Here is a 115,343-nt window from a genome sequence, read left to right on the forward strand (position 1 = left end):
TGGCCTCTTCCTGAGCCAGAACGACAACCCGCCGCGCGCGGTCGGTGAACCTCTCGAACATCTCGTCGCTCCTCACAGAGCGGTTGGTCAGAGTCCGGGATGTCCGAACCTGTCCTTCCGCAGGTGCTGGCACCAATCAATCTAGCCCGCCCCGAGGAGGCCGCCCGGTGCACTCCCACCGGGAGACGTTCCCCAGCTAAGCGCTGTTCAGTCTCATCCAACTACCGTGCGGTCCCGCCATGTTCCCGCTACGCCGCAAGCGAACGTCGCCTTTCGGCAGGTGGATCATGACTCGTGCACGGCGGCCGGCGCGATGGCCGATTGAACCCTGTCTACCGGCAAGATGCCGTATACAACCCGCGGATCGCTACGCCACAAGCGAACGGCCCGTCTCACGATGGGAGACGGGCCGTCGCGGGCGAGGCGTCTCAGTGGGCGGCCTCGTACTTCTCGATCACATTCGCCGGGATGCGGCCGCGCTCATTGACCTTGATGCCGTGGTCCTTGGCCCAGGCACGGATCTCGGCGCTGCGCTCACGGCTGGAGGCGCCGCGCTGACGGCGGCGGCGAGTGGTGGCGCCCGCCTTACGGGACTTCTCGACGAACTGCTGCAGAGAATCCCGCAGCTTCTTTGCGTTGGCGCTACTGAGGTCGATCTCGTACGAGGCGCCGTCGATCGAGAACGCTACGGTCTCGTCCGCCTCGCCACCGTCGAGGTCGTCGACGAGAAGCACCTGAACCTTCTGTGCCATGGGGACAGACCTTTCAGCTGGAGCAAACTGCATTCGGTTGACAAAGATATACCGCGATGGTTGCCGATGACAATTCAACACTCGCGTGAAGTCCCCCTTCCCCCCCGGTAACTCTTCGTAATCGCCGGTCGCCGAATCGGCCGTGCGGGTGATACGCGGCGGCAAGGGGCGATACGCGACGGCCCGCCACCGCCGGTCCACCCGGTGTGGCGGGCTGTATGTTTTTGTCCGGCCACCCGGTCCGGGCCGGGATTTCGGGGGTGACGGGGATCACCCCCGCCCGCCCCGCCCAGCGCGGTCGATCATGCATTGGCCCGGTTTCCCGGGCCCGCGGGCTTTCCCCGGAGGGGTCCGGGGGCGAAGAAATGAAGCGGCCACCACCTTAACCGGGGAGGCAACACCCACCCCGCAGCCATCGATTAACCCTGACGTAACGGCACTAACCGCACCGTCGCGGGGGAATGCACGGCAAGCCAGGACACCCGCACGGCGACCTGATCACGCCCCGCCACCCGGGGATGTTCATGGATACCGGCGGGGACGTGGTCGGCGAAATCCGTTGCCGTGGCGGGGGCTCGGCTTGGAAGTGCTCCGTAGGCGACTACGGCGCGGTGGACTCTACTGCATACCGATAACAGCGGATAAGCCCTCAATGGTGTCACACATGACCCGGCGCGGCTTGTGGCTTCTGGAAGGTCGCTCAGGCGGAGCCGCGCTTCACGACGATGGTGGCCGCAAGCCGGTCATGCAACGCCTGTCGGCGTAGCCCCTCGTACATCAGAGCGGCGTTCCCCACCCAGAAGAGACCGGCGATGAGACCGAACACCGGTACCGGCCGAGCGGCAATAGGAAGGGCATAGGCGGCCGACCGCAGCAAGGAACGTGTCACCCCTAGCGGCAGGGGCTTCTGAACGGGTTCCTGCTGAAGGGTCCCGTCTGTTAGGGATGCCGTAGGAGCGCCTTCCGGCGCGTGCTCATCAGGGCTCGCGGCCGGCTCCGATTTGCCTTCCTGCTGGGGCTCGGCCACGGCTTCGAGGGACTGCGATGGGGCCCCTGGACGTCCCAAGGCCCCCTCTGGAGCCGCTGAGAGGCCCGCTGAGGCCGTTTGGCGCACGACCTCGATGCCAGCGAACCGTTTGCCGAGCGTACGTCCCCACAGGGCAAGCTGGACCCACTCGTACAGCAGCAGGAATCCGGCCACGGCGGGGGGCGCGACGATGTCGGCGTCCGCCGCCGGCACCACCTCGCGCACCACCACCACGACGGGCAGGCCGACCACGAGGGTGTCCACGATCCGGGCGAGCAGCCGCTGCCCCGGCTCGGCCAGCCCGGAAGGGGCCTCCGAGGACGCCGGCTCGGACGTCCCGGACGGAGGCCCCTCTTCAGGGAGCGGGTCGGCGTTCGGTGCCTGATCCGCCGCCATCTCCGGCCTTACTCCCCGTATCCGGAGTACTCGGCGGTGTCGCCGTAGCCGGAGTCGCCGTGGCCGGAGTCGCCCTCCTCGACCCGCTCGTCGATGACGAGCGTGCCCGCGAACCGGTCGTGCAGGGACTGGTGCAGGGGCTGGTCCCAGATCGCCCACAGGTAGGCCATCAGGGCCCCGAACCACACCAGGAGCAACCCGTACGCCAGGTAGTCCCACACCATCACGGCGAGGACCAGGAAGAAGAAGACACCGATCTGGTAGCCCACGTGGATGACGCCCGCGCGCCACACCGCCTGGGTCGTGGTCAGCGCGTCACCTGCGGGACGCACCTGGACGACCCCGAGATGCATCATCCGCTTGCCGAGCGTGCGCCCCCACAGGGAGAGCTGCACCGCCTCGTAGATGAAGGGCAGCACCGACAGGACGGCGAAAAGCGTGAAGATGATGGGCCAGTTCCAGATGCCGCCCTCGGTGTCGGTCTTGTTGCCCTCGCTGCCCAGGCCGATCGTGCCGATGACGACGGGCAGGACGAGGGCGAACCCGAACACCGCGACCAGCGCGTTGTCGAGCAGGCGGGCGGCCGCGCGCCGGTAAATGGGGGCCAGCGGCAGGCTGGCCGCCTCGGCGATGTCGTCCTCGCCGCCGTAGTAGCCCTGGTCGTACCCCTGGTCGTACCCCTGGTCCTGGACGGGCGGCTGCTGCCAGCCCTGCTGGGGCGGCGGCGCCTGGTTCTGCCATTGCCCCTGGTTCTGCCACTGCTGCGCTGGCGGTTGCTGGGGTTGCTGCCACTGGGAACCTTGGTAGGGAGGCGGAGGGCCATAGGAGCCCTGTCCCTGTCCCTGCGGCGGCGGGCCCTGCGGCGGCGGCTGGTGCCTGCCGCGGCGGGGGGATCTACTCATCGGTCAGTCCTCCAGGCGAAGCAACATCCGGGTATTGCCCAAGGTATTCGGCTTGACCCGGTCGAGGTCCAGGAACTCTGCCACGCCTTCGTCGTAGGAACGCAGGAGTTCTTCGTACACCTCTGGCGAAACGGGAGTCCCGAGGATCGGACGGAAGCCGTGCCGCTCGAAGAACTCCACCTCGAAGGTAAGACAGAACACCCTTCGCACACCCAGTTCCCTGGCGGTCTCGAGCAACCGGCTCACGATCCGGTGACCGATCCCCCGCCCCCCGTAACCCGGGTCGACCGCGACCGAGCGGACTTCCGCGAGGTCTTCCCACATGACATGCAGGGCGCCGCATCCCATGATCCGGCCGGAACGGTTCACGGCTTCGGCTCCGGCGCGTTCCGGACGTTCCGGATGGGCCGGCGCCGCCGCGCGGATTCCCGTCCCAGAAGGCGCCTGAAGGTCTTCGGCGACCCAGAACTCCTGTACGTCCTCATAGAGCTTCACGGTGGACTTCTTGAGCAGCCGCCGCCCCGATCCCGCGTACAGGCCGACGAGCCGGCTGATGTCCTGGACGTCGGCGGTACGGGCACGTCTGATCACGACTTCCACAAACAGGCGACGCTATCGGACCGCCGGCACTCGTTCGAACGAAGGGGGTGGCTGTCCGGAACATCCCGATCGGTCGGGTACGGGTGATGCAAAGCCCATCCCAAATGTTGGACAAAGCTGGGCATTCCACTCGGATCATGGTGCGCCGCATGAGTTTTCGTCACTTCCGGTTGGCACGCCACCCCGGTTCCGTTAGTCTCCTGCGCTGACATCCGCCGCCGCGATCGATCAGCCGGGACGACCACCCGGACAGCGGCGGCCGAACCGCCGAGTCCGCGGGCCGCGGCCAGCGCCCCACGGAACCGAGGACCCATCCATCGGTCGGGTCGCGGGGCGCCGCAGTCCCGGGGACCCAAGCCGACAGGGGTCAATCCGCATCGCCGCGGACGGGCTGCTCCGGCCCGAACCCGTCAGCTAACTCGGTAGGCGGATCAGGAGAGGAGAATTGGTGGAGCGCTCGCGCCCTGGTTCCTTTTCACGCCGCGAACCGGCCGTCCGATTCCGGGCCGGAACGCCGGCCGGCATGCTGGCCGGCGGATTCGCCGCGGCCGCCGTCCTGGCCTCCCCCGGCACCGCGCACGCCGATCCGGAGCCGTCCGCCAAAGAGCTGCAGACCCAGGCGCACAAGCTCGCCGATCAGCTCGAACAGCTCACCGAGCAGTACAACGGCCTGAAGGTCAAGCTGCAGCAGTCGCAGCGCGCCGCCAAGGTCGCCGCCGACAACGCGGCACGGCAGGAGAAGACGCTGCAGGGCGTCCGCGAGAAGCTCGGCAGCCTCGCCGCCACCAGCTACATGCAGGGCGGCACCGACCCGGCCCTCTCCTTCGTCGCCGCCCAGGACCCGCAGGCCATGCTCGACCAGGCCGCGACCCTGCGCTACTTCGCCGCCCAGGACGGCACCCGCGTCGCGAACATGATGCAGGCCATGCAGGCAGCCCAGCGCGCCCGCAAGTCCGCCGAGGAGCGCTCGGCGCAGGTCGACAAGCTGCGCGGGCAACTGGACGCGCAGCGCAAGAAGGTCACCGGCACCTACGAGAAGGTCCGCGGCAGGCTCGTCAAGAAGGATCCGACGCAGCTGGGCAAGCTGCCCGTCGTCGGCACCGGCAAGGCGGCCCAGGCGCTGCGGCTGGCGATGTCCAAGATGGGGCGCCCCTACGTATGGGGCGCCGCGGGCCCGTCCACCTTCGACTGCTCCGGCCTGACGATGTGGGCCTACAAGCAGGTCGGGATCAACCTCCCCCACTACACCGGCAGCCAGTGGAACGCGGGCACGCACATCTCACGCGGCGAGATGCAGCCGGGCGACCTGGTCTTCTTCTACTCCGACCTGCACCACATGGGCATGTACGTGGGCGGCGGGAAGATGCTGCACGCACCGCAGACCGGTGATGTCGTCAAGATCTCGCCGATCGGGGGGCGGCCGTTCGCCGGCGCGGTACGGGTCGCCTGATCCCCTCCCAGACGGACCGGCCTTGAAAGACGGATCTGCCTTGAAAGCGTGCCCGAACCGGGCGTCACGCCTGGGAAGGTGTTTGGCGGGGGGCCTTAGCCAGGGGGTCGGGAACAACGTCCGCGGCGACGCCTCGCAGGGACCTACCTGCCAGGGGGCGGCGTCGCCGCAACGGGGAAGGACGGAGTTCGTCTTCTTCTCTGCCGTTTCCTGCTACCGCCCGCCTCCTCCTGACGGGCGAGGGCCTTACGGCCCGGGGCGGGCCGAGTGACCCTAGATGAGCTGCCTACGGGCCGCCCACACAACGGCCTCGATAGGGGTGTTGACCTCGAGACGATCGCAGATCGTCCGAAGCCTGCGCCGCAGGGTGCGGGCGCTCAGCTCGAGCTTGCGAGCCGCCACATCGGCTGTGACACCGCTGGCGATCTGCGCGAGCAGGCGGATCTCCTCCTCGTTCAATCGCAGATCGTCGATGCCACGACGTGCGAGTGTGGCCTGTTCCACTCCGTCCTCCCTCGTCCGTGGTGATGACCGCGGGGATGCAGCCGTTCGCTACACAGGCACGGGTAGGCCTCGATCTGTACGCGTTGGTTGCCGGGTCCGGACCCTCCGGACTGAGATCATCGATTCTCACTTCGAAGCGCGCGCTTGGCCGGAGGTGGCCGATGGGCCGATTGACAGGCGCCATGGGGGAACTCCAGGTGACGATGCACTCGTTGGCCAACCGAACGCGGACGCACCTCCGGGTGCGAAGGACGCGCCCACGACGTCGTGGACGGCGACCCCGCCTGGGAGGAGGGCGCCTTGTCCGGGACGGGTCTTGATCGCCAGCCATCTCCACCCGCCCCCTTTCGCTCGATCATCCGACTCCTTCGTCCCGGCCGTGGACGAAGATCGTGAATCGTTTCAAGCTACGCTTCGGCTCGGAACGCTAGGCGGCCGGATCCGGCCCGTCAAGCGGCAGTTAGGCACTATGTGTACCCGTATAGGAACCGAACGTGAGCAGCCGCGCGGGGGCGAACTGCGGAAAACTCGATAACCTGCGAAAACAAGCTCGGTGTCGACGAGGAGAGAGTTGCCACAGACCAGCATCCGCGAAGTCGCGAGGCACGCCGGAGTTTCAGTTGGGACGGTTTCGAATGTCCTAAACCGGCCAGACCTCGTGGCCGAAGCTACCCGTGACCGTGTTCGCGCGGCGATCCAGGAGCTCGGCTTCGTCCGGAACGAGTCGGCCCGCAGGCTCCGCCAGGGGCCGCGCCGCTCCTCTGATCGCCGTGCGGGATCGCCGCGCCCGCGCGCGTTCGGCATCGTCGTCGAGGACCTCACCAACCCGTACGCGGCCGATGTCGCCCGCGGCGCCGAGCTGACGCTCAACGACGCGGGGCACGACGCGCTGTGGCTCAGCAGTGACCACTCCGCCGGCAAGGAGAGCCGCAACCTGGAGATGCTGGTGGAGCATCAGGCCGCCGGGGCGCTGGTCGTCCCGGTGGGGCTCGACCAGGCCGGCATCGACCGGCTGCGCGCCTCCTCCGGCATGGCGGTGGTGCTGATCGACCATGCCGGGCCGGACGTCTGCTCGGCGCAGGTCGACCATGTGGCCGGCGGTGACATCGCCGCCGGGCATCTGCTGGCGCTCGGCCATGAACGGCTGGCGTTCGTGACCGGAGGGCCCGCGCCGCGGCCGGTCGTGGAGCGCGGCGAGGGCGCCGCGCGCACGCTGGCGAAGGCGGGCGGCGGCGAGCTGCGCACGCTGACGCAGCGGGCGCTGTCACCGACCGAGGGCCGGGCCGCCGCGCAGCGGCTGCTGGCGATGTCGCCGACGCCGACGGGCGTCTTCTGCGCCAACGACCTGCTGGCCATCGGCCTGATCAACGAGCTGCTGCGGCTGGGGGTGTCGGTGCCGGGCGAGATCGCCGTGGTCGGCTACGACGACATCGAGCTGGCGGCCAGCTCGGCGGTGCCGCTGACCACCATCCGCCAGCCCCGGCTGGCGGTCGGGGAGGAGGCGGCGGAGCTGGCACTGGCCGAGTGGAGCGAGGGCGACTCGCACATGCACCGGCAGGTGATCCTGACCCCCGAACTGGTGCAGCGGGAATCCACCTGAGCTCCGGGCGGCGGGCGCGTTCCATGACGAACGCGCCCGCCGCCCACACTGAGAACCAGCGAGCGCTGAGACGGCGCTCCGGGCGCGAAGTCGCCCCGGCAGATGTTCCGGACCACCTATCGCGACGATCTCGCCCTAGGGGCGCTCTCCGCGCTCCGGCGGCGGATCACTCCGGCTTGACCAGTGGGAAAAGGATGGTCTCGCGGATGTTCTTGCCGGTGAACGCCATGATCATCCGGTCGATCCCGGCGCCCATCCCGCCGGTCGGCGGCATCGCGTACTCCAGCGCCCGCAGGAAGTCCTCGTCCAGCTGCATCGCCTCGGGGTCGCCCCCGGCGGCCAGCAGCGACTGCTCGGTCAGCCGGCGGCGCTGCTCGATCGGGTCGACCAGCTCGGAGTACGCGGTGCCCAGCTCGGTGCCGAACCCGATCAGGTCCCACTTCTCGGTGAGCAGCGGCTCGTCCCGGTGCTGCCGGGTCAGCGGCGAGGTCTCCAGCGGGTAGTCCATGACGAACGTCGGCTGGACGAGGGTGTGCTCCACCAGCTCCTCGAAGATCTCCTGGACGAGCTTGCCCTGCCCCCACTTGGGATCCCACTTGATCTCGCGGGAGTCGGCCAGCTTCCGGACGGCCTCCAGCGGCGTGCGCGGGGTGATCTCCTCGCCCAGCGCCTCCGACACCGCCCCGTACAGCGTGATCCGCGGCCATTCGGGCAGCCCGAGGTCGTACTCCTCGCCCTCGTGGACGACGACCGTGGTGCCCAGCGCGGCGACGACCGCCTTCTGGTACATCCGCTGGGTCAGGTCGGCCATGTCGTTGTAGTCGAGGTAGGTGCCGTAGGCCTCGACCATCGTGAACTCGGGGTTGTGGGTGGAGTCGGCGCCCTCGTTGCGGAAGTTGCGGTTGATCTCGAAGACCTTGTCGATGCCGCCCACGACGAGCCGCTTGAGGTACAGCTCGATCGCGATCCGCAGGTACAGGTCCATGCCGTAGGCGTTGATGTGGGTCTTGAACGGCCGCGCCGCCGCCCCGCCGTGGATCGGCTGGAGCATCGGGGTCTCGACCTCGAGGTAGCCCTCCTCGTGCCAGAAGTCCCGTACGGCGCGGACGGTGGCGCTGCGGATCCGGGCCATGGCGCGGGCCTCGTCGTTGACGATCAGGTCCACGTACCGCTGCCGGACCCGCGCCTCCGGGTCGGTCAGCCCGGCGTGCTTCTCCGGCAGCGGGCGCAGGCACTTGGAGGTGATCGCGAACCCGTCCGCCATGATCGACAGCTCGCCGCGGCGGGAGGTGATGATCTCGCCCTCGACGCCGACGTGGTCGCCGAGGTCGACCTCGCGCTTCCAGAAGTCGAGCCGCTCCTGCCCGACCTTGGCGAGCGAGAGCATGACCTGGATCTCGCCGCCGCCGTCGCGGATGGTGGCGAAGCACAGCTTGCCGGTGTTGCGGACGAGCATGACGCGACCGGTGACGCCGGCTTTCTCGCCCGTCTCGGTGCCCGGCTCCAGCTCGGGGTATTTCTCCCGCACCTCGGCGATGGTCGCCGTGCGGGGGAAGGTCACCGGGTACGGGTCGATTCCGCTTTCACGGAGCCGGTCGAGCTTCTCCCGGCGCACGCGCATCTGCTCCGGGAGCTCGTCGTAGATCTCGTCGCTCACGCGCCCCAGGCTATCGACCCACCGCCACCGATTAATCCGACCGCCACCCTTGGGGGCAAGGGGCGTAGCCCCAAGGAGGTGTGGGGGGCGGAGCCCCTGCCGGGGGGTGCGGGGGGGCTGACCCCCTGCCGGGGTGGGTGTGCCCTGGAGCGAGCCCCTGGGCGAGCGCAGGGGTGCGCCCGCCCCGCCGGGTGGTGTGGAGGGTCGCCCCTCCACAAGCTACACAGTGTTGCGTTCGTAGATCAGGCGTAGGCCTACGAGGGTGAGCCAGGGCTCGTACACGTCGATGCTCCGTGACTCTTCCAGGACGAGCGGCGCGAGGCCCCCGGTCGCGATCACGTTCACGTCTTCGGGCTCGGCGGTGAGCTCCTCCGTCATCCGTTCGACGATGCCGTCCACCTGTCCGGCGAATCCGAAGATGATGCCGGACTGGAGGGCCTCGACGGTGTTCTTGGCGATCACGTTCCGCGGGCGGACCAGCTCGATCTTGTGCAGTTGGGCGCCGCGCATCGACAGCGCGTCGATCGAGATCTCGATGCCGGGCGCGATCGCGCCGCCCACGTACTCGCCCCTGGCGGAGACGGCGTCGAAGGTGGTGGCGGTGCCGAAGTCGACGACGATCGCCGGGCCGGGGTGCAGGTGCGCCGCGGCCAGCGCGTTCACGATCCGGTCCGCCCCGACCTCCTTGGGGTTGTCCATCCGCACCGGGACGCCGGTCTTGACCCCCGGCTCGACGATCACCGCGGGCACGTCGCCGTAGTAGCGGCGGCACATCTCCCGCATCTCGTGCAGGACGGACGGGACGGTGGAGCACAGCGCGATGCCGCTGATGTCGGTCTCGGCCAGCAGCGGGCTCTGCTGGACCAGGCCCTGCAGGACCACCGCGATCTCGTCGGCGGTCCGCCGCGGATCGGTGTTGATCCGCCAGTGCTCGATCACCTCCTCGCCCTCGAACAGGCCGAGGACGGTGTTGGTGTTACCGACGTCGATGGTGAGCAGCATCAGGTCCCCGCTGATCAGGTGAAGTCAAGGCCGATGTCGAGCACGCGCGCCGAGTGCGTGAGCGCGCCCACTGCAAGGTAGTCCACACCGGTCACGGCCGCGTCTCGGGCCCGGTCCAACGACAGGCCGCCGCTGGCCTCCAGTTCGGCCCGGCCCGCGACGCGCCGGACCGCCTCGGCCATCTCGGCGTCGCTCATGTTGTCCAGCAGGATCGAGGCGGCGCCGACCGCCACCGCCTCGTCCACCTGGTCGAGGGTGTCGCATTCGACCTGGACGCTCAGCGCCGGGTAGATCGCGCGGATCGACCGGTACGCCTGGGTGACCGAGCCGGCCGCCGCCACGTGGTTGTCCTTGACCAGGGCGGCGTCGTGCAGGCCCATCCGGTGGTTGACGCCGCCGCCGCAGCGCACCGCGTACTTCTGCAGGGCGCGCAGCCCTGGCAGCGTCTTGCGGGTGTCGCGGACTCTGGCCCCGGTGCCCTGGACCGCGTCGACCCAGCGCCGGGTCTCGGTGGCGATTCCGGACAGGTGGGTGAGCAGGTTGAGCGCGGTGCGCTCGGCGCGCAGCACGGCGCGGGTCGGCCCGGCGACGGTCAGGAGCACCTGCCCGGCGGTCACCGGGTCGCCGTCGGAGACCTTGGCCGCGTGGTCGATCTCCAGCAGTTCGAAGACGGCCCCGGCGACCGGGACGCCGGCGACCACCCCGTCCTGGCGGGCGGTGAAGTCGCCGCTCGCGACGGCGTCCGGCGGGAAGATCGGCTCGCTGGTGACGTCGACCGCGCCGTCCTCGGCCAGCGCCGTCCGCACCAGGTTCTCCACAGCCTGTGGATCGAGCCCGGCCTCGCGCAGCCGTCCCTCCAGCTCCGGCGTCATGATGAGGTCCCTTCGTAAGTGGTCGTGAACGTCCCGCCGGCCGCCCGGGTGACCAGGTGGCCGGCCCAGGCGGCGTCGTTGCGGTCGGGGAAGTCCTCGCGCCAGTGGCTGCCGCGGGTCTCCTCGCGGCGGCGCGCGGCAGCGACGATCGCGGTCGCGACCGCGTGCAGGTTGGTCGCCTCCCAGGCGTCCACGCCCGGCTCCACCGCGTCGGTGGCGGCCAGGGCGCGCAGCTCGCGGTCGGCGGCGGCCAGGCCCGCGGCGTCGCGGAGCACCCCGGCGTGCGCGGACATGATCCGCTGGATGTCGCCGCGCGCCCGCGGGTCGATCAGCCCGCCCCCCGGAAGCGCCCGGAACGTTCCCGGACGGGGCGCGGCGGCCAGGTCGGCGGGCAGCGCGGCGGCGATGCGCTCGGCGAAGACGAGCCCTTCGAGCAGCGAGTTGGACGCCAGCCGGTTCGCGCCGTGCACGCCCGTGCAGGCGACCTCGCCGCACGCGTACAGGCCCGGCACCGACGTGCGGCCGGACAGGTCGGTGCGGACGCCGCCGCTCGAGTAGTGGGCCGCCGGGACGATCGGGATCCGCTCCGTCACCGGATCGATCCCGTGGTGCCGGCAGGCCGCCAGGATCGTCGGGAAGCGGTGCTCCCACATGCGGGCGCCCAGGTGCCGGCCGTCCAGCAGCATGTGGGACGCGCCGGTCTCGCGCATCCGGTTCATGATCCCCTTGGCCACGACGTCGCGCGGCGCCAGTTCCGCCAGCTCGTGCCGGCCGAGCATGAACCGCTCGCCCGCGTGGTCGACCAGGTGGGCGCCCTCGCCGCGCACCGCCTCGGAGATCAGCGGCTGCTGCCCGCGCGCGCCCTCGCCCAGCCAGAGGACGGTCGGGTGGAACTGCACGAACTCCAGGTCGGTCACGGCCGCGCCTGCGCGCAGCGCCAGCGCCACGCCGTCGCCGGTGGACACTTCGGGGTTGGTGGTGGCGGAGAACGCCTGGCCGAGCCCGCCCGTGGCCAGCACCACCGCCCGCGCCCGCACGGCGCCGACCCCGCCGGGCTGGCCCTCGCCCATCACGTGCAGCGTCACCCCGGCCGCGCGGCCGGAGTCGTCCTCGACCAGGTCCAGGACGAGCGCGTTCTCGATCACCTCGATGTTCGCCTGTTTGAGGGCGGCGAGCAGGGCGCGGCTGATCTCGGCGCCGGTGGCGTCGCCGCCGGCGTGCGCGATGCGCCGCCGGTGGTGGCCGCCCTCCCGGGTCAGCGCGATGTCCCCGCCGTCGGCGCGGTCGAACTCCGCGCCGAGCTCGATCAGCCGCCGGACGGCCGCCGGCCCCTCGGTCACCAGGGTGCGCACCGCGTCCTCGTCGCACAGCCCGACGCCGGCGGCCAGCGTGTCGGCGAGGTGGTCGGCGGGGCTGTCGTCGGGCGCCAGCGCCGCCGCGATGCCGCCCTGCGCCCACCGGGTGGAGCCCTCGTCCAGCAGTGCCTTGGTGACGAGCAGGACCCGGCCATGGGAACGGCAGCGCAGTGCCGCCACGAGTCCGGCGATGCCGGAGCCGATCAGCACGATGTCGGAGCTGACGGTCCAGCCGGGGGCGGGGGCGGAGAGAGGCCGAGGGGTCATGACGCCCTCCTCAGGGGGTCGGTTCTCGTCATTGTGACATTAACCCCTGAGAAGGGCGCCCACCGGGGTCAGCGGACCAGGTCGCCGCGCAGCCCGGCCGAGCCGGGAACGGGCTCGGCCGGGTCGTCGCCCAGCGAGACGATCGCGTTCGACCGGTCCACGTGCACCACCCGGGGCGTGAAGGCGCGCGCCTCCGCGTCGGTCATCGCCGCGTAGCTGATGATGATCACCAGATCGCCGGGCTGCACCAGCCGGGCCGCGGCGCCGTTGATGCCGATCACGCCCGAGCCGCGCTCGCCCGCGATCAGGTAGGTCTCCAGCCGGGCGCCGTTGTCGATGTCGACCACCTGCACCTGCTCGCCGGGCAGCAGGTCGGCGGCGTCCATGAGGTCCTGGTCGATGGTCAGCGACCCCACGTAGTGCAGGTCGGCCTGGGTGACGGTGGCACGGTGGATCTTCGACTTGAACATCGTCCGGAACATCAGGACTCCTTGGGGGAACCGACACGCAGCGGCATGTTGTCGATCAGGTGGGTGGCGCCGACCCGGCCCGCCACGGCGAGCACGCCGGGGCCGGTGCGGGCGGGACCGAACTCGGTGAACGTCGCGGGGTCGACCAGGACGAGGTAGTCCAGCTCCAGCGGCGGATCGGCGTCCGCCACCCGGTCCAGCACGGCCCGCGCGGCGCGCAGCACCGCCTCGGCGCCCGCCTCGGCCGCGTCCGCGCCCGCGCGCAGCGCCTCGGAGAGGGCCAGCGCGGTACGCCGCTCGGCGGCCGACAGGTAGCGGTTGCGGCTGGAGAGGGCCAGGCCGTCCGGCTCCCGGACGGTCGGCACGCCCTCGACCCGCACCGGGACGTCCAGATCGGCGACCATCCGGCGGATCATGGCCAGCTGCTGGGCGTCCTTCTCGCCGAAGAACGCCACGTCCGGCCGGACCAGCTGGAGCAGCTTCATCACCACGGTCAGCATCCCGTCGAAGTGGCCCGGCCGGGCGGCCCCCTCGACCACCTCGCCCATCGGCCCGGAACGGATCGTGACCTGCGGCTCGGCCGGGTACATCACCTCGCGGGCCGGCGCGAAGACCAGATCGGCGCCCGCCGCCGCGCACGCGGCCAGGTCGTCGGCGAACGTGCGCGGGTAGCGGTCGAAGTCCTCGTGCGGGCCGAACTGGAGCGGGTTGACGAAGATGCTCACCACGACCGTGTCCGCGCTCTCCCGCGCCCGGCGGATCAGCGTCAGGTGGCCCTCGTGCAGCGCGCCCATGGTCGGCACCAGCGCCAGCGTGCCGGTGGCGCGGGACCGGGCCGCGGCCAGTTCCTCCCGGGTCCGCGCGACGGCCGGCGCGGCCCCCGCCGGCCCCTCCGCCACCGCGGGCTCTTCCTCTCTTACCGAACTCGCCTGATCCACCGGCCCTCCTCGCTCGATCCGGATCAATCCGCCAGCACTTCGAGGAGCCGCTCGGCGTCCTCGGGCTTGAGCATCCCGGCGGCCAGCGCGCGGTCGGCGGTCAGCCGGGCCAGCGCCACGTACGCGGCACGCCCCTCCGGCGACACTCCGTCCAGCACCCCGACGTGGTCGGCGACCGTGCCGGCGTCGCCGCGCGCGACCGGGCCGGTGAGACCGTCGATGCCGAGCCGCAGCGCGTTGTCGAGCGCGGCGCCCAGCAGCGGGCCGAGCATCCGCCCGGGCTCGGCGACCCCGGCCCGGCTCAGCAGGTCCATCGCCTCCACCACCAGCGTGACCAGGTGGTTCGCGCCGCCGGCCAGCGCGGCGTGGTAGAGCCCGCGGCGGTCTTCCTCGATCCAGGACGGTTCCCCGCCCATCTCCAGCACCAGCGCCTCGGCGACCGGCCGCAGCGGCTCCGGCGCGGTGACGCCGAAGGAGATCCCGGTCAGCCGGTTCACGTCGTCGGGCCGCCCGGTGAACGTCATGACCGGGTGCAGGGCCAGCGGCAGCCCGCCAGCCCGGGTGATCGGGTCCAGGACGCCGGTGCCGTACCGGCCGCTGGTGTGCGCGACCAGCTTGCCGGTGACCGGGACGCCCGTGGCCACCAGCCCGGCGACCAGGTCGGGCAGGGCGTCGTCGGGGACGGTGAGCAGCACCAGGTCGGCGGCGGCCACCACCTCCTGCGGGGTGCCCAGGGCGGCCTCCGGCAGCCTTTCCTCGGCCCGCCGCAGCGAGGGCTCCGACACCGCCGCGGCGGCGATCACCCGGTGGCCGGCGCGGGCCAGCGCGACGCCGAGCGCCGTGCCGACGCGTCCCGCGCCGACGACGCCCACGGCCAGCCGTGCGGGACGGTCCGCCGGACGGGGCGCCGAGTCGCTTTCGGGCGTGCCGGAGGAGGGCATGCGCTGTCGATCCATGAGATCCGTTCCAGTCCTTCGGTAGGTACCGGACGTTCGCGCCCCAGCGTACCCGGCGTGCCCGAGGCCGCACGGCACCGCGGGGACACTTACGGCCCGGCGAGGGTTCAGCTACCGAACGTTACGGAAGCCTCGGTGCCGACGCCACACTCATACCCGCTTTCTGGAAACGGGTTGCGCGCCCTGACCTGCACGAGATAACTCTGAGTAGCGCTGGTCACGCGGAGTGAGGACAGTTACTCCGCCAACGCCTCCGCCCCACCGCTCATCCCGTACGGGCGGTGGGGCGGAGTTCCCGGCCGGCCGGCCGAAGACCGGGTCGGTCGAAGGACGGGTCAGTCGAACGACAGCGACTCCACGATCGAGGTGCGCGCCGCGCGCCGGGCCGGCAGCACCGCGGCGAGCATCCCCGCCACCCCGGCCAGCACCATGAACCCGGCGATCTGCAGGTAGGGCAGCGCGAACACCGCGCTCTCGCCCATCGCCCGGGTCGACGCCCAGCCGAACACGACCCCGAGCAGCACCCCGGTCAGCGCCCCGATCACGGCCATGACCAGCGCCTCCACCGACAGCATCCGGCGCAGCTGCCGCTTGGTGAGGCCCAGCGCCCGCAGCAGCGCGGACTCGCGGGTGCGTTCCACCACCGACAGCGTCAGCGTGTTGGCGATGCCGAACAGCGCGATCACGATGGCCAGCCCCAGCAGCCCGCCGAACACCATCAGCACCATGTCGATGGCCTTGGTGAACTCCTCCCGGATCTCGGCGGCGGAGCTGAACTTGGCCGTCGGGTACGGCTTGGCGGCGGCCTCGACGGCGGCGCGGGCCCGTTCCGCGGGCACCCCGGCGGCGGCCTTGACGAAGATCTGGGACGGGTCGGTGGCGCCGTACACCCGGCCGAAGTCCGCCTCGGTCAGCACCAGGCCGCGGATCGGGACGTCACCGCGGAAGATCCCGGCCACCGTCACCCGCAGGGGCTGCCCCGCCGGGGACCGCCGGCCCGCGGGGGCCTCGCCGCCGTCCCCCGCCGTCTCCTCCCGCAGCCCCTGGACGGTCATGGTCTGCCCGGTCCGGAGGTTCCGGGACTCCGCGGTCTCCTCGTCCACGATCGCGGCGCCGGGACGCAGGCCGCCGAGCGAGCCGCTGCGGAACTCGGGCCGGATGACGCCGCCGAACGCCGACTGGGTGACCGTGGCGACCCTGGCCTCCCGTCCGCCGATGTCGGCGTCCCCCCGCCGCAGCTCGACGATCGCGCCGAACTCGGAACGCGCCCGCAGGCTCTGGCTCAGCGCCGCCGGCACCTTCTGGCCGCCGTCGCCGTACTGGCCCTGGATCGCGAAGTCCATCGGGAACTGCCTGTCCAGCTGCTGCGTGGAGGTGGCCTTGCCGCTGGCGGCGATCACCGCGAACAGGGTCATCAGGCCGACCCCGATGGTCAGCGCGATCGTCGTGGTGGCGGTGCGCCGCGGCGCGCGGCGGGCGTTCTCCACCGCGAGCCGTCCGGGCACGCCCGCCGCCCGGCCCGGCAGCGCGCCCACGACCCGGCCCAGCGGGCGGATCAGGGCGGGCATCACGGCGATCACCGCGAGGAACACCAGGGCGCCCCCCGCCGCGACCACGAACATCGCCGTCTCGCCCTTGTCCATGACCATCGACCCGAGCACGCAGACCGCGCCGCCCGCCACGGCGAACAGCACCGTGAAAGCGGTGCGCGCCCAGCCGAGCCGGAAGCGGGCGGTGCCCGGCTCCAGGTCGGAGCGGAGCGCGACGACCGGCGCGACCCGGGTCGCGCCGCGCGCCGGGAGCAGCGCCGCCAGCACGGTGACCACCACGCCGACGGCCAGGCCGACCAGCACCGTGCGGGGCGCCAGCGTCACATCGCTCGCCGACAGCTTCGGTCCGGCCGGGCCCGCGATGCCGCGCCCGCCGAGCAGCGCCAGCGCCCCGGCGCCCAGCCCCACCCCGGCGGCCAGCCCGAGCAGCGAGCCGACCAGCCCGACCACCGCGGACTCGGCCAGGACGCCCCCGAAGATCTGCCGGCGGGTGGCGCCGACGCAGCGCAGCAGCGCCATCTCGCGCATCCGCTGCGCGATCAGGATGGTGAAGGTGTTGTAGATGACCAGTGCCGAGACCAGCACCGCGACCAGGCCGAACAGCAGCAGCCCGGTACGGATGACCTCCGTGTCGGCGCCCGCCGCCCTGGCCAGCTCGTCGGCCAGCTGCGCGCCCGCCAGCACCCGGTGGTCGCCCCGCCCGGCGGCGGCCGCGATCGCGGCACGGTCCGCGCCGGCCACGTCGATCTCCTCGAACGTCCGCTCGCCGGTCATCCGGGCCGCGGTGGCCGGGGCGAAGCCGACCACCCCGCGGAAGGCGGCGTCGGGGTCGAGGCCGACGCCGACCAGGCCGACGACTTTGAACGGGTGCGGGGCCTTCCGCTGGTCCAGCACGGTGATCGTGTCACCGACCCGGAACTTCGCCCGGGACGCCACCCGCGCGTCCAGGACGGCCTCGCCCGGCCCCTTCGGCGCCCGGCCCTGGTCGAACTCGTACCGCGGCATCCGGCCGCCGGCGATCGAGAGCCCGACCGTCGGGAGGTCGCCGACCGCCTTGCCGTCCCGGCCGAGCAGCGCCGCGTCGCCGCGGACCTGGCCCTGCGCCTCCACCACGCCGGGCACCGCGCGGATCCGGGCGAGCATGTCGGCGGGCAGGCCCTTGCCGGAGTCCTCGGCGGGCAGCACCGCGACGTCCACCTTGCCGGCGGAACGGGCGAAGGTCTTCTGCACGCCGCCGTCCATGGCGTCGGTGAGGACGAACGTCCCGCCGATGAACCCGACGCCGAGGGTGATCGCGACCGCGGTGAGCAGCAGCCGCAGCTTGTGGGCGCGCAGGCCCGCCAGTGTCGTCTTCAGCATCGCTCAGCCGCCCAGGCTCTTGAGCCGGTCGAGGACGGTGTCGGGGGTCGGCCGGTACAGCTCGGTGACGATCGTCCCGTCGCGCAGGAACACCACCCGGTCGGCGTACGAGGCGGCCGCCGGGTCGTGGGTGACCATCACGATGGTCTGGCCCATCTCCCGCACCGAGGTGCGCAGGAAGCCCAGCACCTCGGCGCCGGAGGCGGAGTCCAGGTTCCCGGTCGGCTCGTCCGCGAAGATCACCTCAGGCCGGGCGACCAGCGCCCGGGCGCAGGCGACCCGCTGCTGCTGCCCGCCCGACAGCTCGCTGGGACGGTGGCCGAGCCGGTCCCGCAGCCCCACCACCTCCACCACCCGGTCGAACCACGCGCGGTCCGGGCTGCGCCCGGCCAGCTGGAGCGGGAGCAGGATGTTCTGCTCGGCGGTCAGCGTGGGCAGCAGGTTGAACGCCTGGAAGACGAACCCGACCCGGTCGCGGCGCAGCAGCGTCAGCCGCCGGTCGCTCATCCCGGTGATCTCCACGTCGCCCAGCGTCACCCGGCCGCCGCCGACGGTGTCGAGCCCGGCCAGGCAGTGCATCAGCGTGGACTTCCCGGACCCGGACGGGCCCATGATCGCGGTGAACGCGCCGCTCGCGAAGCCGACCGTGACGCCGCGCAGCGCGTGCACCGCCGCGTCGCCGCTCCCGTACACCTTGGACACCTCGGTGGCCGACACGGCCGGAGGTGCCGCGCCGGCGCCCGGCCCGCCTCCGGCATGGCTGGTGAACGTACTGGTCACGGTGGCTCCTTCGCTGAGATCCGCGTCGCTGCGCGGCGTTCGATGACGACCGTGACCACGCTAGGAAGCGGCGGCCTCCGTGCCATCGATCGCGCGGCCACGGTTCGCGTCAGCATCGGGAGCGGGTGCGGGCGCTCCCGTACGACCTGAGTCGTACGCGTCCGTCACCGTCGTGAACGACCCCGCGCGCCACCCGGGCGCAGGGGCGCCGGAGATGCGAAGAGCGCTGGAGACCCGGAATCTCCAGCGCTCTTCGATGCTCTCCGGTGGGGCTTGCGTCAGTCCTGCAGGACCAGCTGGTCGTTGCCCTTGCAACCCGCGCCCGACTGCGACAGGAGCGTGATGACGTTGGCGGAGACGCCGCACACGGTGACCGGGATGTTGGCGTTGACCGGGACCTGGGTGCCGTTCAGGATCCCGTGGTTACCGGCGGTCAGGTTCTTCGGGACGCTGTGGGCGTGGCCCCCGCCGCCGTGGTGGCCGTGGCCGCCGCCGTAGGCGTCGGCGTTCGCCGGGGCCGCAGCCACCATGATCGCGCCAGAGACGGCGAAGCCGAGAATGCCGGTCGCCGCGAGCTTCTTCAGCACGTGGAATCCTCCCGTACGTAGGGGCCGAAAGGGCCCTGCCTGCATTTCACATGCGCGCTCCGCCGCCCCCCGTTGGACGGCGTCACGTACGGTAGTTAGCCAACTACTACTGGGTAACACCAAGGAAAACCAGGCTTCGAAAGGAAACAGTCATCCCAGCGTAATGTTTACGTGACTCTCAGTCACCGATTTGCCCGCTCTTGACCAGACCCGTCTCATATGCGAAAACCACCGCCTGGACCCGGTCGCGCAGGTTCAGCTTCATCAGGATCCGGCCCATGTGCGTCTTGACCGTCGCCTCCGAGACGTACAGCCGCTCGGCGATCTCGGCGTTGGACATCCCGCGCGCCACCAGCCGCAGCACCTCGCCCTCCCGGCCGGTCAGCGACTCCAGCGCCCCGCTCGCCCGCCGCTCGGCGTCCGGCAGGTGCACCGCGAACCGGTCGAGCAGCCGCCGCGTGGTGCTCGGCGCCACCACCGCGTCCCCCGAGTGCACCGCCCGGATCGCCTCGATCAGCTGCGCCGGGCCCGCGTCCTTGAGCAGGAACCCGCCCGCACCCGCCTTGATCGCGGCGAAGGCGTACTCGTCCAGGTCGAAGGTGGTCAGGATGATCACCTTCGGCCCGCCGCCCGCGGCGGTGATCCGGCGGGTGGCCTCGATCCCGTCCATCCGCGGCATCCGCACGTCCATCAGGACGACGTCGGCCGCGGCCGTGCGCAACCGCTCCAGGGCCTGCGCCCCATCGCCCGCCTCGCCCACCACCTCGATGTCGGGCTGGGCGTCCAGCACCATCGTGAAGCCCGCCCGGACCAGCTCCTGATCGTCCACCAGCAGCACCCGGACGGGCCGCGCCTCGGGCTCCTCCAGCTCGCTCACCCCAGCACCCCACTCAACACGGCACCCCACTCAACACGGCACCCCATTCAACGCGGCACCCCGCTCATCGCCGGACCTCTTCGCGAACCGGGATCCGCGCCACCACCTCGAAACCGCCGCCGGCCCGCGGGCCCGCCCGGACCTCGCCGCCGTACACCGCGACCCGCTCCCGCATCCCCACCAGGCCGTGCCCCCGCCCGTCGGAGCGGGCGGCGGCGCCGCGGCCGTCGTCGGTGATCCTGATCTCGATCGCGTCGTCACCGTAGTGGAGCAGCACCCGCGCCGCCGCACGGGGTCCGCCGTGCTTGAGGGTGTTGGTCAGCGCCTCCTGCGCGATCCGGAAGACCGTCAGCTGCCGGCCCTCCGACAGCTCCAGCGGCACGCCCTCCACCGCGAACTCCAGCGGCAGCCCGGACCCGCGGATCTGCTCCACCAGCTCGGCCAGCTGCGCCACACCCGGCTGCGGCGTGTACGAGCCGGCGTCGCCGTCCTCCCGCAGCACGCCCAGCATCCGGCGCATCTCCGCCAGCGCGGTCCGCCCCGTCGAGGAGATCGTCTCCAGCGCCTGCCGGGCCCGCCCGGTGTCGGAGTCGATCGCGAACGAGGCGCCGTCCGCCTGCACCACGATCACGCTGACGTTGTGCGCCACGACGTCGTGCAGCTCGCGCGCGATCCGGGCGCGCTCGCCCGCCTTGGCGATCTGCAGCTCGGCGTCGCGCTCGCGCTCGAGCCGCGCCGCCCGCTCCTCCACCGAGCGCAGGTACGCCCGCCGCGTGCGCATGTGCAACCCCAGCAGCCACACCCCGGCCACGAAGACCGAGCCCAAGAGCAGCCCGTACTTCTGGTCCCCCCACCCGCCCACGTACCGGGCCGTCCCCAGGAACACGCCCCCCACGGTGACCAGCGCGGCGGCCACACCCCAGCGGATCGACGGCCCGGCCGCGACCGTGTAAAGGCCCATCAGCACGCTCATGTTCGAGGGCAGGATCGGCACGTTCACCACCACCTGGGCGAAACACACCAGGCAGATCAACGCGAACACCGCGCGCGGGTAGGTCCGCCGCAGCACCAGCGGCGCCAGCAGCCCGGCATTCCACACCAGGTACATCGGTCTCGACACGTCGTAGGTGTCGCCCAGCAGGCCGGTCAGCGCGTACAGGGAGAGCGGGAGTGCGAGGAACACGTCCACGAGGGGACGCGAGCGCAGGGCGTCCACCACCGGCCGCGCGCCACGGAACCACGCCCAGACTCTGCTGACCATGCCGGAAGAGTACTTTCACGCCGATCGTCCCTGGATCCCCCCGGAGTCGGACCCGGGTACGACCCGAGGATGGGCGCGCCGCCCCGCCGGTCCGGGTAACGTCGCTGGCGTGGGGGCGTTGCTGACGTGGCGGACCGCGATGGAGCGGGCACTTTACGGGCCGGACGGCTTCTACCGGCGAGGCGAGCGACCGGCCGAGCACTTCCGCACCTCGGTGCACGTGTCCGGACGCTTCGCCGCGGCGCTCGCCCGCGTGCTGGTCGAGGTCGACGCCGCGCTCGGCCGGCCCGACCGGCTCGACCTGGTCGACGTCGGCGCCGGCAGCGGCCGGTTGCTGACCGGCGTCGCCGCGAACGTCCCGGCCGAGCTGGCGGAGCGGCTCGCGCTCACCGCGGTCGAGATCGCCCCGCGCCCCGCCGGGATCCCCGCCCGGGTGCGCTGGCGGGACGCCCTGCCCGGCGAGATCACCGGCCTGGTCATCGCCAACGAGTGGCTGGACAACGTGCCGCTGGACGTGGTCGAGCACACCCCCGACGGCCCGCGCACCGTCCTGGTCGACCCGGTCACCGGGGAGGAGAGCCCCGGCCCGCCACTGGGCGCCGCCGACGCCGACTGGCTGGAGCGCTGGTGGCCGCTGCGCGAGCCCGGCGACCGCGCCGAGATCGGCGGGCCGCGCTGCGCCGCGTGGGCCGCGGTCGTCCGGCGGCTGAGCCGCGGGCTGGCGGTGGCGATGGACTACTCGCACGTCCGCGCGGCCCGCCCGGTGTACGGCACCCTCACCGGCTACCGCGACGGCGCGACCGTGCCCGCCGTACCGGACGGCTCCTGCGACGTGACCGCCCATGTCGCGCTCGACGCGTGCGCCGTCGCGGGCCAGGCGGCGGGGGCCGCCGCCACGCTCCTCACCACCCAGCGCGCGGCCCTGCGCGCGCTGGGCGTCACCGGCGGCCGCCCGCCGCTGGAGCTGGCCGGCCGCGACCCGCGCGGCTACCTGGTCGCGCTCGGCGCCGCGGGCGAGGACGCCGAACTCATCGACCCCGGCGGCCTGGGCGGCTTCGGCTGGCTCGTCCAGACCGCCGGCATCCCGATCCCGGAACCGCTGGCGGGGCTGGCCGGGCGCGGCGCCTCGGATCGCGGCGCCTCAGATCTCGACGTGCAGATCCCGCAGCCCGCGCAGCACGAATCCGGGCTTCCACCGCGGCTCTTCGGCGAGCCGCATGCCGGGCGCGAGCCGTAGCAGCGCCCCGTACGACTCGGCCAGCTCGATCCGGGTCAGCGGCGCGCCCAGGCAGTAGTGGATGCCGAGCCCGAAGGAGATGTGCGGGTTCGGGTCGCGGCCCAGGTCGAGTCGGTCGGGCTCGGCGAAGACCTCCGGGTCGCGGTTGGCCGCGGCCAGCTGCAGCGCCACCTCGGACCCGCGCGGGATTCCGACGCCCGCGACCTCGATGTCCTCCAGCACCCAGCGTTCGAACATCGGCAACGAGGTGTCGTACCGCAGCAGCTCCTCGACCGCGGCCGGCATGAGGGACGGGTCGGCGCGGAGCCGCGCCAGCTCGTCCGGGTGGCGGAACAGCGACCACCAGCCGTTGCCGGTGGCGTTGACCGTGCCCTCGTGCCCGGCGTTGAGGAGCAGCACGCAGGTGCCGATCAGCTCGTCCTCGGTGAGCCGGTCGCCGCCCTCGTCCACCACCTGGGCGAGCGCACTGATCAGGTCGTCGCGCGGGTCGGCCCGGCGGGCACGGGCCAGCCCGCGCAGGTAGTCGGAGAACTCCACGGCCGCGCGCACCGCCGTCCGCTGCGCCTCCTCCGACGGGTTCAGCTCGTACATCCCGCAGATGTCGGCCGACCAGGGGCGCAGCAGCGGACGGTCCTCGACCGGCACGCCCAGCATCTCGGCGATGACGTTCACCGGCAGCGGCTCGGCCACCCCGGCCACCAGGTCGCCGCCGCCCTCGTCCACCAGCGCGCCGGCCAGCTCCTCGGCCAGCCCGCGGACCATCGGCCGCAGCCCCTCGACCATCCGGGCGGTGAACGCCCTGGACACCAGCCGCCGCAGCCGGGTGTGGACGGGCGGCTCCACGTCCAGCATCCCGGCCCTGATCAGGTCCCAGAACGGCCGCAGGAACTCCGCCTCCGGCTCCCGTCCGAACTCCTCGTGGCCGGCGACGTGCAGGTAGGAGCGGCCGAGCCGGCGGTCCCGGAGCAGCGCGTCCACGTCCCCGTACCGGGAGATCACCCACTGGCCGGTCGGCTCGTGGAAGAACACCGGCCGTTCGGCGCGCAGCGCGGCGAAGGCGGGATAGGGATCCGCGACGAACTCCGCGACCCATGGGTCATAAACCGCTAAAGCGCTCATGCCGCGACGATAATGCCGAGATTGGTACCGCACCGGCGAAAAGCGCCATGTCCGGCAGGACGGGTCAGCGGGCCGCCCATCGGCCCGGATCGCCCGAAGCCGACCTGCGGGCCGCCTGCGCCCGCCGCGCGGTGGCCTCCACGATCGCCCGCGCCTCGCCGAGGTCGCGGTCGGGGGCTGCCACCTGGACCGGGCCGGGCGGGGCATCGACGTGGACCGTCGCCAGCCCCAGTATCCGCTGCAGCGGATTGACCGTCAGCCGCACGCTCTGCGCCCGAGCGTGCGCGATCACGTCGGTCCGGCGGCACAGCAGGCCCCGCCGGGTCACGAACACCGTGTCGTCGGTGCCGGCGCCGTCCGCCCGCTCCAGCGCCACCGAACGGGACGAGGCGGGCAGCAGCGGCACCGCGTCCACGTTGGCGCCCGGGAAGATCTGCCCGGCCAGGTACACCGCGACATGGCGGGGCGCCAGCGGCAGCAGCACCGACGACAGCGCCTGCCGCTCGCCCGCGTACCCGGCCACGGTCACGTCCAGCCGTGCCCAGCCGAACGACCGCCACAGCAGCGGCTCCACGATCCCGACCGCCTGCACCCGTCCTGGCGGCACCGTCTGCATCCGGGTCTCCAGCAGGCCGTACCGCACCCGGACCCCGTCCGGCGACATCGCCACGGTGCCGTTGGCGTAGGTGACCAGCGGCGCCAGGACGCCCCTGACCAGGCCCAGCAGCATCAGCACCAGGACGACCAGCAGCCCGCCCTCCACGAAGAGGAACATGAAGAACAGCGAGCCGAGGAACAGCAGCAGCGTGCCCAGCACCGGCAGCTTCAGCACCAGCGAACCGAACAGGGCGCCGAACGGGACCCGCCACAGCGGCCGCTCCGGCGCCTCGGGGGTGTGGCCGGGCAGGCCGGCGGCCCGGGCCAGCAGCTCGGCCCGCAACTGCTGCGCCGCGTGCCGGCCCAGGTAGCGCAGCGCGATCTCGCTCTGCCCGCCGCCCGCCAGCTCCACCCGCACCTCGGCGAGCGCGAACAGCCGCGTCACCAGCGGGCGGACGATGTCGATCGCCTGGACGCGCGACAGCGGGATCCGGCGCCTGCGCTTGCGCAGCAGCCCGGTCTCCACCACCAGGTCGTCGCCGTCGATGCGGAACCGCAGCGCCAGCCAGCCCCACAGGCCCGCGACCCCGGCGATGACCATGAAGGGAATGGTCACCACCACGAACGTGAACAGCTGCTCTGGCGTGAGCACCAGAGCGACCCCGCGGTCGGTCTGCTCCAGCAGCAGCGAGAAACCCAGCAGGACGAAGTAGATGATGAAGAACACGAACGCGCGCAGCGGCGCCGTCGCCCAGTGCAGGCGGTGCGTGCCTTCGGAGAAGCGCACGGGAGGCGGTGCGGGCCGGTAAGCACCCGGCGGTTGCCCATAGCCAGGGCCTGGCTGCCCGTACGGGCCGTACGGGCCATAGGGCTGCCCGTACGGCGGCTGTGGGTGCCTGTAAGGAACCTGAGGCTGCCCATAGGGACTCTGGGGCTGGTTGTACGGGCCGTAAGGCCCTCCAGGCGGTGGACCGCCCGGAGGCGGCCCGTGGCCCTGCCCGTAAGGACCACCGGGATGAGGGCCGGCTGGGGGTCCGCTCAAAGCCCCATGCTCCGTTCCTCGCCCTTCTGCGCGAGACGGTCGCGCAGAAGGGCGGCCTCGGCGGCGGGCAGGCCGGGGATCTCCGCGTCGGTCGCGGCCGCCGCGGTGTGCATCCGGACGGTCGCGATGCCCATCCAGCGCTCCAGCAGGCCCGCGGTGACGTCCACGAACTGCATCCGGCCGTAAGGCACGACGATCAGCCGCTTGACGAAGACGCCCTGCGTCACGATCAGGTCGTCGGAGCGCTCGGCGTAGCCGTACGACCGGTACGCCAGCTCGGCCACGATCCACGCCAGCACGACGGCCAGCAGGACGACGGCGACCCACAGCACCGTCCCGAGCGTCCCGCTGCCGCGGAACACCACCAGCGCCCCGAGCGCGCCCACCGGCACGGCGGTCAGCGTGGCCGAGACGCGGCGGTGCCAGGTGAAGCGCTTGGAGACGGGCGCCCACGCCAGCCCGGCGCCGGGCGCGAACGCCTGGTCGGACGGGTAGTGGGCGGCAGGGGTGTCGGCCGGGGTGACGACCGTCTGCGGCGCGCCAGGGCCGGGCGCGGCGGGCGGCCCTGGCGGGGGCACCCCGGGGTGATGGGCTGATTCTGGATTCATCAGGTGATCTACCGATTGCGGAAGGGGACGCCTATTCGTAGACCAGTCAACAGGAAACGCCCCCGCGACCGCGAGTCTGCAGCAGTCGACAGCGCGGCGGACACGGCCACGCCCCGGTCGACCCCGGCCACCTGGCCCGTGCCAGGCGCCGGGGTGGACGCCGGCACGTGCGCGAACGCCACGTGCCAGCGTCCGGCCCGGTCGCAGGTGACTCGGTAGGATTTCACCCCGTCGGGCACCGGACGGGACCAGCGGAACCGCACCCACCCCACCTTCGGGACCCTCACCTCGCCTACTCGGCGCGACAGGCGCCGCATATCCCCCGGTCGCACAGCCACGATCCGGAAGCCTTCGTGCCGCCCGGCCTTGCGCCAGGTCGGACGGCGATGTGTACCGGCGAAGAAGTTCGCCATGGCCTGAGCGAAGTCTTTGAGAGCTTGCTGTTGTACGGTGACCGACCCGGCCCGCAGCCACGCGGACTCCGATCGCGCCTGGCTGAGCTGCCGACACTGCTCGGCGAACCCCGGCGCCGACCCGCGTCCCGGCCGCCACTGCGCATGCTGCTCGCACGCTAGATTCCATACAAACCTGGCATGTGCGCAGGGCTCGGCCAGCGCCCGCTCCTGCGCGGGCGTCGGCCGAAGACGGTAACGGGGCACCTGAGCGAGACTAGTGAGAGGGACCGACAGAATATGAGCAAGTGGAGGTGCTTCCTCCCAAGCCGAAGGGACGGGGCTTCCACCCCAGATATTGAGTGAACGCAGGAGCGTGCCCATGACCACCGAACGGATCGTCGGGGTGGGGGCCGGGGCGAAGGAACTGGCCACCGAGGACATGGTCCTCAACATCGGCCCGCAGCATCCGTCCACGCACGGGGTGCTGCGGTTGCGGCTGGCCCTGGACGGGGAGCGGATCGCCGCGGCCGAACCGATCGTCGGCTACATGCACCGGGGTGCGGAGAAGCTGTTCGAGGTCCGCGACTTCCGGCAGATCATCGTGCTGGCCAACCGGCACGACTGGCTGTCGGCGTTCTCCAGCGAGCTGGGCGTGGTGCTGGCCGTCGAGCGGATGCTCGGCATGGAGACGCCCGCCCGCGCCGTGTGGGCCCGGACGCTGCTGGCCGAGCTGAACCGGGTGCTCAACCACCTGATGTTCCTGGGCTCCTACCCCCTGGAAGTAGGCGCGATCACACCGATCTTCTACTCGTTCCGGGAGCGGGAGACGCTGCAGCGGGTGATGGAGGAGATCTCCGGCGGCCGCATGCACTACATGTTCAACCGGGTCGGCGGCCTGAAGGAGGACCTGCCCGCGGGCTGGACCGGCCGGGCCCGCCGCGCCGTCGCCGGCGTCCGCTCCGGCCTGGACGACATCGGCAACCTGATCATGGGAAACGAGATCTTCCGCGCCCGCACCCGCGGCGTGGGCGTCCTCACCCGCGAGCAGATCCTGCAGTACGGGGTGTCGGGCCCCATCGCCCGCGCCGCCGGCGTCGACTTCGACCTGCGCCGGGACGAGCCGTACCTGGCCTACGGCGAACTGGAGCCGCGGATCGTCACCCGGACCGAGGGCGACTGCCTGGCCCGTTTCGAGTGCCTGTTCGACCAGGTGCACGCCTCGCTCGACCTGGCCGACGCGTGCCTGGACCGCCTCGCCGAGCTGCCGCCCGGCCCGATCAACCAGCGGCTCCCCAAGGTGCTGAAGGTCCCCGAGGGGCACACCTACGCCTGGACGGAGAACCCGCTCGGCATCAACGGCTACTACCTCGTCTCGCGCGGCGAGAAGACCCCGTGGCGGCTGAAGCTGCGGTCCGCGTCGTACAACAACATCCAGGTGCTGTCGGAACTGCTGCCCGGCAACCTGGTCGCCGACATGATCGCCATCCTCGGCTCGATGTTCTTCGTCGTCGGCGACATCGACAAGTGACCGGCACCCGCGGCCGCACGCCGCGATCACGCCCCAAGGAAGGGTTTCATAAGCCTGCTGTCCTGCTACGGACGAGACTTATGAAACACCCCCTAAGCGCGGGAGCGGCCGCGGTCGTGGGCCTCCTCGTCGGGATCCTTCGGGACGCGGCACGCGTACTCCAGGAAGTAGGCCGCGCCGACCAGCACCACGGCGGCCAGGAACGTGCCGACGCTGACGAAGAAGTCGTCGCGCGGGGTCTGCTTGTCGAGCGAGTCGCTCAGCCCCAGCGCGAACCCGGCGAACACCCCGGCCAGCACCGCCGCCGCGTGCGCGCTCGCCTTCCCCAGCGCCGCCATCCGCGCCACGACCAGCGGCTCCACCGGCCGCGTCCCGGGCTTGCGGCGGATCCGCCGCAGCGTGTTCCAGCCGGTGACGCCCTCGCCGAGCGCGAGCAGCAGCAGCGTCGGGACGGCCGTCCACGGCAGCGGCGGCAGGGTGACGTAGGCGGTCTTCAGCACCGCCCAGGTGATCAGCGCGACGACGACCACCGTGGCGACAAGGGGTGCCGGCCGGGTCGGCTTCATGCGGTATTCGTCCCTCGCTTCTCGGTCCGGGCGGAGCCGCGCCCCTCCGGCACGCTCATGCAGGGGGCTGGAGGCTCAGGTCGTCGCGGCGGCGCAGCGGGCCCTCCGCGGCGGTCTTGGCCGCGGCCAGGTCGCCGACCCGGCCGTGGCCGGCCAGCAGCACGTCCGGCTCGATGTCGGCCCACGGCACCAGCACGAACGCCCGCTCGTGCGCGCGGGGGTGCGGCAGCGTCAGGTCGGGGTCGTCCATGCTGACGTTGCCGAACACCACGATGTCGATGTCGAGAGTGCGCGGCCCCCAGCGGACCTCCCGCGTCCGCCGCATCGAGTTCTCGATGTTCAGGACGCGCTCCAGCAGGTTCTCCGGTGGCAGCCGGGTGTCGGCCACCAGGACGATGTTCAGATAGTCGCCCTGCTCGGGGATCTCCTCGCCGGGCGGGGCGTACGGCGCCGTCTCGTAGACCGGGGACAGCGCCACGAAGGTGAGCCCGGGGGCGTCGAACAGCGCGTCGACGGCCTCCTGGATGTTGTCCAGACGATCGCCGAGGTTGCTGCCGAGCGAGAACACGACGCGATGGGCGACCAGCATGTGGCCGCCGGTCGCGGTGCGGTCGGGCATGCGATCGGACGCTGTCATGGGCGACTCCTCCTGATCTTCACGGCCACGTCCGTGAAGGGGTGCGGCACCGGGGCACTGGGCTTGTGGACGGTGACCTGGGCCTCCGCCACCGTCGCGTCTTGCAGGCAGACCGCCGCCAGGCGTGCGGCCAGCGTCTCGATGAGGTTGACGGGCTCCCCCTCGACGACGGCGACCAGCCGGCTCGCGAGCGATCCATAGTCGACGGTACGCGACAGATCGTCACCGTCCGCCGCGGGGCCGGTGTCGAGGCCCAGCACGACGTCGACCACGAACTCCTGGCCGAGCTCGCGTTCGGCGGGGAGCACGCCGTGCCGCCCCCGGGCGCGGAGTCCGCGCAGCTCGATCTGGTCCAGGTGGTCGAGGGTCATTCTGTGCGGCTCATTCTTCCTCTGCGCCGTTCAAGATGGGGGATCCGTGGTGCAGCAGGAGACGCCATTCCCCGCCGGCGCGGACGAACACGTTGGAGGCCACGATGCTTCCCCCGGCCAGGAAACCGGCATCGCTGTCCTCGTCGGCGGTGAGGATGTTCTCCTTGCAGGTCACCACGGCCTGATCGCCGTAGACGTCGGTGCGGACGTCGGTCAGCACGAACTGGATGTAGCTGGTGTTGGCCATGATCAGCGCCCAGGAGCGCAGTACCTCGTCCCGGCCGCGCAGCATCGACCAGCCCGGGTGCACGCACGTCACGGCGGCCGCGTACGGGCCTTCCGCCCAGACCGCGCCCATCCGGTCGAGATCGCCTGCCTCGAACGCCGCGTAGAACTCGGCGTTGGCCTCCTCCAGCTGGGCGCGGTCGACGGCGTTACTCACGGAGCCGCGCTCCCTCCGGCCGGCCCTCCGCCGCGGCCCGGACGGCGGCGGCGACCCGCACGGCGTCGGCGTTGGGCCGCACGCGGTGCACCCGGACGCACCAGGTTCCGGCCGCGGCGGCCAGCGCCGTGACCGCGACCGTGGCGTCGTCGCAGTCGGTGAAGGCGCGCGGCGTCCCGTCGGGCCCGGCCAGCAGCCTGCCCAGGAACCGCTTGCGGGACGCGCCCACCAGGACCGGGTAGCCGGTCTCGCGCAGGGCGTCCAGGTGGGCGATGAGCGACCAGTTGTGCCCCGCCTCGGGGCTCTTGGCGAACCCCAGCCCCGGATCCAGGACGATCATGGACGGGTCGACGCCGCAGCGCAGTACCGCTTCTACCCGGCGCAGCAGTTCCTCGCGCACCTCGCGGACCACGTCGGCGTAGACGGCCCGGGTCTGCATGTCGTGGCTGTGGCCGCGCCAGTGCATCACGACGTACGGCACGCGCGCCGCCGCGACCGCGCGGGGCATGTCGGGGTCGGCCAGGCCGCCGCTGACGTCGTTCACCAGCCTGGCCCCGGCCGCCACGGCGGCCTCGGCCACCTCGGCGCGCATCGTGTCGACGCTCACCGGGACGTCCGCCTCGGCCAGCGCCTCGATCACCGGGACGACCCGGCGCAACTCCTCCTCGCGGGACACCCGCTGCGCGCCGGGACGGGTCGACTCCCCGCCCACGTCGATGATGTCGGCGCCCTCGGCGACCAGGTCGAACCCGTGCCGGATGGCCTTGTCGACGTCGAACCAGGCGCCGCCGTCGGAGAAGGAGTCGGGCGTCACGTTGACCACGCCCATCACAAGGCACCGCCCCGGCGCGGGCAGGCCCGGAACATCGGCACCGGTCATGCGCACCAGCCTATGCCCTGCCGCCGACCGTTCCACGCCCCGGCCCCGCGCCCTTGATCACACCGCGGGGGCCGCGCACGCGTGCGCCCGGACCACCGGCGGCGGCGGTCCGGGCGCAGCGAGAATGGCGCGTTCCAGAATCGTTTCGGGACGGGTCAGTAGCGGCCCAGGATCAGCCCCATCGCCTCGGCCCGGGTCCCCGGCTGGTCGCGGAAATCACCCCGTACCGCGGAGGTGACCGTCTTGGCGCCCGGCTTGCGCACCCCGCGCATGGTCATGCACAGGTGCTCGGCCTCCACCACCACGATCACCCCCCGCGGTTCCAGGATGTTCATCACCGCGTCGGCGACCTGGCTGGTCAGCCGCTCCTGCACCTGCGGCCGCCGCGCGAACACGTCGACCAGCCGGGCCAGCTTCGACAGCCCGGTGATCTGCCCCTTCTCATTGGGCGTGTACCCCACGTGCGCCAGCCCGTGGAACGGCACCAGGTGATGTTCGCAATTGTGCGTTAGATGGCCACTTATCAAAAATGTCGGATGTGGCTCGCATTTAAAACTGTAAACCGTGTACGGTTTGGTGCCCTCAGCATGGATCGGGCGCACTTCGAGCACCTTCGCCCACTCCGACTCCAGGAGCGTACTGGGCACGTCGTACTCGGCCTTGAAGCCATGCCTGCGGACCCAACTGTCGGCGACCCATAGCGCGGACGCCCGGTCGGTGCGCGGGGTGAACCGCGCCCCGACCACCTGGGCCAGGTCCGCCAGGAAGGGAACATTGCCACTGACGATCGTGGCGCCGTTCGACGTCTTCGACCTGCAACCGTCACCATCGATGTAACCGTCCAGGAAGCCGTGGAAGGTCTCGGTGTCGCGCAGGACCACACGCGGGAAACGCTGCCGCATGTGGTGCGCGTCGCCACCCACGAACTGGCGCATCAGGTCCGCCAGGTACGAGGAGACGACCCGCACTCGATATCCCGGTGTCGGAAGACCCGTGAAGCCCGAGGGGCGGGAAACCGGTTCCAGCCTCGCGTCAAAATCAGTGGCACGCCAGAGCGCCTCCGCGAACTTCTTCGCATACTCCACGTCATTGACGACCAGGGACACGTAATTCTTACCGACCGTGCCATCGGCACAGATGGCACCGATCATGTAGCCGAAGTCGTAACCGTAGGTCAGCCGGGGCCGCTCTCTGCAGAGCTTCCGCGGATGCGTCCACTCGATGAAGAGCCCGGCGACGTCCTTGGCCTCCATCCAACCGTCCGGAGTGGCCACGGGATGGTCCGGGGTGACCTTGAAGGAGCCCTTCTCAGTGACCACCTCGACGAGCTCGCGTACCGGCCTCGCCGAGATCTTGGTGACGGTGGTCTTCTCCACCTTCCCCTCGACCAGCGTGAACAGCTCGTCACCGACCTCCACACGGGCCGCCTGCTTCTGGCCGCCGACCGCGTTGACGTTCTGCTTGCTGGGCACGCAGGTGGAGTACACCTCGATGTCCTTGACCAGGACCATCTCGTCGTGGTCGGCCTCGAAGACCTTGCTGAGGGCGTCCTCGGGGACCTGGCGCAGCCCCGCGAACTGCTCGGCGTAGGCACGGGCCACCCGGGCGGGGGTGTCGCGGAGCCCGTCGCGATCGGGGTTCTCCCCGATCGCGAACAGGATCTCGCGCACCGCCCGCTCGATCCGGGCGTGATCGAAGCCGGGCGGGTCCTCCCTGAGCGGCTCCTCGTCGTACGGAATCGCCAAGGGTGTCAGCTCTCGCCGTGCGCTGGATCGGCCGCCGGCTCCGCCGCGGTCGCACCCTGCCCGTTGTTCTTGGTCAGGTCGGCGACGTCCTGCGGGCCCATCAGCGCCAGCTCCTTGGGCGTCAGCACCGGCGGCCGGTCGGACGGCGTCCGCTTGCCGTAGCCGGTGTAGGACTTCTGGAGGGGCCGCTTGCGGATCGGCGCGAAGACCTGCAGCACCTGGTCCTTGGAGAGGGTCTCCTTCTCCATGAGCTGGAGCACCAGCTCGTCCAGCACCTCGCGGTACTCGACCAGGATCTCCCACGCGGTGTCGTGCGCGCCCTCGATGTAGCGGCGCACCTCGTCGTCGATCGCGGAGGCGATGTCCTCGGAGTAGTCGCGCTCATGGCCCACGTCGCGGCCGAGGAAGACCTCGCCCTGCCCGGTGCCGAACTTGCGGGCGCCCAGGCGCTCGCTCATCCCGTACTCGGTGACCATGTTGCGGGCGATCGAGGTGGCCTTCTCGATGTCGTTGGCCGCGCCGGTGGTCGGCTCGTGGAACACCAGCTCCTCGGCGGTCCGGCCGCCCAGCAGCATCGCCAGCTGGTCGCTCATCTCCGAGCGGGTGGTGAGGAACTTGTCCTCCATCGGCAGGGTCATGGTGTACCCGAGAGCCCGCCCGCGCGGCAGGATCGTCACCTTGTGCACGGGGTCGGAGTTCGGCAGCGCGTGCGCCACCAGCGCGTGACCGCCCTCGTGGTAGGCGATGATCTTCTTTTCCTTCTCCGACATCACCCGGGTCTTGCGCTCAGGACCCGCCATGACCCGGTCGATGGACTCCTCCAGGGTGTCCATGTCGATCAGCTTGCGGTCGAAGCGGGCGGTCAGCAGCGCCGCCTCATTGATCACGTTGGCCAGGTCGGCACCGGTGAAGCCCGGGGTGCGGCGGGCGATGACGTCCAGGTCGACGTCCGGCGCGAACGGCTTGCCGCGGCCGTGCACCCGCAGGATGCCCTTGCGGCCCTCCAGGTCGGGACGGTCGACGGTGACCTGCCGGTCGAACCGGCCGGGACGCAGCAGCGCCGGGTCGAGGATGTCGGGACGGTTGGTCGCGGCGATCAGGATCACGCCGCCCTTGACGTCGAAGCCGTCCATCTCGACCAGCAGCTGGTTGAGGGTCTGCTCGCGCTCGTCGTGGCCGCCGCCGAGCCCCGCGCCGCGGTGCCGGCCGACGGCGTCGATCTCGTCGATGAAGATGATCGAGGGGGCGTTCGTCTTGGCCTGCTCGAACAGGTCGCGGACCCGGGAGGCGCCGACACCGACGAACATCTCCACGAAGTCGGAACCGGAGATGGAGTAGAACGGCACCCCGGCCTCGCCCGCGACCGCACGGGCCAGCAGCGTCTTACCGGTGCCGGGCGGGCCGTACAGCAGCACGCCCTTGGGGATCTTGGCGCCGATGGACTGGAACTTCGCCGGGTTCTGCAGGAAGTCCTTGATCTCCTCCAGCTCCTCCAGGGCCTCGTCGGCCCCGGCCACGTCGGCGAAGGTGGTCTTGGGAGTGTCCTTGGTGATCAACTTGGCCTTGGACTTGCCGAAGTTCATCACCCGAGAGCCGCCGCCCTGCATCTGGTTCATGATGAACAGGAAGATCAGCACGATGACCACGATGGGCAGCAGGCTGAACAGCAGGTTCAAGAAAATGCTCTGCTTGGGCACCTCGACGTTGTAACCGCCGGGCAGCTTCCCTGCGTTGGCCTGCTGCTGCAGCTGGTCCTGGAGGCGCAGCCCCTGGCCGTCCACCCAGGACGCCTGCTGCTGCTTGCCGTTGTTGAGCGTGACCTCGATCCGTTGATCCTTGTCAATGATCTTGGCGGACTTCACCTGACCACTGGAGATCTCCCGGACCACCGTGGAGGTGTCGGTCTTCTCGTAGGAACGACCGGGGTTGACGCCCCACATGATGAGGGCGACCAAGAGGCCGAACAGCAGGATCCACAGCAGCGGCCCGCGAAAATAGCGCTTCACGTCCATTTATCCGGTTACCCCTTCGGGGCCCGTCCCTCCTGACCTTGCGATTCGCCCGTCCCATGGGGACGCGCGCCACTGTGAACCGGGTCCTTGCACCACGAGCTCCGCGCCGGGCGCTCCGGCCACCGCGACGGCCTCCTTCATGGCTACCCGACACTGAGCCCGGGATATCGACGGTACACCGGAGTGCACATACCCGCCGACGCCCCTTGCAACGATCCGGTACGTCCCCTTGTTCCCTGCCGGTCACATCAGCGCGCGCGGCCACTTGCCAAACGCCACCCGCACGCGCTAATGGACATCCGTCCACGGTAAGCGACGTTCCGGTGTGCTGTCAGATCCGGGGGCGAACGGCGTTCAGGCGCCGTCCCCGCCGTACACGTGCGGGGCGAGCGTCCCGACGAACGGCAGGTTCCGGTACTTCTCGTCGTAGTCGAGCCCGTAGCCCACGACGAACTCGTTCGGGATGTCGAAGCCCAGGTAGCGGCAGTCGATCTCGGTCTTGACCGCCTCCGGCTTGCGCAGCAGCGCGCAGATCTCCAGCGACGCCGGATCGCGCATGCGCAGGTTGCTGACCAGCCAGGACAGCGTCAGCCCGGAGTCGATGATGTCCTCGACGATCAGGACGTGCCGGCCCAGGATGTCGGTGTCGAGGTCCTTGAGGATCCGGACCACGCCCGAGGACTTGGTGCCCGAGCCGTAGGACGACACCGCCATCCAGTCCATGGACGCGGGTGCGTGCAGCTCCCGGGCCAGATCCGCCATGATCATGACGGCGCCCTTGAGCACCCCGACCAGCAGCAGGTCCTTGCCCTCGTAGTCGGCGTCGATCTGCGCGGCCAGCTCGCCCACCTTGGCCCGCAGCCGGTCCTCCGGGATCAGCACCTTCGCCAGGTCGGTGCCCAGATCCTTGTCGTCCACAAACCCCACCCTCGTGTGACCTCATGTGACACGGCCGTCTCAGGACGGGCCGAACAGCAGCCTGCCATACCGCCGGGACGCGCGTAGGCCCCCGGGGAGATCAACGTGCCGCTGCCCGCGCCACGCCGTGACCAGCCGATCCACCTCTTCGACGTGGACGGCCGCGAGGGTACCCGGTGGGCTGCCCGCCTGGACCGCGGCCTTCCGCAGGACCCGCGTCCGGACGGCGCGCGGCAGCCCCGCCAGCTTCTCGACGTCCAGTTCGATGCCCTCAGAAGAGACGAGCGCCTCGGCGTAGGAGTGGTCGGCGATCTCGTCCAGTGCGTCCGCGTCCTCCCGGAGCATCTTGCCGGTACGGGCCAGCGCCTCCGCGATACCAGGACCCAGGGCTTTCTCCAGGGCGGGCAGGGCCTCATGCCTAACCCGGACACGCGTATACGAGCGGTCGTCGTTGTGGGGGTCGTCCCAGGGCTCCAGGCCCATCGCTAGGCACGCGCGCCGCGTCGTCGCCCTGTCCAGGTCGAGCAGGGGACGCACGTAGCGCACCTCCGTGCCATCCTTCGCGGCCTTCCGTACGAAGGAAGGCGGCATCCCCGCTAGAGAACGAGCCCCAGACCCCCTGGCCAGCCCCATCAACACCGTCTCGGCCTGGTCGTCGCGTGTGTGGCCCAACAGCACGGCCGCGGCTCCCAAACGGGCCGCCGCATCGTCCAAAGCCCCGTACCGCGCCTTGCGGGCCGCGTTCTCCGGCCCGCCCTCCTGCCCGACGACGACCGCGACGGAGCCCGCCGGGTCCAGACCAAGATCGGCCAATGTCCGCACGACCTTCGCGGCCCGCTCCTCCGACCCCGGCTGAAGCCCGTGATCAACGGTCACGCCACCGGCGGGACGCCCCCCGGCCCCGCACCGGGGCGCCTCGAACGCCAGAGCGCCCGCCAACGCGAGCGAATCGGCACCGCCGCTGCATGCCGCCAGGACCATCCCCCCGGAAGGCACATCGGCCAGCACCCGCCGCACCGCCACCCGAACAGCCGCGACAGCCGGATCGGGCCCCATGTGACTCCTCTCTGTGTTGACCTGGGGGCGACCCCCAGACCCCACGCAAGGCACGCGCACCTCCTGCGCTCGCTAGCGCTCGCTCCGGAGGCACCCGCCCCTTGACGGGGGGCTCCCCCCGCACCCCCCAACTGGGGGGCTTCGCCGCCCCTGGTCCCCCAGATTCCTGGGGGCTCCGCCCCTTGCCCCCGGGGCACGGGCGGAGCACGCACTTGGAGGTTATGCCTCGTTGACCTTTGGGGCATCCAAGGGCCTGGGGCCCACAACGCGGTCGATCCAGAGGGCGGGCTCCATGATCTCCGCGTGGGTGGGCAGGGTCTCGGGCGACTGCCAGATCTTGTTGAAGTCGTCCATGCCGACCTCTGTGACGACTCGCCGGACGAACCGCGACCCCTCGGCGTACTGCTTCATCTTCAGGTCGATGCCCAGCAGCTTGCGGATCGTGCGGTCGAAGCGGGAGCCGCCCTCGCGGCGGCCCTGGAAGCGGGAGCGGATCTGCTGCACCGACGGGACGACCTCGGGGCCGACCGCGTCCATCACATAGTCGCCGTGCCCCTCCACCAGCGTCATCACGGCGGTGAGGCGGTCGAGGATCTCGCGCTGCTCGGGCGACTGGATCGCGTCGATCAGGTTGCCCTCGCCGCCCCGGACCGCGTCCGCGACCGCCTCCGCGGCGTCCCGGATCCGGTCGAGCATCGCGCCCGGGTCGAGGTCGGAGGCCAGCAGGAACCGCGTCATCTGGTCCTGGACGTACTCGCGCAGCCACGGCACCCCGGTGAACTGGGCGCGGTGGGTCTCCTCGTGCAGGCAGACCCACAGCCGGAAGTCGCGGGCGTCGACGCCGAGTTCCTGCTCCACGTGGACGATGTTGGGCGCGACCAGGGTGAGCCTGCCGGTGGGGGCGCGGCCGTCGGGGTCGGGCGGGAGGAACAGCTCGTACTGGCCGAGGACCCGCCCCGCCATGTACGCCAGGATCGCCCCCACCTGCATTCCGGTCACGCGGGACCCGACGGCCTGGACGACCACGCCGCCCGCACCGGCACCGAGCAGGCCGGTGCCGCGCCGCTCGGCCATCTGCTCCATGAGCGGTTCGAGCACGACCCGGAAGCCGTCCACGTTGGCCCGGATCCAGCCGGGCCGGTCGACGATCGTGGCCGGCGCGGGATCATCCTCGGTCCGCATCCCGGTGAAGTCGCGGACATGCCCCTGGGCGATCCGGGACAGCTCGCGGAGCTGCTCCACCACCTCGCGGGCCTCGGCATGGCCGACCTGCGGGCCGGGGCGCAGGAGCCGGGTTCCGGTCTGGACGGCCACGTTCCAGTCGATCATTGAGGCGCTCATGTACTCCACCGTACGTCGAGGTATCGGCGCCGTAGCGCCCCTGCTCAGTGGTTCAACGAACAACCGTTCTGGTTATCTCCCGTGCGGCGGGCGCCACACGTCCTCACCGGCAGCCGCAGGTGGCGAGGACCGCGGCGAGCCGGTCCAGGACGGCCGGGTCGACCGCGTCCCGCCCGTCGCCCATCATGAACGCGAACGCCAGCACGCGCCCGTCGGCGTCGTGGGCCACCCCGGCGAGGGTGCTGACCCCGGCCAGCGTTCCGGTCTTGGCGCGGACGGCGCCCGCGCCCGCCCGGCTGCCGGGGAGGGTGTAGCGGGGGGCGTCGAGCGTCCCGGAGAACCCGGCCACCGGCATCCCGGTGATCGCGGCGCGCAGCCGGGGGCGGTCCGGCGCGGCGGCGAGCGACACGACCTCGGCGAGCGCGGCGGGGGTGATCTGGTTGGCGGTGGAGAGGCCGCTGCCGTCGTTCACCCGGATCCCGCCGGGGACACCGAGCCCGGCCAGGACCTGCGTCACGGCCTGGGCGCCGGCGTCGAACGAGCCGGGCCGGCCCATCTTGATCGCGACTTGGCGGACCATCGCCTCGGCGACGTCGTTGTCGCTGTGGGTCATCAGGTGCTCGACCAGTTCGGCGGCCGTGGGCGACAGCACGGTGCCGAGTGCCGCGGCGCCCCGCGGTGCCGTGGTCCGGCGTCCTGGACGAGCGGTCACGCCCTCGCGGGTGAGCAGGCGGGCGAACGCGGCGGTCGCGGCGGCGGGCGGATCGGAGACGCGCTGATCGCGGGACGGGTCGCCGGGTGCCACCCGCCCCTCGTCCACGGTCAGCGCGGAGACGGGCGCGACCTCGCCGTCGGGGAGGTAGTTGGGCTTCCAGCCGTGGGCGGTGGCGGGCCCCTGGTAGGCCGAGACGTCGTAGTCGACGCGTACCTCACGCGCCCCGACGGCCCGCAACGCCGCTGCCGTCTGGCGGGCCAGGTCCGCGAGTGACGCGAACGCCGGGTCCTCCTGAGGTTTCTGGGTTGGCCGGGTTGTCACGGTAGGATCCCCGCCGCCGACCAGCACCACTTCGCCGTCGCCGCCCCGGACGGTCCGTGTGGCGATCCGGTGCGCGGGACCGAGTGCCGCCAGCGCCGCCACGGACGTGACCAGCTTGGTGGTGGAGGCGGGTGTCGCGGGCCGGTCGGCGCCCGCGGCGAACAGGGGCCTGCGGGTGGCGGCGTCGGTGACGGCCGCGCTGATCGGCGCCCCCGCGTCCGCCAGCAGCGGGCCGAGCGACCGCGCCAGCACGGCCGGATCGGGGGCCCTGGCGCCGGTGCCGGCGGCCGGGAGCACCGCGCCGGTACGGACCGTCGCACGCTCCGCGACGGCCGGCGGCTGGGGCACCAGATGCCGCTGTGGTGTGAGTTTCGCCACTGCCAGGCCGGCGGAGGCGGTGAAAACAGTGAGGAGGGACAGCGTGCTCAAAGCCAGGCCGGTGGCCTGTTTCGGCACGTGACCGACCCTCTCCCACCCAGCACTCGCCAACGTGCGACATCCTTGTATAAGGGAACACCCGGCCCGTGGCCCGGCGCAGGACGCCCTTGCCCGGACGGGCCCTGGAAAGACTAATCACTGCGACCGCGCAGGGAGCGGAGGACACCGTGGATTTCGACGTCACCATTGAGATCCCGAAGGGCCAGCGGAACAAGTACGAGGTGGATCACGAGACCGGCCGCATCCGGCTGGACCGCATGCTGTTCACCGCGACCCAGTACCCGGCGGACTACGGGTTCGTCGAGCACACCCTCGGCGAGGACGGCGACCCCCTCGACGCCCTGGTGCTGCTCCAGGAGCCGACCTTCCCCGGCTGCCTCATCCGCTGCCGCGCGGTGGGCATGTTCCGGATGACCGACGAGGCCGGCGGGGACGACAAGGTGCTGTGCGTCCCGGCGACCGACCCGCGCCAGGAGCACCTGCGCGACATCCACCACGTGCCCGAGTTCGACCGGCTGGAGATCCAGCACTTCTTCGAGGTCTACAAGGACCTGGAGCCCGGCAAGTCCGTCGAGGGCGCCAGCTGGGTCGGCCGGGTCGAGGCCGAGTTGGAGATCGAGCGCTCGCTCAAACGCGCCGCCGAGCAGGGTGGCCACTAGGGGTGTTCCACAGACCCGTGACGGCGGCGCTCCGCTCCCTGCCGTCCGGCTGAGGCGAGACGAACACTTCCGCACGACTCCGGTCCGTGCGGAAGTGTTTTGCTTCAGCCGGCCGGACGGGTCGCGCCGATGAGGCCGTCGCGCCAGATGGTGGAAATGCGGACCCGCGCCCCCGTGTACGGGGCTTCGACCATGCGTCCCTTGCCGATGAAGATGCCGACGTGGTGGATGGTGTCGGGGTCTGAGGTGTCGTGGGCGAAGAAGACCAGGTCTCCCCGGCGCAGCCGGTCGAGGGGGATGTGCGGTCCTGACGTCCATTGCGTGCCCGTCCAGTGGTCCAGTTGCACGCCGACTTTGGCCCATGCGTAGAGCGCCAGGCCCGAGCAGTCGAATCCGTAGATGTGCGCCCCGTGCGCGATGCCGTAGCTGGGGCCGTTGGCGTTGCCGCCTCCCCAGGAGTAGGGCGTCCCCAGGTATTGGAGCGCGGCTCCCACCACGACGTCGCCTCGTTTGGAGCCGGTGAGCGTGAGGCCCGGCACGGGGCCGTCGGCGTTCGCCTGGAGGGCCGCGCGGACGCGGCGCTCCTCGGCGCGTTCAAGGGCGGCCTGCCGTTCGCGTTCCAGGCGTGCGGCGCGTGCCCGCGCCTCGCCCAGGCTTCTCTCCAGGCGCCGCCGCTCGGTTTCGATCTCCTGGACGGACGTCCGCTGCCGGGTGACGGCCACTTCCGCGGCGTGTTTGGCCGTCTCGGCGCGTTCGGTGGCGAGGCGTTGCTCGTCGTAGGCGGCGCTGGCCTGCCTTTGGAAGACGTCGGCGACGCTGCGCGCGACCTCGACCCGCTGGATGGCGGCGGCGCGGCGCCGCGCGAGCATCTCCACCATGCCTGCGCGGTCCATGAAACCTTGCGGCCCGCCTTGGCCCGCCACGACCGCTGACCAGCCGTTGTAGCCGGTGTTGACCCGGTACGCGTCGGCGGCGTACACGGCCAGCTCCGACTGGGCCGCGCCGACGCGGCGGCCCGCCTCGGCGACCCGGTTCCGCGCCTCGGTGACGGCGCCCCGGGACCGTTCCAGCTTGACCAGCTGGCCGTTGTAGCGCTCCACGGCCAGGGCCGAGGCCGCGGCGAGGCGTTCCAGTTCGCCGTTCGCCTGCGCCAACCGCGCCTTGGTCCGGCCCACCTCGGCGGCCCGCTCGCGTACCCGCTCCTCGCCGCGCCGCACGTCCTGGGCGCTGGGCGCGGGGTCGGCACGCGCGTGCGGAGCCGCCGGGACGGCCAGGGCGCCGGTGGCGCCCACGACGCCGGTGACGCACAGCGACAGGGCGGCCAGACGCACCCTGAGGCGCGCCCGGCCCATGTCGAGACTCGCCGCGTTGAGAAACACGGTTCCCCCTCACCGCGCTCACACCCACTGCGAAATGATCATGACCCACAGTAGTTTTCTCTCGACACAATGTGAATCCCCGTCACATCCGTGTCGCGAGTCCCTGGGCACGACCTCGACCTCAGCCGCCGGAGGGCGACGTCCGCTCGTCTGGGCCGGGCTCCTGCTCCGGCGGCGAGGACGGGGTGGGCGGCGGCGGTTCCGACGGGGACGGCGGCGGACTGGAGGAACTGGGCTCCGGCGCGGGCGTGTTCGGCGGGCGCGAGGGTGCGGTCCCGGTCGGCGTGGGCGGCGTGGGCGTGGGGCTGGGCGGGGGCTCCGGGGCGGGACGCCAGCTGACGCGCACCGGGACGCCGCCGGGCTCGAAGGCGAGCCCGCCCTCCCCCTGGGAGCGCTCGGAGCGGGTCACGTGCACCTCCAGCCTGAGCGCCTGCCCGGCCTGGAGGCGGCCGGACGTGGCCGCGGGCCGGACCGCTCCCCACGCCTTCACCGACCAGTCGACCGGCCCTCCCGCGGCGCGCAGCTCGACCGTGCCGCGCGAGCCGTCCGCCAGGTCGAGGAACAGCGGGGCGATCGAGAGCGTGCCGGCGCCGGGGCGGACCGGCCCGGCCGCGCCGCCGACCCCGCCCGGTGCCGGGACGTTCCCCGGCGGCGAGGGCAGCGCGGTGGGCGGCGCGGACGAGGCCAGCGCCCCCAGCGGGAAGGTCGCCGACACCGGGACGCCCGTGACGTCGCCGGACCGGCCGGGCAGCGTGGGGGACGGCCGCGGCACCCCAGAGGGCGCCGCCGGGCGCGGACTCGAACCCGTGTTGACGGCGCCGGTACGGTCCAGCCCGGGGACCAGCACCCGCACCACGGCCGCGCCCCCGCTGATCAGCAGGGCGGCCGCCACGGCCCCGACCGCCAGCCGTCCGGCGGCGCGGCGGCGGGCGCGCTCACCGGCGAGCTCGTCGGGGAGGTTGACCGTCGGCCGCGCGCCCCGCGGCTTCCCCACCGGGGACGGGGGGCGGCCCTGGCGCATGCGCGGGCGCGCCGGCCGCCACCGGAAACGGCCGGAGCTCCCCTGCCGCGACGGCGTCCCGCCCGGCTGGACGGGGAATCCGCCGGGCCCCAGGTCGGTGACCCGGGTGGCCACGAAGAGCCGGTAGCCGATCAGCTCCGGGTCGAGGAACCCGCTCATCACGCGGACCCGCAGCTCCGCGGGCACCCCGGCGCGCGGCAGCAGCCCGAACACCTTGGCGGCCGAGATCGTGCGCGGCAGGCAGGCGCCGCAGATCGCGCACTGCTCGGCGTGCCGGAACAGCCGGTCGCGCAGCGCGTAGTCGAGATCGCCGCGCCGCTCGCGCAGCAGCCCGCCGCGCGCGGAGCAGCCGTAGGGGCCCTGGTGCGCCAGCATCTCCGCGGTGAGCGACACCTTGAGCGAGGCTTCCGCGCGGTCGAGTTCGGCCTGCGCCTCCTTCGGCGGCAGATCGACGATCGAGGCCAGGTCGGCCGCCGGGAGCCGGTGCCTGATCCGCAGCTCCAGCAACTCGCGGTGGAGCGGGTCGAGCCCCAGCACCGCCTGCCAGGCCATCACCCGCTGGTCGACGTCGTCCTGGTCGTGGCTGGCGACCGGCAGGTCGGGCTTCTTGAGCCGGCCGGGCAGCCGGCGCCCGCACTCCAGCCGGGCGATCGCGTACAGCCAGGCGCCGAGGCGGTCGGGGTCGCGCAGCTTGCCGGCGTGCGCCTCGGCCACGATGAACGCGTCGCGCAGGGCCACCTGTGCCGCGTCGCGCCCGCGCAACTGGAACCAGCAGTACGCGTAGAGCCGGTCGGCGTAGGCGTCGTAGACGGCGGCCGGCGCGCCCGGGTCACGGGCGCGCAGTGCCTCGACCAGTCGACGGTCATCCATGCACAGAAAGCTAAAGGCTGAGCGGCCTCTCGACATGCCATTTCAAAACATCGAACAGCCGGGGAACCTGAATTGCCGCGGCCATTTCCGGACGCTCTCCGAACGCGGAGTAGATTGCTCTATATATTCGGAGTTGTTGTACTACGAACGCTATGCCCGAGTCGTCCGACCTGCCCGCCCATGCTCCTGTCGCGGGCGAGGTCGCGCTCGTTCGACACCGCCGCGATCGAGGTCCCACGCCGATTGCCCCTCGGCGCGGAAGGCCCATTCGGCGAGCACCATCACCAAGTTCCCAGCCGAACGTGGTCGTGCCGATCAGCCGAACATGATCTCCATTTATCCGACCACCGAAACGACCGGCATTGACCGGACTGGATCGCTATTGGCCGGACCCGGCCGCCCAATGCGCGGGGCCGATCGAGCGCGCGCCGGTCCGGCGGGCGCCGGCGAGACGTTGACACTGTCATCATTACAGTGTCACTATCGGAGCATGGAGAGCACCTGGACCATCACGGAGCTGGCGGAGCGGGCCGGCGAGGCCCTCGCCGGCGACGGGTCCGTGCAGTTCGACGGGCAGTTCGACGGGCAGTTCGAGGGGCAGTCCAAGGGGCAGTTCAAAGGGCGGGTCAACGGGCGGGTGCGGGACGTCCCGAACGAGCGGCTGATCCGCTGGTACACCACGATCGGCCTGGTCGACCCGCCGCTCGGGCGGCGCGGCCGCACCGCCCTGTACGGAACCCGCCACCTCCTCCAGGTCGTCGCCGTCAAGCGCCGCCAGGCCGCCGGCCGCTCCATCGCCGAGATCCAGATCGAACTCGCCGGGGCCACCGACGGGCACCTGCGCGAGATCGCCCAGATCCCGTCCGCCGACCAGGACGGCCTGTCCCCCGAGCCGGTCCCGGAACGCGGGCGTGAAGACCGCGCCCGGCCCCGCTTCTGGACGACCCCGCCCGCAACCCCCAACGGCCCCGTCGCACCCGCCTCCTCCGGCACGTCCGCCTCCCTCGTCCAGGGGATACGTCTGGCGCCCGGGCTCACCCTCGTGCTGGACGCGCTCGCCCAGCCCGCGCTCAACGGCGAAGACCTCGCGGCCATCGAGACGGCCGCCCGCCCCCTGCTCGACGAACTGCGGCGGCGCGGCCTGTTAGAACAGCACGCCGCGCAACCCGACAACCGGCCCGCCGACCCTTCCGGGAGATCCCAGTGACCTTGCACATCGCTCCGCTGCCCGAGCCCGAGGCGCCGCCCGTACCGGAAGGCGGCCTGGGCGCGCTCTCGACCCCACGCGGCAACCTGCCGCTCAAGTCCATCGACGTGCGCGCCTCCATCACCGGCCTCGCCGCCGAGATCGAGATCGCCCAGGGCTTCCGCAATCCCTTCGACGAGCCCCTGGAGGCGACTTACATCTTCCCGCTGCCCGACCGGGCCGCGGTGACCGCGCTGCGCATGGAGGCGGACGACCGCGTCGTCGACGGCGTGCTCAAGGAGCGCGGCCAGGCGCGGCAGGACTACGACGCCGCCATCGCCGCCGGTCAGCGCGCCGCGATCGCCGAGGAGGACCGTCCCGACGTCTTCACGATGCGGGTCGGCAACATCCTCCCGGGCGAGCACGTCACGATCCGGCTGACGCTGAACCAGCCCCTGCCCTACGAGCAGGACACGTCCGCGGCGGACCAGGGCCCCGGCGGAGCGGCCACGTTCCGGCTCCCGCTGGTGGTGGCGCCCCGCTACATCCCGGGCGCGCCGTTGGACGGCGAGCAGGCCGGGCCGGGTTTCGCGCCCGACACCGACGCCGTGCCCGACGCGTCCCGGATCAGCCCGCCCGTGCTGCTGCCCGGCTTCCCGAACCCGGTGCGGCTGTCGATCACGGTCGACATCGACCCGGCCGGGCTGGCGCTGACCGGGGTCCGCTCGGCGCTGCACGTGGTCACCGAAAGCGAGTCCGGCGACCGGACGAGGATCGCGCTGCGGCCGGGCGAACGCCTCGACCGCGACTTCATCCTGCGTCTCGACTACGCCACCGCGCCGGCCGAGGAGCCCGCCCTGGCGCTCACCCCGGACGAGGAGGGCGCGGAGGGGACGTTCACGCTGACGCTGCTGCCTTCCGGGCAGGCCCGCCCGCGGCCGCGCGACGTCGTCCTGCTCCTGGACCGGTCGGGCAGCATGGGCGGCTGGAAGATGATCGCGGCGCGCCGGGCGGCCGGCCGGATCGTCGACACCCTCACCACCGGCGACCGCTTCACGGTGATGTCGTTCGACCACGTCATCGAGCGCCCCCGCGACCTCGGCGGCACGCTCGTGCCGGGCACCGACCGCAACCGGTTCCGCGCGGTCGAGCACCTGGCCGGGCTGAACGCCCGCGGCGGCACCGAGATGCTGAGCCCGCTGCGGAGCGCGTGCGGCCTGCTCGCCGACTCCGCGCGCGACCGGGTGCTGGTGCTGATCACCGACGGCCAGATCGGGAACGAGGACCAGATCCTCGCCGAGCTGACCCCGCGGCTGAACGGCGTCCGCGTCCACACGGTGGGCATCGACCGCGCCGTCAACGCCGGGTTCCTGCGCCGGCTGGCGGACGCGGGGCAGGGCCGGTTCGAGCTGGTCGAGTCGGAGGACCGGCTGGACGAGGCGATGGAGCGGATCCACCACCGCATCGGCGCCCCGCTGGTCACGGACCTGCGGCTGGAGCCGGCGGACGGGCTGGAGATCGTCCCGGACACGGTGGCGCCGCGGCGGATCGGGGCGCTGTTCCCGGGCGTTCCGCTGGTGGTGTCCGGCCGGTTCCGCGGCTCGCCGTCCGGCGGGATCGCCGTCCGCGGCACCACATCGGAGGGTGCGGGCTGGGAGCGGCACGCCACCGGCCAGGAGACGAAGGCCCCGGCGGCGGGCGCGGTCTGGGCCCGCGCCCACCTGCGCGATCTGGAGGACCGGTACACGGTGGAGGGCTCGGCTGAGCTCGAACGGCGCATCACCGACACCTCGCTGCGCTTCAGCGTGCTGTGCCGCTTCACCGCCTTCGTCGCCGTGGACAGCAGGGTGGTCGCGGAGGGCAGCCGGCCGCACGAGGTCGTCCAGCCGGTGGAGATGCCCGACGGCTGGTGGGGCGACCAGGAAGCGATGCGGTCTGTCTCGCCCATGGCGGCCTACGGTGCGGCTATGCCGGCGGCCCCGGCGGCGCCCGGCGCCGCACCGCCCCCGCCCTCCTACGGCGCGCCCCAGGGCGCCCCGCCCCCCGGCGCTGCCCCGATGGCTTGGGGTGCTCCTCCGCAGAGCGGTGGCCCCTCCAGGGGCAGTACCCGGATGCCGCGACGCCCCGGCCCGCGCCCGGCAGGCCGTCCGCAAGGGGGCGCCCGCCCGACTGTGACGCCGGAACGGCTTCGCGAGCTGCTCGAAGCCCTCAAGGCGATGGCCACGGACACGCGTGAAGCGCGTCAGGCACACCTGCTCGGCACGGTGCTGCCCGAACTCGAAAGCCACATCCGCGCCATGCAGGACAGTGGAGTGGACGCCGACCTCACGACCCTGTCCACACTCGTGAACGACCTCAAGGCCTTCGAGGCGGGCGGCCCCGGTTTCGACGAGCTGTGGGACCGCACGATCCGAGCACTGGAGGAGTTCGCGGCGTCCGGCGACGGCGCTCCTCGGCCCGGCCGCCGGGCCTTCTGGAAGCGTCCCCGCTGACAAGCGCATGGGCGCCCTCCCGTGACCACGGGAGGGCGCCCATAGGGCGTCAGACGTGCTTGGGACGGTAGCGCCGCATCAACGGGATGAAGTTGAGGGCGAGGCCCACCACCGCGACACCGGTGACGAGGTTCACCCCGGGGTGGTACTGCCCGAAGTCCGCGGCGCCCGTACCGGTGTGCGAGCCGCCCGCGACGAGCGCGGTGACCCCGGCCAGCACCAGCGCGGCGCCCACCTGGCCGGACGTCTGCACCAGGCCGGAGGCCAGCCCCTGCTCGTCGTCGTCGATGCCGTCGGTGGCCTGGGCCATGATCGAGCTGAACCCGAACGCGAACCCGCCGCCCAGCAGCAGCATCGTCGGCAGGATCGTGAACGCGTAGTGCGGCGCGTTCCCGGCCGTCGCCAGGAACCACGCGTAGCCGAGGGTCAGGGACGTCATCGAGGTCAGGATCAGCCGCGGCGTCCCGTACCGGTCGATCAGCCGCCCGACGAACGGCGACCCGCCCGCGACCAGCAGCCCGGCGGGCAGCAGCGCCAGCGCCATCTTCAGCGGCGACCAGCCCAGCACCTCCTGCAGGTAGAGCGTCATCATGAACTGGAAGCTCAGGTACGACCCGAACAGCGCGACGATGCTCAGGTTGGCCCGGACGATCGTGCCGATCCGCAGGATGCCGAGCCGGATCAGCGGGTGCGCGACCTTGTTCTCGGTGATCACAAAGGCGGCCAGCAGCAGCACGGCCACCACGACCGAGCCCAGCGTGAGCGGGTCGAGCCAGCCGCGTTCGGGCGCGGAGACCACGGTGTAGACGGCCAGCAGCATTCCGCCGGTCAGCGTCGCGGCGCCCACCAGGTCGTGGCCGCCGCCCGCGGCCGGACGGTCCTTGGGGATCAGCGCGATACCGGCGACCAGGGCCAGGATCGCCAGCGGCACGGGGGTCAGGAACGTCCAGCGCCAGCCGAAGCTGGTCAGCAGCCCGCCCAGGATCAACCCGGACGAGTACCCGCTGGCACCGAAAACGGAGAAGACCGACAGCGCCCGGTTGCGCGCCGGACCCTCGTGAAAGGTGGTGGTCAGGATGGACATGGCGGTCGGGGCCGTGAACGCGGCGGCCAGCCCCTTCACGAAACGGGTGACGATGAGCAGCGCACCGTCGTCCACGAGCCCGCCCACCAGCGAGGCGATCGCGAACACGGCCAGCGCGATCAGGAAGACGCGGCGCCGTCCCAGCAGGTCGGCGGTACGGCCGCCCAGGAGCAGCAGGCCGCCGTATCCCAGGACGTAGCCGTTCACGATCCACTGCAGGGAGGTGGTCGACAGGCCGAGCTCGGTCCCGATCGACGGCAGCGCGACGCCCACCATGGAGACGTCGAGTCCGTCCAGGAACAGCACGGCGCACAGCACCGCCAGGACGCCCCAGAGCCGGGGCGTCCACTTCTGCTCGGCGGCGGCGTCGTGCGCGGCCGCCGGCGGGCTGTGGACGGCGGAGGCGGTTGAGGTGTCGGTGATAGTCACGACGGAGGAGATTACATGCACACGCATCTGATGTCGAAACAAAAAATTCGTTGACATCTAATGCACGTGCATCAGATGTCCATGCATGATAGAATCCGCGCCATGGAGTCCGAGAGCACCTTGGTCGACCGCTGGCGGCGGCTGCTGACCAGTTACAACGACGTCGCGTGCCATCTCGACCGCGCGCTCCAGGAGGCGCACGGGCTCAGCATGAGCGAGTTCGAGACCCTCGACCGGCTCGTCGACGCCGACTGTGACAAGTGCCGCATGCAGGACCTACTCGCCGACATGTACCTGAGCCAGAGCGCCCTCTCCCGCACGGTCGCCCGTCTGGAGAAGCACGGCCTGGCGGAACGCATCCTGTGCCAGGACGACCGGCGCGGCATCTTCGTCAAGATCACCGAGGCCGGCCGCGAGCGCCATGCCCAGGCCCACCGTACCCACCTGGCCATCCTCGCCGAACACCTCACCGAGAGCGGAGCCCCGGTCCCCGCCTAGGGCGCGCCTTACGGATCTACGTTCTGTCGCGCGACGAACAAGACCCATGAGACACGCCCTAGTCCGCGTGCACCGAAAGCGCGTGATGGAACACGTTGCGCGGATCCCAGCGGCGCTTGACCTGCTGCAGCCGCGCGTAGCCGCCCTTGTAATAGAGCGCGTGCCAGGGCGTGCCGGACGTGTTCAGGCGCGGGTCGGCCAGATCCGCGTCGGGATAGTTGATGAACGCCCCGTCCTCCACGGGCACCCCGCCACTGCTGGAGAACAGCTTCCGGTAGAAGTCCCGTGTCCACACCAGGTGACGCGTGTCCTCCGCCCCGCCCACCCAGCCGACAAGAAAGCCCACAAGAAAGACCGAGTCGCGGTGCGCCATGGCGGTTGCGCCCTGCTCCACCACGTTGACCCGGCCGCCATAGGTATTGATGAACATGTGAGCGAACTCGGGAACACCGTCGGCGGACAGGCGGCCATGCACCATGGCCATCTGCTCGTCCGTGAAGCGCCGGCGCCGGAAAGCCGACTTCATCTTGATCCGACGATCGAACGGCCCCTGGTTCCCCGACCCGTCCTGGGTCACAGCCGTAAGCCAGGGAACAGTGGACGACTCGGGTTCGGGCCGTACGTCGACCCCTCGGCCAAGGGCGTCCACTAGGCCGTCCAGTATCCGCTCGGCCCCGCTGTCAGCGGAAACACGGCCCGCCAAACCGATGCTCCCGTTCGGCTTGCTGCCCAGTACGAACTCTCCATAAAGCGCGGCCGCCGCTGCGCCGGGTGCCGAGTTCCGCTCGCCCCACTCCCCGTAGTTGCGCATCAGCCTGACGAACGTGTCCCGGTCGAGTTTCTCCCACGGCCAGTTCAACGAGTACTTGAGCACGGTGGAAGGCGGCCTGGGCAGCAGCCGGGCGGGATCGTCGCCCCGAGCGTCCGGGGAACGGAACCAGTACCGCGTGACGATGCCGAACATCCCCCCGCCGCCGCCGGTGTGCGCCCACCAAAGATCCCGGTTCGGATCCGACGCCTCCCGGGTGGCGACCACACTCCTGGCCTTCCCGGACGCGTCCACCACCACGACCTCCACCGCATAAAGATGATCGACGGTCAGGCCGTGCAAGCGGCAAAGGGCACCGTAGCCGCCGCCGCAGACATGCCCGCCCGCTCCCACCTCAGGGCAGGTGCCCCCCGGAACGGTCACCCCCCACCCCAGGTACAACCGCCGGTACACCTCCCCCAGCGTGGCGCCCGCCTCGACCATGAACGCCTTACGACGGTGGTCATAGCCGACCGCCGTCATCCCGGACATGTCGACGATCATCCGCACGGACGGGTCGTCCACGAAGTTCTCGAAACAGTGACCGCCACTGCGGACGGTGACCCGCCCCCCGGCCCGCACCGCCTCGCCGACCGCCCGCACAACGGCCTCGGTGGAACCGGCCACCCGGATCTGGTCGGGCCTGCTGCCGAACCTCTGGTTGTAGCCCCTGAGCACCAGCGACCGGTAACGCGGATCGTCGGGCCCCACCGTGACAGACCCGAAACCGCCGTCCTCGGCCGCGCCGACCTGCGACGTCCCGAGCAAGGCCGGCCCCGCGACCGCCGCCACGGCTCCACCACGCAGGACGTTTCTACGAGAGTGCTCAACCACGATCGGCCTCCATCGCCCTGCGTGGTCAAGCCAGAAGCCGCCACGCGGTCCAGATTTCCGAATCTAGAAATGGACCGCGACCCCAACCATCGGGCCAACCCCCCATCCAAGGTAGGGGTAGCCCCTATTCGCCCCCCGCGATCCGCAGCAGCACCGCCGCGTGGCACAGGTCGGGCTCCCCTTCTTCGGGCAACGGGCACCAGCAGGCCAGGTCCTTCCCGGCCAGCTCCCGCCGGATCTCCCCATCACCCGGGTAGCCCACCTCGTCCACCCACCCCTCAGGCGGGTCCCGCCGCACCCGGATGTACTCCTCGAAACGCCGCACCGACTCCTCGCGGCTCATGCCCTCGCCGATCTTCCAGGGGTTCCCCCACCGAGTAGGCCGAGCCACCACCACAACCCCCTCGGGCTTACGCCACCCCCGACTCCTCCGAAGCCGAACCCTCCGAGCCATAACACCCCCTTCCCCGCAACACACCTCCCCCACCCCTCCCGCGACCTGGTCAAGCAGTCGTCAGCCCCCGTTGTCGCGCCCTAGCCACCCACGGCGATCGTCGCGAAACTCGGCTGTCGCATTCGACCGGCCCGGGGGCGGCTCCGGCGACGCCTACCGGGGCGGTTGCCACCGACATCACCAGCCCGGCGGCGAAGGGGTGTTCGGCTGCGGGGGTCGGTGGGCTGTTTGGTTTCGAGTTGCGGCTCATCCGTGTTCAGCGTGCTGGCCATGGTCGGTGACCTGGGCGTCGAACCAGGCGTGCAAAGCCTTGATCAAGCCTGGGTCGGATGTGGTGTAGGTGATCTGGGCTCCGGAGGGCGTTTGCGCGTAGCGGGTGGCGATGCGGGTGTGGCCCTGTTCGAGTTCGCGCAAGCCGGGCATCTCGCCGCCGTGGATGGATGCGGGGTCGCCGTAGTCGCCCTTGCGGAAGGCCGCGGTTTCCTCGGTGAGATGCTGACGGATCAGTTCGACCTGCCGCGCGTCGGCCGGGTCGTCCGCGGTGACCGTCTGGACCCCGCCGGTGCCGGTCTTGGTGAAGCGGTGCGTGGTGCGGTCGAGATCGAACGGCATCACCTGCCGGCTCTTGGCCGCGATCTCCGCTTGGCGGGCGGCCTGCGGCTGCTGTTCATTCCGGTCGGCGTAGGTGTAGCCGACCGCGGACGAGAGGGCGATGACCACCGGGGCGGCCACGAACAGCCATGCGCGGCGGTTCTTCAGGTTCATCCCTTGACCTCCAATGTACAGTACGGGGGTTGGGTATACACGAGGCCGGACGGCCCGTTCAGCGGCTTGCAAGGATTGCTAGGGGTGCTCTGTCGCGTTCGCGAGGAGTTCGAGGGCGTGCAGCACGTTGGCACGCTCACCAGGGGGGACGCGGTCCAAGATCGCGGAAAAGCGCAGTGCCCTGGCCTCGGCGAGCCGGGCCGCCGCGTTCGCTCCGTCGGGGGTGAGCCGGACCAGCACCCCTCGCCCGTCGCCATGGGCGGGTATGCGCTCGGCCCAACCTCGCTTGATCAGCTGGGTGACGAGTCGGCTGGTGGTGCTCTTTTCCAGGCGGAGCCGGTGGGCCAGGTCATGCTGCCGCAACGCGCCGTCCCTGGCCAGCTCGCCCAGCGCGTGGGCCTCCGACACCGGGACGGGCTGCCCACAGGGCGTCTGGTCAGGCTGGTGGAGACCAAAGGCTCGGACGAAGCGCACCATGGCTTCCTGGAGCTCCTGATCATCCATCATGGTTCGACCGTACAACGACATGGTTGTGCCCTGCAACCAGATTCCCGTCCGAGACACGCGGCCTTCCGGCGGTGCGAACGCATGGGTCAGCGGGTCTGACCGGCGGCCTCAGACGATCCGAACCGCCCGGAATCGCCGCCGAGACCCGGACGCATGCGATCCTCCGCAAGGCGTTCAGTGACGCCGTCCTGGTCGACGTCCCGAGTCGGCGGCCACTCTCCGGGTCTACGCGCACGTGATCAGGTCGGCTGAGATTGCGGCTGCTGAGGCGTTCGCTCGGGTGATGGGCGAGGCCGCCTGAGGGCTGCCGAATAGCAAAAGGCCCCTTGCGAAGATCGCAAGGGGCCTCTGAGCTGGGAGCCGCCTATCGGAATCGAACCGATGACCTGTTCATTACGAGTGAACCGCTCTGCCGACTGAGCTAAGGCGGCGTTCGCCGTACGGGACGGCGGGCAGCAGTCTACCGGGTCTTGCGGGGTGGACGTGCATCAGCGGCAGACGGTGCCGTCCTTCGGCGGCTTGGTGGTGACCAGGTAGCTGTCTGTGGCACGGGTGATGCAGGCGTTGCCCTGGAGGTAGGCGGTGTGGCCGTCGCCGTCCAAGCTCAGGAGGACCCCCGAGTCCAGTTGGGAGGCGAGGCTCTTGGCCCACTTGTACGGGGTGGCGGGGTCGCGAATGGTGCCGATCACCAGGATCGGGGCAGCGCCCTTGGCTGCTATGCGCTTGGGCTGCTGCTTGCTCTGGACGGGCCAGTAGACGCACGGGAGGCCGCCCCAGACGACGAAGGCGCCGAAACGGGGAGCGGACTTCCTCGCCTGATCGACGGCCTTGCCATAGGCGGTGACATCTGTGGGGTTGGCCTTGTCCACGCAGTTGACGGCCATGTTGGCCTCGGACTGATTGCTGTAGGAGCCGTCGGACTTACGTTCGACCATCTGGTCGGCGAGCGTTATGAAGAGGGTGCCGTCTTTCTGGTTCAGGGCCTGGGAGAACGCCTGGCGAAGGACGGTCCAGTACTCCTTCAAGTAGAGGGCCGTGGCCAGGCCCATGGTGGCCCAGGACTCGGTGACCTTACGGGAGTCCCGGCTGTTGCCCAGCGGGGTCTTGTCGACCTGCTCGAGGAAGGTGGAGATCCGGTCGATGACGGCGTCCTCGGACTTGCCCAGGGGGCAGTCGGGCCGTTTGGCGCAGTCCGCGGCGAAGGCACGCAGGGCCGTCTCGAAGCCCTTGGCCTGCTCCACCAGGGTTTGTGTGGACGATTCCTTGGGATCGACCGCACCGTCCAGGGTCAGGGCGCGAACCTTCTTGGGGAACTGCTCGGCGTAGAAGGCGCCCAGGTACGTGCCGTACGAAGCCCCGTAATAGGTGAGCTTCTCGTCTCCGACGGCGGCGCGGAGGACGTCCATGTCGCGGGCCGCGTTGAGGGTGCCGACGTAGGGGAGGCGCGCGGCGGACTTGTCCTTGCAGCCGGCGGCGAAGCCCTTGCTTTGGGCGACCAGGGTGTCGAGTTCGCTTTGGTCGTCGGGGGACGAGTCGGTGCTGAAGTACTGGTCGAGCCGGCGGCCGTCCACGCATCGCACGGGGTCGCTGGAACCGACGCCCCTGGGGTCGAAGCCGATGATGTCGAAGCGCTCCCGCAAGTCCTTGCCGAAGCTGCGGCCGGCCTGGCGGATGAAGTCCACCCCGGAAGCGCCCGGACCGCCGGGGTTGGTGAACAGGGAGCCGATGCGCCGCGACTTGTTCTCAGCGGGAAGCCGGATGAGCGAGACGCGCATCTGACCGCTGCCAGGCTTCGTGTAGTCGATCGGCACATTCGCCTTGGCGCACTGGAAGCCGCCCCCGCAGTCCGACCACGACAGGCGCTGCTTGTAGAACGAGTCCGTACCCGCTGGGGAGCCGGCCGGGGGTGTCTTGGGCGCGGCGCTATGAGCCTGCTCTTTGGCAGTGCCGTTGCACGCTGTCATCGCCAGCGTGAACGTCATGACGGCGCCTATCCACCTGGTCACCCGCACTTGGTAGTCCCCCGTCACATCGTTCCAGCAGGCAGAAGCCCACGCTACGGGCCCGGAAGCTGAGAGGCCAGCGGCACCCCCGTCACCCTCTGTATTCGCGTTCGATCCCGTCCAGCAACCAGGCGAGCCCCTGCTCGAACGGCTCTTGGTCGTCCATGCCCTCCTTGTGAGCACGCTGTAGGCGCGGGTAGGAGCCGGTCGCGAGCATGTCGTGCATGTACGGCTCGCTTTGATCGTCCGTGTCGTCGCCCCGCGCGCGCAGAAGGCGTCCGCGGACGAAGTAGCCCGTCATGTAGTGGTCGACCGCCATGACGACCTTGGCGGCGTCCTTCATCCCGATATCGAGGCGGGACAGGGCCGCCAGCGACTGCTCGCCGTGCCTGAGGGCGTTCGGGCCGACCCGGGGGCGCGTCGCCAGGTCGGCCATCCAGGGGTGGCGCAGCAGCGTCTCGTACTCCCTCCGGGCGATCATGCTGATCGCCTCCCGCCAGTCGTCCGGCAGCGGCTCCTCCATCGTGGACGATCTGAACTGGCGCTGGCTGTTCTACGTCAACATTCCGTTCTGCGTGGCCGCCCTGGTCGCCGCAGTCCGCTTGCTGCCCAAGGACACCGAGCGGGCTCCCGACGCGCGTCTCGACGTCCTCGGTATGGCGCTGCTCTCCCCCGGCCTGGCCGCCCTGGTGTACGGGCTGTCGGAGGCGGGCGACGGAGCGGGCCTGACCAGCGTCCCCGTGCTGGCCGGAGCCGGCGGCGGCGCCGTCCTGATAGCGCTCTTCGCCGTGCACGCCCTGCGCCGGGGCGAGAACGCGCTGATCGACCTGCGCCTGCTGCGGCGACGCCCGTTCCTGTCGGCCACCGGTGGACTGTTCCTGTACACCGCCGCCGTCTTCGGCCTGATGATCCTCATCCCGCTGTACCCCCAGGTCGTACGGGGCGATTCCCCGCTCGACGCGGGCTGGCTACTGGCTCCCCTCGGCCTCGGCGCGATCGTCACGATGCCCCTGGCGGGCCGGCTGGCCGACCGCTACGGCAGCCGCTGGCTCGCCGCGGGAGGCCTTGCGCTCGCCCTGTGCGGGGCTCTCGTCCTGACCGCGATAGGCCCGAACACGAGCCGCGCCGTCCTGATGGGCGCCGTGTTCGTGATCGGCCTCGGCCACGGCCTCGTGGCCCCGAGCCTCATGGCCGCCGCCTACCAGGGACTTCCGCGTCCTTCGATTCCCGGCGCGACGGCTGGGGCCAACATCCTTGTGCGCATCGGAAGCTCGATCGGAACCGCCGGACTGGCCATCGTCCTGCAACTGGCCATCCGCGACGGCGTCCCAGGCACGAACGGCAACCTTCGCGAAGCCGGCTCCGCCCCCCAACTGGCCGAAGCCTTCACCCACACCTTCTGGTGGGCGGTCGCGATCGCCGCGGTGGCCTTGATCCCCGTCCTCGCCGTCCCGCGCCGCAAGCCCACACCAACGCCATAACCCGCCCCCCGATAGCCACCATCCCTCCACCATTTGGCGTCGGACTGATCGGCCGGAAGGCACCCTGGCGGAAAACCGATGTTTGGGGGATCGTGCACATGACGACGAGAAAAGGGGCGTGATGACGGTACGCACCGCGGTTGTCGTCGGCGGCGGAATCGGTGGGCTGGCCACGGCGGTGGCACTCTGCCGCGAGGGATGGCAGGTCGAGGTCTGGGAGCGGGCCGCGGAGTTCACCGAGATCGGCGCCGGCTTGTCCTTGTGGCCCAACGCACTGCGCGCCCTTGCGGTGCTCGACTTGGCCGATCACGTCAAGAAGCTGGGCGCGGTCGAGACGCGCGGCGGCGCCCGCGACCGAACCGGGCGTTGGCTGGTACGCACCGACAATTCCGAGCTCGAACGGCGTTTCGGGGAACCGTTGATCGTGGTGCACCGTGCCGACCTCGTGCGAACCCTCGTCGAGGCGCTCCCGGCAGCGGCGCTGCGACCGTCGACCACGGTCACCGGAATACACGATGACGGTGACGCGGTGGTGGTCGAAAACGACCATGGGAGCCTCCGCGCCGATCTGGTGGTCGGAGCGGACGGTCTGCACAGCACCGTGCGCCGTCTCGGATGGCCCACCGCGGAACCGCCCCGCTACGCCGGCTACACGGCCTGGCGCATGGTCACGGAGCCGCTGCCCGAACCACTCCCCGACGGCGCCGTGACCTGGGGACGAGGTGAACGGTTCGGATTCACCTCGATGAGAGGCAACCGCGTCTACTGTTTCTGCACCGGCAACGTGCCCGCAGGAGGCGTCACCCCGGACGGCGAATACGCCGAGCTGCGCCGCCGGTTCGGGACATGGGCCGAACCGATCCCCACCTTGCTGGCCGCCGTCACCCCGGACGACGTACTCCGGCACGACATCTACGATCTGCCCGCTCTGCCCACATATGTCAGCGGCCGGGTTGTGCTACTCGGCGACGCGGCCCACGCGATGACGCCCAACCTCGGACAGGGCGCCTGCCAGGCGCTGGAAGACGCCGCCGTGCTGGGCGCCTGCCTCGCCCAGGCGCGGGACGTCGGCTCGGCCCTGGCCCGCTACGACCGTCAGCGCAGAACCAGGACCCAGCGCATCGTACGCAGGTCCGCCCGCCTGGGCGCCGTCGGCCAGTTGGCCTGGCCACCGGCCGTCCTGGCCCGGAACCTCCTCGCCAGGTTGACACCTGGAACGGCGACCTTGCGGTCCATGGAACCGATTCTCGGCTGGGACCCCTGATGCCCGACTGGACCTACCACCCGCTGCGAGGCTCGCAGGCGCGATGCTCGGTGTGCGCCGATCACAACGCGCTGCGCTGTGGACACTGGCGACGCTCTCCTCGCTGCCCGGCGGGCGCCGGATGATCGAGGGAGCGTTCGGTCACACGGCGCCTCCTGAGGTACTGGCCGGCACCGTCGTCGGCATCGACGTGGCAACGCGTCTCGGCGCGGTGGTGCCTCCCGAGGTGGCCCGCGACGCCGTCCGCGCGCTCCCCACGCAGGGCGCCGGCCTGATCGTGGTCGCCCCCGTCGGCCGGGACGACGTCGAACTGGTGCGCCAAGCGGCCGCCGGCCGCCGGTGCCCTGTTCTCGTCCGGACGTCCGACCCCGCAGTGGCAACCGCCCTCGCCCCTCACGTCGATGCCGTCCTGCACATCGCGCCCCCGCCCGAACAAAACGCAGCACCAGCCAACCCCGAAACGCCGGCCGCCGACCCAACCGCCCACAAGGTTGGGGATGAGGGCCTGATCGAGTTGGGCGGGCCCGACATCGATGATGCGTTGGCGGCGCTGGAGGGTGGGGCCGAGGCTGTTCTGGCGACGCCCGCGGTGCTGGTGGCGGCGGGGCCCGGGTGGTTTCAGCGGGTGGCGGAGGCTGCCACCCCGACCGCGCCCGCGCCGGGCTTGCGGGACGTGCGTCGCGATCCTCGCCGATGGCCCACATGGTGGTGGGGGCTGTGCGTGGGGATCGGGATGATCTTCGCGGGGTTGGGCGCGGCCGCCATCACCCTTGGGCCGGTCCTGCTCTGGTACGACCGGGACTTCCTCGGCCTGGACGAGGAACGGCTGCACGGCGTCAATCACCACCTGGTGCACTTCCTGCAACACGACAGGATCACCATGGCCAGCACGATGTTGGCGATCGGTGTGCTCTATACGGGGCTGGCCTTCGGGGGGCATCAGGCACGGGTGGCCATGGGCGCGGAACGCCTACCTCGCCTCCGGGTACATCGCCTTTCCGACGCTGTTCTACTTCCTGGCCTTCGGGTTCGTGGAGCCTTTGCACACCGCGGTCACCGTCACGCTCTTCCCGATGTTCGTGCTCGCCATCCGTCGGCGTCCGGCCCGGCCTCGGTGGACGGTCATGGCCGAGGGCCCGGAACCGGAGCGGCGCAGGGCGTTGCTGGGCCAGCTCCTGATGATCATCACTGGGATCGGGCTGTTCGCCGGTGGTGCGGCGGTGTCCGTCGTGGGCCTCACGAACGTCTTCGTGCCGAGCGATCTCACCTTCCTCCGTACCTCGGCCGAACAGCTCGACGCGGCCGGCCCCCGACTGTTGTCGTTCATCGCGCACGATCGGGCCGGCTTCGGTGGCGCGCTGATGGCCGCCGCCGTGGCGATCACGCTGTTGAGCGCCTGGGGGTGGCGGCGCGGCCACGCATGGGTCTGGTGGTCGCTGGCGCTTGCCGCGACCATCGGGTTCATCCCGCCTGTGCTGGTGCACTCGCACATCGGCTACAAGGACTTCTGGCACCTGGCGCCCGTGTACTTCGGGATCTGCCTCACCATCCTCGCCCTGGCTCTGGCCCGCCCTTACCTGTGTGCGCGTACGGGGTCAGGTCGTTTGGAGCAGCCTCGTCATGTACGCGCTGTGCGAGTCAAGGCGGTAATCGGCGAACGGGGCGCAGTAGTGGAACCCGAACTTCTCGTACAGCCTCCTCGCGGGGAGGAAGAAGTCGGTTGAGCCGGTCTCCAGACTGATCCGGGCGAAGCCCATCCGTCGGGCCTCGTTCAGGATGTGCTCCATCAGCAGGGACGCGACTCCGCTCCGCTTACGCGCCGACGTGGTGCGCATCGACTTCAGTTCGGCGTGGGCCGCGTCCAGCCGCTTGATCGCTCCGCAGCCGACCAGGGCGCCGCCGTCCTTGACCGACCAGAACGTGACCTCCGGTCTGCGGAGCCCGTCGAGATCGAGGGCGTGCTTGCTTTCCAGAGGCGTGATGGAGCGCATCTCCTGGACGTGCTCCTCCAGGAACGCGACGATCTCAGGGCCGGACAGGTCGTCGACGACGATCTCCACTTGGTGCTCCTCCTCGCACGTGTTCGGGCGATCGAGTTTAGGTTTCCGGTCATCACCAATGACCACACAGGGCGGTCTCACGGGCCCTGCCCCGCTTCTCCCGGACTGAAGGCCGGGGCATACACCGGAGATCCGATGCCTCAGGGGCTCGCCCTTGGCGGCCTCTCGGAGGCGGGGTCGGGACGCGAAATAGGGGGTGGGGTGGGGCTGTTGCCTCGGGTATGGGCACCTCACACAAGACCCGCGTCCGGACGGAAGAGGGCGCGAAGCGGGTCAGGGCGTACCTGGGTGGCAGGCTGGTCGCCGACACGACCCGGCCGTTGCTCGTCTGGGAGATTCCCTACTACCCGGCGTACTACATCCCGGTCGCCGACGTGCGGGCGGAACTGGTGGAAGAAGGGCCGGGGAAGCACTCCCCGAGCCGGGGCGACGCCACCGCGTACACGGTCAAGGTCGACGGGGCGCAGGCGGAGGGGGCGGCGGTCCGGTACGAGGAGTCGCCCGTCGAGGAGCTGCGGGATCGGGTCCGTTTCGAGTGGGACGCGATGGACGCCTGGTTCGAGGAGGACGAGGAGGTGTTCGTCCATCCGCGCGACCCGCACACCCGGGTGGACGTGCTGGCGTCCTCGCGGCATGTGCGCGTCGAGGTCGACGGGGTGACGGTGGCGGAGTCGGGCAGTCCGCGGCTGCTCTTCGAAACGGGCCTGCCGGTGCGCTACTACCTGCCGAAGCCGCATGTGCGGATGGATCTGCTGGAGTCCACCGACACCGTTACGCGGTGCCCGTACAAGGGGGATGCCGTGTACTGGTCGATTCAGGCGAACGGCACCGCGCACAAGGATCTGGCCTGGTCGTACCCGACTCCGCTGCCTGAGAGCGAGGGTGTGGCCGGGCTGGTGTGCTTCTACAACGAGAAGGTCGACATTTTCGTCGACGGGGTCAAGCAGGAACGACCGAAGTCTCCGTTCAGCTAGACACCGGCCTTCGCGGCCGCCGCTAAAGCGGCGGCCGCCCTTTTGTCAACGGGCTCTGCATCCTTTGGCGCACCGTCGTGCGACGGTGTGACGGTCCTGCCGGTTCGCAGCGCCCCGGGGAGGCCCGTTGACCGCTCCGTTCGCCATCACCGAACGGCTGGCCGGTGCCGCGCGCCGGCTGAGCACACCGCTGCTGCCCGAGGACTACCTCGTCCTGCTCAACCCGCTGTGGTCGGCCACCGACCCGCGCGGGCGCGTCGAGTCGGTCCGGCATGAGGCGCCCGGAGCGGCGTCGTTGCTGATCAGGCCGGGCATCACCTGGCCGGGGCACCGGCCGGGGCAGTGGCTGAAGATCGGTGTGGACATCGACGGCGTCCGGCACTGGCGCACCTTCTCGCTGTCGTCGCCGCCGCGCTCCGACGGCCGGATCACCATCACGGTCAAGGCCACCGCGGACGGGCGGGTGTCGCGGCACCTGGTCCATGCGGTCCGTCCCGGGACGATCGTGCGCCTGGGCGCGCCGCAAGGCGACTTCGTCCTGCCGGAGCCGCCGCCCCGCCGCGTCCTGTTCCTGACGGCGGGCAGCGGCATCACGCCGGTGCGGGCGATGCTGCGGCACCTGGCGGGCTCCGGGACGATGCCGGACGCCGTCCTCGTCCACTCGGCGCGGACGGCCGACGAGGTGATCTTCGGGGCGGAGCTGCGGCACCTTCCCGGCCTGCGCCTGCACGAGCGGCACACCGCCGCCGACGGGCGGCTCAAGCTCGCCGAACTCGACGGGCTCTGCCCGGACTGGACGGAACGGGAGACCTGGGCGTGCGGGCCGGCCGCGCTGCTCGACGAGATCGCGGCGCACTGGCGGTACGCGGGCGCGGCGGGGCGGCTGCGCGTCGAGCGGTTCCGGACCGTCCTGAACGCCCCGGCGGAAGGCGGCGGACGGGTCCGGTTCACCGCGAGCGGCATCGAGACCGGCGCCGGCGCGGGCACCCCGCTGCTGGAGGCCGGGGAGGCAGCGGGCGCGCTGCTGCCCAGCGGATGCCGGATGGGGATCTGCCACAGCTGCGTCGGACGGCTGCGTTCCGGCCGGGTCCGCGACCTGCGCACCGGCCAGGTGCACGGCGAGGAGGGCCACATGATCCAGACCTGCGTGTCGGCGGCCGCCGGCGCCGTGGAGATCGACCTGTGAACCGGCGATCGAGGGGATTCGACACCATGACCGCCACCACCGCGGCACACCTGGCCCCGGCCGACTACGAGGCGATCGCCCGCGAGCTGGACGCGCTCCGCGACGAGATCGCCGCCGACCTGGACGAGCGCGACTCGGCCTACATCCACCGGGTGATCCGCTGGCAGCGCGGGCTGGAGATCGGCGGGCGGGCGCTGCTGCTGGCCTCGTCGCTGCCGCCCGCCTGGCTGGCCGGGACGGCGACGCTGACCGTCGCCAAGATCCTGGAGAACATGGAGATCGGGCACAACGTCATGCACGGCCAGTGGGACTGGATGCGCGACCCCAAGATCCACTCGACCACCTGGGAGTGGGACAACGTGTCCCCGGCCGACCAGTGGAAGCATTCGCACAACGTGGTGCATCACACGTACACGAACGTCCTCGGCAAGGACAACGACGTCGGGTACGGCATCCTGCGGGTCTCGGCCGAGCAGGAGTGGAGCCCGGCCCACCTGGTGCAGCCGCTGGTCAACGTGCTGCTGGCGGTGCTCTTCGAGTACGGCGTCGCGGTGCACGACCTGGAGTTGGACAAGGTCCAGGCGGGCGAGATCGACCCCGCGGAGACCCGGGCCAAGCTGCGCGCCATCGGCCGCAAGATCCGCCGCCAGTGGATCAAGGACTATCTGGCGTTCCCGCTGCTGAGCGGGCCGCAGTTCGCCACCACGCTCGCGGCCGGATGCACCGCGAACGCGGCCCGGAACGTCTGGGCGCACATGATCATTTTCTGCGGGCACTTCCCCGGGGACGTCGAGGTCTTCGCCGCTGATCGGCTCGACGGCGAGACGAAGGGCGAGTGGTACGTCCGGCAGCTGCTCGGCTCGGCCAACATCAGCGGCGGCCGGCTGCTGCACCTGATGAGCGGCAATCTGAGCCACCAGATCGAGCACCATCTCTTTCCCGACCTGCCGAGCAACCGCTACGTCGAGATCGCCCCGCGGGTGCGGGCGCTGTGCGAGAAGTACGACCTGCCGTACCACACCGGTCCGCTGGCCAGGCAGGTCGGCAGCACGTGGAAGAAGATCGTCCGGTACGCGTTCCCGGGCCCGCGCACGCGCGGCGAACGCTCGGCTTAGCGGGCGGAGGGGCCGGCGGTTGAAGCGGACCTGGCCGCATCTGTACCAGTGTCCGAACCGTCCCCGCGCCGACGTCTACGAGCACGAGCGGTTCGGGACGAAGGTGGGCGTGCTGGACACCGATGCCAGCTGGTTCATCTGCTGGACGCGCGGCGCGCGGCATTCCGGCGGCAACGACATCTGGTACTACACGCGGGGTGATCGGACGGCGCGGCGGCCGGAGTTGCAGGCCTGGGGATACGTGCCGGCCGTGGAGCTGTACACCGATCGGCATCCTGCCCCCGAGGTCACCCGGGAGTGCCCGAAGGGCTGACGCGGCATCCCCGCCGAACAGCGCTTTCTCTTGTTCTGAACAGATCCGAACGGATCGTTCACCGGGTTTCGCGACCGTTCCGGACCACGGCTGTCTACCCTTTTGCGGGTACCCCGGTCGTCGGGGACCCCGCCACCCCGCCGCACCCCGCGAGAGCGTCCACGGAAGACCGCCACGGAAAGGGTGACGGATCGGGTGACGAAACGCGTGAACTTTCGGATTCTGGGGCCCCTGCGCGCGGGCGTGCGGCAGGGCCCGGTCGACCTCGGGGACGGCCGGGCACGGCTCGTCCTGGCGACGCTGCTGTTGGAGGCGGGCAGGGTCGTCCCGGTGGAGCGCCTGGTGGAGGCGGTCTGGGACGAGGACCCGCCCGCCTCGGCCCGTCCCCAGGTCGCCATCGCGGTGTCGAGCCTGCGGCGTGCCTTCCGGGACGCGGGCTGCACGCACCGTGTGATCGAGACCGCGCAGCCGGGCTACCGCGTCCCGCTGGGGGCCGACACGGTCGACGCGGTGACGGCCGAGCGGCGGATCGCGGCGGCGCGGGCGGCGGTACGGGCCGGTCGCCACCACGAGGCCGCGGAGCGGTTCGGGGCGGCGCTGGCGCTCTGGGACGGCCCGGTGCTCGCCGGTCTGGAACGCGCCCTCATCCTCGCGGCCGCGCTGCGCTGGGAGGAGCTGCGGCTGACGGTCACGGAGGAGGCCGCGGAGGTGGAGCTGGCCCTCGGCCGCCACCACGAGCTCGTCGGGCGGCTGATGGGGCCGGTGATCGAGCATCCGTTCCGGGAGCGGTTGCGCGTCCTGCTGATGCTGGCCCTGGTGCGTTCGGGACGGCAGGGCGAGGCTCTGGAGGTCTACCGCGATGCCCGCCGCATCCTGTCCCGGGAGCTCGGTCTGGAGCCGGGACGCGAGCTGCGGGAGCTGTATCAGGCCATCCTGAGCGATGACCTCTCCATCCACCGGCGGCCATTCACCGCCCCTGAGGCGGGCCCGCCGTCGACGTCCAGGGGCTGCACCGGTGCCGTTCCGCGGTCCCGTTCCCGCCGCTGGCGGGGCCTGGGCGGCCGTGGACGTTCACCGCTGTGACGACCATGGGCCCGGTCGTCATGTCATTCGGTTTCACCGGAGTTGTAGTGGGCGTCGTGCTGCCGGCGGGGGGAGCAGACGGAGGCCGAGGGGCAGGAGCAGCGTCCGCCGGAGTTCAGGCGGACGGCGACGGTGTCCGAGGGGACGTTGCGTCCCACCACCTGACCAGGGCCGTTGGGGGTGTCCACGCGTGCGCCGAGAGCGGGCATCCGCTCGTGCGCTTGGACGTAGAGCGGGTGCTCGTACTTGAGGCAGCACATCAGGCGGCCGCAGGCGCCGGCGATCCGCAGCGGGTTGACCGGAAGGTCCTGTTCCTTGGCCATTCGCACCGAGACCGGCTCGAAGTCCTTCAGGAAGGTGGCGCAGCACAGGTCGCGTCCGCACGGGCCGATGCCGCCCTGCAGGCGGGCCTCGTCGCGGGGGCCGACCTGGCGCAGTTCCACCCTGGCCTTGATGTTGCGGGCCAGGTCCCGGACGAGGGCGCGGAAGTCCACCCGGTGCGGCGCGGTGAAGTAGACCTTGAAGACGTTGTCGGCGTCGAGGTAGTCGACGCCGATCACCTTCATCGGGAGTTCGTGCTTGCGGATCAGGCGCTTGGCGATGCTCCGGCCCTCGGCGCGGCGCCGCCGGTTGGCCTCGTCCCGGGCCAGCTGCTCCTCGGCGGCGGGGCCGGCGCAGACCGGCAGCCCGTCGATGTCCTCCGACACCCACTGCGGGGCCCAGACGCACTCGGCCACCTCGGGGCCCGCATCGGTCGGGACCAGCACCTTGTCGCCCACCCGGGGCGAGTGCGGACCGGGATCGAGGTAGTAGAGGCGTCCGTAGCGGGTGAAACTGACGGCCATCACCATGCCCACGGTTTCGCTCCGTTCGCCCGGTTTCGTGGGAACACCCTATGCCGTCACCAGGCGGTGTCGATAAGGTCCTCCGCCGGGACGGGCTGGGCGCCCTCCGCGTAGAGCCGTCCGCCGCTCGACAGGATCAGCAGGTGCTCGCCCGTGTGGTCGGTCTCCACCCGCGCCGCCGTGCCCGCCGCCTTCTGCCGCCACAGCACCTCTGCGGGACGGCCCGTGTCGACCGCGTACGTCTGCAGAGCGAGGTATGCGTCCTTTGCGAGACCTGCCACGATGCGGCGTCCGTCCCGGCTGAGCACGGCCGCGCCGGTGCTGCCCTGTGGAAGCCTCAGCACCGCCTTGCTGGCCTTCAGGTCACCGGGGGCCGCGGAGGTGTCGAGCGTCCGCACCTGGTGGACGGCCCGGTCGCCGCCCTGGCCCGCGGGGGTCCACACGAACGACAGCGTCGAGCCCGCCCACGACAGGCTGGCGACCCGGGCCGGGGTATTGCTCGTCCAGGTCTTGCGCTGGCCGGAGCCTGCGGAGACGACGTCCAGCCTGCCCGTGCCGCCGCTCTGGTACGTCACGTACGCGATCTTGTCGCCGTCCGGGGCGACGGCCATGTCCGACCAGGCGGTGGACGCGCCCTGCACGACGGCGCCGGGCAGCGCGGCCATTTCCGTGGGGGCGCCGTCCTCGGTCAGCCGCAGCCGCTGGAACGACACCTTGCGGGACGTCGCCGAGGCCACCACGAACGACCCGTCGCCCGCCGCGGCCACCCGCTGGAAGCGCTGGCCGGCCGGGGCCGCCACGGGAACGCCGACATCGCGTCCGGTACGGACGTCGCGGACGACCAGCGCGGCGCCGGACTCGCGGACGGCGACCACGTGGCGCGGCCCGGTCCCGTCCTGTTCGGCCGCGGGCTTGGCGGAGCGCTCCTTCTTCCCGGCCTTCTGGTGCTGGTGGACGATGTCCACGCCGCCGCCGATCGCCAGGGCCACGAACGAGGCGACACCGATCGGGACGATGCCCCGCCAGGCCGCACCGAGCTTCGACGCAGGGTCCTTGTGCTTGCCGTTCATAGGGGTAACGCCGCACCCGCCCTTCCCGATCCCGCCCCGTTCACCGACCCGTCGTTTCTATCTCATCTCGTGGTGGCAAACAGCCATGATTGCGGAGTTACCGACTCGAACCAGGGCGACCCGGGTCGGAACGTCAGCCGGCGCCGGCAAGGGCGGCGCGAACCCCGTCGAGCATGCGTGCACGATACCCCTCGCCGAAGAGGGCCACGTGGACGAGCAAGGGATGCAGCTGGTGCAGCGCGACGCGCTCCCGCCGGCCCTCGGCGAGCGGGGCGGCCTCGTCGTAGGCGGCGATGATCCGGTCGAGGTGGGGGGCGCCGAACAGCTCCAGCATGGCCAGGTCGGTCTCGCGGTGCCCGGCGTGCGCGGCCGGGTCGATCAGCACGCAGCGGCCGCCCGGCCACAGGATGTTGCCCGACCACAGGTCGCCGTGGACGCGGGCGGGCGGCTCGGGCGGCCCGGCGAGGACGTCGATCTCCTCGATGACGCGCTCGACGAGCCGGACGTCGGCGGCCGTGAGGGAGCGCCTCGCGCGGCGCAGGAACGGCTCCAGGCGGCGCTCGGCGTACCAGCGCGGCCATTCCCCCACCGTCGGCGTGTTGTCGAGCGGGAGATCGGCGATGAAGCCCTCCCAGGGGGCACCGTACGCGGCGGGGGCCGGGGACGCGGTGTGCATCGCCGCCAGCTCGCGCCCGAACCGTTCGGCGGCGTCCGCGCCCTGCGTGCGGGAGGGCAGCCACGGAAGGATCAGCATGTGGTCGTCGGCGGCCAGGACCTCCGCCGCGGGGCCGCCGCCGTCGGCCAGCCAGCGCAGCCCGGCGGCCTCCGCCGCGAACACCCCGGCCTGGTCGGAGGCGGCCTTGACGAAGACCGCGCGGCCGTCGGACAGGACGACGCGATGCAGCGTCCAGGAGTGGCTCGCCCCCAGGTCGGCGACCCGTTCGACCCGGACGCCGCCGCCCAGCAGCTCCTCGACGCGTTCCCTGCGGAGCATCCTGGGCCCCCTCAGACGGTCTCGAGGGCCGCGCGAATCTCGTCCAGGAGGCCGGGCATGGCGGCTTCGACCAGCTCCAGGACCTGCTCGAAGTCGGCGCGGTCGCCGTAGTAGGGGTCCGGGACGTCGAGATCGCGGCCCGCCGCCTTCGGGTCGAACTCGCGCAGCAGCCTGATCTTGTCCCGCGCCGCCTCGCCGGGCGCCATCGAGCGCAGCGCCCGCGCGTGCCCCCGGTCCAAGGCGATGATCAGGTCGTAGGAGCCGAACCAGCCCGCCTCGAACTGCCGCGCGATGTGGGCCGACCGGTAGCCGGCGCGCTGGAGGGCCTGCACCGTACGGGAGTCGGCGCCGTCGCCCACATGCCATCCGCCGGTACCGGAACTGTCCACGTCGACGTCCAGGCCCTCCTCCTCCACGTGATGGCGCAGGACCCATTCGGCCATGGGCGATCGGCAGATGTTGCCCGTGCATACGAAAGTGACGCGGAACGGCATGGCTCCATCCTGCCCGAGCCCCCGCGGTGCTATGAGCTCAGTGCTATGAGCGCGCGGGCCCCGGCCGGAGACCGGCCGGGGCCCGCGTTCCTTGGCGGTCAGTGCTTAACGCTTGACCGCGCCCAAGGCGTCGATGATGCCGTCACCGAAGAACCCGTTGCGGTCCTTGGACCCCTCACAGGTCTGCTTGGACGTGTACTTCACCCACTGGCCGTTCTCCAGCCGGTACCAGACGTACTCGACCGTGCTGGGGCTCGGGCACGCCTTGGCGTTGGCGGACCCGCGCAGAACGCCCTCCACCACCTTCGGCGACAGGGTCAGGCCACCGTTCCCACGGTCCGCCTTCCCGTACCGGCTGACGATCAGGGCCGCGACACCGGCCGCGTGCGGCGAGGCCATCGAGGTGCCCTGGATCGACTGGTAGTACGCGCAGGTGCCGTTCTTGCAGTCGCGCAGGACGCGGGTGGTCTTCGGGGAGCCGTCCGGGTTCAGCTCGCCGCGGGCGCGCGCGATCGACTCGGGGTAGGCGGCCCAGATACCGCGCGCGTCGTCCGGCTTGCCGTCGGACGTGTCGGCCTTGTCGCAGGAAATGGCATTCGCCTCCCGGGCGAATGTCGGTTGGCCAGGCGCTATCCAGCACGTTTTCGTCCCTGTGTTCGAGCGTGCACGCTACGATCGCCCCTGTGCCGCGCTACCGCCTGGCCCCCACCCCAGAGCAGGAGCAAGCCCTGCTCTCGCATTGCGCGCACGCCCGGTACGTGTGGAACCTGGCCGTGGAGCAACACGGCTTCTGGTCCCGGCACCTGCGCGGGAGGGCACCCGGCTACAAAGAGCAGTCCCGGCAGCTCACCGCGGCCCGTGCCGAGTTCGAGTGGCTGCGGGCCGGTTCTCAGACCGTGCAGCAGCAGGCGCTGCGTGACTTCGCGCAGGCGATGGGCAACTTCTTCGCCGGTACCCACCGCCGCCCCACCTGGCGCAAGCAAGGTGTGCATGAGGGGTTCCGGCAGGTCGGCGTCAAACCGCACCAGGTCGAGCGGTTGTCGCGCAAGTGGGGTGCGGTGCTGGTGCCCAAGTGCGGATGGGTGCGGTTCCGCCTGTCGCGGCCGGTGCCGGAGGGAGTGAAGTCCTACCGGGTCACCCGTGATCGGACCGGGCGCTGGCACGTGGCGTTCACGCACCTCCCGCCCCCGGTCCCCGGCCCCGGCAACGGGGCCGTGGTCGGGGTGGACCCCGGCGTCACCGTCAGCGCCGCCCTCTCGACCGGGGACCTGCTGAAGGTCCCCGGCCTCACCCCCGGAGAGACACGACGCCTGGAGTTGCTGGCCCGCAACCTGGGGCGTGCCCGCCGAGGCTCGCGCCGCCGCGCGCGGCTCAAGGCCGCGCTCGCCCGCCTCAAGGCCCGCCAGAGCGACCGGCGCAAGAACTGGGTGGAGCAGACCTCCACCAGGCTGGCCCGTGAGTTCGAGGTGATCGGTGTCGAGGACCTGCGCATCGGGGGCATGACCCGCTCCGCCAAAGGCACGCTCCAGGATCCGGGACGCAACGTCGCCGCCAAGGCGGGGCTGAACCGGGGCATCCTGGCCGCCGGTTGGGGCCTGCTGGTCGAGCGGCTGGAACACAAGGCCCCCGGCCGCGTCCACAAGATCGATCCCGCCTACACCTCGCAGCGTTGTTCGGCGTGCGGGATCAGGGATCGGGAGGCGCGTGAGAGCCAAGCGCGTTTCCGGTGCCGGTCCTGCGGCCACGCGGGCAACGCCGATGTGAACGCGGCACGCAACATCGCCCACGAGACCAGACTCGTACTCGTGGGCACGGCGGCCGGACCGGCCGTTGCTGCGCGGGGACGCTCCGGGTTGCCGGGGTGGAAGAACCGCGAACCTCAACCTGTTCCCCTCTCTTGAGGCCACGGGTTGGAATCCCCCTCGCTCACGAGGGGGGAGGAGGTCAAGTCCCACTGGACGTCGGTTCCTCGCCCCTGGCGGGCTTCTTGGCCTGGACGGGGCCGCGCACCCCCGCCTCGCGCTCAACGCCCTTGCCCACGGGCGCGGATGGCGTCCTGGGAGCCTTGCCGATCACGCGGTCCGATCAGGACGTTCGCAGCGCCAGCGTCAGGGCCTCGACGGCCAGCAGCGGATTGACGTTGGCCTCCAGCCGCTCCCGGCAGTCCATGATCGCGTCAAGCCGGCGCAGCGTGCCCTCCGGCGTGCCCCGCGCGGCCGCCGTCCGCAGCTCGGCCGCCAGATCGGTGTTGACCAGCTCCGCGCCCGCGCCGAGCTGCAGCGTCAGCACGTCCCGGTAATAGGAGGCCAGATCGAGCAGCGCCCGGTCGAGGGAGTCGCGCTTCGCCCGCGTCGCCCGCGACTTCTGGCGGTCCTCCAGCTCCTTCAGCGCGCCCGCCGTGCCGCGCGGCATCCGGCCCTTGGCGCTCTCCCCCAGCGCCTGCCGCAACGCGCTGGTCTCGCTCTCGTTGAGCTCCTCGGTGACCGTCTTCGCCTCCGCCTCGGCCGCCTTCACCAGCGCCTCCGCGGCGGTGACGGCGGGTCCGACCGAGGTCAGCCGGCGCGGGATCCCCAGCACCTCGGCCCGGCGGCGCCGCGCGTCCGGATCGCTCGCCAGCCGCCGCGCCCGGCTGATGTGCCCCTGCGACGCCCGCGCCACCAGCTCCGCGGTCTCCCGGTCGACGCCGTCCCGCAGCACCAGCACCTCGGCCACGGCCGCGGCCGGCGGGGTCCGCAGCGTCACCAGCCGGCACCGCGACCTGATCGTCACCAGCAGATCGTCCGGCGACGGCGTGCACAGCAGCCACACCGTCCGCGGCGGCGGCTCCTCGATCGCCTTCAGCAGCGCGTTCGCGGCCGCCTCCGTCGCGCGGTCGGCGTCCTCGAACAGCACGATCTGCCAGCGCCCGCCGCTCGGCGACGACGACGCCCGCAGCACCAGCTCGCGGGTCTCCTTCACCCCGTACGACAGGCCCGCCGGCCGCACCACCTCGAGATCGGCGTGCGTGCCCTGGAGGACCTGGTGGCAGGACGGGCAGTGCCCGCACCCGCGCGGGCCCTCGCCGTCCGGCGACGTGCACTGCAGCGCGGCGGCGAACGCCCTGGCCGCCTCGGAACGCCCCGAACCGGGCGGGCCCGTGAACAGCCAGGCATGCGCCATCTTGCCGTCCGACTCGACCGCCGAACGCAGCTGCTCGACGACCGCCCCCTGCCCCACCAGGTCATCCCAGACGCTCATGAGGTCAAGGCTACGGCCTCCGGCGCCCCGGGAGCCGCGTACCGCGCCCCGGCCCGGACGGCGCTCAGGCGTCCTTGATCGCGGGGAAGGTGCTCGTGACGTCCTCGGTGCCGGCCGGGATCGGGTCGGGCAGGATCTCCCGGATCCGGTACTGGATCTCCCGGGTGATCTCGGCCTGCGGACGGCCCGCGTCCACGATCAGGTAGCGGTCCGGGTCGGCGTCGGCCAGCGCCCGGAACCCCTCCCGCACCCGCTCGTGGAACTCGTGCGGCTCCGACTCGATCCGGTCGGCCGGCGACGCCAGCCGGCCCAGCCCGGTCTCCGGCGGCACTTCCAGCAGCACGGTCAGATCCGGCAGCAGCCCGCCGATCGCCCACGCGTTCACCCGCGCGATCGACGAGACGTCCTGCTCGCGGCCGAACCCCTGGTACGCCAGCGACGAGTCGACATAGCGGTCGCTGACCACGATCGCGCCGCGCTCCAGCGCGGGCCGGATGACGTTCGCCACATGATCGGCGCGGTCGGCGGCGTACAGCAGCGTCTCCGCCCGCGCCGACAGGCCCGTGGTCTCCTGGTCCAGCAGCATCGCCCGCAGCCGCATCCCGATCTTGGTGGCGCCGGGCTCCTGCGTGGACACCACGTCGTAGCCGTGGTCGCGCAGCCAGATCGCGGCCAGCCGGGCCTGCGTGGTCTTGCCCGCGCCCTCGCCGCCCTCGAACGCGATGAACACGCCCCGGTCGCGGACCACCGCCGGCCCGGACTCCTCCAGCTCCGGCGGCGTGTAGGCGTACCCGCGCAGCGCCGCCGCCACGTCCGCGAGCAGCGGGATGCCGCGCCGGTCGTCCAGCCGGCGGAACGCCACGAGCGCCGCCGGCAGCGCCAGCACCGCGACGACCAGCAGCGCCGCGGCGGGACCGCCGAGGTCGTACACCGCGCCGCCGAGGGACAGCCGGTGCGCGCCGATCAGCCCGGCAAGCGGCGGCACCGCCGCGACCGCGACCAGCCCCGTGACCAGGGCCAGCGCCCGCAGGTAGGCGAACGAGCGCGCGGTGTCCTGCGCCGACCGCGTCCCGACCGCCCACGCGACCCCGCAGGCCAGGCCCAGGAACGCCGCCAGGAACACCACCACGACCAGGTTCTGCACCAGCGCGACCGGCACCAGCGCCAGCGCCGCGGCGATCACCGCCAGGCCGATCAACCGGCGCCGGCTCAGCGGAGCCAGCATCCGCGGGCCCAGGAACAGCCCGAAGGCCGCACCGATCGTCAAGCCGGCCAGTATCGACCCGTACCCGGCGTCCCCGCCGCCCAGATCGCGCGCGTGCAGCCGGGCGACGGCGAACACCGCCACCGCGGTCAGCGCGACGACCGTTCCGGCCAGGACGAGCCCGCGCACCGGCCCCGAGGCCGGGGAGACGGCGGCATGCGCGCCGCCCGCCTGCGCGCCCGCACCGGCGACGGGCGGGCCGTCCGGCTGAGTCCGCCCGGACCGGCGCTGCCCCTGGAAGAGAAGCTTCAACGGCGCCGACAGCGCGCCCAGCCCAGCGGCCGCCCCGGCCGTGGCCGTCGAAAGCGCACGGGCCGTGAACGTCGTCGCGGCCGCGGCCAGGAAAACCACCGCCGCCGCGAACACCGCGAGGTCCGCGCGGTCGGCCACGCCGAACGCCGCGTCCCCGACCAATGCCAGCGCGACGAAGAGCAGCGCCGCCACCGGCGCCGAACCGTAACCGCCGCGCAGCAGCGAACGGCGCGCCTCCTCGTACCCTTCCTCCGGCTCGCCGCCGGCCACGGCCGGCAGCACCGCGGCCGCCACCGGGAACCAGAGCAGCGTTCCGAACGCCACCAGGAACGCCACCGCGAGCGTCCACGGCACCGCGTCCACCAGCGGCACCGACACCACCAGCGCGAACCGGACGCCGTCGACCGCGACCATCGTGATCCGGCGGTCCAGCCGGCCCGCCAGCAGCACCGCCGGCGGCCCCAGCAGGAGCGCCGGCAGCACCATCAGAACCAGCACCCCGGCGATCGCCTGCGCCTGGACCGGCAGGTCGTCGTCCCGGGTCAGCGCCCCCACCACGGCGATCAGCGCCGGAACGCTCAGCCAGTGGCCGAGGCTGGACAGCGTGAGCGCGAGCCACAACCGCCGGAACGGCTTGATCGCCGTTTCGTCCGGCTGCGACTCGGCGGCCCGCAGTGGCCGGGTGGCGCCCGTTCTGTTCATGTCGGTCAGGGTATCGGCGTGGATGTCCTTAGGAGCCGGACTTTGCGGAGGTGCGACGTCGCGGCGCCGACTTCTTCTTACCCCCGCCCGCGGCAACCTTCTCACGCCGCTCCGCCAGCAACTCGGCGGCACGCTGGATCGTCACCGACTCGACCTCGTCACCCTTGCGCAGGCTGGCGTTGGTCTCACCATCGGTGACGTACGGGCCGAACCGGCCCTCCTTCACCACCACCGGCTTCCCGCTCGCCGGATCATCGCCCAGCTCCCGCAGCGGAGCCGCCGCCGCGGACCGCCGGCCGCGCTGCTTCGGCTGCGCGAACAGCTCCTTCGCCTGCTCCAGCGTCACCGTGAACAGCTCGTCCTCGGAGGCCAGCGACCGGCTCTCGCCCTTGTCGGCGCCCTTCTTCAGATACGGGCCGAACCGGCCGTTCTGCGCGGTCACCGGCTCGCCGTCCAGCTCACCCAGCATCCGCGGCAACGACAGCAGCTTCAGCGCGTCGTCAAGCGTCACCGTGTCCAGCGACATCGACTTGAACAGCGAACTCGTCCGCGGCTTGGGCGCGTCCTTCTTCGCCCGCCTCTTCGGCGCCGGCTTGCCGTCCGCGCCCGCCGCCGGAGCCTCCGGCTCGGGCAGGATCTCGGTCACGTACGGCCCGAACCGCCCGGTCTTCGCCACGATCACATGCCCGGTCCCCGGATCGACGCCCAGCTCCCGGTCACCGCTCGGCTGCGCGAACAGCTCCTCGGCCTTGGCCGCGTCCAGCTCGTCCGGCGCCAGGTCCTCGGGAATGTTGACCCGGTCGCCGCCCCGGTCGAGATACGGCCCGTACCGGCCGACCCGCACCATGATGTCGGTGCCCGCGATCGGGAACGAGCTGATCCCCTTGGCGTCGATCTCGCCGATGTCGCTGACCAGGTCCTTCAGGCCCCCGCCACCGCCACCGTCACCGGCGCCGTTGCCGTCGCCGAAGTAGAACCGCTCCAGCCAGCGCACCCGCTCGGCCTCGCCGCGCGCGATCTCGTCGAGACCGTCCTCCATGTGCGCGGTGAAGTCGTAGTCGACCAGGTTGCCGAAATGCTGCTCCAGCAGGTTGATCACGGCGAACGCCAGGAACGAGGGCACCAGCGCGGTGCCCTTCTTGAACACGTAGCCGCGATCGATGATCGTCCCGATGATCGAGGCGTACGTCGACGGCCGCCCGATCTCCCGGTCCTCCAGCTCCTTGACCAGGCTCGCCTCGGTGTACCGGGCCGGCGGACGGGTCGAGTGCCCCTCCGCCCGCACCGACCGCGCCGCCAGCGAGTCGCCCTCCGCCAGCGTCGGCAGCCGCCGCTCCTGGTCGTCCCGGTCGGTCGACGGGTCGTCCGCGCTCTCCACGTACGCCTTCAGGAACCCGTGGAAAGTGATCGTCTTACCGGTCGCGCCGAACTCCGCCGTCTCGCCCGCCGTCGAGACGCCGGTGACCCGCACCGACACCGACTGGCCCTCGGCGTTCTTCATCTGGCTTGCGATCGTGCGCTTCCAGATCAGCTCGTACAACCGGAACTGATCGCCGCTCAGGCCCGTCTCCGCGGGCGTGCGGAACGTCTCGCCCGCCGGGCGGATCGCCTCGTGCGCCTCCTGCGCGTTCTTGACCTTGCTCTGGTACACCCGCGGCTTGTCCGGCACGTACTGCGCCCCGAACAGCGTCGTCGCCTGCCGCCGCGCCGCCGTGATCGCGGTGTCCGACAGCGTGATCGAGTCGGTTCGCATGTAGGTGATGAAGCCGTTCTCGTACAGCTTCTGCGCCACCGACATCGCGTACTTCGCCGAGAAGCCCAGCTTGCGGCTGGCCTCCTGCTGCAACGTCGTCGTACGGAACGGCGGATACGGCTTACGGGTGTACGGCTTGCGCTCGACCGACTTGACCTCGTACGGCCGGCCCGTCAGCCGCCCCGCCAGCGCGCTCGCCGCGGCCTCGTCCAGGTGCAGCACGTCACGGGCCTTCAGCGTGCCGTCGGAGGCGAAGTCGCGCCCCTGCGCCACGCGCTTCCCGTCGACCGAGACCAGGCCCGCCTTGAACACCGGCGGCTCGCCCTCGATCTCCTTGCCGGTGTCGAACTCGGCCTGGATGTCCCAGTAGTGCGCCGAGACGAACGCGATCCGCTCCCGCTCCCGCTCGACCACGAGCCGGGTCGCCACGGACTGGACCCGTCCCGCCGACAGGCCCGGCATGACCTTCTTCCACAGCACCGGGGAGACCTCGTACCCGTACAGCCGGTCCAGGATCCGGCGGGTCTCCTGGGCGTCCACCAGGCGCAGGTTGAGCGTGCGGGGGTTGGCGGCCGCGGCCCGGATGGCGTCCCGGGTGATCTCGTTGAAGACCATCCGGTGCACCGGCACCTTGGGCTTGAGCACCTCCTGGAGGTGCCAGGCGATCGCCTCGCCCTCCCGGTCCTCGTCCGTCGCGAGAAGGAGCTCGTCGGCCTCGGCGAGCAGCTTCTTGAGCTTCTGCACCTGCTGCTTCTTGTCGCTGTTGACGACATAGAGCGGCTCGAACCCGTGCTCGACGTTGACGCCGAGCTTGGCCCAAGGCTCGCCCTTGTACTTGGCCGGCACCTCCGAGGCCCTGGGAAGGTCCCGGATGTGGCCGATACTGGACTCCACGACATAGCCGCCGCCCAGGTACCCGGCGATCGTCTTCGCCTTCGCGGGCGACTCCACGATCACCAGGCGGGTGCCGGTGCCCCGGTCTCCCCCGCCTCGACCACTCTTCGCAGTGCCGTTCTTGGCTGGCACAGTCGCTCCAACCTCGCTGTCTGGTCTTCTTGCACGGGCTAGCTAACAACGTCCCTTGACGACGTTTTCATGCCCGAGAGTTCCCACCGTTGCCCATCATCACCGCCCGCCCCACAGGGAGTGCGGGCCACATGTCTCACCGCTACGAACCTCAGACAGGATGACACGTCGCCACCGAGACTGCGGACCAAGGCCGCCTCCGGGCTCCCCCGACGGGCGCGGCCCGGTCATAATGGTCCGCAAATGGTGGAGTACACCTATCTCGTTCTGAGCCTGCCGCGCGGCACCACCCGTGACACCGCCCGGCGGGTCCTGACCGAGCACGCCGAACACGGCGGCTGGGAACTCGATCGCTTGCGCCTCTACCCAGACGGTAGCCGCCGAATCCAACTGCGACGCAAGATCATCCGGCAAGTCCGCACCTTCTGACCCCCCGTGCCCGGATGGTAGCACTAAGCACCAAATCGATAACACCTGGTAATCGGTCCGCCACCCCGCCCACCGACCGATTTCTCCGTCGTCATGAGCGATGCCCGCAAAACCACCCAAGCCCCACCAGCCCCCTGAACGCGACAGTCAGGGCAGACGAGGGGCAGCGCCCGGGGACGCGGCTTGAAGCAAGAAGGCCTAGGAACAACGCACCGGCCGAGGCGGGAAAGGTGTGACCCGGGTGATCTTGGACGCCCCCGAACCGGCGATCGTGTCATGGCTATGGGACGACATCCAGACACTGATCGCCTGCACCTCCCGAAGGGAAGTGTCGGCATCCAAGAAACACCCGGGTCCATCACCTCTTCGGTGATGGTCTACGCGGCCCCACCGACGAACGGGCCCGAGGCGGTCTTCGGCGCAGCGGCGTCGAGGAGCGCCGGCGCCCTTGCCGTGGCAGGCCGCATGCGGCTTCCACCCGCGGCGGCGCCTCGGCGCGAGTCCGCACCATCGCGCCCGAAAGACGCCTGGCGACGAGGGGCCCGCCGGCCGCGAGCAGCCGGCGGACCATACGACCGGCGGCGACGACATGGCATGACAGAGCGAGAATCATCCCCGCCATCACCCAGCCGTTCACCACCGACGCCCCCGTCAGTTGCGGAACCCCCAAAGACGAGCCAAATGCCCGCACAGAAAGTAACCCTAGCACCACGCAAGGCAATACAACGAGCCTTTGGACAGGAAAAGCTCAGGCGCCATCCAAAAAGCGATCAAGGACCCGCACGCCGAAGCGCAGCCCATCCACCGGCACCCGCTCGTCGATTCCATGGAACATTCCGGAAAAGTCCAGTTCTGGGGGAAGGCGCAGCGGCGCGAAACCGTAGCAGCGCATCCCCAGCCTGGCGAACGCCTTGGCGTCCGTCCCGCCGCTGAGGCAGTACGGCACGGGCAGCGCCCCGGCGTCCTCCGAGGTCAGAGCCTCTTCCATGGCGGCGACCAGCGCGCCCTCGTACTCGGTCTCGATGGCATGGTCATGGTGGACGAAATCGCGCCGCACGTCCGGTCCGAGCAATTCGTCCACAGTGGCGAAGAATTCAGCCTCATACCCGGGAAGGAACCGGCCATCGACCTGAGCCGTCGCCTCCTGCGGAATGACATTCGTCTTATATCCGGCGTCGAGCCGCGTCGGATTGAGCGTGTTCCGCAGGGTCGCCCCGATCATGCGAGCGAGCGGCCCGATCTCCGCGAGGCATTTCTCCGGGTCGTCCGGATCGAACTCCACCCCGTACGCCATGCAGGCCCGCTCCAGGAAGGCCTGCACCGTCTTGGTCAGCCGGATCGGGAACTCGTGCGTCCCCAACCGGGCGACGGCCTCCGTCAAGGCCGTCACCGCGTTGTCCGGATGCACCATCGACCCGTGGCCCGCGGTCCCTTGGGCGGTCAACTGCATCCAGGCGATGCCCTTCTCCGCCGTCTCGATCAGGTACATGCGCCGATCGCCGGGCACGGTCAGGCTGAAGCCCCCGACCTCCCCCACAGCCTCGGTGCACCCCTCGAAAAGCTCAGGATGCTCCCGCACGAGCCACTGCGCTCCCCACTTCCCCCCGGCCTCCTCATCGGCCAGGAAGGCCAGCACCACGTCCCGCGGAGGCTTGCGCCCTTCCCGCAGCCGCTGCCGGACCACGGCGAGGATCATCGCGTCCATGTCCTTCATGTCCACGGCCCCGCGCCCCCAGACGCACCCGTCGGCGATCTCCCCGCCGAACGGATCGTGCGTCCAGTCCTCCTTACGCGCCGGCACCACGTCGAGATGCCCGTGCAGCAGCAGCGCATCCCGCGACGGATCCTCCCCCTCGATCCGAGCGACGAGACTGGTCCGCTTCGGGTGCGACTCGAAGATCTGCGACTCCAGCCCCACCTCGGCCAGCTTCTCCGCCACATACTCCGCCGCCACCCGCTCCCCGGGCCCAGAATGATCGCCCGGGTTGCTCGTGTCGATCCGGATCAGTTCCTGACAAAGCTGGACGACCTCGTCCACTGTGATCACCCTCGCGCCGGCGTCTCGTACCCGACCATCGTGCCCCCTCATCGACTTCGCCGCGAGTCTGGACCTTTGGTATGGTGAAGCCCGCCGCAACGCCGTTGCGGTATGTCCGGGTGGCGGAATAGGCAGACGCGCTAGCTTGAGGTGCTAGTGCCCTTCACGGGGCATGGGGGTTCAAGTCCCCCCTCGGACACGTACCGTTCCCCCAAATGCGGGGTCGTGGGACAACCTGATTCGATCCGGGTCGAGGCTAGCCTCGACCCGGATTTCGCGTTTCTGGGGGTCGTAGACGAGCCGGATGCCCAGGCTCTGGTAGACGCCCTGACGCGCTGCCGCATCGGCGTCCTTCAGAGTGCGGACAAGATCCCCCAGCCCGGTGACCAGCTTCTCGATCTCCTCCACGGTCAGGATCCGGCGGCGCTCGGTCTGCGAGGCCCGTAGTTCCGCTTGAGCCGCGGCGAGTTTGGCTTCGGTCTCGGCCATCCAGGACGTGACGGTAACCGGGTTGGCACCGGCTTCGAGGGCGGCGCGGTGGCGGCCCAGTTTGATCTCAAGGTCGGCGATCTGCGCCCTGGCCCGCATCGCGGCGGAGTTGTGCGGTTGTCCCTGGCTGCCGTGGAGGTCCTCGATCGTCTGCTTGATCCGGTGCGGCGCCAGTACCTTGGCCAGCCATGGATCCACGATCGCCGTCACCTGGTTCTCGCGGACGAACAGGTTACGTGGATGCTCGACCTTGTTAGCGAGGGCGTACTCCTCGGGGTAGCGGCACCGGAAGTAGACGTACCCCTTGTAGGTGTGGGCCTGCATCTTGCGGTCGCACAGCCCGCAGTACATGACGCCGCGCAGGGCGTAGGTGTGCTTGGTGTGGTGGCGGGCCTTGGTTCCGCCGGCCTGGCAGCGGCGGGTGGCCAGCTTGCCCTCGATCCGGTCGAAGACGTCCTTCTCGATGATCACGGGATGGACGACCGTGCTGGAGAAGACCCACTTGTCGCGCTCGTTCCACCTCAGCTTGGTGATGTGGCCAAGGGAGACGTCGTTGACGTCGATCAGCACCTCGTCCTTCCGCTGACGGTTCCAGACCTGGTGGCCGGTGTAGCGGGGGTTGGTGAGGATGGTCCTGACCGCACTCTTGGCCCACGCCAGCCCTTCCCGGTGACGGTTGCGCGCCCGGTCGTGAGCCGACGGGCACGGGATGCCGTCGCGTGTCAGGCCCTCGGCGATCGCGAACAGCCCCTTCTCCGGCGAGCCGTCCAGGCCGAGGTACTCACCGAAGATGCGCTGGACGACCGGCGCGGCCTCGGGGTCGATCTCCAGCATGAGCAGGCGCTTGCCGTCGGCGGCCTTCCCGGGGTGCGGGTGGGGCCCGCCGTCCACGAGCTTGTAGCCGTACGGGGGACGGCCTCCCAGGTAGCGGCCTTCGGTCGCGGCGATCGCGGCCATGCTGCTGCGGACCCGGGTCCGGATACGGTTCCGCTCGCCCTTGGACAGGCCCCCGAACATCGACATGATCATGTCGTGGGCCTCGTTGGCCGGATCGATCACCCCGCCGATCTCCGGCACCCACAACGGAACGCCGTAGTGATCGAACAAGGGGAAGGTCAGACCGTACTGCCCGCCGTAGAAGGCCCGGTGCGGCTCCCCGATCACCACCGCGTCGAACCCGCGCCCCGGGTCCTTGAGCGCCTCAAGCAGTTCACTGGCGCGGGGACGCCGTACCCAGGGGATCGAGCGGGAGCGATCCACGTCGAAGTACTCGACGACGATGCGCCCACCTCTGGTCTCGATCAGGGTCTCCGCCCGTCGAAGCTGCCATGCCTTGGAGGCGGCCGGGTCCTGTTTGTCCTCTGTGGACACGCGCCCGTAGAAGGCGAACCGCAGGGGCGCCGAGTATCCAGTCCGCTGCTCGGTCATCGGTTGATCTCCTTGTCGTCGCTGTGATCAGTGGCTCGGCGGGCGCGGGCTTGGAGCAGGAGCGCCAGTAGCGCCCGGGCTGCGGCGGGGGTGAGCCGTGGTGGCTCGGCCGGTGCCACCAGCTGCAGACCGCCGGTCTCGTCGCGGGCTGGCGCGTCCGCCCCGGTGGGCGCGTCCCGGCTGTCCGGCTGGTTGCTGGGCGATGGCCGGTCCGCCCCGGTCGTGGACCGGGGGTCATCAACACTCGACTCGGTGCCCGAGCTCAAGCCCGCACGGGACCGATGGGCCTGGGCGCGGCCGAACGGGCCACGAGGCGATCGCCTCTTGTGCGAGGCCGGCGAACGGCCTCCAGGGCGGGAAGACGTGCGAGGACGGTTGTCTGTCGAATCGGGCTGCTTGGTGGTCATGTGCGGGCGCCTGGGTCGGCAGGCGCTCGTCCCCCTCTCGGCCATGAAGCACCGCCTGGACCTACGTTTTTCACGGTCCGGCCAGGTCAAATGCTCACCAAAAATCGCGGCCGCCCTCCGAACACGCCGCTCGGAAGACGGCCATGCCTTCCGCTAGTAAATGACCGGGTCGACGCCGGTTCTGGACATCTGCGTGAGGTGCAGCTCGGTTCCGCCGGGTGCTCAATTGTCGAGATCCCGCCACCGAACACGGAGTCAGCGAGCCCTGCCGACGTTGGCCATCTCGTTGCGATTGCGTGAGGGTCATGACGGGGCGGACGGGGCACCACCCGTCCGCCCCGCCCTGGGTGTTCAGGCGTCCTCGGCCTGCCCCGCCCCGATGCCGTCAGCGTCGCTGTGCTGGGGCACGTCCCCGCCGATCGTGGCAGCGGCGCCGGTGCCATCGGCCAAACGGAAGCGACGGGGCCGCTCGCACGTCAGTTCGGCCACGTCCTGCGCCACGAGCGTGTCCAGGGCATTGGCCACCGCGCCCGGCGACCGGTCCAACACCCGAGCGATCTCACCAGGGGTGAACTCCTTACCGGGGTGCGCCCGAAGGTGCTCGACCACCGCTGGACGCAACGGACGCGGCGCGCTACGTGGACCCGCCGCCCCCGGACGGGCGCCCCGTCCCGCCGCGCGCCCCGTGGCACCCTGCCGCGCCGCGCCGCGCAACGCGCGGGCGTAGTTGTCCACCTGTTCCAGCCCGGCCACCATCCGGTCGTGGTCGTCATCGGTCACCGCCGCCAGCGTCGCCGTGACGGCCCCCAGAAGATCAGCCAGAACCGTCCGGGTCGCCTCACGCATATGCGCCTTCGCCAGTTCGGCGTCGACATGGGCACGCCGTTCGGCCTCCTCCTGGTGCGCCCGCCGCAGCGCCTCTTCCGCCTCCGCACGCCGGGCCGCCTCCTCCGACAGGATCCGCATCGCGGCGCGTAGAGACTCATCCAGCGGCATCCCCTCAGGCGCCGGGTCCCCGCCATCGTCGCCGCCGGAACGCGCGCCAGTGGCATCCCCGTTGTCGGGGCCGTTGTCCGTGCCGCCGGTGTTGTCGCCCTGTCCGACCGTGTCCACGTCCGCGCCGGTGCCCGCCGTCACGCCGACGATCGGGGGAGCGCTGTCCGCGCCCGTGTCGGTCGCCGTGTCGGCGGTGACCGGGGCCCACACGTCCGGGGTGCGCCCCCGACCGGATCCGGCGCCCGGGGACCGGACGGCGTGCCCGTCCTCAGCGAACGCCGACAGGGCTTTGGTGACCGCCGACCTGCTCACCCCGGACGCCTCGGCGATCGCGGTCACCGTGGCACCGTTCGACGCTTTCACCAGAACGTTCCACACGGCCTGCGCCGCGCCGGTCGGGTGGAACCCCGCCGCATCGTTCCCGGTCGCGTCACCGGCCATTTCAGCGGCCCCGGCGACGGTGGCGATACCGGTCGCGGTGATGGTGTTGGTCGCCATTTCCGTGCCTCCTTGAACGGCGAACAATGGTGACGGGACTTTCCCGTCTGACGTCGCCGCCATGACGACCATTTCTCGATGTCACCCGGCATCACAACTAGGAGCGCCGATATTTTTCTAGCCGCACCGGCTGGACATGGTTACCCCAATGCCAAAAAGAATTTAATTGCGGCTAGGCGGCCGGACCTTCACTGACTAGAGACTCATGAAAGCGGTGGCGCGGTCCGGACGCCTCGCCGCACGAAGTCGCGTCTCCTTGCGGCGCGACAGACCGAAGCAGCCGAAAAGGCGAAAAGTCGCGGGAAGGGCCGTGGTACAGCCTGCTTGAAGTTGATCGCAGCGGTCGGTTCAGCGGTGTCAGCGGCCCGAACGGTGGGCGGACCAGGGAGTTCGGTCGACTGGTCGACTTTGGGTCCCAGGGGGTGATGGCCGAACGTCTTCATTCGTGTTGCGGTGCACCCTTGTAGACCCCTGTAAGGGGTATTCGGGCGCACCAGTGGCCGATCCAGATCGCGCCTGACCTGCAAAGACGTCACTTGAAGAGTGTGCCAGTCATAGTTGGCCCCCCGATTGGCCCCCCAACCGGGCCCCCGGTTGGCCCCCCTGTTGGGGGGCACACGGGAGGGCCCCTGGCCGGACAATCCGCACGACAGGGGCGCCAGGTCTCGTGGACCAGGTGGCCAGGCATCAGGGCCCAATGCGGAGGACCGACCGCTGGCCAAGCCCAGCACACCACACTATTGCCAGGAGTCGTCATATAGACGAATCGGGGGCGCCAACAGAATATGCAGATGCGCCTCTACCTGCACGAACACGCAATCGGACCCCTTCCGATCATAAACAGCACCCCGAAGGGAAGCTCGAACAGAACACCGAACGGAACACCGAAAAATCGGTTCCGTCTTCGCCCGATACCGGGCGAAGACGGAACCGCCTCACGCAAGCTGACTATCCTTGTCGCGAGGGCCCAGCCTGATTGGTCCAGGCTGGACCCTCCCTACGACACCAGTTGCGCGGGCGACTGCGTTCCCCCCTCCAGCTTGCGGTTGAGGTCGATGTCGACCCAGACGGTGTGTCCGAGGGGGCTGCTGCCGTGCACACCGAACATGAGTGCCAGCTCGTACAGCATCCGGAGTCCCCTGCCTCCCTCGCTGTACGAGCCGCCGTAGCCCTCGGGCAGAACGGTCGGGATGCCGTGACCTCCCATGTCGGTGACGGCGATGTAGGCCGGGTTGTGGCAGACGACCTCGAGCCCGAACCAGCCGTCGGCTTCCTCACCGGACCGCGTGTGCCTGACTGCGTTGGCGGCCAGCTCCCCGACGGCCAATGCCACGATGTCCACGCAGGGCATGCCAGTGAACAGCGCCTCGGCGAACTCGCGCGCCGCCCGTACCTGGTCGGCCCGGCCCGCGTACACCCGGCGCCACCGCATCCGCTCTGACGCCCAGAGCCAGTCGTTGGGCGTCGCGCCGATCAATTTCGTGTTGCCCATTTCTGTTGTCCTCCTTTTTTGTCGTCCGCTGCCGATCATCGGCCCATGTTTCAACGGACGACCGGACGCCAATTGGCGCTCGACTCGGCAATCGAGGTCAAGTCCGCATCTTCCTTCAAAAAACTGCACCCGCTCGACGTTTCAGGAGTCGCCGCCCCTCGGTCGAACCTGAAGCACCTGCCTGAGCTCACCGGCACCATTACGCTTCTTCAACCACAACCGTCACGACCGGGGGGGGACCGGGGGGACCGTGGAAGCCCAGGAAATCGAGGTCAAGTACCGCGTGATAGAGCGAGACGCACTGGTACAGGCTCTGGCCACTCAGGGGGTCGTGCTGTCCGAGCCGGTCCTCCAGGAGGATCAGGCGTACGCCCCGGCTTGGTGGGACTACGGCAAGCCCAAGGGCGGCGTCCCGTTCGGGCGTCTCCGTACTGTGCGGGGCAAGCACCTGTTCACCGTGAAGACGCCCCGGGACAACGAGATGGCCTGCCTGGAGTCCGAAACGATCGTGGCCGACGCCGGGCAGATGCACGACGCGTTGCTACAGATGGGCTTTCGGCCCACAGTCCAGATCGTCAAGGAGCGCCGGACAGGCCGGGCCGGACGTTGGTCGTTGTGCCTGGACGAGGTCAAGAGCGTTGGGCCGTTCCTGGAGATCGAGACGGTGACGTCCGCCGAAGAGTCCGGCCTGGCCGTTCAGGCACAACTGGACGCGTGGGCAAACGGCCTCGGGGTCAAGCTCGAGCGGGTGACCGACACCTATGACTCGCTCGTGCGACTCGCACAGGACCAGCTCGCCTGAGCCGGATCAGAACAACGTGCTGCTGGTGGCGGGGTCCGCTGTGGGCAACAGATTCGGGACCACGTCCAAGGTGACGGTGAGCGCCGCATGGTCGGTGATCTTCCTCTGACGGGTCTCGTGGAGATACTCGCAGTCAGCGATCCGGCCGGCGAGGGCCGGCCCCGCGTGGAAGTAGTCGTACCGGTAGCCGTCGCCGGTCCGACCGACCCACGAGTGAGCCTGCTCGCCGGGGTGCAAGTGCGCGTACGTGTCGACGTAACCACCGGTCTCCAGCTCGTCCAGGAGGCCGTACTCGAACGGCAAGAAGCCGCGATGACGGGGCTCGTGATCGCGACCGATGACGTTGTAGTCACCCCCTACCAGGGCATTGGTCGCCAACCCCTCCGGTAAGGAGGCCAGGGCCCTCTGGAAGGAGGTGATGAACTGCTGCTTGCGGGTGGTCTTGCTCTGGCTGCGGTCCCGGCTGGGGACGTAGACGGCGACCACGAAGACTTGTGGATCGCAGTCCAACAGGCAGGCGGCGCCCCGTCCGGGCACCGTGATACCTGTCAGCATCGCCGATGAATCCTCCAGGACCTTGACGCAACTGACGATGGCCGCACCCCGCTCCCCTTCGTCCGGAGTCTTGATGACCATGTGTCCGGCCTCGCGGAAGCGCTCCAGCAGGTAGGCAGTACCAGGCCCCGCGCTGGTCTCAGTGAGCAGCAGCACCTGTTCGGGACGAGCGGACAGCCAGTCCAGCATGGCTTCAGCACGTGGGCGGGCAGCCGCGCCAAGGTTGACGGTCAGGACCGAGAGCACGACAGGGGGTTCCTTTCCCAGAGATTCAGAAGTTCGATGCGGCCGAGCATGGCCTGCACAACTGCATCGGGCGCCAGACCGCGGCAGTCGATGCGAGCTTGCCGCCAGTGGCGCCGTCCCAGGAATGCGTACGCCTTGCGGTACAGGGTCAGCTCACGGCTGGGTGAACCGGCCCGCTCAAGCCTGCTGAGGACCTGGCGCTGCTTCAAGCGAGCCGCGATGACCGCGGGATCCTCCTCAAGGTAGAGAGTCAGGAACGGGCGCGGCGCGAAGGCGTTGTAGCGCCAGATTTCCGGAAGGGACAGCCCGTCGAGCCGTTGCAGGACCAGCGAGGAGGGCAAGTAGCGGTCACTGATGACGACCTTCCCGGCGGCCAGAGCGGGTTCGATCTCGCCGTTGAGATGGGCGGCTCGGTCCGCTGCAACCGCAAGCGCGAGCGCACGCCCCGACATCCCGGCTTCGGTCCTGCGGATCAGGGTGCCCAGGGCGGTCCGGCTCGGCTCGGTGGTCAGGTGGACCGAGTGTCCGCGCTCGGCCAGCCGGGCGGCCAGCAGGCCCGCGCTCGTCGACTTCCCGACGCCGTTGGGTCCCTCGATCGCCACGAAGACCCCGGTCACGTCGGACGCCGCCCTATCTGCAGCAGCGGTTTGTGGTCGATCTGCGGACACTGTTCGGCGTCCACCTCGCCGATCCGTTCCCCGCGCGACACCACCGCAGCCGGGCAGCCCTTGCCGCACGTGCCGTTCAGCGCGCACGAACGGCAGGTGGCGTTGCTGCCCATCGCGAGGCGTCCGGCCAAGTCGTAGCCGTCCAATGCCTGGGCGACCTCGCCTGCCAGGATGTTGCCGACCAGGAACTCCGCGTCGGCGTACTTGGAGTGTGGCGTGCGTGCGGCGAACACCAGATAGGGGCAGACCGCCGTCGCGCCGTCGGCGAAGACGTAGATCAGTCTTCCGGCGTCGCAGCCGGCAAGAGGCTTGTCCTCGTTGGGGAACCGGACGTGAACCAGTTCCACCCCCTGTCCGACAAAGCGACTTGTCGCAGCCTCGATCGCCCGCATCGTCTCCTCGGGGGCGGCCAGCCGACCCTGGGACTTGACCCCGCGTCCGAACGATGACAGCGGGTTCATCAGGACGTACCTGGCCCCGACCTCGACCGCGAACGCGCACAGGTCCGCGAACTCTTCGGGATCGGTCAGCACGTTCGGAGTCGACAGCAACCCTTGTAGCAGGCCGGCCGCCGCGAGCTTGCGGGTGGTCTCCACCGTCACCTCGAACGAGGCGACGCTGCCGCGAAACTTGCCGTGTGACTCAGGCCGGAATCCGTCCAGGCTGACGTTGATGTGCACACCGCCCAGGGCGGCCAACTCCTCGATTTGCTGCTCGGTGACACGGGTGGCGTTGGTGCAGACGCCCACCGGCAGGCCCGCCTCGATGACGGCGCGGCAGATCGGCAGCAGCTCGGGGTGAACGAACGGCTCTCCGCCGGTCAGAGTGATGCGCTCGACCCGCGCGGCTTGCAATCGCGGGAGCACCTTGCCGGTGAAGTCCGCCAGCGGGACGTCACTACCCATAGCTGTGGAGGACACGAAGCAGTGCGCGCAGTGGAGGTTGCACCGCTCGGTGATCTGCACCAGCGCCTTACGTTCTCCCTCCTCCACCGACGTGCGGAAGTAGCAAGAGTTGGCGTGTGTATCAAGGATCAAAGATCGTCTCATCTCGAGCCTCCTGACTCGTCTGAGGGGTGCTTTCGGCCGGACCAGGCCAGTTCCTCGTGAAGGGGCATCGATCAGGCGCCTGATACACCTGCAGGTCAGGGCTTAGGCGCGGCGCGAATCCGCCACGGGGGAAGAGATCGCGGCGTCGTCCTCACCGTTGACCTCGGCAAGGTTCTCCTCCGCGTACACGCTGATCAGCGCAATGGTGCCCGCGAGCATCCCGTGTCGGCGCAACGCTTCCTCGTAGGCCGCACGCGCGATGTCCATCGCCCGCCCCAGTACTTGCGGAGTCAGCTCAGCGGTCCCGCTCACGACCGGTCGCCCTTGGCGTCGAGCGCGGCAAGTACTGCCGCAGCGGCCGTTACCGGCATTGCGACCGGCGCGATCCTGCCTCCCCACTGGCCCCACCGGAAGACGGCAGTGTCGAGGCGATTCATTGGCGGCGTCACCGTGACGAATCGCTGCTGAGACGTATCACCGACGACCAGCCGGGGTCGGGAAGTGCTGTTGCGCTCCAGCCGGGCGTACACCGCCGGGGCCTGACTGTGCATGGCGGAACGAAGGCTCTCCAGATGCTGTGACATCTGTGCCTCGCCAAGCTCCGCGGGCAGCTCAGAGGCGAGGCGGTTGGGAATAGGCGGCGCGGCCTTGTCCGGTGGGTCTGCAACGCCACGACGGCTGTGGCGGCTGGTACGGGACATCACCGAATCCCTCACTATCGGTGGCTCACGATGCGGACGCCATCGAGGCCGAGCGGGCTTCTCACATGACGATCCGGCGAGGGCCAGCGGTCAACCTCAACGTGCCCATGACGATCGCAGAGGGGAGCCGTCCGGACACCTGCTGTAAAGCCCGTAGACCATCGGATTTCTGGGCAGCGCTGACCTGCGGGTTCTTAGGAATCCCAGACGACTACCCATCGAGATGGGTAACGTCCCGAGCGGGAGGGCCCGACATGGCAGTCCAGAAGCGGCACGGGGCCAGTCCGCAGGCGCGCGGACGCGAGATGGCACGCCTCGGAAGGCAACTCTGGCAGGAACTCGGCTCGGTCAGGGAGGCCGCCGCCGAACTGATGAACCGGAACCCTGATACTCCCAGCCTGCAGGCACACCGCTACGCGTGCGGTCTGTCCCAGGACCAGGCCGCAGTCCGCTACAACGAGGTGACGAACCATCAGACCAGCCTTGGCGGAACCACGATCAACGCCTGGGAAACATGGGCGAGACGACGAGCCGCAGGGTCACCGCCCTCATTCTCGAGCCTCCTGGTTCTCGCGTCTGCCTACGGCCAGGGACCGTTGGGAGTCGCCGACGAACCGATCTCGCCGAGCGACCTGATAGCTGAGGCGTACGAACATCTCGCTCCCGAAGACCAGGTCTCCCTCCGCCGGTTCGCCGCCACGCCCACCATCGCGAAAGGGCCAAGTCCCAACGGCCAGGCCCCAAGCTTCGCTGCGAAGACAACGCGAACCATCCCCGCAGAGAGCAACCCCATCGGCCCGGACTTCACTCTCGCCGTTCCAACAGTCGAATACGGCAACCCGGCCATCAGCGTGTACTCCCTGCCCAACCCCCACCCCGGCCAGCTCCTCAACCTGGCATGGCCCTCCTTCGGCTACGGCCTCGAACGGCTCATCCGTCAGATCAAGAACCTCGGACGCCGCCTGGACGCCGACGCCTGCTTCGGTATCAACGAGGCCGGGCTCGTCATGGCCACCTTCCTTGCGTCCGCTCAGTTCGGCCGCTGCCCCATCGGGTACCTGAAGTGCCACAAACACCGTGACCAGATCTCCCTCGACAAGGCATCGCACTACCCGGAGCTCCGCGAGGCCCCGACGATCGTTCTGTGCGACTTCGAGGTCAAGCACGCCGACGTCATCGGCTTCATCACCAGAGAGATCCGCCGCCGCTACCCCAACGCCGAGATCTACTTCGCGGTGTTCGGAGCGATGACCAAGGGACGCGACCTCGAAGTGACCAGCTTTGACGACCTCACCGGAGCGAGCATCATGCGCGCTGCGGATCTCGCCGCCGTCTTCATCGCGGCGACCATGAGCCCGCCAGGGATCGAGCCTCCGCTCGAACTACGTTGACGCAAGGAGGAGTCATGCCGTCCCAGATGCCTTGGCCGGAACTCGGCGCCAAGCTCGCCGGCATGGTCCAGACGATGATCGGCGAGGTCCGTCCCCGGCTGCTCCAGTCCGCGCTCTCGGGCGAGCACGCCGAAAGCGAGAACCTCAGACACACCGACAACTTCCTATCCGCGCACGACCTGTGGATGCACGAACGCTACCGGGAACTGCTTAGCAAGCACATTCCCTCCTACGTCTACGCCTCCGAGGAAGCAGACCCACAAGTCATTGGGGACGACCCCGACCCAGACCTGTGCGTCCTAGTCGACCCACTGGATACCAGCGAGCTCGCCGTCCGGGCACTGCACGGTTACACCCACGTCATGGCGTACTCACGTACCCTCAGGCGGCCCGTCGTGTCGGTGGTCGGCGACATCTTCCACCACGTCCAGCTCTACCTCGCGACGTTGCACCCAGACGGTGACAGTGCTTTCGCCATCACAGCCGACGGCACCCGCCATAGGCTCTGTCCACGCAGCCCCGTCCCGCTCACCGAGGCCCTGATCACCAACTACTCCATGAAGCCTGCCGAACGCTTCATCCCCCTGGCCGAGCAGCGGCCCCTCCTCACGGCTCTCAGCCAGCCCACCCACAACGGCAAGAACCGCGGGCGCATCGGCGTCGACTTCGGATCAGTGAGCCTGTGTCACGTCGCAGCAGGCTTCACCGACGCCACCTTCGAGTTCGCCAAAGGCTTCGCGATCTGGGACCTCGCCCCCGGGCATCACATCCTCCACGCCGCAGGCGGAACAGCCCTCGACCTCAACGGACGGCCCCTCAAGCTCGACCACGGCTTCGACTCGCTCAGCGACATCGCGCGAGCCATGAACCAGCGCCAAAAGTTCGTCGCAGCATCTCATCGACATCTCGCTGGCGAGATCATCCGCACTCTGCTGCCAGAGTAAGGGGCATTCATCCGACCGGACGGGACCAGACGATATGGGTGCAACTCTCGCTGAGTGAGGGGGTATCCGCTTCGAGTTACAGGCTCTGTCGAGTAGCCCGGACGACGCTGCGATGCCTGCTTCCCGCAGGCCTGACGAGCGGGCTTGTGGAGCCATAGGGTGAGACCGCACGAAATGGATCACTGGAGGCGAGGGTGGCGGAGTTGTTCGAGCCGGGACGGCGGGTACGCCTGCCGCGCGGTCCGGGCGGCTGGTTGACCGTCGACTACGCGCGCCCAGCCGACGCGGGCGGCTGGATCCTCTATGTCGCTCCCGAGGGCGAGGAGACCTTTAGCAAGGTCACGCTGACCGCCGAGGAAGCCGCGCAGGTCGAGGTGCTCAGCACCGACGGTCGGGGCTCGTCGAGCGGAGCCCTGGCGGGCCTGTGGACGGCCTGGATGGCGGCGGCCACGACGGACCCTGTGGTCGGCCCACCGCCCGCTACGCCCCTGCGGCCTTACATCCACCAGCACGACGCGGTCTACGGAGCGATGCTTCCACAGCCGAGACTTCGTTTCCTCCTCGCCGACGAGCCCGGAACCGGCAAGACCGTGATGGCGGGGCTGTATCTGCGTGAGATGCGAAGGCTCGGGTTCGTGCGCCGTGCGCTCGTCGTCGCCCCAGCCGGGCTGGTGTCCAAATGGCAGGCGGACTTCGACCGGTTCTTCGGTGGCGGGCTCCGGCGGATCACAGCTTCCACCGTTCGTGAGGACGCCCTGGAGTTGGGGCACGACCTGTGGGTCGTGTCCTTGGAGTTGGCCGCCGTGAACGTGGCGGTCCAGGAGGCGATCCTTCCCGATCGGGCAGGCTGGGATCTGGTCGTCTTCGACGAGGCGCACCGCCTGACCCCCACGGCACGATCTTTCCACAGGGTCGGGCGGCTCCTGACACGTGGAACCTCACGCGTCCTGCTCATGACCGCCACACCGCATCGCGGCTCGGAATGGTTCTTTAGGCATCTGCTCCATCTGGTCGATCCGGAGGTGTACCCCGATCCCGGCGACGACCCCAAGCAGCCACTCACTCCGTTGCGTCCCGGATCGATCCACTTCCTGCGCCGGATGAAGGAAGACCTAGTCGACCACGACGGCACCACCCTCTTGTTCAAGAAGCGGCGGGCCGCTAACTTCCGCGTGCCTCTCAGCGCCGAGGAGTTCGAGGTCTACACCCGCGCTCTCACCGTGGTCGACGACTTCTTCCCGGCGCAGGCCCGTGCGCTGGCGCGCATGGTTTACGGCAAGCGGACGGCCTCCAGCCTGTACGCCCTCGCGCGGACGCTGGAACGACGGCTCACGGGCATGGGCAGCCGCTCACCGGTGGAGGCGGCGGCCGAGGCGGATCCGGACGAGGAGGATCTGGCGGCGCGGGACGAGGCGAGCGTCGTCCACGCCGACTCCCGCTCCCCCCGTGCGGAGAAAGCCGCGATCCGGCCACTGCTCGACCGAATCGCCAAGCTGCTCTCCGCCCCCGAGCACACCCCCTCCAAATGGACGACATTGGTCGATCGCTGTCTGATCGGCAACGGCGTCGTTCCGGGCGGGCGGGACCAGGCGGTGATCTTCACCGAGTACGCGGACACCGCCGAGTGGATCGTGGACCGCCTCACCGAAGGCGGGTTCTCCGCCCGCACCTACAGCGGACGCCGGTCACACGCGGAACGTGACGAGGTACGTGCGGCGTTCATGTCGGGCGACTTCCAGGTCATCGTGTCGACGGACGCCGGCAACGAAGGCATCGACCTCCAGGTCGCGCACATTCTGATCAACTACGACATCCCCTGGTCCCTGGTACGGCTGGAACAACGCATGGGGCGTATCCACAGGGTCGGCCAGAAACGGGACGTCGAACTGTACAACCTGGTCGCCACCGAGACCCGCGAAGGCGACACGCTGCACAAGCTGCTGGAGAACTTCGTCTCTGCGGCCAACCAACTCAACGGACGGATGTTCGACAGCCTCTCCCTAGTGGCAGAGCTCGCGGCCATCCCATACGAGGAATGGCTGCGTACCCTCTACGGAGATGACGAGTTGGAGCGCGGCGAGGTCGTCGCCGCCGTGGACCGGATCAGCTCCGCCAGCCTGCGACGGCGCGCCGAGGCGGCGCGCGCGCAGGAGAGCGAACTCGCGAGCGGAGTCAACGTCGTGGCAGGGCTCGCCCACATCCAGCGGTCCGCCCTTGAGCAGCTCAATCCCGCCATCGTCAATGCCTACCTGCGAAGGCTGGACGCCGCCGAAGTACTTCATGCGCGCCCGACTGCCGCCGGCGAGGACATCATGCTGCTCGAATCGGCCAAGCCCTTCCCCAAGGCATTGGGGGGCGGAAGCCGTGTGCTAATCCACACAGGCGCGTTCACGTCGCACGGCGAGGCTCCCACGCCGGGGATATCCCTGGAACCCGGCGAGCGGGGTTTTTCCGAACTGGTGACCATGGCGTCGGAGGATTTGGCCGCGGACGTCCATCGGGGGGCGACCGTAGAGGATCCCACCGCGGCTATCCCTTATGAGTTGCTGGCCTTCTCCACGTCCCTCCGCTCCCCTGGCTCCAGGACTCCAACCTCCTGGTCAGTCCTCATCCGTGTGGACGGTGCCGGTCGCACGCGTCGCGTGCGCTGGGAGTCGCTCGCCAACTTGAGGCCCTGTGATCACGATCCGTTGCCTCCCGACGCGGTGGCGGCCAGGGTGGCGGAGAGCGAGGCCCGGAGGCTACTCAACGCCGAGGTTCGCCAACAGACGGAGGCGCGGCGTCATTGGTACGCGGCTGCGAAGAGAGAGCTGAGCAACCTTCCCGTCGACCTGACCCTGGACATCGCCGACCGCGCGGAACGGATCGCCTTGCGGGACAGGCTGACCACATCCGCCGAGCGCCGGCTCCGCCAACTGGAGGAGCTGTGCCAGTTGGAGGCCGCCCCGCTCCGGATGGTCGCCCGGCTGCGCGTCGTTCCCCCCGTCGTGGACGACATCACTCCGGAACGACGCCAGGCCGACACGATCGCCGTCGACCACGTCAATTCGCTGCTGGAACGCGACGGCTGGCAGGTGGAGGACGTTCGTGACGAGGAGCGGGGCTTCGACCTTCGCATCGTGCGCGATGAGCGCCAGCATCTGGTGACCGCGCTTGGCACCTGGCATTCGGCCGATGCCGAGGGACTGGTGATGAGCGGAGACGAGATGCTGTTGGCCGCTCAGCATCGGGACGACTATCTGCTGTATGTCGTCGAGTCCTGCCACGACGGCCGAGGCTCGCTCTACGGCTTGTTTTCCGACCCCGTTGCGGTGTTCGCCGATGTCATCCGGGGCGAAGCCATGACCCGCATCCCCGGCCGCACGCTACGGTCAGCACGCGAAAAGCTGCGCAACTCCCCGAAGCTCGGCACCGAACTGGAGAACCCATGACCCGGATGATCGAACGCTGGTTTCCCTGCGCGGAGGTGAGCGATGCGTCGATGGCCGGGTGGGGCAGCGGCAACAGCGAGGCGAGCCTGTGGGTCTGGTTCGCCAAGCGCCCCACAGCCCAGGCCAGAGCCGCGGTTCTGACGAGCCTGCTTCCCTGGCCGGAGGACGAAGCCGAACAGAAGGAGCTTCAGGCCGCGGTCCGCGGCATGCTGGCCATCAAGGACGCCAAGACCATGCGTGCTGCGACCATGGCGAATGGCCCCGTCGCCCGCATCCGCGCCGCTCTGGCGGAGGAATACCCGGGCGGTACCCGCATTCTCGACCCCTTTTCCGGCCGCGCCATGATCCCTCTGGAAGCGGGTCGGCTCGGCGTCGCCGCCGACGGCATCGACTACTCTCCGTTCGCCGCCCTCGGCGGGGCACTGCTGGCGGAGATCCCATTCAAGAACTGGGATGACGAGCCGCCGTTGCCCTTCCAGGAGAACGGTCAGGACGAGCTGACCGGCGACCGGTTGGAACGCGATGTGGAGGCTTTCCTGGCGGAGGTCGGACGCCGCTACACCGAAAGCATGGCGGAGTTCTACCCGAAGCACGAGGACAGGCAGCCGTGGGGTTACCTCTGGGCCTCGACCCTGCCCTGCCAGGAGTGCGGCAACCGCTTCCCGCTGGTCGGCGAGCTGTGGCTCCGTTTCCCCCGTGATCGAACTGCCAAGCGCGACGCTGACGACGGCCAGAGTTTCGACATCTTCGCCGATCCCGCGACCGGGGAGTTCCAGGCCGTTCCGCACGGTGGTGAGCCGGAGGGAAAGCCGACCCGGGTCCTCGCGGGAAAGAGCAAGTACTCCTCCGAGGGGCGGGTTGCCATCTGCCCGTTCTGCAATCACGTTCACCCCAAGGTCGTGCACACACGGCTCAGCGCCGAGGGGTTGCGCCGGGACGCGCTGCTCCTAGCCGCCGACATCGCCGACGACGGCACCAAAGTTTTCCGCGAGCCCAGCGAGGCCGAGATCCGGGCCGTCGAGTTGGCCGAAGAATCCCTGGGCAAGGAACCGCCCTTCGGCCTGCTCAGCGCTTGCCCGGTTGAGCCGATCCCCCCTGGCAACACCTGGACGATCCAGTCGGTCAACTATGGCGACAAGACCTATGGCGACCTGGTGCCGCCGCGCCAGACGCTTGGGCTTGTGCGCCTGGCGAGAAGCATCAATGATCTCGCAGAAGAGTGCCTGGCGGCCGGTCTGTCCGCAAGCTACGTCCGAGCGCTCAGCGGCTTCGCCACAGCAGCGATGATGAGGAAACTCCGCCGATCTTCCCGCGGGGCTCGGCTCCAGAAAGCCGGCGGAGCTCAAGTGGGAGACATCTTCGTCAACCAGTCCGCTATTTCCCACGCCTACGACTGGTTCGAGAGTGGGCTCTCCGATGGTCCCGGGTCATGGGCCTCGCTGGCCGAACAGACAATGACCGTTCTCCGCGGAGTTCGGTCCCGTTCCCCTTCCGTTCCGGCATCGATCCAGCGGGGCAGCGCGACGATGCTGCCCTACCGGGACGGGGTGATGACCGCCGTGGTCACCGATCCGCCGTACGATGACATGATCGACTACAGCGACTCCAGCGACCTCTTCTATGTCTGGGCCAAGCGGGCGATGTTCACCGCCGACCCGTCCCTGGCAATGACGATGCACCCGGACGGCGTGCAGGAGAAGGACGAGGAGATCATCGTCAAGCGGGGCGGGAGCCAGGCCGACGACCACCGGACGATGCAGCACTACGACTCGATGATCTCTCGCGCCTACGCGGAGATGCGCCGGGTCGTCGCCAACGACGGTGTGGTGACCATCGTCTTCGGCCACAACGACCTGAAGGTCTGGCACCGCATGCTGAGCGCGCTCAGCCAGGCGAAGCTGGTGATGACCTCGTCCTGGCCCGCTAAGACCGAGGCAGGCGGCGCAGGCGCGGGCGCACTCAATGTGGTAACGACTCTGACCATGTCGTGCCGACCTGCGGCGTCCGACCAGCAGCCCGGATCGCTGGCTGCGGTGGAGAACCAGATCCGAGCGGAGATCGCCGACCGGTTCCGGCTCTGGGAGCGGTCCGGGTTGGCCCGGCAGGACATGCTGATGGCCTCGGCCGGCCCCGCCATGGAGATAGCGGGCCGGTACAGCAAGATCACCAGGAACACCGGCGAGCCGGTCGAGCTCGTCGACCTGCTGGCGACGGCGCGTCGCGCGGTGCAGGAGATCGCCCTGGAGAAGATCAACTCGGTGCCGCTGGAACTGTTCGACGAGCGGACCAGGTTCGCGCTGTGGTGGATCGAGTTGTTCCGGCGCGATCAGGTCGCCCTGTCCGAGTTCGGCTGGCACAGCTTCACCTCGGGCCTCGCCATGAAGTCACTGCAGACGCTGGTGAAGCGCTCGACCAAGGGCTGCCGGTTCGTTCAGGCGAGCCAGTTCAACGCTCATGTGACCGAGCGGTCGGCGTTGATCGACGTGGTGCTCGCCATGGCGCGCGCCTGGGCAGAGGGCGACCTCGCCGACGTGGCACGGGTCCTGATGCGGGCGGGCCGTGACCCGGAGGACGAGCAACTCTGGGCAACCATCGCGTTCCTGACCGATCGGCTCCCGCAGGCGGACCCCGATGTTCGGAGCTGGCATGCGATCAGCAGGGAGAGCCGGAGCATCCGCACGGCCACCCACCTGGCGCAAGAGGACCGGCTGTCGGCGACCCGCGAAAGAAAGGCCAGGGATTCTCAAACTTCCCTGTTCTGATCGGTCAAGACACGGCAAGATCTTGTCATGGTGGGGGAAAAATCTGAATCGTGACGAGGGGAAGCCATGGTCGAGGCTGGCCAGATTGGCGTGTGGTGGCGGACGCTGAAGCTCCGTGAAGAGGTGCTCGGTGCCACGGGCGCGAACGACGACACCACGGCCTCACTGTTCCGGGTGGTCTACGGCAAGGGCGCGGCCCGTCCGCTCTACGCCACCGCCTCGTACTACGGAAAGATCACCCACCCGACCGAACAGCTAACCGAGCTGCTCACAGGGCTGGCCGTCCGGCTCGGCGGTGGTGCGGACCGTGACCTCGGCCGCGCCCTCGTCCGGCTCGATCAAGGCATGGGCGGCGGCAAATCACACGCCTGCATCGGAGCCTGGCATCTGGCGACATCCCCCGAGGACCTCGCCGATACCGACATCGGCCGTGAGGTGTTCGCGCGGGCCAGGGAGGCGCTGGGCGCGGACCTGCCCGAACACCTCGGCCACCCGCACGCGGTCGTGCTGTCGGGCGACAACATGACACCGGCGCCCGCGACCGATCCGGAGTTCGACGGTCCGTGGGCCTACAGCCTCTACGAGCGGTTCCTGTGGCGGCTGTTCGCGGGGCGGGACGACCGGGAGTCGCTCTTCGAGCACTACAAGCCGTTCTTCTCCAGCAAGGCGGACATCAGCGAGGCGATCAAGGCGATCGGCCGCCCCGTGCTCATCATCTTCGACGAGATTCTCAACTACATAGGCGACGGGCTGGAGGGCCGCAACAACGCCGAGCTGACCGCGCAGGACATGGCGTTCCTCCGGGCGCTCACCGAGGCGGTGCGGGACACCCCCAACACCGCCATGCTCGTCGTGATGATCTCCTCGGAGAAGGACCCAACGACACTGCAGGGTGATGGCGAGACGCGCCGTCAGGATTTGGAGGCCTATCTCCAGCGCAACGGCGAGACCATGGCGGTGAACGAGAACGCTGACTTCACCGCCATCCTGCGGCGCCGGCTGTTCGAGCACTCCGACCAGGCCGCCCTGTCGCATGCCGTGTCCGCCGCTGTGGATGCCTTCTCACCGGTTCTGGCCCAGGGCAATTGGAAGTCCAAGGTGGCCGGGGCTCTGAGCACCCGCTGGACCAAGCGCTTCGCCGCCGAGGCCGAGCGGACCTTCCCTTTCCACCCTCAGCTGATGGACCTCGCCGAGGGCGAGTGGGCCAACCTGTCCGGCTTCCAGCAGGTTCGCTCCACTATCAAGATCTTCTCCGCAACCGTGCGCGCGCTGTCCGAACGAGCCGAGGCGGGACACTGGACGCCATTGCTGATCGGGCCGGGCGACATCCCGCTCTCTGACTTCGAAACGCGCAAGGCGGTGCTCACCTCCGGACTGATCAGCAACTCCAAGACGCGCAGCAACTACCAGTCGATCGCCCAGAACGACGTCGTCGACCTGTCGGACCGCGCTGGCGCGGCGCGCGTGCTCGACTCGGCGCGGACCGACGCGCCGTGGCAGGCGACCAACCCGCGCGCGGCCGAGCGCGCGGCGACCATGATCTTCCTGGCCTCGATCGCGGGTGCGCGCGGCGGATCCCGACGTGGCGCGAGCGACCCCGAGGTCAAAGCCGCGACCATGGTCCCCGACGCCGGGTACGGCTACAACGACGCGGACGCGGTCATCCAGGCGCTGACCGACACCGACGGCAGCGGCCTGGCGTCGCTGGAGCTCTTCCCAGGCCGGGGCGGGCAACCGCCCCGGTACTACCTGTCCACCCAGCAGCGGTTGCCGATGCTCGTGCGAGCGATGCGCAACACGATCACCGAGGCCGACCGAGATCAGGCCATCGCTCAACGGGCCACCACCCGCCTGCGGAAAGGGCCTTTCGCTCTGGCGCGGTTCCTGCCCGCTCAACCCGGGCGATCACACCGCGAGGTCCTGGCGGCCGCCGAACTCGAGAAGGCCCGCGCCACCCGGCTCGTGGTGCTCGACCCCGCCATGTACACACTCGGCAACGGCACCCAGCGGCCGACGATGGACGCGGTGCGCATCTTCCTGGGGATCGGCGTAGACCATGTACCGACGCAGTGGGCGTCATCCCTGGTGTTCTTGGTCTTTGCGGCACGCCAGCGTGGTCTCGCCCGGAAGGCCGCCGCGGAGTACCTGGCGTACGAACGCGTCCTCGACGGGCCCGAGGTGGAGGATGATGGCGACCTGAAGTCCCAGGCCGAACAGGGGCGTGACCAGGTGCTGTCCCGGTTCGACGACTATGTTGAACGCGGCTTCCAGCACGTGCTCTACCTGGCCCAGCCTGATCCGACCGTGGAACGCAACGTCGCACAGCGCAACCTGGACGAGGGAACGCTCGACGGCGCGAAGGTCTGGGACGTCCTCGCTGAGGCGCAGAAGGCGTTTCCGCGAGGGAAGTTCACTGGCCGGGCGCTGGTGCACAACCTGCGTGACAGTGACTACGGCCGTCCGCTGGGCGAGATCCGCGACGCCTTCTGGAACACACCGCGCCTGGGCCTGCTGCCAGGCGGAGAGGCTGATCTCCGAGAGGCCATCTACGAGGCGGTGAGAGCAGGCGAACTGCGGGTCGTCCGAGCCGGTGACGAGACCGTCGTCGTCGACGACCTGACCGGCATCAACTTCAATGCGCCCACCTACCGGCTCGCCAGGCCGAAGCCGAAGCCCGACCCTAAGCCAGCCGACCCTTCGGATCCGCGGCCCGGCGGCGGCTCCGGCGGGGGCGGCGAGACCGACTCCGGCGAGGACGCGGCTGGCGGCCAGGACCAGGGTGAGGACGAGGACGCCTCGCCCGTCGAGCAGCAGCTCATGTTCACGGTAATGAAGAACTTCGCCTCCGACCCGGACGCCGCCGACCGGCTCGCACTGATCTTCCGCCGGCTGTTCGACAGCCTGGATCGCGGGGTTATGAGCTACCTGTCCCTCTCACTCCAGGCGCAACTGCCCCCCGAACAGGCTCAAGAGATCGCCCATCTGGCGGAGGAACTGGGCATTAGGGCCACGCTCCGGGATCTGTGAGACCGGCCCTCGGAAGCAGGCCTGTGACGGGACGACGCTGCACCCAGAGTGTCAGGGCCCGCCGCAGCATGCTCGCGATGGGCCAGTCGGCCAGACCGACGTCGTCCATCGCCGCAATCAGCGCAGCGGCCACTCGCTGGTTGTCGAGGGCGGGGCCTAGGCCTGAAAGGTCCGGACGGTAGGAGCGGTCACCACGCACCACGTCCAGACCGCCCTCCGGCCAGTGGCTCCGCTCGACCTCGGCCATGCCGAGCGTCTCGATAATCCGGTCTACCAAGGGGAGGTCCCCCTGTGTCAATGTCGGATGCTGACGTACGACGTCCATTGCCGCGCTGATGCTCTCCCGGCGGCGGGCCATCAGGCTGGTGAGCTCAAATTCCCTGAGCTGGACGAACGGGAAGGTGGCGGCGAGCCCCGCCACCGCGCCCCGCTGGCGCGGGCTCACCTGAGCCAGATCCGTACGGGCCTCGGCAAGCCAGGCACGCGCCCGTTCGACGAGCCTTCCCTCTCCGCCCACCCAGGTCGCGCACACCATTAGGGCGCTGAGAGCGGGGCGGCCGGATGCGGCGAAGGCGTCCTTCACCGCGCGGATCACGATGTCCTCCACCGCTGGCATTCGTTCGACCACGTCAGCGAGGACCTCCGCCAGCCGCTTCAGGTGAAGGTCGGGATGATGGCGCAACAGTTCCAGCGCCTCGCCCGCCAATGCCTTCTGGAACTTGGGCGACGCGTCGGCAACGTTCTCCTCGAGCAAATCGACTGCGAGGTGCGCCGCCGGCCGCACGGCCAGCGCGATGTTGTCACCTTGGTTCACCGTGGCAAACAGCGACATCAGCATCTCTCTCAGGTGCCGCTTTTCGGCGAAGACCCCACCGGCTGCGAACAGCCAGGTATTGCGCCAGTGATTGGAAGACGCGAGCACGGTCAGGCGTTGCGTCACGACAGGATCGGAATCCGACAGCAGGGCCCGCGCAGCCATGAATTCCTGAAGACTGCGCACCTCGAAGCCGAAGCCTCCGTTCGGCCGAGGCGTCAGCAGCACCAGCCGCCGTCCGGCCACGTCGACCAGCCGGGTCGACAAGTCGTCCACGACGTCTGCCTCGTTATCCTCCTCCCGCAGCAACCGCGCCGCCAGCGCGCGCAGGTTGTCCAACGGCAGGGCCGCCTCAGCCTCCCCTTCCCGCTCAGACCGCGCCTGGAGCAGCAGGCCCGCCTCGGCCTGCAACTGATGGATCAGCGCGTCGTGCCGGTCCAGCAGGCCCGCGTCCACCGTGCGCTTGGCCACCTCCCTGGCGAAGACCGTGTCGTAGTAGCCCTTGAATAGCCCGAACCGGTGTTGGGGAGGGCGGCGCCGACGTTCGAGCAGCAACGTCATGATCGTCACCTGGAGCGGCGAACGCATCAGCCGGGAGGCCTGCTCCTCCGTTGCCGCCTCGCCGACACGCCGGAGCACCTCTTGGCGCTGCTCGCCGTCAGCGGGATGACGCGCCTCGGCCAGCCTTTCGGCATAGCCCAACGCCTCCGCCGTACTCAGTGGACGCAGCGAGAGGTGGTCATACTTTTCGCTCGGGAACTCCTCGAGATACCCCTGAGGCCGCGTCGTGACCAGGAGCAACAGGTCAGCGGTCCGGTACGCCGCCTCAACCCGGAAGTCCTGGATGTGACCCAGGATTCGGTCTCTGTCATGCGGATCGGAGACCTCGTCCATTCCGTCCAGAATCAGAACCCATGGCCAGCGGGCGAGCCAGTCGACCATCTGCGCTGCGGTCACCTCACGGACGGACCGCTTACTCACCCTCTCGGCGATGAAATGGAGCAGTGTGAGGTCCGGATTCTTCGCCAGTGCGTCAGCGTAACGGTCGAGCCTGACATGGAATGGCCATCGCCGCCTGTCGGGAATCGCGATCCCAAGCTTCCCGATGATGTCGCCGACGAACTCGTCCCGCAGCGCACGGACCTCCGCCGGTAGCCGGTCGTCCTCAACGTCCAGCAACTGGGCCACGCGGTACGCCTGGCAGATCAGCTGCGCCACGGTGGTCTTACCCTGCCCCGGGCCGCCCAAGACCACCAGAGGGCGATGGGAGGTCCCGTCATCGTTCGGGCGCGAGGAAATCTCACCCCGCTTGAGGACGTGCGCCACCACCTTGACGTCCTGATCGTGCCACTCGGCGGGCAGATCTACCGCCACCCTGTTGAGCGCTAGCCTGCCCTCCTCCCTGTCGCCGGCCTGTCCCAGCGTGACGCTCTGCTCGGCGAGAAGCTCCTTTGCAGCATGGGTCAACAGCGTGTCACCGAGGTCGGGAGCCAGACCCGTCACATAGTCGTGCAGCCGCGCCAGGACATCGCCGGGAGTGATCAACCCGTAGTAGCTTCGTACGATATCCGAGGTGTCGTCGAGCAGGCGGGACAGCGTGGTGTAGTCCCAGATCCGCCACCCCTTGAACGGGAGCCTGGGTAACACCTTCTCTCTCATGTACTTCTCGATCTTCGCCCAGCCCCCGGTCTCGGGCTCGGGAGAGAGGCCGACGTTGGTGATCACGAGGAAGTAGTCGGGCAGTTTCCCTCGCTTCGACTTGGGATCCAGCCATTCGTTGACCTCCTCCCTGATCTGGCTCTGGAGCCACTGCACGTTGTCGGAACGCCCCCGCGAGTGTGTTCGATGCTTCACCTGGACGACGCCGTAGCCGTTCCACGGCCCTCCAGGATCGGGCTCGGGAAATTTGATCGGCCCATCAAAAACGGCTTCTCGTCCACCGTCCGGACCGTCCCCGAATACGCTGACGCCGTTACCGAGGATGTTGAGGACGAGCGACTCGGCCAGGTGTTCCATCTGCCGCCAGCCAAGCCGGTCGAGGTCGTAGTCCACGCGTCCCTCCGGGGGGGCCTGGGTTCGCGCCTGTTTGTGTTGACCAGGACCATACGCCAACGCGGCCGGTACTGCCGCGCACCCCGGCCGGGCCGGACCTACAGCCGCGACTCGTCCCGCGGCTACCATAGCTTCCGGCTGTTGGTGGCCGCGGCGACCCGACATTGCGAACGCGGCGACATCATCCGCACAGCTCTCAAAATGCCAGCGCCCTGCAGTTCATCAACTGGAGGACGCCCACACAGGAGGTAAGCAGCACGCTAGGCCACCTCCGGGAACGGCAGGGACGCGGCCAGCGGGATCGGGGTTTGGCGAACGGGCTCGTACCCCCCTCGGACACACACCGACCGCACATGTGGAGGACCCGGGATCACCTGGGCCTCCACTAGTCGTTTCTGGGGATAGTAGGTCATCCACAACCCCATCTCCTTGAACAAGTCGGCCTTGTCGAGGGGATCGGCCTCCAGCACCACCCGCACCAGGTCACCCGTCTGCTCCAGCACCCGGACGATCTCCTCACGGGAGACCACGTCCCGGCGCGGAGCCCGCGGGGCAGCCTCCAGCCCCGCCTTCACACGCTGACGCTCCCCGCTCACCTGGTTGATCCAGCCCGTGACCTCCGCCGCATCCGCACCGGCCTCGAGCGCCTGACGGTATTGCCGCAACTTCCGGTCGCACGCAGCAAGCCGCTTGCCAAGCTCGGCCGCCTCATCTGGGCGCGCGGTGGCCTGCGTGGCCATCGTCTCGATCGTGGCCGCGATGCGCTCGGGGCTGAACCCCGTCGCCAGCCACTCCTCGACCGGCCCGATGATCTCGGCTTCGCGCAGGTAGACGACCTTAGGGTGCTCGAGGTTGTTGACCAGGGCGTACTCGTCAGGGAAGCGGCACCGGTAGTACGCCTGAGCGTTGTTCCAGTTCCCCTGCATCTTCCGCTCGCAGTACCCGCAGAACAGGCAGCCCCGGAACACGTAGGGACGGCGTGTCGGGTTCCCCCGCTTGGAGTACTCGCCCCGCGCCCGAGCCTGACGGATCTGCTGGGCGCGCTCGAAGTCCTCGATCGAGACGATCTCGTCGTGGACCTGGTTCTCCGACCACACCCACTGGTCACGGTCGTTCCAGCGCATCACCGTGGTCGTCCCCAGCGCCACATCGTCGACGTCCAGGAGCACCTCGTCCTTGCGCTGCTTGTTCCACACCTCACGGCCCGTATACCGAGGATTCCCCAGAATCGTCCGAACGGCCATCTTCGACCACGCGACCTGGTCACGATGCGGATTGCGGCCAGGGTCACTGGCCGACGGCGACGGGATCCCCTGCCGGGTCAGCTCCTCGGCGATGTCCCCCAGGCCCTTGCCGTTCTGCTTGATGTACTGAGCGAAGATCCACTTGACCACCAGCGAATACGCCGGATGCGGTACCAGGCGGCGAAGCCGCTTCCCGTTGGCCGCCTTCGCCGGGTTGGGGTGCGGCCCTACATCGGCGAGCTCGTACCCGTACGGCGGACGACCTCCGAGAAAGCGGCCTTCGGTGGCGGTGATCGCGGCCATGGCGGAACGGACACGGATCTTGATCCGGTTGCGTTCCCCCTTGGACAGCCCACCGAACACACCCATGATCATGTCGTGGGCCTCGTTGGCCGGATCGATGGGACCGCCGACCTCCGGCACCCACAGCGGCACCGCAAAGTGCTCGAACAGCGGGAACGTCAGCGAGTACTGATTGCCGTAGAAGGCCCGATGCGGCTCCCCGATGACGACCGCGTCGAACCTGCGAGACGGCTTCTTCAACTCCTCGATCAGCGCCGAGGCCCGTGGGCGCCGGATCCAGGGGATCGAGCGGGACTTGTCCACATCGAAGAACTCGGCGACGATCTCCCCGCCCTTGGGCTCGATCAGAGCCCGGGCCCGGCGGATCTGCCACGCACGCGAGGCCTCGGGGTCCTGATTGTCCTCGGTCGATACACGCCCGTAGAAGGCGAACCGCGACCCAGCCGATCGGCTCGCTTCTCGACCGAGCGAAACAGCGGTGTGCTTCATCTGTCCTTCTCCCGTTGGTCAGCAGGTCCGGGGCCGGATCGAGAGCGCGCGGCAAGAACGATCCGCAGCAGCACCCGAGCAGCGGCAGGAGTCAGCCGTGGCGGTTCATCCGGCACCGTGACCCGCACTAGTGGTTTGCCGTTGTCGCGGGCGGTCATGGCGCGGCCGCCCCGCATGCGCCGGTGCCCGTCGTCGGCCACCCGCCCGGGTACTGATCAACACCTCTGCCGAGAAGGTCAAGCGCGGGGACGGGTCGGCGTGGCGAGTCGAACGAGCGCCGGGTCAACACGTATGACCTCCCAGCGCCTCGGTGCCCTGCCCGAAGATCAGGAGGTCTTCGTGGGCTGTGGCGCAGGCGGGGATGCCGTTCTGGCGGAGGCGGCGGGTTTCGAGCATCTGGAAGAACGACGCGCGCGTGATGATGCGGCCGTCACGGAGTCCGCACAACAGGGCGGCCAACCTGTCGGTGAGGACGAGCCCGATCTGTTCGGCGGTGTCGATGACGAGGCCAGGCAGGTCGAGGAGTTCGCCCTTGATGCGGATGGGGCGGACGGTGACGGCGACGATGCCCTCTGGGCGCAGCAGCATGGAGCTGCCGGCGAGGATGCGGGCGAAGCCTTCCATCAGCTCTTTCATGCCACGGTGGGCGAGGTTGGTCTTGTCGGTGGAGTAGCGGTGGTTCCACTTGGTGACCTTGGCGCCGCAGCCGGGGTCCTGCGGCCGGACGTGCCCGTGGGTGTAGGAGCCATAGGGCGGTGAAGTCAGCACGAGCGCGGCTCGGCCGCGCCGGTCGTGGAGCAGGGTGTCGAGGTGGCGGGCGTCGTGGCAGAGGACCTCAGCGTTGCCGGTGGCGCCTTGGGCACGGGCGTGGGCGATGTTGGCCGCTGTCAGGCGGGCGAAGTCGGGCTCGTACTCGACCCCGATCGCGTCCCGGTCCTGGTGGATGGCCTCGACCAGGGTGGTCCCGATGCCGCACATGGGGTCGATGACCAGGTCTCCGGGGTGGGTGTAGGCCTGTATGACCTGGGCGGCGATGGCGGGCAGCATCTTGCCCGGGTGCCGTGTCGACTCGGGCACGTACCGGCCCTTGCGCTGCACGCGTGAAGGGTGTTGCCCGGTGGTCAACACCGACGGCAGCGCCCGGCGCGCTGAGTCCGGTTGCTCAGGCACGGATGTCATCGGTTGATCTCCCTTCGGGTTCGCGTGTTCGGCGCGTGAGAAACAACCCGCAGGTTGTTGGTCGTCGGCGTGTGTGTGGGCCTCTCGTTGCCCCACCAGGGACAGTGGTGCGGCGCCCGACCTCTGCATGTCACGGCGTGTTGATCTATCTTCACGATCCGTGAAGTCATATCGTCTTCTCCGATCGTTGTGCGGCTGCGGCGAACGGGTGGAGGTGCGGGTTGGGCCTGTCGGCGGTTCGGGACCTTCGCGACGTGCGCGCGGCGGCGGGGCCCGAGGAACTGGCGGCGCTGGAGACCGACGTGCTGGCCGGGTTCGTGCTGGCCCGGGCATCGGCCGGGCTGACCGACGGCACGATCCAGAGCGATGTCGGTCACCTGGAGCAGGTCCGGGCCTGGTTCGGGCGTCCGCTGTGGGAGATGGAGCCCGCCGACGCCGACGCCTACTTCGGCACCGCGCTGCGCGAGGCCGCCAAGGGCACCCGGCTGGGGCGGGCACAGGCGCTGAAGGTGTACTTCCTGTTCTTGGAGCTGCGCCACAAGGTCGAGATCCACCAGATGACCGGGCGGGTCGTGCAGTGCCCGATCGATGAGATGAACCGGCCGCGCGGACGCACCGGCGCGGCGCTTCGGATCCCGCCGTCGGCCGGGCAGGTCGACCGGCTGTTCGCCGGGTGGCGTGCCGACCTGGCTGTCTGCCGCAAGTTCGCGCCCACCGCCCGCAACTACGCCGCCGCCCGTCTGATGGCCGACGTCGGCCTGCGGGTGAACGAGGTCCGCCGCCTGGACCTCGCCGATGTCAAGTGGGAGCTGGGCCGGTTCGGCAAGCTGCACGTCCGGCACGGCAAGGGCAGCCGGGGCAGCGGGCCGCGTGAGCGGATGGTCCCGCTGATCAACGGCGCGGACCGGACGCTGCGCTGGTTCGTCGAACAGGTGTGGGGCCACTTCGACACCGACCACACCCGCCCGGGCGCTCCGTTGTTCCCCTCCGAGCGCAAGACCGCCGACGGCGGCTGCGCCCGCCTCGGGGACGACCGCCTGCGCGCCGCGCTGGCCGAGGCCGCCGCACGGCACCTGCCGGACCGGCCCGACAGGCTGACGCCGCACGTGCTGCGGCACTTTTGCGCCAGCCAGCTGTATCTGGGCGGGATGGACCTGGTCGCGATCCAGGAGACCCTCGGACACGCCTGGATAGCCACCACGATGCACTACATCCACGTCCACCGCACCCACGTCGAGGACGCCTGGATCACCGGCCAGCAGCGTGCCGCGGCCCGGCTGAAGGGACTGTGAGGGGTGAAGTGGAACCTGCGGCTGGCCGCCGCGAACCGAGGTATCTGGAAGGCCTCCGAGCTGCAGCGCAGCCTCGCCGAACGAGGCCTGGTCATCTCGGCGGGCAAGATGTCGGGCCTGTGGTCTGGCCAGCCGATCTCGATCAAGCTCGCCGACCTCGAGGTCATCTGCGCCGTGCTGGGCTGCGAGATCGGCGAACTGCTGATCCCCCAGCCCGAGAACGTCCCCGCCCCCGGCCAGGCCGAGCGGCACGCCGCCCAAGCAACCGGCACAGGAGCCGACACCAGAGCCGACACCAGAGCCGACACCAGAGCCGACACCAGAGCCGGCACGGGAACCGGCGCAGGCGACCGAACCGCTCCGAAGGTGGTCCCCCGGCGCCCGGACGGCCGCTCGCTGCCACCGGAGTGACCGGCGATGCCCCGCACTCCCGCTCCCCGCAATCCCACGGGTGTCCCGGACGCCGGAAGAGTCCCGGCGTCCTGCCGCGCTTGCCTGGCCTGGGGCGTCATGGCCTACCGGGGCGTGTGCCGGCCTTGCTACGAGTTCGCCGCCCGCCACCAGGGCACCGACACCTGCGCGGCCTGCGGCCGCGACCTTCCGGTGCACAAGGCCTACTGCCGAATGTGCTGGTGCCAGGCCCGGCTGGACCGGCCCCCGGCGCAGGTGCCCCGGCACCGGCTGCTGCTGCCCTATGTCCGGCAGGTTCGCCATCACCAGTTGTTCCTGGCGGGGCTGCCCGCGCCCCGTGACCTGGTGCAGACCCGCCCGCGACGCCTGGGCGTCGGCCGCGGAGTGCTCGGACCGCCCCCGCCCAAGCCGCCCCCACCCGCGGCGGTCCGTCCCCGCACGCGGTGGCTGCAGCCCGCGCTGCCGGACCAGATGCTGGACCAGGTGCCGCGCCGCTACCGATACGGGCGCTTCGACCTGCGCAAGCCCCAGACCACACCGGACAACCCATGGCTGGCCTGGGCGCTGCACCTGGCCTACGGGATGGCGCAGACGCACGGCTGGTCGGGCACCGTGCACCGCGCGGTGAACCGGTCCCTGGTCATGCTGCTGGCCGACCACCACGACGGTGAGGTGGTCCGCACCTCGCACCTCCGCGAAGTGATGCGGCGCCACCGCCACCCGCTCCGCCGCACCACCCAGGTGCTGGAGGCGATGGGCATCCTGATCGACGACCGGCCCGCCGCCTTCCAGGTGTGGCTCAACGCCAAACTCGCCGACCTCGCGCCCGCCATCGCGGCGCACACCCGCACCTGGGCACTCACCCTGCGCGACGGTGGCCCCCGCGTCCGAGCCCGCGGCGACCAGCACGCCCGCGGCTACCTTCACGCCGCCCTGCCCGCACTGCGTGACTGGTCGGCCCGCTACCACCACCTGCGCGAGATCACCCGCGACGACGTGCTGGCCCACCTCGACACCCTGCACGGGCACCGCCGCATGATGGCCGCCGTCACCCTCCGGTCGCTGCTGGCCTGGGCGAAGAAGAACAACCTGATCTTCCGCGACCCCGCCGCCCGCATCCGGGTCGGCAAAGCCCCGCAGCCGATCTTCCAGCCCCTGACCGATGAGCAGATCGCCCAGACCGTCCAGGCGGCCACCACCCCGCACGCCCGGCTCTACGTCGCGCTGGCCGCCGTGCACGCCGCCCGCAACACCCCGATCCGCGCCCTGCGGCTCGACGACGTCGACCTGGGCAACCGCCGCATCACCATCGCCGGACGCACCCGCCCGATCGACGACCTTACCCACCGGCTGCTGCTCGACTGGCTCGACCACCGGCGGACACGCTGGCCCAACACCGCCAACCCGCACCTGCTGGTCAGCGTGATCAGCTCCAACGGCCTCGACCCGGTCAGCCACATCTGGCTCGAACGGTCGCTGAAGGGCCTTCCCGCCTCGCTGGAGAAACTGCGCATCGACCGACAACTCGAAGAAGCCCTCACCCACGGCGCCGACCCGCTGCACCTGGCCCGCGTCTTCGGTCTCCACCCCACAACCGCGATCCGCTACGCCGACTCCGCCCGCGCGCTCCTGGAACGCCCTCACGAATCCGACCTCTCACCTTCACCACGAACCCACGGGTCCGACGGAGGCAAAGGCGGGACCTGACCCTTGGGTTCGTCCCGACGACCCTTCAGTTTCCGTGAACCCGCGGACATCGCGGGCTTGCTGAACAGGGAGATGTCGGCGTGAACGCGGGCCGCCGGGGGCATGGCCCGCGATCGGACGTCCCGCAATTGCCCGAAGCTCGTAGGGGTCACTTGGACGAGCAGGCTGTCTCCATCGACGGGAACGCGGACGGCGATGATGTGCTGGCTGTAGCGCAGTCCGGCCGTGCGGGCGTCCCGGATGATCTGGGGCGCGGGATCGATGAGGCGTCCATCGTCCTGGTAGCGGGCCGTGGTGATGACGGCGAGGTGACCTCCGGGACGCAGCACGCGCCATGAGGCGTTCAAGAACGTACTGAGCTGCTGCTTGGACAGCCTCCACAGATCGGCGCGACAGGCCGGGCAGTGCCCTGTCGCAGTGACCTCGGGCCTGCGGCCTCCGACTTTGTAGGCGGGCGGGGCCGCGATGATCAGGCTGACCGCGCCGAGCTGGTCGGCCATTCCGCGGTGCATTTGGTCAGGGCGGAAGGGGCGCATCGCGACCCTGGCCATCTCCGGCGCGGCCAGGGTGTCGCGCAGCCGGGTGCCGATGTGCCGGGCGAGCGGGAAGTAGGGCACGCAGGCCATCCCCCGGCGGCCCGACACGGCCGCTGCGGCGAGCGTGTTCTCGTTGGTGGCGAAGGCCTCGACGACGAGTTCGCCGTCACTGCTGCAAGTCCTGATCAGGTGCCACGCGAGCTCACGGCCGACCGCGTTGCAGTGCCGCGGGCAGGTTCGCGAAGGGCCCGCAGGATCTTGCGTGGTCGGCGCCTCGGTCGATGAGCCGGTGTCCGAGCACAGCCAGACGGTCAGCGGCAGGAGCTGTCGAGCGGCCGAAGGAGTGGGACGGTTCGGTCCTGACGATTCCGGACCAGGGTCGGACGGTGTGGTGTTCATGGTGGGTGGCCCGCGATGGCCAACCCGGTCCCCGTGTCACTAGGTAACTGACCAGACCAGACCCGATCTTGGACTCTCGTCACTCGCGTCTTGCGTCTGGGTGTCCCCGTACTCGTCGGCGTCCTCTCGTGCCGTGCCAGCTATCGCGGAGCAGGCAGCACCGGCTTTGGGTTTCTTTGATCGCTTTTCTCTCGGGGCGGTCTTCGGGCTGGTCAGAGCCGATGTCGGTGCCTTGTCGAGGCTTGACCGTCGAGCTGGACGGCCAGGACCGCTTCCGACGGCGGGCGGTGATCGTGCAGCTCACTGGTCACTTCGGTCGGTTCTCGGTTTGAGACGGCGAGATGAAGGCCCCGAATCGGGGCCGAGGAGCGGCCGAAGAACGGCCGAACGGTGGTGGAGACCTGGGGTGACCGATTCCGCTCCGACCATTCGGGGGTCTGCATGAACACGAGCACCATCGACCGCACTGCCAGCCGTAGCAAGGCGGGCGTCGACGCCGACACGTCCGCAGGGGGTCACCCATTCGACATCGCGGAGACGACGTTCCGGCTTCTGACGCGAGGGCCGTCCCCGCTCTCGATGGACGGCGCGTTGCTGGGGCACGGTCTGCCCGCGCGCGTCATTCCCCTCGACGAGCTGCGATCTGTCCTGCTCCACCCGTCCACCGGACACGCGGCGCGTGACGCCGTGTGGAAGGAGTTGGTGATATGGGCGCGTCAGAAGGGGGGCGTGTCCTGGGTCATGGCGTGCGTCGGCCTCGCGCTGCCGGGGCTCAAGGCGGTCGTGCGGGACGACCTGCGCGCATACGTCCGCTCCGAGGGCAAGGCGGGGAGTGCCCGCGTGGCCGGCGAGCTGCTGGTGGCATTCCACGACGGCCTCCTGCGGATCGACATCGAGCGGCCCAAGATCGCTCAGCGTCTGCTGTGGCGGTCGGCCAAGGCGGTCGAGCGCGCCTACCGGGTGCGAGTTCGGGTGGTGCCGGTCGAACCGGCGATGCTGGCGCAAATCGCGCCGCGGCGCGGCAGGCCAGAGCAGCACGTGGACCTGCTCATGGACGCGGCGGTCCGGCAGGGCACCCTCACCCGTCTCGAAGCAGAGATCGTCATCGCCACGCGGCTCGAAGGCGTCGCCCCTGACAGCGTCGCCAAGCAGCTGGGGATCGGCTACGAGGCGTTGATGAAGCGCCGCCGTCGGGCCGAGGAACGACTGGTCGCCGCGATGCGCGACGGCGGTCTTCGTGAGGACTTCGCCGATCTGATGTCCGATCCGGGTGCGTGATCGGTCAGTTACTGAGTGAAAGACACTCGCGGACGCGGAGACGGCCCGGGCCGGATGGTCACCCGGTCCCCAGCCGTTCATCCAGTGCCCTCGTGAGGAGGACACCCGCCAGGCCCGGGTCCGTCTCCGGTCCGCGAGTGCCGCCCACCTCGATCGATCGGTGCCGCCGCCTGCGCGCCGACCTGGCCGCCTGCGTCTCTGCTTGGAGGGCCGCACATGCGCACCTGTCCGTTCTTCCGACTCCTTCCATCCCGCCAGCGCGGCGTGAGTCGGCTCCGTCTCCTGGCCGCCGTCCTGTTGGGGTGCGTGGGCATCCTGGCCGTCGGTCTCGTACTGGCCTTCACGGTGGTCTCAGCGGCCGAGGCCGCTGGTGCCGAAGCTGTGAGGGTGGTGGCGAACCCCCGTCTCAACCAGGTCATCAACAATCTGCGGAACGTCATCGTGGGGCTCCTGGTGGCGCTGGCCACCTTGTTCGCCACCATCGGCGGCGTCCGCTACCTGCTCGCCGGTGGCGACCCCGGCGAGGCCGAGGCCGGGAAACGCACGCTGCGCAACGCCGCCTTCGGCTACGGCATCGCCGCCCTCGCTCCCGTCCTGGTGCAAGTACTCAAGTACATCGTTGGGTCCTGAGATGAGCGCCGGGACGCTCCGCTTCGCCCCATGGGGCAGGTGGGCAGTCGTCTTCAGCGCCGTCGTTCTCCTTGGGCTTTGCTGGACGGGCCTTGCCTCGGCTGCTCAACCGCACATCCGCGAGTATCCGGTGGCCACCACGTCATGGTCCGGTCTGGCCGCTGATCGCAACGACACGGACGACGAAGGCGAAGGCCAAGACGAGTGCGGTGTGATCGACCTGGGCTGCCAAACGAAGAACGCTGTGACCGACTGGTTTCGGTCTCTTGCCAAGTCGGCGATGAAACCGGTGCTCGGGTTCCTGGCCGGCACCCAGTTCGCGACTCCCGAGATCGGGTCACCGCCGATGGCGCAGGCCGAGCGGATCTGGGGCTCGTCACTGATCATCGCCAACACGTGCTTCGTGCTCCTGGTGACGCTGGCCGGAGTGCTGCTGATGGCCGGTGAGACCTTCGCCGGGGCCGCATCGCCGCGCGAGGTCGTCCCGCGATTGGTGGCCGCGTTCATTGCGATGAACATGAGCCTGATCGTGATCGGCTACGGGGTTTCCCTGGCCAACGGGCTGTCGCAGTCGATCCTCCTCGGCGGCGAGCGGATCGACCCGAATCAAGCCGGACGTGTCCTGGCTCAAGGTGTAGAGGCGTCCATCAACACGGGTGGGGCGTTCTTCATCCTGGTTTCGCTGGTGGCCGTGGTCATGGCGGCCATGCTGGCCTTCATCTACATCATGCGCCTGGCGATCATCATGGTCCTGGTCTCGGTCGCACCGATCGCGCTCATGTTCCACGCCCTGCCGCAGACCGATGGGATCGCGCGGTTGTGGTGGCGGGGGATAACGGGCGCCTTGGCGATTCAGGTCTGCCAGTCCTTCGTCTTCATCGCCGCGCTGCGGCTGTTGCTCTCCCAGCACAACGACAACAACGACTTCTTCGCAGGCGTCCCGACCGAACAGGCCGAACTGGTCGACCTACTGCTGGTCATCACCCTGCTGTATGTGCTGATCTGCATTCCTCGATGGGTGGCGCGGTCGGTATGGCAACAGGCACAACCACGAACTCTCAGCCGACTCGTCCGGACTCTCCTGGTCTACAAGACGTTGCGTGCCGCGTCCGGAGTCGTGGGCAAGGCGGGCGGCCGGACGGGCGCGGGCCGAAGGGCTGCTCGTACTGCCGGGGCTGGTCGGCGTAGGCCCAGCCCCGGAGGAGCGGGACCCCACCGACCCGGCGGCTCTGGCGGTCCGGGTGGCTCTGGCGGCCCGGGTGGCTCAGGTGGTCCGCGTCATGGTCCACGCAACGGGCGCCGCAACGAGCGACGTCCCGGGCCACAGAACGGCGCTGACGGGTCCGACCCGCGCCATAGCGGCGGACCCCGTAGCGAAACCGGTGGTGGGGCGCGCAACGGGCCGTACGGCGGCCGGTGGCGTGGCGCCGGGGACGGCGCCCGGCCGCGTCCGGACGCGAGCCCGGGCTGGCGTTCGCGGCCGCGCCCAACGAGCGGCGGACCGTTCCGGCCGATTCCCCACCCGCAGCCCCCGCCGATGCGTCCGTACCGGGCGGGCGGCTCGAACACCGCGACCCGCTCGCCATCAGTTCATGCGCTTGGACCCGCCTCGACGGCGCCGGTACGGCAGGAGGAACCGTTGAACGACGAGCACGAACCGCTCTCGGTGAGAATTCCCGCCAACGTGGAGCAGCCCGACAAGATCATGTACGGGCTCAACGGGCGCCAGCTCGCCATCCTGGCCGTCACCGCTCTCCTGGCCGCGACCGTGTACCTGGTCGGAGCCGCTGTGGTCCCGATGGCGGTCCTCGCCGGGGTGCTGTTCCCGATCGTGGCCGCTGGATGCTCCATGGCGCTGGGCAGCCGCGATGGCATGAGCCTGGATCGCCTCGCCCTGGCCGCCTTCGACCACCTGCGGAAGAACCGAAAGCTGGTGTGCGCGCCAGAGGGAGTGCCTGCTCCGCCGAGCTGGTGGCGTGTGCGAGGACGGTTGCCCGGTCCGCTGCGGCTCCCCGTTCACGCGATCCGTGAGGACGGCGTCATGGATCTGAAGGGCGGCGGCACAGCGGCTCTGGTACGCGCCGGAACGATCTCCTTCGGCCTGCGCACTGCCGCCGAGCAAGCCTCGCTTGTGGGGTTCTTCGGACGCTGGCTGAACTCGCTGGAAGCCCCCGTCCAGATACTCGTCCACGCTCGCCCGGTGGATCTGTCCGAGCTCACGGACCGCGTCACCGAGGCCGCGCCGCGCCTCCCGCACCCGGCCTTGCAGCAGGCCGCGGAGGGGCACGCCGGGTACCTGGACGAGCTTGCGCAGTCGCGGAACCTCCTGGTGCGCGAAGTGCTGATCGTCATGCGCGAGCAGCCCGTCCCGGGCTCGGGCGCCCGCGGCCGACGCGGGAGGGTGCGGGAAGCCAACGCGGCCGTTGTTGCAAGGCGTGCGGCGGAGACTGTCCGGACTCTGACCGGGTTCGGGATCAGTGCCGAGTACCTGGACGGCGAGGCGTGCGCTCAAGTGCTCACCGAAGCGTTCTCACCAGCCGAGTCCCGCCCCGTCCCTGTCACGGACATCGACGAGCCGATCACCGCCCAGGTCCACGCCCCTGACGGGACGTAGGGGCGCAGCTCGATCCACACGTCCTATGAGTCCGAGTCTCAGGTGGTGATTCGATGAACCTGCGTACGTCTCTTCGATCAATCCTCCAGCACCCTGCCGGTGACGATCCGGACTCCTGCCCGACGGAAGACGTCGGGCTCGGTGACCTGATGGCGCCCTCGTCCGTATGCATCGGCCCCGGCTCTCTGGAACTGCCCGGCGGCACTTGTGCCTCGTTCGCCATCACGGGCTATCCGCGTGAGGTGGGCGCGGGCTGGTTGGAGCCGCTGCTCACCTATCCCGGTCGTCTCGACGTCTCGCTGCACATCGAGCCGGTTCCTCCACTCATCGCAGCCCAACGACTTCGGCGCCAGATCGCCCGGCTGGAGTCGGCTGCCCGTTCCGATGCTCAAGCGGGCCGGCTGGTCGACTTCACCGCCGAGGCCGCGGCCGAGGACGCCACCGACCTGGCCTCTTCACTGGCCAGGGGACATGGCCGTCTGTTCAGAGTCGGGCTCTACCTCACCGTTCACGCCTTCGACGCCGCGGACCTCGAGGCAGAGGTGCAGCAGGTTCGCGCCCTGGCTGCCTCGCTGCTGCTGGACGCCCAACCGACTACGTTCCGAGCCCTCCAAGGCTGGATCACCAGCCTGCCCCTGGCTCAGGACGCGATCAGGCAGCGACGCACCTTCGACACCGCCGCGCTCTCCGCCTCGTTCCCCTTCGCCTCGCCCGACCTGAACGCCCCCATCGGCGAGACCGGCGTGCTGTACGGGGTGAACATCGCAAGCTCAGGAGTCGTGGTCTGGGATCGGTTCGCCCAGGACAACCACAACTCGGTCGTGCTGGCGCGGTCTGGGGCGGGCAAGTCCTACTTCACCAAGTTGGAAGCGCTACGGCTGCTCTACCACGGCGTTCAGGTCTGCGTGGTGGACCCGGAGGACGAGTACCGCCGTCTCGCAGAGAGCACGGGCGGCACGCACATCGCGCTCGGCGCGCCCCAGGTCGCCTTCAACCCGTTCGACCTGCCGACCGACCAGGCCGGGGACGTGTTGACGCGGCGCGCCCTGTTCATTCACACCCTGGTGGCCGCGATGCTCGGTGAGCCCCTCGCCCCAGCTGCCCGGCCCGTCCTGGACCGCGCTGTTCTCGCCGCCTACGCGGCCAAAGGCATCGGTTCCGATCCGTCCACCTGGAGTCGGCCCGCACCGCTCCTGGCCGACCTCGTCGAGCAACTCGCCATCGGCAAGGACCCTGAAAGCACGGCGATCGCCGAGCGGCTCGCACCGTATGTCACCGGCTCCTACAAGGACTTGTTCGCCAAGTCCACGACCACTCGGCCCGAAGGACACTTGGTCGTTTTCTCCCTGCGGGACCTCCCCGACGAGGTCAAGTCGGTCGGCGTGCTCCTGGCCTTGGACGCGATCTGGCGCAAGGTCGCCAATCCGGCCGACCGGCGGCCCCGCCTGGTCATCGTCGACGAGGCGTGGATGCTGATGCGGGAGGCCGAAGGGGCGAAATTCCTCAATCGCCTTGCGAAGTCCGCGCGGAAGCACTGGGCAGGGCTGACCGTCGTCACGCAGGACGCCGCCGATCTCCTGGCCTCCGATCTGGGCAGGGCCGTGGTGTCCAATGCCGCGACTCAGATCCTCCTTCGGCAGGCGCCCCAGGCGATCGGCTCCGTCGGCGACGCGTTCGGGCTCTCCGAGGGAGAACGAGCCTTCTTGCTGTCGGCCGAGCGAGGAGAAGGTCTGTTGTGCGGCGGCAACGCCGGCGACCGGGCCGCCTTCGCCGCGATCTCGTCCCAGGCCGAACACGAGGTCATCACCAC

The 115,343-nt window shown here is 70.2% G+C and carries 92 protein-coding genes, 2 tRNA genes, 4 pseudogenes and 1 riboswitch (1 of these 99 running past the window's edge); of the genes and pseudogenes, 31 read left to right on the plus strand and 67 right to left on the minus strand.

Annotated elements, in window-relative coordinates; all coding sequences use genetic code 11:
• The 5 genes and pseudogenes from ABD340_RS47880 to ABD340_RS05845 all read right to left on the minus strand — a co-directional run.
• Nucleotides 1-61: pseudogene (locus ABD340_RS47880) on the minus strand (Clp protease N-terminal domain-containing protein); the annotation flags it as partial.
• Nucleotides 62-428: 367 nt separating this feature from the next.
• Nucleotides 429-752 carry a histone-like nucleoid-structuring protein Lsr2 gene (locus ABD340_RS05830; protein ID WP_344587461.1) on the minus strand — a complete coding sequence of 108 codons (324 nt, stop codon included), beginning with the start codon at nucleotides 750-752 and terminating at the stop codon, nucleotides 429-431.
• A 700-nt stretch (nucleotides 753-1,452) separates the two neighbouring features.
• Nucleotides 1,453-2,175: an RDD family protein gene (locus ABD340_RS05835; protein WP_344587463.1), complete on the minus strand. Its 723-nt coding sequence runs from the start codon at nucleotides 2,173-2,175 to the stop codon at nucleotides 1,453-1,455.
• An 8-nt stretch (nucleotides 2,176-2,183) separates the two neighbouring features.
• Complete coding sequence (locus ABD340_RS05840) at nucleotides 2,184-3,077, minus strand: RDD family protein (protein ID WP_344587464.1); 894 nt, start codon at nucleotides 3,075-3,077, stop codon at nucleotides 2,184-2,186.
• Between the two features lie 3 nt (nucleotides 3,078-3,080).
• Nucleotides 3,081-3,677, minus strand: coding sequence for an amino-acid N-acetyltransferase (locus ABD340_RS05845; protein ID WP_344587465.1), 597 nt, complete (start codon nucleotides 3,675-3,677; stop codon nucleotides 3,081-3,083).
• A 324-nt stretch (nucleotides 3,678-4,001) separates the two neighbouring features.
• Nucleotides 4,002-4,122: riboswitch (cyclic di-AMP (ydaO/yuaA leader) on the plus strand.
• 78 nt (nucleotides 4,123-4,200) lie between these two features.
• Between ABD340_RS05845 and ABD340_RS05850 the strand changes: the two genes are divergently transcribed.
• A complete protein-coding gene (locus tag ABD340_RS05850; protein ID WP_344587466.1) occupies nucleotides 4,201-5,127 on the plus strand; it encodes a C40 family peptidase in 927 nt (308 codons plus the stop codon).
• A gap of 273 nt (nucleotides 5,128-5,400) precedes the next feature.
• Here ABD340_RS05850 and ABD340_RS05855 read toward each other — a convergent pair whose 3' ends face one another.
• Entirely contained in the window at nucleotides 5,401-5,631 is a 231-nt protein-coding gene (locus ABD340_RS05855; RefSeq protein WP_344587469.1) for a LuxR family transcriptional regulator, read from the minus strand.
• A gap of 553 nt (nucleotides 5,632-6,184) precedes the next feature.
• Between ABD340_RS05855 and ABD340_RS05860 the strand changes: the two genes are divergently transcribed.
• Nucleotides 6,185-7,231: a LacI family DNA-binding transcriptional regulator gene (locus ABD340_RS05860; RefSeq protein ID WP_344587470.1), complete on the plus strand. Its 1,047-nt coding sequence runs from the start codon at nucleotides 6,185-6,187 to the stop codon at nucleotides 7,229-7,231.
• Between the two features lie 166 nt (nucleotides 7,232-7,397).
• Here the strand turns inward: ABD340_RS05860 and lysX are convergent, their stop codons facing one another.
• From lysX to ABD340_RS05915, 11 genes and pseudogenes are all read right to left on the minus strand, one after another.
• On the minus strand, nucleotides 7,398-8,888 hold the full coding sequence (gene lysX, locus ABD340_RS05865) for a bifunctional lysylphosphatidylglycerol synthetase/lysine--tRNA ligase LysX (RefSeq protein ID WP_344587472.1): 1,491 nt from the start codon (nucleotides 8,886-8,888) through the stop codon (nucleotides 7,398-7,400).
• Nucleotides 8,889-9,107: 219 nt separating this feature from the next.
• Nucleotides 9,108-9,890: a type III pantothenate kinase gene (locus ABD340_RS05870; RefSeq protein ID WP_344587474.1), complete on the minus strand. Its 783-nt coding sequence runs from the start codon at nucleotides 9,888-9,890 to the stop codon at nucleotides 9,108-9,110.
• Between the two features lie 14 nt (nucleotides 9,891-9,904).
• Nucleotides 9,905-12,384, minus strand: a pseudogene (locus tag ABD340_RS05875) (L-aspartate oxidase).
• 68 nt (nucleotides 12,385-12,452) lie between these two features.
• Complete coding sequence (gene panD, locus ABD340_RS05880) at nucleotides 12,453-12,866, minus strand: aspartate 1-decarboxylase (RefSeq protein ID WP_344587475.1); 414 nt, start codon at nucleotides 12,864-12,866, stop codon at nucleotides 12,453-12,455.
• Nucleotides 12,866-13,753, minus strand: a complete 888-nt coding sequence (panC, locus tag ABD340_RS05885) for a pantoate--beta-alanine ligase (RefSeq protein ID WP_344587616.1) — start codon at nucleotides 13,751-13,753, stop codon at nucleotides 12,866-12,868. The genes panD and panC overlap by 1 nt, the downstream gene beginning before the upstream one ends.
• A 62-nt stretch (nucleotides 13,754-13,815) precedes the next feature.
• Nucleotides 13,816-14,733, minus strand: a complete 918-nt coding sequence (locus ABD340_RS05890) for a Rossmann-like and DUF2520 domain-containing protein (RefSeq protein WP_344587619.1) — start codon at nucleotides 14,731-14,733, stop codon at nucleotides 13,816-13,818.
• 350 nt (nucleotides 14,734-15,083) lie between these two features.
• Nucleotides 15,084-17,657, minus strand: coding sequence for an ABC transporter permease (locus ABD340_RS05895; protein WP_344587476.1), 2,574 nt, complete (start codon nucleotides 17,655-17,657; stop codon nucleotides 15,084-15,086).
• 3 nt (nucleotides 17,658-17,660) lie between these two features.
• Nucleotides 17,661-18,437 (minus strand): ABC transporter ATP-binding protein, encoded by a 777-nt coding sequence (locus tag ABD340_RS05900; protein WP_344587478.1) that lies wholly within the window; start codon nucleotides 18,435-18,437, stop codon nucleotides 17,661-17,663.
• A 278-nt stretch (nucleotides 18,438-18,715) separates the two neighbouring features.
• On the minus strand, nucleotides 18,716-19,024 hold the full coding sequence (locus ABD340_RS05905; protein ID WP_344587479.1) for a chaplin family protein: 309 nt from the start codon (nucleotides 19,022-19,024) through the stop codon (nucleotides 18,716-18,718).
• Between the two features lie 178 nt (nucleotides 19,025-19,202).
• A complete protein-coding gene (locus ABD340_RS05910; RefSeq protein ID WP_344587620.1) occupies nucleotides 19,203-19,892 on the minus strand; it encodes a response regulator in 690 nt (229 codons plus the stop codon).
• Nucleotides 19,893-19,965: 73 nt separating this feature from the next.
• Complete coding sequence (locus ABD340_RS05915; protein WP_344587480.1) at nucleotides 19,966-21,162, minus strand: sensor histidine kinase; 1,197 nt, start codon at nucleotides 21,160-21,162, stop codon at nucleotides 19,966-19,968.
• Between the two features lie 109 nt (nucleotides 21,163-21,271).
• Here ABD340_RS05915 and ABD340_RS05920 point away from each other — a divergent pair, with 109 nt between their 5' ends.
• Nucleotides 21,272-22,399 (plus strand): SAM-dependent methyltransferase, encoded by a 1,128-nt coding sequence (locus ABD340_RS05920; RefSeq protein ID WP_344587481.1) that lies wholly within the window; start codon nucleotides 21,272-21,274, stop codon nucleotides 22,397-22,399.
• On the opposite strand, the gene ABD340_RS05925 is transcribed toward ABD340_RS05920, so the two are convergent.
• The 4 genes from ABD340_RS05925 to ABD340_RS47885 all read right to left on the minus strand — a co-directional run bounded on the left by ABD340_RS05925 (nucleotide 22,304) and on the right by ABD340_RS47885 (nucleotide 26,613).
• Nucleotides 22,304-23,518 (minus strand): cytochrome P450, encoded by a 1,215-nt coding sequence (locus ABD340_RS05925; RefSeq protein ID WP_344587483.1) that lies wholly within the window; start codon nucleotides 23,516-23,518, stop codon nucleotides 22,304-22,306. The genes ABD340_RS05920 and ABD340_RS05925 overlap by 96 nt on opposite strands.
• A 64-nt stretch (nucleotides 23,519-23,582) precedes the next feature.
• Nucleotides 23,583-24,902, minus strand: coding sequence for a PH domain-containing protein (locus tag ABD340_RS05930; protein ID WP_344587484.1), 1,320 nt, complete (start codon nucleotides 24,900-24,902; stop codon nucleotides 23,583-23,585).
• A gap of 251 nt (nucleotides 24,903-25,153) precedes the next feature.
• Nucleotides 25,154-25,735: a PH domain-containing protein gene (locus ABD340_RS05935; protein ID WP_344587485.1), complete on the minus strand. Its 582-nt coding sequence runs from the start codon at nucleotides 25,733-25,735 to the stop codon at nucleotides 25,154-25,156.
• A 38-nt stretch (nucleotides 25,736-25,773) separates the two neighbouring features.
• Entirely contained in the window at nucleotides 25,774-26,613 is an 840-nt protein-coding gene (locus ABD340_RS47885; RefSeq protein ID WP_425547318.1) for an RNA-guided endonuclease InsQ/TnpB family protein, read from the minus strand.
• Between ABD340_RS47885 and ABD340_RS05940 the strand changes: the two genes are divergently transcribed.
• Nucleotides 26,540-27,688 (plus strand): NADH-quinone oxidoreductase subunit D, encoded by a 1,149-nt coding sequence (locus tag ABD340_RS05940; RefSeq protein WP_344587486.1) that lies wholly within the window; start codon nucleotides 26,540-26,542, stop codon nucleotides 27,686-27,688. The genes ABD340_RS47885 and ABD340_RS05940 overlap by 74 nt on opposite strands.
• 92 nt (nucleotides 27,689-27,780) lie before the next feature.
• On the opposite strand, the gene ABD340_RS05945 is transcribed toward ABD340_RS05940, so the two are convergent.
• From ABD340_RS05945 to dacB, 12 genes and pseudogenes are all read right to left on the minus strand, one after another.
• The gene (locus ABD340_RS05945) at nucleotides 27,781-28,254 is read right to left on the minus strand and encodes a DUF3180 domain-containing protein (protein WP_344587487.1); all 474 of its coding nucleotides are present in this window, start codon (nucleotides 28,252-28,254) and stop codon (nucleotides 27,781-27,783) included.
• Nucleotides 28,255-28,309: 55 nt separating this feature from the next.
• Entirely contained in the window at nucleotides 28,310-28,891 is a 582-nt protein-coding gene (gene folK / locus ABD340_RS05950; RefSeq protein WP_344587488.1) for a 2-amino-4-hydroxy-6-hydroxymethyldihydropteridine diphosphokinase, read from the minus strand.
• A complete protein-coding gene (gene folB, locus ABD340_RS05955) occupies nucleotides 28,888-29,262 on the minus strand; it encodes a dihydroneopterin aldolase (RefSeq protein ID WP_344587489.1) in 375 nt (124 codons plus the stop codon). Before folB ends, folK begins: the two co-directional genes overlap by 4 nt.
• Before the next feature lie 10 nt (nucleotides 29,263-29,272).
• Entirely contained in the window at nucleotides 29,273-29,704 is a 432-nt protein-coding gene (locus ABD340_RS05960; protein WP_344587490.1) for a nuclear transport factor 2 family protein, read from the minus strand.
• A complete protein-coding gene (gene folP / locus ABD340_RS05965; RefSeq protein WP_344587491.1) occupies nucleotides 29,697-30,584 on the minus strand; it encodes a dihydropteroate synthase in 888 nt (295 codons plus the stop codon). Before folP ends, ABD340_RS05960 begins: the two co-directional genes overlap by 8 nt.
• Before the next feature lie 155 nt (nucleotides 30,585-30,739).
• Nucleotides 30,740-31,096, minus strand: a pseudogene (gene folE / locus ABD340_RS05970) (GTP cyclohydrolase I); the annotation flags it as partial.
• 960 nt (nucleotides 31,097-32,056) lie between these two features.
• Nucleotides 32,057-32,329: pseudogene (locus ABD340_RS05975) on the minus strand (GTP cyclohydrolase I); the annotation flags it as partial.
• Between the two features lie 5 nt (nucleotides 32,330-32,334).
• The gene (gene ftsH, locus ABD340_RS05980; RefSeq protein ID WP_344587493.1) at nucleotides 32,335-34,341 is read right to left on the minus strand and encodes an ATP-dependent zinc metalloprotease FtsH; all 2,007 of its coding nucleotides are present in this window, start codon (nucleotides 34,339-34,341) and stop codon (nucleotides 32,335-32,337) included.
• 354 nt (nucleotides 34,342-34,695) lie between these two features.
• Nucleotides 34,696-35,259, minus strand: coding sequence for a hypoxanthine phosphoribosyltransferase (gene hpt / locus ABD340_RS05985; RefSeq protein WP_344587494.1), 564 nt, complete (start codon nucleotides 35,257-35,259; stop codon nucleotides 34,696-34,698).
• A 39-nt stretch (nucleotides 35,260-35,298) separates the two neighbouring features.
• Nucleotides 35,299-36,315, minus strand: a complete 1,017-nt coding sequence (gene tilS, locus ABD340_RS05990; RefSeq protein ID WP_344587495.1) for a tRNA lysidine(34) synthetase TilS — start codon at nucleotides 36,313-36,315, stop codon at nucleotides 35,299-35,301.
• Nucleotides 36,316-36,534: 219 nt separating this feature from the next.
• On the minus strand, nucleotides 36,535-37,644 hold the full coding sequence (locus ABD340_RS05995) for a zinc-dependent metalloprotease (protein WP_344587621.1): 1,110 nt from the start codon (nucleotides 37,642-37,644) through the stop codon (nucleotides 36,535-36,537).
• 115 nt (nucleotides 37,645-37,759) lie between these two features.
• Nucleotides 37,760-39,148: a D-alanyl-D-alanine carboxypeptidase/D-alanyl-D-alanine endopeptidase gene (dacB, locus tag ABD340_RS06000; RefSeq protein WP_344587497.1), complete on the minus strand. Its 1,389-nt coding sequence runs from the start codon at nucleotides 39,146-39,148 to the stop codon at nucleotides 37,760-37,762.
• A gap of 149 nt (nucleotides 39,149-39,297) precedes the next feature.
• On the opposite strand from dacB, the gene ABD340_RS06005 reads away from it, so the two are divergent.
• Entirely contained in the window at nucleotides 39,298-39,789 is a 492-nt protein-coding gene (locus ABD340_RS06005; RefSeq protein ID WP_344587498.1) for an inorganic diphosphatase, read from the plus strand.
• Nucleotides 39,790-39,893: 104 nt separating this feature from the next.
• Here ABD340_RS06005 and ABD340_RS06010 read toward each other — a convergent pair whose 3' ends face one another.
• Nucleotides 39,894-41,168, minus strand: a complete 1,275-nt coding sequence (locus ABD340_RS06010) for an NlpC/P60 family protein (protein WP_344587499.1) — start codon at nucleotides 41,166-41,168, stop codon at nucleotides 39,894-39,896.
• Between the two features lie 121 nt (nucleotides 41,169-41,289).
• On the minus strand, nucleotides 41,290-43,059 hold the full coding sequence (locus ABD340_RS06015) for an RNA polymerase sigma factor (RefSeq protein WP_344587500.1): 1,770 nt from the start codon (nucleotides 43,057-43,059) through the stop codon (nucleotides 41,290-41,292).
• Between the two features lie 490 nt (nucleotides 43,060-43,549).
• Here ABD340_RS06015 and ABD340_RS06020 point away from each other — a divergent pair, with 490 nt between their 5' ends.
• Complete coding sequence (locus tag ABD340_RS06020; protein ID WP_344587501.1) at nucleotides 43,550-44,266, plus strand: MerR family transcriptional regulator; 717 nt, start codon at nucleotides 43,550-43,552, stop codon at nucleotides 44,264-44,266.
• Nucleotides 44,263-46,737: a VIT domain-containing protein gene (locus ABD340_RS06025; protein WP_344587502.1), complete on the plus strand. Its 2,475-nt coding sequence runs from the start codon at nucleotides 44,263-44,265 to the stop codon at nucleotides 46,735-46,737. Before ABD340_RS06020 ends, ABD340_RS06025 begins: the two co-directional genes overlap by 4 nt.
• 49 nt (nucleotides 46,738-46,786) lie before the next feature.
• On the opposite strand, the gene ABD340_RS06030 is transcribed toward ABD340_RS06025, so the two are convergent.
• Nucleotides 46,787-48,250 (minus strand): MFS transporter, encoded by a 1,464-nt coding sequence (locus ABD340_RS06030; protein WP_344587503.1) that lies wholly within the window; start codon nucleotides 48,248-48,250, stop codon nucleotides 46,787-46,789.
• A gap of 102 nt (nucleotides 48,251-48,352) precedes the next feature.
• Here ABD340_RS06030 and ABD340_RS06035 point away from each other — a divergent pair, with 102 nt between their 5' ends.
• Nucleotides 48,353-48,748: a MarR family winged helix-turn-helix transcriptional regulator gene (locus ABD340_RS06035; RefSeq protein WP_344587504.1), complete on the plus strand. Its 396-nt coding sequence runs from the start codon at nucleotides 48,353-48,355 to the stop codon at nucleotides 48,746-48,748.
• A gap of 58 nt (nucleotides 48,749-48,806) precedes the next feature.
• Here ABD340_RS06035 and ABD340_RS06040 read toward each other — a convergent pair whose 3' ends face one another.
• The 7 genes from ABD340_RS06040 to ABD340_RS06070 all read right to left on the minus strand — a co-directional run bounded on the left by ABD340_RS06040 (nucleotide 48,807) and on the right by ABD340_RS06070 (nucleotide 54,642).
• On the minus strand, nucleotides 48,807-50,390 hold the full coding sequence (locus ABD340_RS06040) for an FAD-binding oxidoreductase (protein WP_344587505.1): 1,584 nt from the start codon (nucleotides 50,388-50,390) through the stop codon (nucleotides 48,807-48,809).
• A gap of 124 nt (nucleotides 50,391-50,514) precedes the next feature.
• On the minus strand, nucleotides 50,515-50,844 hold the full coding sequence (locus tag ABD340_RS06045; protein WP_344587506.1) for a DUF4326 domain-containing protein: 330 nt from the start codon (nucleotides 50,842-50,844) through the stop codon (nucleotides 50,515-50,517).
• Between the two features lie 246 nt (nucleotides 50,845-51,090).
• A complete protein-coding gene (locus tag ABD340_RS06050; RefSeq protein WP_344587507.1) occupies nucleotides 51,091-51,609 on the minus strand; it encodes a hypothetical protein in 519 nt (172 codons plus the stop codon).
• 78 nt (nucleotides 51,610-51,687) lie between these two features.
• Nucleotides 51,688-52,116 (minus strand): MarR family winged helix-turn-helix transcriptional regulator, encoded by a 429-nt coding sequence (locus tag ABD340_RS06055; protein WP_344587508.1) that lies wholly within the window; start codon nucleotides 52,114-52,116, stop codon nucleotides 51,688-51,690.
• Nucleotides 52,117-52,474: 358 nt separating this feature from the next.
• A tRNA-Thr gene (locus ABD340_RS06060) sits at nucleotides 52,475-52,547 on the minus strand.
• A 57-nt stretch (nucleotides 52,548-52,604) separates the two neighbouring features.
• Entirely contained in the window at nucleotides 52,605-54,122 is a 1,518-nt protein-coding gene (locus tag ABD340_RS06065; RefSeq protein WP_344587509.1) for an alpha/beta hydrolase, read from the minus strand.
• An 88-nt stretch (nucleotides 54,123-54,210) separates the two neighbouring features.
• Nucleotides 54,211-54,642 (minus strand): TetR/AcrR family transcriptional regulator C-terminal domain-containing protein, encoded by a 432-nt coding sequence (locus ABD340_RS06070; protein WP_344587510.1) that lies wholly within the window; start codon nucleotides 54,640-54,642, stop codon nucleotides 54,211-54,213.
• 1 nt (nucleotide 54,643) lies between these two features.
• Here ABD340_RS06070 and ABD340_RS06075 point away from each other — a divergent pair, with 1 nt between their 5' ends.
• Together ABD340_RS06075 and ABD340_RS06080 are read left to right on the plus strand one after the other, a co-directional pair.
• A complete protein-coding gene (locus ABD340_RS06075) occupies nucleotides 54,644-55,600 on the plus strand; it encodes an MFS transporter (RefSeq protein ID WP_344587511.1) in 957 nt (318 codons plus the stop codon).
• Nucleotides 55,601-55,721: 121 nt separating this feature from the next.
• A complete protein-coding gene (locus ABD340_RS06080) occupies nucleotides 55,722-56,864 on the plus strand; it encodes an FAD-dependent monooxygenase (protein WP_344587512.1) in 1,143 nt (380 codons plus the stop codon).
• Between the two features lie 61 nt (nucleotides 56,865-56,925).
• Here the strand turns inward: ABD340_RS06080 and ABD340_RS06085 are convergent, their stop codons facing one another.
• Both ABD340_RS06085 and ABD340_RS06090 read right to left on the minus strand, forming a co-directional pair.
• Nucleotides 56,926-57,732, minus strand: a complete 807-nt coding sequence (locus ABD340_RS06085) for a hypothetical protein (RefSeq protein ID WP_344587513.1) — start codon at nucleotides 57,730-57,732, stop codon at nucleotides 56,926-56,928.
• 727 nt (nucleotides 57,733-58,459) lie between these two features.
• Entirely contained in the window at nucleotides 58,460-58,924 is a 465-nt protein-coding gene (locus tag ABD340_RS06090) for a GNAT family N-acetyltransferase (RefSeq protein ID WP_344587514.1), read from the minus strand.
• 221 nt (nucleotides 58,925-59,145) lie between these two features.
• On the opposite strand from ABD340_RS06090, the gene ABD340_RS06095 reads away from it, so the two are divergent.
• The 5 genes from ABD340_RS06095 to ABD340_RS06115 all read left to right on the plus strand — a co-directional run bounded on the left by ABD340_RS06095 (nucleotide 59,146) and on the right by ABD340_RS06115 (nucleotide 63,595).
• On the plus strand, nucleotides 59,146-59,898 hold the full coding sequence (locus ABD340_RS06095) for a DUF427 domain-containing protein (RefSeq protein WP_344587516.1): 753 nt from the start codon (nucleotides 59,146-59,148) through the stop codon (nucleotides 59,896-59,898).
• Nucleotides 59,899-60,025: 127 nt separating this feature from the next.
• A complete protein-coding gene (locus ABD340_RS06100; RefSeq protein WP_344587517.1) occupies nucleotides 60,026-61,084 on the plus strand; it encodes a ferredoxin reductase in 1,059 nt (352 codons plus the stop codon).
• Nucleotides 61,085-61,110: 26 nt separating this feature from the next.
• Entirely contained in the window at nucleotides 61,111-62,199 is a 1,089-nt protein-coding gene (locus ABD340_RS06105) for a fatty acid desaturase family protein (protein ID WP_344587518.1), read from the plus strand.
• Nucleotides 62,200-62,218: 19 nt separating this feature from the next.
• Nucleotides 62,219-62,512, plus strand: coding sequence for a hypothetical protein (locus ABD340_RS06110; protein ID WP_344587519.1), 294 nt, complete (start codon nucleotides 62,219-62,221; stop codon nucleotides 62,510-62,512).
• Between the two features lie 207 nt (nucleotides 62,513-62,719).
• Entirely contained in the window at nucleotides 62,720-63,595 is an 876-nt protein-coding gene (locus ABD340_RS06115; RefSeq protein WP_344587520.1) for an AfsR/SARP family transcriptional regulator, read from the plus strand.
• A gap of 23 nt (nucleotides 63,596-63,618) precedes the next feature.
• Here the strand turns inward: ABD340_RS06115 and ABD340_RS06120 are convergent, their stop codons facing one another.
• The 5 genes from ABD340_RS06120 to ABD340_RS47890 form a co-directional block, all read right to left on the minus strand.
• Complete coding sequence (locus tag ABD340_RS06120; protein WP_344587622.1) at nucleotides 63,619-64,446, minus strand: PSP1 domain-containing protein; 828 nt, start codon at nucleotides 64,444-64,446, stop codon at nucleotides 63,619-63,621.
• 50 nt (nucleotides 64,447-64,496) lie between these two features.
• The gene (locus tag ABD340_RS06125) at nucleotides 64,497-65,510 is read right to left on the minus strand and encodes a hypothetical protein (RefSeq protein WP_344587522.1); all 1,014 of its coding nucleotides are present in this window, start codon (nucleotides 65,508-65,510) and stop codon (nucleotides 64,497-64,499) included.
• Between the two features lie 133 nt (nucleotides 65,511-65,643).
• Complete coding sequence (locus ABD340_RS06130; protein WP_344587523.1) at nucleotides 65,644-66,504, minus strand: fructosamine kinase family protein; 861 nt, start codon at nucleotides 66,502-66,504, stop codon at nucleotides 65,644-65,646.
• 11 nt (nucleotides 66,505-66,515) lie between these two features.
• Nucleotides 66,516-66,998: a low molecular weight protein-tyrosine-phosphatase gene (locus tag ABD340_RS06135; protein WP_344587524.1), complete on the minus strand. Its 483-nt coding sequence runs from the start codon at nucleotides 66,996-66,998 to the stop codon at nucleotides 66,516-66,518.
• A 105-nt stretch (nucleotides 66,999-67,103) separates the two neighbouring features.
• Nucleotides 67,104-67,397 carry a hypothetical protein gene (locus ABD340_RS47890; protein WP_425547319.1) on the minus strand — a complete coding sequence of 98 codons (294 nt, stop codon included), beginning with the start codon at nucleotides 67,395-67,397 and terminating at the stop codon, nucleotides 67,104-67,106.
• Nucleotides 67,398-67,681: 284 nt separating this feature from the next.
• On the opposite strand from ABD340_RS47890, the gene ABD340_RS06145 reads away from it, so the two are divergent.
• The gene (locus ABD340_RS06145) at nucleotides 67,682-68,899 is read left to right on the plus strand and encodes an RNA-guided endonuclease InsQ/TnpB family protein (protein ID WP_344587525.1); all 1,218 of its coding nucleotides are present in this window, start codon (nucleotides 67,682-67,684) and stop codon (nucleotides 68,897-68,899) included.
• Between the two features lie 184 nt (nucleotides 68,900-69,083).
• Here the strand turns inward: ABD340_RS06145 and ABD340_RS06150 are convergent, their stop codons facing one another.
• The 3 genes from ABD340_RS06150 to topA all read right to left on the minus strand — a co-directional run bounded on the left by ABD340_RS06150 (nucleotide 69,084) and on the right by topA (nucleotide 75,232).
• Entirely contained in the window at nucleotides 69,084-70,235 is a 1,152-nt protein-coding gene (locus ABD340_RS06150) for a DNA polymerase III subunit delta' (RefSeq protein WP_344587527.1), read from the minus strand.
• A 64-nt stretch (nucleotides 70,236-70,299) separates the two neighbouring features.
• Complete coding sequence (gene tmk, locus ABD340_RS06155; protein WP_344587528.1) at nucleotides 70,300-72,453, minus strand: dTMP kinase; 2,154 nt, start codon at nucleotides 72,451-72,453, stop codon at nucleotides 70,300-70,302.
• Nucleotides 72,454-72,481: 28 nt separating this feature from the next.
• Nucleotides 72,482-75,232, minus strand: a complete 2,751-nt coding sequence (topA, locus tag ABD340_RS06160) for a type I DNA topoisomerase (RefSeq protein ID WP_425547320.1) — start codon at nucleotides 75,230-75,232, stop codon at nucleotides 72,482-72,484.
• Nucleotides 75,233-75,475: 243 nt separating this feature from the next.
• On the opposite strand from topA, the gene ABD340_RS06165 reads away from it, so the two are divergent.
• On the plus strand, nucleotides 75,476-75,661 hold the full coding sequence (locus ABD340_RS06165; RefSeq protein ID WP_344587529.1) for a DUF5703 family protein: 186 nt from the start codon (nucleotides 75,476-75,478) through the stop codon (nucleotides 75,659-75,661).
• A gap of 748 nt (nucleotides 75,662-76,409) precedes the next feature.
• On the opposite strand, the gene ABD340_RS06170 is transcribed toward ABD340_RS06165, so the two are convergent.
• Nucleotides 76,410-77,750 (minus strand): M20/M25/M40 family metallo-hydrolase, encoded by a 1,341-nt coding sequence (locus tag ABD340_RS06170; RefSeq protein WP_344587530.1) that lies wholly within the window; start codon nucleotides 77,748-77,750, stop codon nucleotides 76,410-76,412.
• Nucleotides 77,751-77,812: 62 nt separating this feature from the next.
• Here ABD340_RS06170 and ABD340_RS06175 point away from each other — a divergent pair.
• Nucleotides 77,813-77,898, plus strand: a tRNA-Leu gene (locus tag ABD340_RS06175).
• On the opposite strand, the gene ABD340_RS06180 is transcribed toward ABD340_RS06175, so the two are convergent.
• From ABD340_RS06180 to ABD340_RS06195, 4 genes are all read right to left on the minus strand, one after another.
• Complete coding sequence (locus tag ABD340_RS06180; protein ID WP_344587531.1) at nucleotides 77,880-79,616, minus strand: recombinase family protein; 1,737 nt, start codon at nucleotides 79,614-79,616, stop codon at nucleotides 77,880-77,882. The two genes, ABD340_RS06175 and ABD340_RS06180, sit on opposite strands and share 19 nt — an antisense overlap.
• Entirely contained in the window at nucleotides 79,613-79,882 is a 270-nt protein-coding gene (locus ABD340_RS06185) for a hypothetical protein (protein WP_344587532.1), read from the minus strand. The genes ABD340_RS06180 and ABD340_RS06185 overlap by 4 nt, the downstream gene beginning before the upstream one ends.
• Before the next feature lie 492 nt (nucleotides 79,883-80,374).
• Nucleotides 80,375-81,517, minus strand: coding sequence for a MarR family transcriptional regulator (locus ABD340_RS06190; RefSeq protein ID WP_344587533.1), 1,143 nt, complete (start codon nucleotides 81,515-81,517; stop codon nucleotides 80,375-80,377).
• A gap of 997 nt (nucleotides 81,518-82,514) precedes the next feature.
• Nucleotides 82,515-83,009, minus strand: coding sequence for an ATP-binding protein (locus ABD340_RS06195; protein ID WP_344587535.1), 495 nt, complete (start codon nucleotides 83,007-83,009; stop codon nucleotides 82,515-82,517).
• 250 nt (nucleotides 83,010-83,259) lie between these two features.
• Between ABD340_RS06195 and ABD340_RS06200 the strand changes: the two genes are divergently transcribed.
• Nucleotides 83,260-83,811: a class IV adenylate cyclase gene (locus ABD340_RS06200; RefSeq protein WP_344587536.1), complete on the plus strand. Its 552-nt coding sequence runs from the start codon at nucleotides 83,260-83,262 to the stop codon at nucleotides 83,809-83,811.
• Nucleotides 83,812-83,817: 6 nt separating this feature from the next.
• Here ABD340_RS06200 and ABD340_RS06205 read toward each other — a convergent pair whose 3' ends face one another.
• The 5 genes from ABD340_RS06205 to ABD340_RS06225 all read right to left on the minus strand — a co-directional run bounded on the left by ABD340_RS06205 (nucleotide 83,818) and on the right by ABD340_RS06225 (nucleotide 87,030).
• Complete coding sequence (locus tag ABD340_RS06205) at nucleotides 83,818-84,612, minus strand: exonuclease/endonuclease/phosphatase family protein (protein WP_344587537.1); 795 nt, start codon at nucleotides 84,610-84,612, stop codon at nucleotides 83,818-83,820.
• A complete protein-coding gene (gene tmk, locus ABD340_RS06210; RefSeq protein ID WP_344587538.1) occupies nucleotides 84,597-85,229 on the minus strand; it encodes a dTMP kinase in 633 nt (210 codons plus the stop codon). Before tmk (ABD340_RS06210) ends, ABD340_RS06205 begins: the two co-directional genes overlap by 16 nt.
• Nucleotides 85,226-86,329 carry a radical SAM protein gene (locus ABD340_RS06215; RefSeq protein WP_344587539.1) on the minus strand — a complete coding sequence of 368 codons (1,104 nt, stop codon included), beginning with the start codon at nucleotides 86,327-86,329 and terminating at the stop codon, nucleotides 85,226-85,228. Before ABD340_RS06215 ends, tmk (ABD340_RS06210) begins: the two co-directional genes overlap by 4 nt.
• Nucleotides 86,330-86,431: 102 nt before the next feature.
• Nucleotides 86,432-86,596 carry a hypothetical protein gene (locus ABD340_RS06220; protein WP_344587540.1) on the minus strand — a complete coding sequence of 55 codons (165 nt, stop codon included), beginning with the start codon at nucleotides 86,594-86,596 and terminating at the stop codon, nucleotides 86,432-86,434.
• A 41-nt stretch (nucleotides 86,597-86,637) separates the two neighbouring features.
• Entirely contained in the window at nucleotides 86,638-87,030 is a 393-nt protein-coding gene (locus ABD340_RS06225) for a hypothetical protein (RefSeq protein WP_344587541.1), read from the minus strand.
• A gap of 254 nt (nucleotides 87,031-87,284) precedes the next feature.
• Here ABD340_RS06225 and ABD340_RS06230 point away from each other — a divergent pair, with 254 nt between their 5' ends.
• The 5 genes from ABD340_RS06230 (at nucleotide 87,285) to ABD340_RS06250 (ending at nucleotide 98,585) form a co-directional block, all read left to right on the plus strand.
• Entirely contained in the window at nucleotides 87,285-88,421 is a 1,137-nt protein-coding gene (locus ABD340_RS06230) for a hypothetical protein (RefSeq protein ID WP_344587542.1), read from the plus strand.
• A gap of 14 nt (nucleotides 88,422-88,435) precedes the next feature.
• Nucleotides 88,436-89,365, plus strand: coding sequence for an inositol monophosphatase family protein (locus ABD340_RS06235; protein WP_344587544.1), 930 nt, complete (start codon nucleotides 88,436-88,438; stop codon nucleotides 89,363-89,365).
• A gap of 194 nt (nucleotides 89,366-89,559) precedes the next feature.
• A complete protein-coding gene (locus tag ABD340_RS06240) occupies nucleotides 89,560-92,796 on the plus strand; it encodes a helicase-related protein (RefSeq protein ID WP_344587545.1) in 3,237 nt (1,078 codons plus the stop codon).
• Nucleotides 92,793-95,558, plus strand: coding sequence for a hypothetical protein (locus ABD340_RS06245; RefSeq protein ID WP_344587546.1), 2,766 nt, complete (start codon nucleotides 92,793-92,795; stop codon nucleotides 95,556-95,558). Before ABD340_RS06240 ends, ABD340_RS06245 begins: the two co-directional genes overlap by 4 nt.
• 66 nt (nucleotides 95,559-95,624) lie before the next feature.
• On the plus strand, nucleotides 95,625-98,585 hold the full coding sequence (locus ABD340_RS06250) for a DUF499 family protein (protein ID WP_344587548.1): 2,961 nt from the start codon (nucleotides 95,625-95,627) through the stop codon (nucleotides 98,583-98,585).
• On the opposite strand, the gene ABD340_RS06255 is transcribed toward ABD340_RS06250, so the two are convergent.
• The 3 genes from ABD340_RS06255 to ABD340_RS06265 form a co-directional block, all read right to left on the minus strand.
• Entirely contained in the window at nucleotides 98,560-101,451 is a 2,892-nt protein-coding gene (locus ABD340_RS06255) for an NACHT domain-containing protein (RefSeq protein ID WP_344587549.1), read from the minus strand. The two genes, ABD340_RS06250 and ABD340_RS06255, sit on opposite strands and share 26 nt — an antisense overlap.
• A gap of 260 nt (nucleotides 101,452-101,711) precedes the next feature.
• Nucleotides 101,712-103,487, minus strand: a complete 1,776-nt coding sequence (locus ABD340_RS06260) for a recombinase family protein (protein WP_344587550.1) — start codon at nucleotides 103,485-103,487, stop codon at nucleotides 101,712-101,714.
• A gap of 282 nt (nucleotides 103,488-103,769) precedes the next feature.
• Nucleotides 103,770-104,585 (minus strand): TRM11 family SAM-dependent methyltransferase, encoded by an 816-nt coding sequence (locus ABD340_RS06265; protein WP_344587551.1) that lies wholly within the window; start codon nucleotides 104,583-104,585, stop codon nucleotides 103,770-103,772.
• 335 nt (nucleotides 104,586-104,920) lie between these two features.
• Between ABD340_RS06265 and ABD340_RS06270 the strand changes: the two genes are divergently transcribed.
• The 3 genes from ABD340_RS06270 to ABD340_RS06280 are packed head-to-tail and all read left to right on the plus strand — an operon-like array spanning nucleotide 104,921 to nucleotide 108,076.
• Nucleotides 104,921-105,958: a tyrosine-type recombinase/integrase gene (locus tag ABD340_RS06270; protein WP_344587553.1), complete on the plus strand. Its 1,038-nt coding sequence runs from the start codon at nucleotides 104,921-104,923 to the stop codon at nucleotides 105,956-105,958.
• Nucleotides 105,959-105,961: 3 nt separating this feature from the next.
• The gene (locus tag ABD340_RS06275) at nucleotides 105,962-106,369 is read left to right on the plus strand and encodes a helix-turn-helix domain-containing protein (protein ID WP_344587554.1); all 408 of its coding nucleotides are present in this window, start codon (nucleotides 105,962-105,964) and stop codon (nucleotides 106,367-106,369) included.
• Between the two features lie 6 nt (nucleotides 106,370-106,375).
• Nucleotides 106,376-108,076 carry a hypothetical protein gene (locus tag ABD340_RS06280; RefSeq protein ID WP_344587555.1) on the plus strand — a complete coding sequence of 567 codons (1,701 nt, stop codon included), beginning with the start codon at nucleotides 106,376-106,378 and terminating at the stop codon, nucleotides 108,074-108,076.
• On the opposite strand, the gene ABD340_RS06285 is transcribed toward ABD340_RS06280, so the two are convergent.
• On the minus strand, nucleotides 108,010-108,693 hold the full coding sequence (locus ABD340_RS06285) for a hypothetical protein (RefSeq protein WP_344587556.1): 684 nt from the start codon (nucleotides 108,691-108,693) through the stop codon (nucleotides 108,010-108,012). The two genes, ABD340_RS06280 and ABD340_RS06285, sit on opposite strands and share 67 nt — an antisense overlap.
• 759 nt (nucleotides 108,694-109,452) lie before the next feature.
• Between ABD340_RS06285 and ABD340_RS06290 the strand changes: the two genes are divergently transcribed.
• The 4 genes from ABD340_RS06290 to ABD340_RS06305 all read left to right on the plus strand — a co-directional run.
• Nucleotides 109,453-110,289: a hypothetical protein gene (locus ABD340_RS06290; protein ID WP_344587557.1), complete on the plus strand. Its 837-nt coding sequence runs from the start codon at nucleotides 109,453-109,455 to the stop codon at nucleotides 110,287-110,289.
• A gap of 264 nt (nucleotides 110,290-110,553) precedes the next feature.
• Nucleotides 110,554-110,919, plus strand: a complete 366-nt coding sequence (locus tag ABD340_RS06295; protein WP_344587558.1) for a pilin — start codon at nucleotides 110,554-110,556, stop codon at nucleotides 110,917-110,919.
• Nucleotide 110,920: 1 nt separating this feature from the next.
• Nucleotides 110,921-113,533 (plus strand): TrbL/VirB6 family protein, encoded by a 2,613-nt coding sequence (locus tag ABD340_RS06300; protein ID WP_344587559.1) that lies wholly within the window; start codon nucleotides 110,921-110,923, stop codon nucleotides 113,531-113,533.
• 149 nt (nucleotides 113,534-113,682) lie between these two features.
• Nucleotides 113,683-115,343, plus strand: the 5' portion of a protein-coding gene (locus ABD340_RS06305) for a VirB4 family type IV secretion system protein (RefSeq protein ID WP_344587560.1). 55 nt of this gene lie beyond the right edge of the window; the window shows 1,661 of its 1,716 coding nt (coding positions 1-1,661); it begins with the start codon at nucleotides 113,683-113,685; the stop codon falls past the right edge of the window.

It is taken from the genome of Actinomadura vinacea, from assembly GCF_039532545.1.
Taxonomy (GTDB): Bacteria; Actinomycetota; Actinomycetes; order Streptosporangiales; family Streptosporangiaceae; genus Spirillospora; species Spirillospora vinacea.

What these genes read in the sequence shown, in the direction of transcription:
- ABD340_RS06135 (WP_344587524.1), bottom strand. Translation starts at nt 66,998, where the DNA reads ATGCCGTTCCGCGTCACTTTCGTATGCACGGGCAACATCTGCCGATCG.
- ABD340_RS06215 (WP_344587539.1), bottom strand. Translation starts at nt 86,329, where the DNA reads ATGAGACGATCTTTGATCCTTGATACACACGCCAACTCTTGCTACTTC.
- panD (WP_344587475.1), bottom strand. Translation starts at nt 12,866, where the DNA reads ATGTTCCGGACGATGTTCAAGTCGAAGATCCACCGTGCCACCGTCACC.
- ABD340_RS06250 (WP_344587548.1), top strand. Translation starts at nt 95,625, where the DNA reads ATGGTCGAGGCTGGCCAGATTGGCGTGTGGTGGCGGACGCTGAAGCTC.
- ABD340_RS06195 (WP_344587535.1), bottom strand. Translation starts at nt 83,009, where the DNA reads ATGGGCAACACGAAATTGATCGGCGCGACGCCCAACGACTGGCTCTGG.
- ABD340_RS05850 (WP_344587466.1), top strand. Translation starts at nt 4,201, where the DNA reads ATGCTGGCCGGCGGATTCGCCGCGGCCGCCGTCCTGGCCTCCCCCGGC.
- ABD340_RS06130 (WP_344587523.1), bottom strand. Translation starts at nt 66,504, where the DNA reads ATGCTCCGCAGGGAACGCGTCGAGGAGCTGCTGGGCGGCGGCGTCCGG.
- ABD340_RS06105 (WP_344587518.1), top strand. Translation starts at nt 61,111, where the DNA reads ATGACCGCCACCACCGCGGCACACCTGGCCCCGGCCGACTACGAGGCG.
- ABD340_RS06290 (WP_344587557.1), top strand. Translation starts at nt 109,453, where the DNA reads ATGAACACGAGCACCATCGACCGCACTGCCAGCCGTAGCAAGGCGGGC.
- ABD340_RS06050 (WP_344587507.1), bottom strand. Translation starts at nt 51,609, where the DNA reads ATGAACCTGAAGAACCGCCGCGCATGGCTGTTCGTGGCCGCCCCGGTG.
- ABD340_RS05915 (WP_344587480.1), bottom strand. Translation starts at nt 21,162, where the DNA reads ATGGTCAGCAGAGTCTGGGCGTGGTTCCGTGGCGCGCGGCCGGTGGTG.
- ABD340_RS06070 (WP_344587510.1), bottom strand. Translation starts at nt 54,642, where the DNA reads ATGGAGGAGCCGCTGCCGGACGACTGGCGGGAGGCGATCAGCATGATC.
- ABD340_RS06230 (WP_344587542.1), top strand. Translation starts at nt 87,285, where the DNA reads ATGGCAGTCCAGAAGCGGCACGGGGCCAGTCCGCAGGCGCGCGGACGC.
- ABD340_RS47890 (WP_425547319.1), bottom strand. Translation starts at nt 67,397, where the DNA reads ATGGCCTCGCCGCACGCGGCCGGTGTCGCGGCCCTGATCGTCAGCCGG.
- ABD340_RS06220 (WP_344587540.1), bottom strand. Translation starts at nt 86,596, where the DNA reads ATGGACATCGCGCGTGCGGCCTACGAGGAAGCGTTGCGCCGACACGGG.
- ABD340_RS06300 (WP_344587559.1), top strand. Translation starts at nt 110,921, where the DNA reads ATGAGCGCCGGGACGCTCCGCTTCGCCCCATGGGGCAGGTGGGCAGTC.
- ABD340_RS06080 (WP_344587512.1), top strand. Translation starts at nt 55,722, where the DNA reads ATGACGGTACGCACCGCGGTTGTCGTCGGCGGCGGAATCGGTGGGCTG.
- ABD340_RS05945 (WP_344587487.1), bottom strand. Translation starts at nt 28,254, where the DNA reads ATGAAGCCGACCCGGCCGGCACCCCTTGTCGCCACGGTGGTCGTCGTC.
- ABD340_RS06095 (WP_344587516.1), top strand. Translation starts at nt 59,146, where the DNA reads ATGGGCACCTCACACAAGACCCGCGTCCGGACGGAAGAGGGCGCGAAG.
- ABD340_RS06280 (WP_344587555.1), top strand. Translation starts at nt 106,376, where the DNA reads ATGCCCCGCACTCCCGCTCCCCGCAATCCCACGGGTGTCCCGGACGCC.
- ABD340_RS06035 (WP_344587504.1), top strand. Translation starts at nt 48,353, where the DNA reads ATGGAGTCCGAGAGCACCTTGGTCGACCGCTGGCGGCGGCTGCTGACC.
- ABD340_RS05925 (WP_344587483.1), bottom strand. Translation starts at nt 23,518, where the DNA reads ATGAGCGCTTTAGCGGTTTATGACCCATGGGTCGCGGAGTTCGTCGCG.
- ABD340_RS06045 (WP_344587506.1), bottom strand. Translation starts at nt 50,844, where the DNA reads ATGGCTCGGAGGGTTCGGCTTCGGAGGAGTCGGGGGTGGCGTAAGCCC.
- ABD340_RS06120 (WP_344587622.1), bottom strand. Translation starts at nt 64,446, where the DNA reads ATGGTGATGGCCGTCAGTTTCACCCGCTACGGACGCCTCTACTACCTC.
- ABD340_RS06020 (WP_344587501.1), top strand. Translation starts at nt 43,550, where the DNA reads ATGGAGAGCACCTGGACCATCACGGAGCTGGCGGAGCGGGCCGGCGAG.
- ABD340_RS06260 (WP_344587550.1), bottom strand. Translation starts at nt 103,487, where the DNA reads ATGAAGCACACCGCTGTTTCGCTCGGTCGAGAAGCGAGCCGATCGGCT.
- tmk (WP_344587528.1), bottom strand. Translation starts at nt 72,453, where the DNA reads ATGAACAGAACGGGCGCCACCCGGCCACTGCGGGCCGCCGAGTCGCAG.
- ftsH (WP_344587493.1), bottom strand. Translation starts at nt 34,341, where the DNA reads ATGGACGTGAAGCGCTATTTTCGCGGGCCGCTGCTGTGGATCCTGCTG.
- folP (WP_344587491.1), bottom strand. Translation starts at nt 30,584, where the DNA reads ATGACCGGTGCCGATGTTCCGGGCCTGCCCGCGCCGGGGCGGTGCCTT.
- ABD340_RS06190 (WP_344587533.1), bottom strand. Translation starts at nt 81,517, where the DNA reads ATGGCGACCAACACCATCACCGCGACCGGTATCGCCACCGTCGCCGGG.
- ABD340_RS05890 (WP_344587619.1), bottom strand. Translation starts at nt 14,733, where the DNA reads ATGCCCTCCTCCGGCACGCCCGAAAGCGACTCGGCGCCCCGTCCGGCG.
- ABD340_RS06055 (WP_344587508.1), bottom strand. Translation starts at nt 52,116, where the DNA reads ATGATGGATGATCAGGAGCTCCAGGAAGCCATGGTGCGCTTCGTCCGA.
- ABD340_RS05870 (WP_344587474.1), bottom strand. Translation starts at nt 9,890, where the DNA reads ATGCTGCTCACCATCGACGTCGGTAACACCAACACCGTCCTCGGCCTG.
- ABD340_RS05840 (WP_344587464.1), bottom strand. Translation starts at nt 3,077, where the DNA reads ATGAGTAGATCCCCCCGCCGCGGCAGGCACCAGCCGCCGCCGCAGGGC.
- ABD340_RS06015 (WP_344587500.1), bottom strand. Translation starts at nt 43,059, where the DNA reads ATGGATGACCGTCGACTGGTCGAGGCACTGCGCGCCCGTGACCCGGGC.
- ABD340_RS06235 (WP_344587544.1), top strand. Translation starts at nt 88,436, where the DNA reads ATGCCGTCCCAGATGCCTTGGCCGGAACTCGGCGCCAAGCTCGCCGGC.
- ABD340_RS06245 (WP_344587546.1), top strand. Translation starts at nt 92,793, where the DNA reads ATGACCCGGATGATCGAACGCTGGTTTCCCTGCGCGGAGGTGAGCGAT.
- tilS (WP_344587495.1), bottom strand. Translation starts at nt 36,315, where the DNA reads ATGGGGCCCGATCCGGCTGTCGCGGCTGTTCGGGTGGCGGTGCGGCGG.
- ABD340_RS06150 (WP_344587527.1), bottom strand. Translation starts at nt 70,235, where the DNA reads ATGAGCGTCTGGGATGACCTGGTGGGGCAGGGGGCGGTCGTCGAGCAG.
- ABD340_RS06165 (WP_344587529.1), top strand. Translation starts at nt 75,476, where the DNA reads ATGGTGGAGTACACCTATCTCGTTCTGAGCCTGCCGCGCGGCACCACC.
- ABD340_RS05835 (WP_344587463.1), bottom strand. Translation starts at nt 2,175, where the DNA reads ATGGCGGCGGATCAGGCACCGAACGCCGACCCGCTCCCTGAAGAGGGG.
- ABD340_RS47885 (WP_425547318.1), bottom strand. Translation starts at nt 26,613, where the DNA reads ATGTTGAGGACCATGTCCTCGGTGGCCAGTTCCTTCGCCCCGGCCCCC.
- ABD340_RS05995 (WP_344587621.1), bottom strand. Translation starts at nt 37,644, where the DNA reads ATGATCGACTGGAACGTGGCCGTCCAGACCGGAACCCGGCTCCTGCGC.
- ABD340_RS06180 (WP_344587531.1), bottom strand. Translation starts at nt 79,616, where the DNA reads ATGACCGAGCAGCGGACTGGATACTCGGCGCCCCTGCGGTTCGCCTTC.
- ABD340_RS06170 (WP_344587530.1), bottom strand. Translation starts at nt 77,750, where the DNA reads ATGAGGGGGCACGATGGTCGGGTACGAGACGCCGGCGCGAGGGTGATC.
- ABD340_RS06125 (WP_344587522.1), bottom strand. Translation starts at nt 65,510, where the DNA reads ATGAACGGCAAGCACAAGGACCCTGCGTCGAAGCTCGGTGCGGCCTGG.
- ABD340_RS05895 (WP_344587476.1), bottom strand. Translation starts at nt 17,657, where the DNA reads ATGCTGAAGACGACACTGGCGGGCCTGCGCGCCCACAAGCTGCGGCTG.
- ABD340_RS05830 (WP_344587461.1), bottom strand. Translation starts at nt 752, where the DNA reads ATGGCACAGAAGGTTCAGGTGCTTCTCGTCGACGACCTCGACGGTGGC.
- ABD340_RS05940 (WP_344587486.1), top strand. Translation starts at nt 26,540, where the DNA reads ATGACCACCGAACGGATCGTCGGGGTGGGGGCCGGGGCGAAGGAACTG.
- folB (WP_344587489.1), bottom strand. Translation starts at nt 29,262, where the DNA reads ATGACCCTCGACCACCTGGACCAGATCGAGCTGCGCGGACTCCGCGCC.
- folK (WP_344587488.1), bottom strand. Translation starts at nt 28,891, where the DNA reads ATGACAGCGTCCGATCGCATGCCCGACCGCACCGCGACCGGCGGCCAC.
- ABD340_RS06225 (WP_344587541.1), bottom strand. Translation starts at nt 87,030, where the DNA reads ATGTCCCGTACCAGCCGCCACAGCCGTCGTGGCGTTGCAGACCCACCG.